Below are 114,082 nucleotides of genomic sequence, written 5' to 3' on the forward strand. Positions count from 1 at the left end.
CGCACGCGTCGTCCTGCCGCAGCCCACGCCGGTGCCCCTCCCGGCGCTCTGAGCCGCGCGCACCCCGTCACGCGAACGGGCCCGGCGCCGCCCCGAGGGGCGGGCACCGGGCCCGGTCGCGTGAGGGATCAGGCGATGCGGTCGCTCTCGTCGCCGATCTTGTGCACGACGATCGAGTTCGTGGACCCGACGACGCCCACGGGCGCGCCGCACACGACGACCACGTAGTCGCCCTGCTCGGCCAGGCCGTTGGCCTGCAGCGTCTTGTCGACCTGGCCCACCATCTCGTCGGTGCTGGCGACCTGCGGCACCTGGTGCGTCTGCACGCCCCAGCTCAGCGACAGGACGTTGCGCACGGAGTCGACGGGCGTGAACGCCAGCAGCGGGATCGACGAGCGCAGCCGCGACATGCGGCGCGCCGAGTCACCGGACTGCGTGAACGTGACCAGGTACTTCACGCCCAGCCGCTCGCCGATCTCGGCGGCCGCCCGCGTGATCGCGCCACCGCGCGTGTGCGGGACCGAGCCGAGGGGCGCGATGCGCTCCCGGCCGAGCTCCTCGGTGGACTCGATGATCCGCGCCATGGTGCGGACCGTCTCGATCGGGTAGTCACCGACGCTCGTCTCGCCGGAGAGCATGACCGCGTCCGCGCCGTCGAGCACCGCGTTGGCGCAGTCGGACGCCTCGGCGCGGGTCGGGCGCGGGTTCGTCGTCATGGACTCGAGCACCTGGGTGGCGACGATGACCGGCTTGGCGTTGCGCCGGGCCAGCTCGACGGCCCGCTTCTGCACCAGCGGCACCTGCTCGAGCGGGAGCTCCACGCCGAGGTCACCGCGGGCGACCATGATGCCGTCGAACGCCGCGACGATCTCGGTCAGGTTCTCGACGGCCTGGGGCTTCTCGATCTTGGCGATGACGGGGACGACGCGCCCCTCCTCGTCCATGATCTGCCGCACGCGGTCGTAGTCGGAGGCGTTCCGCACGAAGGACAGCGCGATGAAGTCGGCGCCCTGCGCCAGGCCCCAGCGCAGGTCCGCCTCGTCCTTGTCGCTCATCGCGGGGACCGACACGGCGACGCCCGGCAGGTTCAGGCCCTTGTTGTTGGACACCGCACCGGGGACCTCGACGCGCGTGACGACGTCGTTGCCCTTGACCTCGACGACGCGCACGAGCACCTTGCCGTCGTCGATGAGGATCGGGTCACCCGGGCTGACGTCGCCGACGAGGCCCTTGAACGTCGTCGAGACGCGCTCCTTGGTGCCCTCGACGTCGTCGGTCGTGATGACGAACGTGTCGCCGACCGCGAGGTCGTGCTTGCCCTCGACGAACCGGCCGAGCCGGATCTTGGGGCCCTGCAGGTCGACGAGGACGGCGACCGAGCGGCCGGACGCCTGCGCCGCGGCGCGGACGTTCTTGATGACCTTGGCGTGCTCCTCGGGCTCGCCGTGGCTGCGGTTGATGCGCGCCACGTCCATGCCGGCGTCGACGAGCGCCTGGATCATGTCGAGCGACTCCGTCGCCGGGCCGAGGGTGCAGACGATCTTTGCTCTACGCATGTAGGCGAGCCTATGCCTTCCAGGTGTGATGGTTCAGTCCGAACGTCCCGCCGGACCGCCATGGCCCGCCGGTATGGGGGGGTCAGGGGCGCAGGGCCACCGTGCTCGCGGCGACCGGGCGGGGCAGCTCGGTGGCGCCGGACAGGTAGGTGTCCACCGCGGCGGCCGCGGCGCGGCCCTCGGCGATCGCCCAGACGATCAGCGACTGCCCGCGGCCCGCGTCGCCGGCGACGAACACGCCCGGCACCGCCGTCGCGAAGTCGTCGTCCCGGGTGAACGCCCCGCGCGGAGTCACCTGGACGCCGAGCTGGCCGACGACGGCCTCGGTCTCCGGTCCGGTGAAGCCCATCGCGACGAGCACGAGGTCCGCCGGGATCTCCCGCTCGGTGCCGGGCGTCGGGACGCGCCGGCCGTCGGGGAGGTACTCGGTGGTCGCCAGCCGCAGCCGGGCGACGCGCGTGCCGGTCTCGTCGGGCTCGAAGCCGACCGTGGACGCCAGGTACGCGCGCTCGCCGCCCTCCTCGTGCGAGGACGAGACCTCGAAGACGATCGGGTCGGTGGGCCAGGGCTGGTTCGCGGGCCGGTCCGCCGGGGGCGTCTTGCCGATGGCGAGCGTCGTGACCGACGCCGCACCCTGGCGCAGCGCGGTGCCGAGGCAGTCCGAGCCGGTGTCGCCGCCGCCGATGATCACGACGTGCTTGCCCTCGGCCGTGACCTGGCCCTCGACGGGCCGGCCCGCGGCCGCGGCGTTCGCCGGGTGCAGGTAGTCCATCGCGAACATCACGCCGTCGAGGTCGTTGCCCGGGACGCGCAGCTCGCGCGGGACCGTCGCGCCGGTCGCGATGACGATCGCGTCGTACCGCGCCTGCAGCTGCTCCCACGTGATGTCGCGGCCGATCTCCACGCCGGGGCGGAACCGCGTGCCCTCGGCCGACATCTGCGCCATCCGGCGGTCGATGTGGATCTTCTCGAGCTTGAAGTCCGGCACGCCGTAGCGCAGGAGGCCGCCGATGGCGTCGTCCCGCTCGTACACCGCGACCGTGTGGCCGGCGCGCGTGAGCTGCTGCGCGGCGGCGAGGCCCGCGGGGCCGGACCCGACCACCGCGACCGTGTGGCCCGTGAGCCGCTGCGGCACCTGCGGCGTGACGAGCCCACGCTCGAACGCCTCGTCGATGATCGAGACCTCGACGTTCTTGATGGTCACCGGCGGCTGGTTGATCCCCAGGACGCACGACGACTCGCACGGGGCCGGGCAGATGCGGCCCGTGAACTCCGGGAAGTTGTTGGTCGCGTGCAGGCGCTCGATCGCGTCGCCCCACTGCCCGCGCCACACCAGGTCGTTCCACTCGGGGATGAGGTTCCCCAGCGGGCAGCCGTTGTGGCAGAACGGGATGCCGCAGTCCATGCAGCGGCCCGCCTGCTCCTTGAGGAACGGCTGACCGTCCTCGAGGTGGGCGTGCACGTCCTTCCAGTCGCGCAGGCGCACCTCGACCGGACGGTTCGGCGGGAGCTCGCGCTCCCGGACCTTCAGAAAGCCACGGTGGTCAGCCACGGGCCACCTCCAGGATCTGGTCCCACACGCCGGGCGCGGCAGGGTCGAGGCCGTCGGCCTCGGCCTGCGCGAGCGCACGGCGGACGCGGGCGTACTCGGTGGGCAGGAGTCGGGTGAAGCGCGGGCGCCAGTCGCCGGCCAGGAGCTCGGCCGCGACGGGCGAGCCGGTCTCCTCCTGGTGCCGGCGCAGGAGCCGCTCGACGAGCGCGGCGTCCTCGTCGTCCAGCGGGTCGAGCGCGAGCTCGTTGCCGCGCACGGCCTCGAGGTTCACGAGCTCGGGGACCAGGTCGAGCACGTAGGCCGTGCCGCCCGACATCCCGGCCGCGAGGTTGCGGCCCGTGCGGCCGAGCACCAGGACCGTGCCACCGGTCATGTACTCGCAGCCGTGGTCGCCCACGCCCTCGACGACGAGCGTCGCGCCCGAGTTCCGCACGCCGAACCGCTCGCCGACGAGCCCGCGCAGGAAGACCTCGCCCGAGGTCGCGCCGTAGCCGATCACGTTGCCCGCGATGACGTTGTGCGACGACAGGACCGCGTTGCGGTCGGGCCGCACGACGATCCGACCGCCCGACAGGCCCTTGCCGACGTAGTCGTTCGCGTCCCCGAACAGACGCAGCGTGATGCCGCGCGGCAGGAAGGCGCCGAACGACTGGCCCGCCGAGCCGGTGAGGCTCACGTCGATCGTGTCGTCGGGCAGCCCCGCGCCGTGGAACCGCTTGGTCACCTCGTGGCCCAGCATGGTGCCGACCGTGCGGTTGACGTTGCGCACGGGCAGGTCGATGCGGACCGGCTCCGAGCGCTCGAGCGCGTCCGCGGCGAGCGCGATGAGGCGGTTGTCGAGCGCGCGGTCCAGCGCGTGGTCCTGCGCCTTGGTGTGGTGCAGCGACGAGCCCGGCTTAGGCTCGGGCAGCGCGAGCACCGGCGTGAGGTCCAGGCCCTCCGCCTTCCAGTGGTCGATCGCGGCCCGGGTGTCGAGCAGCTCGACGTGCCCGACGGCCTCCTCGATCGACCGGAACCCGAGCTGCGCCAGGAGCTCGCGCACCTCGACGGCGATGAACTCGAAGAACGCCTCGACGAACTCCGGCTTGCCGGTGAACCGAGCACGCAGCTCCGGGTTCTGCGTCGCGACGCCGACCGGACAGGTGTCGAGGTGGCAGACGCGCATCATGATGCATCCGGACACGACGAGCGGCGCGGTCGCGAAGCCGAACTCCTCGGCACCCAGGAGCGCACCGATGACGACGTCGCGGCCCGTCTTGAGCTGACCGTCCACCTGCACGACGACGCGGTCGCGCAGGTCGTTGAGGACCAGCGTCTGCTGCGTCTCCGCGAGCCCGATCTCCCACGGCGTGCCGGCGTGCTTGAGCGACGTGAGCGGGCTCGCGCCGGTCCCGCCGTCGTGACCCGAGATCAGCACGACGTCGGAGTGCGCCTTCGCGACGCCCGCGGCGATCGTCCCGACCCCGAACTCGGAGACCAGCTTGGTGTGGATCCGCGCCTGCGGGTTCGCGTTCTTGGCGTCGTGGATCAGCTGCGCCAGGTCCTCGATCGAGTAGATGTCGTGGTGCGGCGGCGGCGAGATGAGGCCGACGCCCGGCGTCGAGTGCCGCGTCTTGGCGACCCACGGGTACACCTTGTGACCGGGCAGCTGCCCGCCCTCGCCCGGCTTGGCACCCTGCGCGAGCTTGATCTGGATGTCGTCCGCGTTGGTCAGGTACTCCGACGTGACGCCGAACCGGCCGGACGCGATCTGCTTGATGGCCGAGCGGCGCGCCGGGTCGTGCAGGCGCTCCGGGTCCTCGCCGCCCTCGCCGGTGTTCGACTTGCCGCCGATCCGGTTCATCGCGACCGCGAGCGTCTCGTGCGCCTCGGCCGAGATGGAGCCGTAGGACATCGCACCGGTGTTGAACCGGCGCAGGATCGCCTCGACCGGCTCGACCTCGTCGAGCGGGACCGGCTCGCGCACGCCCTCGCGGAAGGCGAGCAGGCCACGCAGCGTCATGAGCCGGTGACTCTGCTCGTCGACGCGCTGCGTGTACTGGCGGAAGACGTCCATCTGCCGCGTACGGGTCGAGTGCTGGAGGCGGAAGACCGTCTCGGGGTCGAAGAGGTGGTCCTCGCCGTCGCGCCGCCACTGGTACTCGCCACCCACCGCGAGCCGCTGGTGCGGCTGCCGGTTCCCGGAGGCCGGGTACGCGTCGGCGTGCCGCGCCGCGACCTCGGCCGCGACGACGTCCAGGCCGATGCCGCCGAGCCGGCTCGTCGTGCCCGTGAAGTACCGGTCCACGAGCGGCTGGGACAGGCCGATGGCCTCGAACACCTGGGCGCCCCGGTAGGACGCGATCGTCGAGATGCCCATCTTGGACATGACCTTCAGGACGCCCTTGCCGAGCGCCTTGATGAGGTTCGCGACGGCCTTGTCCGGGCCGACGGCCCCGAGGTAGCCGTTGCGCGCGAGCTCCTCCACCGTCTCCATCGCCAGGTACGGGTTCACCGCGGCGGCCCCGTAGCCGATCAGGAGCGCGACGTGGTGCACCTCGCGCACGTCGCCGGCCTCGACGACGAGCGAGATCTGCGTGCGCGTGTGCCGGCGCAGCGTGTGGTGGTGCACCGCGCTGAGCAGCAGCAGCGACGGGATGGGGGCGAGCTCGGCGTCGCCGTTGCGGTCTGAGAGCACCAGGAAGCTCACGCCGTCGGCTACCGCCTGGTCGACCTCGGCGAAGATCTCCTCGAGGCGCGCCTCGAGCGCCTCTCCCCCGCCGGACGCCTTGTACAGGCCGCGGATGATCGTGGACCGGAACCCGTGCCGCGGCTCCTTGTGGACGTGCACGATCTTCGCGAGCTGGTCGTTGTCCAGCACGGGGAACGGCAGGATCAGCTTGCGCGCGTGCTCCGGACCGTCGCTCAGCAGGTTCGGCTCGGGGCCGATCGCGCCGCCGATGGCGGTGACCAGCTCCTCGCGGATCGCGTCCAGCGGCGGGTTGGTCACCTGCGCGAACATCTGCGTGAAGTAGTCGAACAGCAGGCGCGGGCGCGTGGACAGCACCGCGACGGGCGTGTCCGACCCCATGGCGCCCAGCGGCTCGGCGCCGTTCGCCGCCATCGGGGTCAGGAGGATCTTGAGCTCCTCCTCCGTGTAGCCGAACGCGCGCTGGCGGCGGCGCACCGAGGCCGCCGAGTGCGCCACGTGCTCGCGCTCCGGGAGCTGCTCGAGGAAGACCGAGTTCTCCTGCACCCACTGCGCGTAGGGCCGCTGCGTCGCGAGCTGCGCCTTGATCTCGTCGTCCTCGACGATGCGGCCCGCGCCGGTGTCGACCAGGAACATGCGGCCCGGCTCGAGGCGGCCCTTCGCGACGACCGTCGCGGGGTCGATGTCGAGCACGCCCGCCTCCGACGCGCACACGACGAGGCCGTCCTCGGTGACCCAGTACCGGCCGGGACGCAGACCGTTGCGGTCCTGCACGGACCCGACGAGCGTGCCGTCGGTGAACGTCATCGCGGCGGGGCCGTCCCACGGCTCCATGAGCGTCGAGTGGTACTCGTAGAACGCACGCCGCGCGGGGTCCATCTGGGCGTGGTTCTCCCACGCCTCCGGGATCATCATCATCACCGCGTGCGGGAGCGAGCGACCACCGAGGTGAAGCAGCTCGAGCACCTCGTCGAAGCTGCCCGAGTCCGAGCCGCCCGGGGTGCAGACGGGCAGCAGCGGCGCGAGGTCGCCCAGGAGCTCCGAGGACAGCGTGCCCTCGCGCGCGGCGACCCAGTTGCGGTTGCCGCGCACGGTGTTGATCTCGCCGTTGTGCGCGATCATCCGGAACGGCTGCGCGAGCGGCCAGGAGGGGAAGGTGTTGGTCGAGAAGCGCGAGTGCACGAGCGCGATCTCGGACGCGTACCGCGGGTCCGAGAGGTCCGCGAAGAACGGCTCGAGCTGGCCCGTCGTGAGCATGCCCTTGTACGCGAGCGTCCGGGATGACAGCGACGCGAAGTAGACCCCGTGCTCGCGCTCGGCGCGCTTGCGGAGCCGGAACGCCCGGCGGTCCAGCGCGACGCCGGCGAGCTCGCGCGACGGGTCGGCCACGACGAGCTGGCGGAACACGGGCATCGAGGCGCGAGCGGTCGGGCCCACGAGGTCGGCGGTCACGACGACCTCGCGCCACGCGAGCACGTCGAGCTTCTCCTCCGCCGCGACGGCCTCGATCGCCGCGACGACGGACGAGCGCTCGGCCTCGTCCTGCGGCAGGAACGCCATGCCGATCGCGTAGTAGCCCGCGGGCGGGAGCTCCGCGTCGACGACGTCGCGCAGGAACGCGTCCGGGATCTGGGTGAGGATGCCGGCGCCGTCGCCGGAGTCCTCCTCGGCGCCGACCGCGCCGCGGTGGTCGAGGTTGAGCAGCGCGGTCAGACCCGCGTCGACGATGTCTCGTCCGGGGGTGCCGCGCAGCGTCGCGACGAACGCGAAGCCACAGGCGTCGTGCTCGGCCGACGGGTCGTACAAGGGGTACGAGCCGCGGTCGGGCGACGTGCTCGGCAGGCCGCTGGGCGACGTCATCTCTACCGTCCTCACAGTGCCCCGGCCGAGGCCGGGGCTCGCACGAACATGGGGGGATCGGGACGTCGTCGGCCCTTGTGCTGGGCGACGATACAACCCGTCGGACCGGGGAGCCGCATCGCCCTGTGTGACCTGGGTCACGTGCGAGGGCGCCTCTCCGGCCGGTCAGCGGGCCGGCTTGCCGTCCTCGTCTTCCGGTGCGGCGGACCTCTCGCCCGCCGACCTGGCGTGCAGCGCGTCGACCTGCTCGCCGCCCTCGGAAGGGTGGTCCTGCTGGTCCGCGCCCTGCGCGTCGTCCTGCGCATCTGCGTGCGCACCGTGGTGGAGCTCGTCCTGCTGGATGGGGGGTGACAGCAGGAGGGTCGTGTCGCGTCCGGGATGCCGACGCCCGACCACGATGAACGCTACCAGCGCCCCGAGGCCGAGCAGGATCGACGTCCAGACGTTGATCCGCAGCCCCAGGAAACCGTGCGCGGGGTCGATGCGCAGCAGCTCGATCCAGGTCCGGCCCGCGGTGTAGATCACCACGTACAGCCAGAACACCCGCCCGTACCCGAGCCGGAAGCGCCGGTCGGCCCAGACCAGCAGCGCCGCCCCTGCCAGGTTCCACACGAGCTCGTACAGGAACGTGGGGTGGAACAGCGTGCCCGCCGGGTAGCCCGCCGCCACCGCGACCGGGTCGTCGACCTGCAGGCCCCACGGCAGGGTCGTCGGACCGCCGAACAGCTCCTGGTTGAACCAGTTGCCCAGGCGGCCCAGCGCCTGCGCGACCAGGAGCCCGGGTGCGAGCGCGTCCGCGAACGGCGCGAGCCGCACGCCCTGGCGCCGGCAGCCGATCCACGCGCCGACCGCGCCGAACGCGACGGCGCCCCAGATCCCGAGCCCGCCCTCCCAGATCGCGAACGCCCGCCACGGGTCGCCGCCCTGGCCGAAGTACGCGTCCGGGGACGTGATCAGGTGGTAGATCCGGCCACCGACGATCCCGAACGGGACCGCCCAGAACGAGATCTCGAGGATCTGGTCGGGGTCTCCCCCGCGCTCCTTCCAGCGCCGCTGGGTCAGGAGGACGGCGACGACGATGCCCGCCAGGATCGCGAGCGCGTACGCGCGCACCGGGAACGGGCCCAGGTGCCACACGCCCTGGGACGGGCTCGGGATCGACGCGAGCAGCGTGCCGGTCATGCCGTCACCGACCGGTCGTCCGCGCCCGGGTCGGGCACGGTGCCAACTTCAGCGTGGTCGCCACGGCGATCAGCGGTCCGCACGCCCTGCGCGAGCGCCGCGGTGAGCTCCGCGAGGCGGTCCAGCCCGGTCGCCTCGTCGGGCGCGTCGACGAGCGTGCGCACCAGCGCCGACCCGACGATGACCCCGTCCGCGTAGGACGCGACCTGGGCCGCGTGCTCCGGCCGCGAGACGCCGACCCCGACGCACACGCGCTCCGCACCCGCGGCGCGCGCGTCGGCGACGAGCTGCGCCGCGCGCTCACCGACCGTCGCGCGCTCGCCCGTCACGCCCATGGTGGAGGTGGCGTAGACGAACCCGCGCGACGCCGCGGCGGTGCTCACCAGCCGCTCCGGCGTCGAGCTCGGCGCGACGAGGAAGACGCGGTCGAGACCGTACGCGTCCGACGCCGCGATCCACTCCTCCGCCTCGTCGGGGATGAGGTCCGGCGTGATGAGACCGGCGCCGCCGGCTGCGGCGAGGTCACGCGCGTACGCGTCGACGCCGTAGCGCAGCACCAGGTTCCAGTACGTCATGACCAGCACCGGCGCGCCCCGGCCGGCGACCCGCTCCACGGCCGTCAGCGTGTCCTTGACCCGGGTCCCCCCGCGCAGCGCCTCGTCGACGGCGTGCTGGATGATCGGGCCGTCCATCACGGGGTCCGAGTACGGCATGCCCAGCTCGACGACGTCGACGCCCGCGTCGATCATCGTCCGCACGGCCTGGACCGAGCCCGGCACGCTCGGGTAGCCCACCGGCAGGTAGCCGATCAACGCCGCGCGGCCGCCGTCGGGGGACGGTCCGGCGAGCGCGTCGAGCGCGGGGCCCGTCGTCGTCGTGGTCGCGCTCGTGGCGCCGATCGTGCCCGTCACTGGTCGCCCTCTCCCCCGTGCTCGTCGTCCAGGTAGCCGAACCAGCGCGCCGCCGTGGCGACGTCCTTGTCCCCCCGGCCGGACAGGTTCACCAGCACCACGGGCTCGTCGGACCACTGCGTGGCCTGCGCCCCGATCTGGATCGCGCCCGCCAGCGCGTGCGCGGACTCGATCGCCGGGATGATCCCCTCGGTACGGCACAGGAGCCGGAACGCCTCCATCGCCTCGACGTCCGTGACGGGGAGGTAGGTGGCGCGCCCGATGTCGTGCAGCCAGGCGTGCTCCGGCCCGACGCTCGGGTAGTCGAGGCCGGCCGAGACCGAGTGGCTGGGGACCGTCTGGCCGTCCTCGTCCTGCAGGAGGTAGGAGCGCGCGCCGTGCAGCACGCCCGGGAAGCCGCCGGAGAACCGCGCCGCGTGGTCGCCTGCGGACAGCCCGCGACCGCCGGCCTCGAAGCCGAACAGCCGCACGTCCGGGTCGTCCAGGAACGCGTTGAAGATGCCCATCGCGTTCGAGCCGCCGCCGACGCACGCGGCGACCGCGTCCGGCAGGCGCCCGATCTCGCCCAGCAGCTGCGCGCGCGCCTCCTCGCCGATGATCTTGTGGAAGTCGCGCACCATCTCGGGGAACGGGTGCGGGCCGGTCACGGTCCCGAGCAGGTAGTGCGTCGTCTCGACGTTCGCGACCCAGTCGCGCAGCGCCTCGTTGATCGCGTCCTTGAGGGTGCGCGTGCCGATCGTCACGGGCACGACCTCGGCACCCAGCAGGCGCATGCGGGCGACGTTGAGCGCCTGGCGCTGCGTGTCCTCCTCGCCCATGTACACGGTGCACTCGAGCCCGAGCAGCGCCGCGGCCGTCGCCGTGGCGACGCCGTGCTGCCCCGCCCCGGTCTCGGCGATCACGCGCTTCTTGCCCAGGCGCTTGACCAGCAGCGCCTGGCCCAGCACGTTGTTGATCTTGTGCGAGCCCGTGTGGTTGAGGTCCTCGCGCTTGAGGAACACGCGCACCCCCGCCCCCACGTGCGCCGCGAACCGCGGCACCTCGGTCAGCGGGCTCGGCCGCCCGGTGTAGGTGCGGTGCAGCCGCGCCAGCTCGTCCCCGAACGCGGGGTCGGCCAGCGCCTTGTGGTACGCCGTGTCGATCTCGTCGAGGGCCGCGATGAGCGCCTCGGGGACGAAGCGTCCGCCGAACTCGCCCCAGTACGGGCCCACGTGCGTCGCCAGCAGGCCGACGCGCGCCTGCAGGTCCGGCACCTCCGGGCGCCCGGGCGAGGCCGCGGCCGTCACTGGCGCACCGCGCGCAGCGAGGGGTGGGCGCCCGCGGCGACCAGGTCCGCGACCGACTGGCGCGGCGCGTCGTCGGTCACCAGCGCCTCGCCGACCAGCACGGCGTCGGCGCCCGCCCGGGCGTAGTCCATGACGTCGTGCGGCCCGCGCACGCCGGACTCCGCGATCTTGACGACGTGGGACGGGATGGCCGGGGCCACCCGCATGAACGTGTTCCGGTCCACCTCGAGCGAGCGCAGGTCGCGGGCGTTGACGCCGATCACCCGCGCGCCGGCGTCCACCGCGCGCGCAACCTCGTCGACGTCGTGCACCTCGACCAGCGCCGTCATGCCCAGCGAGTGCACGCGCTCGACGAGCGACTCGAGCACGGTCTGCTCGAGCGCCGCGACGATGAGCAGGCACAGGTCCGCGCCGTGGGCGCGCGCCTCCCACACCTGGTAGGGCGTGACGACGAAGTCCTTGCGCAGCACCGGGATGTCCACCCGCGCGCGCACGGCGTCCAGGTCCGCGAGCGAGCCCTTGAACCGCCGCTGCTCGGTCAGCACCGAGATCGCGGTGGCGCCGCCCTTCTCGTACTCCGCGGCCAGGGCGGCGGGGTCCGAGATGGTCGCCAGCGCGCCCTTGCTCGGGCTCGAGCGCTTGACCTCCGCGATCACCGTCACGGCGTCCTCGACCTTGAGGCGCCCCACCGCGTCGACCGCCGACGGCCGACGGGCCGCGAGCTCCTTGACCTTGTCCAGCGGCGTGACCGCCTCCCGCGCCGCGAGGTCCTCACGGACCCCCGCGACGATGTCGTCGAGCACGCTCATCGCTGCCTCACACCCCTCGTTCGAATCCCCCGGGAACCCGGCGGCACGTCCGCGCGTTCGGGTTGCTCCCGACGTCATCGTACGGGCGACGGCAGGTGACCCCGACCACAGCCCGGAAGGTGGGACCACGCGTGCGGCGGCCGTCACGGGCGCGCCGAGGGGGTGGCGGCGGGTGGGGGGCGAGGCGGCGGGGCGTCGCGACGGCAGCGGTCGGGCTCCGGGTGCGCCCGCGCGTCAGGGGGCGAGCCAGGGAGCCAGTGCCGGGACGTTGCGTGCGACCCAGTACGTCACCACGACGACCAGGAAGCCCCAGACCAGCCACGCCGGCGCGACGCGGCGACGTGGTCGGCCCGCCGCGGACCGCCGGGCCCAGGCCACCCAGACCCCGACGAGCACGGGGAGGACCAGCACCATCAGCGGGTTCATCGACCAGGCGCCCGCCAGGTCGAGGTGCGCCAGGTCGTGGAGCCCGCGCAACGAGCCGCAGCCCGGGCAGTAGAGGCCCGTGAGCGCCAGGAACGGGCAGGTCGGGTAGTGGCCGGCCTCGTTCGGGTCGACCACGGCGAGCAGACCGACCGCCGCGACGGCGACGGCCCCCACGGCCGCCGGGGCGAGCCGGGAGGAGGGCGCCAGGAGCGCAGCGCGCCGGACCGTGCCGTCGGCGACGGCGGTCCGGTCGGCGCTGCGCTCCTGGAGCGTCACATCGAGCCCGAGGACGCGTCGAAGATGCCCGAGAGGAACGCGATCGGCACGAAGATGAGGCCCACGACGGCGGCCGCGATGGCCCACGTCCGCGCCCGGCGCGACGCGGTGAACGCGCCCTGCGCGTCCCCCGCCATCCACTTGCCGTTGACCTGCGCGGCGAAGACGATCGAGACGATCCCCAGCGGCGTGCAGCACAGCACGGCCGACAGGATCGCCCAGACCAGGTAGTTGGGCGGCGGCGGCGCCCCGTAGCCGGTGCCCGGCACGGCGCCCGCGTACGGGGGCGGCGCGGCCGGGTAGCCCGGCGCGTCCGCGCCGTAGGTCGGCGGCGTGCCGTACGCCGGCGCACCGGACGGCGCCCCGTAGCCGGGTGCCGCGCCGGGCTGCTGCGCGCCCGGCTGGTCGGACGGCTGGTCGCTGCCGTACGGCGGACGGGCCTGGTAGGGGTCGTTCGGGTCGGACACGGGTGCTCCTCGGTCGAAGACGGACGCGGGGCGGTTCGCCGCCGCGCGGGGGGTCAGGGGTTCTGCGCGTTCGCGATGACGGCGACGACGATCACGGCCACGACGCCGACCACGGACAGGATCGTGCCGATCCAGCCCGTGATGATGCCGCCGGTGGCGAGGCCCTCGTTGTTGGCCTCACCGGCGGCGACGGCCTGCTTGGACCGGTTTCCCACGATGATCGCGGGGATGCCCGTGAACAGCCCGCAGCTCAGCACGATGCTCGCGATGCCGAGCACGAGCGACCAGATCCCGAGGCTGTTCTTCGGGTAGCTGTACCCGTACCCCGGCGCCGCGGCGTACCCGCCCGGCGGGTACGCCGCGCCTGCCGGGTAGCCCTGCGCGTAGCCCTGCGGCGGGACCTGGCCGTACGCCGGCGCCGCGGGGTAGCCGTCGCCCGCGGGCTGGCTGCCCGCCGACGGGTACGGCTCGGCCGCGGGCGCTCCGTAGGCAGGTGCTCCGTACGCGGGTGCGCCGTACGCCGGCGCTCCGTACGCCGGTGGCGTCGGCTCGCCCGGGGCGGACGGCTGCGCGGGCGCAGCGGGTTCCGCGGGAGGCGTCACGCCGCCCGTGGGATCGCCCGCGGGCTCCCGCGGCGTGGTCGGCTCGTCGGGAGTGGTCATGACCGTTCCTCCAGTCGCGTCGTCGCGGCCTCGTCGGCTCGCGCCGCCATGCTAGGGGCACCGGTCTCGCATCCGCAGGACCTTCCACGGGACCGTCCGGCCGCGTCCGCCCCGGTCAGGGGCCCAGCCAGACCGCCAGCGCGGGCACGTTGCGCAGCACGCCGAAGACGAGGACGAGCCCGAGGAACACCCAGGCCGTCCACGCGGGCAGGCGCGCCTCCCGCCCGCGCGACCGCCGCAGCAGCCACCAGGCCCACAGCACGACGAGCACGGGCACCAGGAGCACCCACAGCGGGTTGCTCCCCCACGCGCCGGCGAGGTCGCCGTGCGCCAGGTCGTGGGTCGCGCGCAGGCCGCCGCACGCGGGGCAGGACAGGCCGGTCGCGAGGACCAGCGGGCAGACGCCGTAGCTGCCGGCGACGTGCGGGTCGCGCACCGCGACGACGGCGGTGCCCACCACGACGACGCCCGCGGTCAGCCACGCGCCGCGCGTCCGGTCCCACCACGTCAGCGGCGGACCGGGTGGGGCGGTCCGCGGACCCGCCGACGTCGGCGTCTCGGTCACGGGATCAGCGGCCGACGGCGGCGCGGTCGGCGCGGCTCAGTGGCCGCCGTGGGCCTTCTGCCGCGCGAGGGTGGCGGCGCCGCCCTGCCCGTAGCCGAGCACCGAGAGCACCTTGCCGACGACGAGGCCGGCGAAGCAGAGGCCGATGCCGACCCAGAACAGCCAGACGAGCGCGGCCACCATGCCGATCGCGGCGATGAGCCCGCCCGCGACCACGACCCACGTGGTGGTCCACGCAGCGATGGTCTTGCCGTGGTTCGTCGGCGGCGAGGACGGCGGGAGCTGCACCGTCTCCGTGACGGTGGGGTTCTGCGCGCGGTGGGCAAGCGTGTCGTCGGCCATCGGTCGACCTTTCCGTGGGGCGGTTCTGCGTTCACCCTAGCGTGCGGGCGACGGCTCGACCCGCAGGTGCGGGGTGGTGGGGGGCCTGAGGCGACGTGCGACCGGACACACCGGCGACACACCGGCGTGCGCACCGGCACGCACCGGCGTGGGGCCCGCGGCTCAGGTGGGGTCGTCGCCCCGGCTCAGGGCATCCCACTGGGAGCGCTCGTCGTCGGGCCCGTCGGGGCTGCTGGTGCCGCCTGTTCCGCCGGTGCTGCCCGTTCCGCCGGTGCTGCCCGTGCCCTCTGCGCCGTCGGTGCCACCTGTGCCGCCCGTGGCCCGACGGCCCGGGGCCGCGGACGCCTGCGCGTCGGCCGGCGCGCCCTGCTCGTGGCGACGCGAGACCGCCCACGACGAGGACGCGCGGACCAGCCAGAGCGCGACGAGGACGTCGAGGACGCCGACGACGAGCGCCACCCAGGGCCAGGCGCTGACGTCGACGTCGCCGACCACGCGCTCGATCCCGGTCTGGTCGACCACCGCCGGCAGCACGGCCGCGAGCGGGTCCCGCAGGACGCCCACGGCCCCCCCGACGACGAGCGCGCCCGCCAGGGCCACGGACGCGACGACCACCCACCGGCCGACGCGCCCGACGAGCGCGACCGCACCCGTGGCCGCCAGCAGCACCAGCGCGGCCGCCACGAGCCCCGGGGCCGCGGCGCCGCCCGAGACCGTGACGGCGACCTCGCCGCCCAGGACCGAGGCGGAGGTCGCCGCGAGCCACTGCGGCACCGCGCACGCGCCCGTGAGCGCCGCCGCGAGCAGCAGCGCTCCGGCCGCCCGCCCCCGGCCGGAGCGCGGACGCGGCGGCGCGGGCACCGACGTCAGGCCGGGCTCACGCCCCGGCGCCGGGTCCGGCCCCGTCGCGGGCGACGGGTCCGCCGCCGGGCTCACGGGGTGGCGCGACGCAGCCGGGCGGCGACCTGCACCGCGCGCACCGCCGCCTGCGCCTTGTTGCGGGACTCGAGGTACTCGAGCTCGGGCACGGAGTCGGCGACGATCCCGCCGCCCGCCTGCACGGACGCGCGCCCGTCGCGGATCAGCGCGGTGCGGATCGCGATGGCCATGTCCATGTTCCCGGCGAAGTCGAAGTAGCCGACCGTGCCGCCGTAGATCCCCCGGCGAGCGGGCTCGACCTCGTCGATCAGCGCGATCGCGCGCGGCTTGGGCGCACCGGACAGCGTGCCGGCGGGGAACGTCGCCGTGAGCGTGCCGAGCGCGGTCGCCCCCGGACGCAGCCGCCCGACCACCGTCGAGGTGATGTGCATGATGTGCGAGAACCGGCGCACCGCCATGAACTCGACCACCTCGACGCTGGCCGGCTCGCAGACCTTGACCAGGTCGTTGCGGGACAGGTCGACGAGCATGATGTGCTCGGCCCGCTCCTTCGGGTCCGCGAGCACCTCGTCGGCGAGCGCGCGGTCCTCCTCCGGGGTGGCGCCACGCGGGCGCGAGCCGGCGATCGGGAACGTCGTGACGTGGCCCTCGTCGACCTTGACCAGCGTCTCCGGGCTCGACCCGACGACCGCGAAGTCCGCGCCGTCCGCGTCCTGCAGCTGCAGGTAGTACATGTACGGGCTCGGGTTGATGGTGCGCAGCACGCGGTAGACGTCCAGCGGGTCCGCGGGGCAGTCGAGGTCCAGGCGCTGGGAGATGACGACCTGGAACACCTCGCCGTCCTTGATCGCGTCCTTGCCGAACCGCACCGCCTGGTCGAACTCCTCGCGGGTCGAGCGGAACTCCAGCTCGGGCTCGGGCGCGTCGGTCAGGACCGCGAGCCCCGGGTCCGCGGGGTGCAGCAGCGCGGCCTGCATCGCGTCCAGCCGCGCGACGGCGTCCGCGTGCGCCTCGTCGACGCGCTCGTCGGTGTCGTCGAAGTTGATGGCGTTCGCGACCAGCCAGACCGAGCCGTCCTGGTGGTCGACGACCGCGAGGTCCGTCGCCAGCAGCAGCGTCAGCTCGGGCACGTCGAGCTCGTCGGGCGCCTTGGTCGGGAGGGTGGGCTCCCAGTGGTGCACGATGTCCCACCCGAGCGCGCCGACGAGCCCGCCGGTCAGCGGCGGCAGGCCCGGCAGCGCGGGCGTCCGGAGCACGTCGAGCGTCTCCGCGAGCACGTCCAGCACGTCGCCGCTCGTCGGGACGCCCACCGGGACGTCACCCGTCCACACCGCCTCGCCGTCACGCACCGTGAGGGTCGCGCGCGAGCGGACGCCGACGAAGGACCAGCGCGCCCAGGTCCCGTCCGCCTCCGCCGACTCGAGCACGAACGTCCCGGGCCGGCCGGCGCCGAGCGTCCGGTACAGGCCCACGGGCGTCACGTCGTCGGCCAGCAGCCGTCGCACCACGGGCACCACCCGGCGGTCGCGCGCGAGCTCGCGGAAACCGTCGAGCGACGGCCACGTGCTGCCCCAGGGCAGCTGCGCGCCGGCGGTCGGGCCGGACGCCGGATCCGGCACGGGACCGGGCGCGGCACCGGCGCCCTGCGGCGGGCGCGAGCCGGCGTCCGGGGTCGCCGCCGCGGTCACCGGGCACCTCCGGGCTGCTGGTCGGGCGCCGTCACCGGCAGCGGGCCGCCGGCCTCGAAGCACGTGCGGGCGCCCGTGTGGCACGCCGCGCCGACCTGGTCGACGACGACCAGGAGCGCGTCGCCGTCGCAGTCGATCCGCACGTCCTTGACGTGCTGCACGTGCCCGGACGTGTCGCCCTTGCGCCAGTACTCCTGCCGCGAGCGGGACCAGAACGTCACCCGGCCGGACGTCAGCGTGCGGTGCAGCGCCTCGTCGTCCATCCAGCCGAGCATGAGCACCTCCCGCGTGTCGTGCTGCTGCACGATCGCCGCGACGAGGCCGGACTCGTCGCGCTTGAGGCGCGACGCGACTGCGGGGTCCAGGGTGGGCACCCGAGAATCCTGCCACGCGCCCGGCGGCCCCCGGCGGTCCGTCCAGAGGCGTCGAGGTCAGCGGGTCTGCGAGACCCAGGCGCGGTGCATCGCCGCGTAGTGCCCGTCGCTCGCGACGAGCTCGTGGTGGTGACCGTGCTCGACCACCCGGCCCGCGTCCACGACGACGACCGCGTCGGCGGCCTCTGCGGTCGACAGGCGGTGGGCGATGGTGATCGTGGTCCGGCCCGCGGTCAGGCCGGCCAGCGCGCGCGCCAGGCGGACCTCGGTGGCGGGGTCGACCGCGGAGGTCGCCTCGTCCAGCAGGAGCAGGTCGGCGTCCGCGAGGTAGGCGCGCGCGAGCGCGACGAGCTGGCGCTCGCCCGCCGAGAGCGACTCCCCCCGCTGCCCGACGGGCGTGTCCAGGCCCTCGCCGAGCTCGTCCACCCAGGGGCCGAGGCCGAGCGCGTCGACGGCCTCGCGCACGCGGGGGTCGTCCGCGGGCGGCGCCCAGGTCCCGTCCTCGTCGTGCCGCAGGCCGTAGGCGATGTTCTCCGCGACCGTGCCCTCGAACAGGAAGCCCTCCTGCGGGACCAGCACCACGCGGCGCCGCAGGTCCTCGTGCCGCACGTCGCGCACGTCCACGCCGTCCAGCAGCACGGACCCGTCGGTCGGGTCGACGAGCCGCGCGACCAGCCGCGCGATCGTCGTCTTGCCGGAGCCCGTGGCACCCACGACGGCGACCGAGGAGCCCGCCGGGACCACGACGTCGACGTCCCGCAGCACGGGCGGCCCGTCCGGGTACGCGAAGCCGACGCGGCGCAGCTCGACGTGCGCGGGTCCGCGCGGGCTGTCCGCGCCGTCCGCGCCCGGGTCCGCGACCGTCACCGGCGTCTCGAGCACCCCGAGCACCCGGCGCCACCCCGCGATGGCGTTCTGCAGCTCGTTGAGGATCTCCGTGGCCATCTGGACGGGCCCCGTGAAGAGCTGCACCAGGAAGAGGAAGGCGAGCAGGCGCCCGGGGGTGAGGTCGCCGGCGATGCCGAGCCGCGTGCCCACGACCACGACGACCGCCAGCACCAGGTTCGCCGTCAGCACGCCGGACGCGAACACCGTGGAGACCAGGTTCTGCGCGCGGACCATCGCGCGGCGCGTCTCCCGGATCGCCCGGTCCGTGCTGCGCTGCACGCGGGCCGCGACGCCGTACGCGCGGATCGTCTCGGCGCCGACCACCGACTCGGAGACCGCGCCGAGCATCGCGCCGTACCGCTCGCGCACGGCGGAGTACCGCGCGTTCACGCGCTTCTGCAGCGGCTGCAGCACGACGACCAGCGGCACGAACCCGAGCCACACGACGAGCGTGAGCTGCCACGAGTAGACCGCCATCAGCACCGTCGCGACCAGGATCTGCAGCACCGAGACGAGCAGCATGATCCCGCCCCACTGCACGAACAGCGAGATCGTGTCGACGTCCGACGTCACGCGTGACACCAGGCTGCCGCGGCGCTCGGTGCCGCGGGTCAGGACCGAGAGGTCGTGCACGTGCCGGAACGCCTTGGTGCGCAGCTGCAGGAGGCCCGCCTCGCTCGAGCGGAACAGCCGGATGTTGACCAGGGCGGAGCACGCGGCGCCGAGCAGGAGCGCCAGGGTCGCGCCGGCCGCGAGCAGGGCGACGCGCTGCGCGTCGGGCCCGCCCTCGGCCAGGATCCCCGTGTCCACGGTCTGCTGGACCGCGATCGGCACCACGACGCGGCCGAGCGCGGCGAGCACCGCGAGCAGCACGGTCACGCCGATGCCCTGCACCAGCCGCGGCGAGACCTGCACGCCGCGTCGCAGGGTCGCGAGCACGCCCAGCGTGCTCGCGGGGGCCATCGCGTGCGGCGCGCTCACCGGGTCACCGCCGTCTCGTCGTCGTCCTCGTGCGTGGGCTCGTCGTGCGTGGGCTCGTCGTGCGCGTCCTCGTCGTCCCAGTCCTGCCGGGCCCGCCGCTCGCTCTCGCGCTCGTACGCCGTCGCGAGCTCCCGGTAGCCCGGGTCGCGTGCGAGGAGCTCGGCGTGCGTGCCGCGGTCCACCACCCGCCCACGGTCGAGGTGCACCACCTCGTCGGCCAGCAGCACCGAGGACATGCGGTAGGCGACCAGGAGGACCGTCGGCCCGCCCTCGCCCGCACCGCGCAGCCCCGTGAGGATCTCCTGCTCGACGCGGGGGTCGACCGCGGACGTCGCGTCGTCCAGCACGAGCACGTGCGGCCGGCGCACGAGCGCCCGCGCGAGGGCCACGCGCTGGCGCTGGCCGCCGGAGAGGTTCGCGCCGCGCTCCCCCAGCCGCGCGTCGAGGCCCTCGGGCAGCGCGCGCACCACGTCGTCCACCCGGGCCAGCCGCAGGGCGCCCCAGACGTCCTCGTCGGACGGCGCGCGCTCGTCGTCGGCGTCCGCGAGCGTGACGTTGCCGCGGATGGTGTCCTCGAACACGAACGCGTGCTGCGCGACCAGCGCGACGTGCGCGGTCAGGTCGGCGGGCGCGATCGCCCGCACGTCGGTGCCGTCGAGGCGGATCGCGCCGTGGTCGGGGTCCGCGAGGCGCGAGAGCATCGAGACCAGGCTCGTCTTGCCGGCGCCCGTGGGACCGACGACCGCGACGACGCGTCCCGGCGCGAGCTCCAGGGTCACGTCGTCGACGAGCACGAGCGGGCCCTGCGCGGTCTCGACGGCACGCGTCACGTGGTCGAACGTGACCGCTGCGCCGGGCGCCGTCGGACGCCACCGCTCGTCGCCCTCCGGCAGCGCGCCGCGCGAGTCCACCACGCGCGCGATCCGCTCGTACCCCACCAGCGCGCGCGGGATCTCCCCCAGCACCCAGCCGAACGCGCGCACGGGCACCGCGAGCAGCGTGAGCAGGTACGCCGCGGCGACGACGTCGCCCGTCTCGATGCGGCCCGCGCTGACCTGCCACGTGCCGACGACGAGCACGAGGAGGGTCCCCAGGCTCGGCAGCAGGTCGATGATCGGGTCGAACACGGCCCGCACCACCCCGACGCGGACGTTCGCGTCGGCCAGCGACGACGCGCGGCCCGCGAACCGGGCCTCCTCGCGCTGCTGCGTGCCGAGCGAGGTCACCAGGAGCGCGGCCTCGAAGCTCTCGTGCGCGACGTCGGCGACCTGGGCGCGCAGCTCCTGCGCGTGCGTGATCGCGGGCGACATCCGGCGCTGGAACCACAGGTTCGCCAGGACGGCGAGCGGCAGCACCGCCAGCGCCGCGACGGCGAGCCACACGTCCGTGCGCAGCAGCGACACGGCCGCGACGACGAGCATGACGACGACGCCGAGCGCGAACGGCAGCGGGTTGAAGACCGACGTCGCCGCCTCCACGTCCGCACCGGCGTTGGACAGCAGCTGTCCCGTCGGGTGCCGGCGGTGCCAGGACATCGGCAGCCGCAGGTACTGCCGCGTGACCCGCAGACGGTGGTCCTCCTGGATGGTGGCGAAGCCCATGCCCGCGAAGATCCGCCGGCCCGCCACGCTCAGGGCGAGCGTCAGCGCGACGAGCGCGACCGCACCGCCCGCCCACCACACCTTGTCCTGCGCGACCGGGTCGCCCGCGAGCGCCGGCACCACGACCTCGTCCGTCGCCCAGCCGAGCACCCGGCTCACGCCGACCGTCGCGATGCCGAACACGGCCGACGTGCCGACCGCGAGGGCGTACGTCCCGGGGTGGTCGCGCATGCCCCGCCACACCAGCGTCACCGCGCGCCGCGGGGTCGACCCGGCGAGCCGCATCGGGCGGGCGGACGACGAGGACGTCGCGGGCGCGGACATGCAGGGACCTTCCGACGAGCGGGGTACGGGGGTGGGTCCATCGTCTCACGTTGCTCGGGGCGACCAGGGTGCCCGTGCCGGCCCCGCGGCCCTGCGCGGCGGCGGGCCGGCGACGGCCGTCGGGCGGCGTCGTCGCAGGTCCGCGGGCTCCGGGGACGTCACTGTGCGAGCATGACGGGCATGACGGGGACCCGGTGGAACGAGGCACTGCGAGCGGACCTGGTCGACGCGCTGCGCGCCGTCCCGCCGGACGCGCCGACGCTGTGCGAGGGCTGGCAGGCGTGTCATCTCGCCGCCCACGTCGTGCTGCGGGAGCGCTCCGTGCGCGTCGGTGCCGGGCTCGCGGTGCCGCCGCTCGCCGGGGTCGCCGAGCGCGCGATCGACGAGCTCGCCGGCACCGCCACGACGCCCGAGGGCTACGCCGCCCTCGTGGACCGCGTCGCGGACGCGCCCGGCCGGTGGCACCCGATGACGTGGGCGGGCGACCTGGCGAACCTCGTCGAGTTCTACGTGCACGGGGAGGACGTCCGCCGCGGCGCGGGTCCCGTCCCGCCGCGCGAGCTGCCCGGCGGCGTCGTCGACGGCCTGTGGAACCAGGCCCGCCAGCTCGGCCGGGCACGACTGCGCACGGCGGGGTGCGGCGTCGTGCTCGTGCGACCCGACGGGCCGCGTGCGCGCCTGCGGAGCCCGCGGGACGGCGCGGGCAGCGTCGTCGTGCGCGGCGAGGTCGGCGAGCTCGTGCTCTGGCTGGCCGGCCGTGGCGCGGCGGCCGACGTCGTCGCCGAGGGGGCCGAGCCGGACCTCGCCGCGCTCGCGCGGGTCGCGCCGTTCGCGTGAGCCCGTGCACGTGGTCGTGCTCGTGACGATCCCCGCCGGTCGGGCGGCCTCCCGCCGAGCCGGGGTCAGCGGACGGTGACGCCCGCGTCCCGCAGCGCCTGCTTGACCTGACCGACCGTCAGCGCGCCGAAGTGGAACACGCTCGCCGCCAGGACGGCGTCCGCCCCGGCCCGCGCGGCCTCCACGAAGTGCTCGGGAGTGCCAGCACCGCCGCTCGCGATGAGCGGGACCGCGACCGCCGCCCGCACGTCGCGGAGCATCTCCAGGTCGAACCCGGCGGTCGTGCCGTCGGCGTCCATCGAGTTGAGCAGGATCTCGCCCGCGCCGAGCTCGGCGGCGCGAGCGGCCCATGCCACCGCGTCGATCCCGGTGCCGCGGCGGCCCCCGTGCGTCGTGACCTCGTAGCCCGAGTCGGTCCGCACGTCGCCGGTCACGCGGCGCGCGTCGACCGAGAGCACCAGGACCTGGCTGCCGAAGCGGTCCGCGATCTGCGCGATCAGGTCCGGCTCCGCGATCGCCGCCGTGTTCACCCCGACCTTGTCCGCACCGGCCCGCAGCAGCCGGTCGACGTCGTCGGCGGAGCGCACCCCGCCGCCCACCGTCAGCGGCACGAAGACCTCCTCGGCGGTGCGGCGCACCACGTCGTAGGTCGTCTCGCGGTTGCCCGACGACGCGGACACGTCCAGGAACGTCAGCTCGTCGGCGCCCTCGCCGTCGTACCGGTGCGCGAGCTCGACCGGGTCGCCCGCGTCACGCAGGTTCTCGAAGTTGACGCCCTTCACGACGCGGCCGGCGTCGACGTCGAGGCACGGGATGACGCGCAGCGCGAGGCTCACTCGGATGCTCCTTCGGGGGCGCGGGCGTCCAGCACGTCGACGACGAACGCGACGGTCTGGCCCTCCAGCTCGGTGCTCTCGGTGACCCCGAGAGCGTAGGACGGCGGCACGACGAGCAGGACGCGGCTCCCGACCGTCTGGTCCTCCAGGCCCTCGGACCAGGCCGGGACGTCCTGGAGCGAGAACGAGACGGGCAGGCCGCTGCTCCACGTGGTGTCGAACTGCTCGCCGTCGGTCCACGTCCACCCGGTGTACTGCACGGTCACCGTGTCGCCTGCCCCGACCTGACGGCCCGTGCCGCGCAGGACGGCCTGCACGACGAGGTCCGTGGGGGCGTCCGCGTCGACGGGGGTGAAGGTGGGCGCGCCGTCCTCGTCCTCCCCGACCGTGGGCAGTCCCTCGCGCGGATCGATCGGCTCGCCCTCCGCGCGGGTCGGCAGCACGTCGATCACCGTCACGGTCGTGTACGACGTCGTGCCGCCCTGGGGTGGGGCGACCTGCAGCAGCCGCGCCCCCACGCTCTGACCCCGCAGCGAGGTGTACAGGTCCGCCCCGAGGTCCTCCGCGGTCAGCAGCTGCGACGTGGGCGTGGAGGAGTACGACTCCTTGACGAGCGAGGCGTCGTCGCCGTTCTCGAGCCAGTAGTCGATGAGGACGGGCTCGCCGTCGACGAGCCGCGGCCCGGTCCCGGGCCAGACCGTCTCGCGGTAGGCGTCGTCGACCACGAGCGGCGTGACGTACGTCAGGGTGGGCGCGGCACCGGCGTCGCCGCTCACCGTGACGTCCGGCAGGACGACCTCGGGCTCCGAGCACGCGGCCAGCCCCAGGGCGGCCGCGACCACCGCCGCAGTCAACGCGGTCACGCGTCGTCGCACCGTGCCACCCTCGCTTCCGTCACCCGTCATGCTCGTCGGTCCGTGCTCGCCGGTCCCTGCTCGTCGGTCGTGCACTCTACGGCGGTCAACCGTGCGGCCGCGCCGCCCGGCCGGTCGGGCGGCGATGCGCGCGGCTCCCGCGCGGCTGCCCCCGCGAGGTCCCGTCACATCGACTCGATGAGCCTCTCGACGCGCTCGTCGACGTTGCGGAAGGGGTCCTTGCACAGGACCGTGCGCTGCGCCTGGTCGTTCAGCTTCAGGTGGACCCAGTCCACCGTGTAGTCGCGCCGGGCCTCCTGGGCGGCGCGCACGAAGTCGCCGCGCAGCTTGGCCCGGGTGGTCTGGGGCGGGACCGACGTGGCCTCGAACACCTCGAGGTCGGTCGTCAGCCGCTCGACCATGCCCTTCGCGGCGAGCAGGTTGTACAGGCCCTCGGTGCGGGAGATGTCGTGGTACGCCAGGTCCAGGCGCTGGACCCGCACGTCGGACAGCGACAGGTCGTGCTTCGCCCGGTACCGCTCGATCAGGCGGTACTTGATGACCCAGTCGAGCTCACGGTCGACCAGCGACAGGTCGCCCGTCCGCAGCGCGTGCAGCCCGCGTTCCCACAGGTCGACGACCTGCTTGTCCTGCGGCGTGCCGCCGTGCTGGGCCAGGAAGTCGACGACCCGGCCGAGGTAGTCCTCCTGGATGTCGATCGCCGTCGCGGTGCGTCCGGTGGCCATGGTGACCGGGTGCCGACCCGTCATGTCGTGGCTGATCTCGCGGATCGCCCGGATCGGGTTCTCGAGCGACGTGTCCCGCATGGGGACGCCGGCCTCGATCATCCGCAGCAGCAGGTCGGTGGCCCCGACCTTGAGCATCGTCGTCGTCTCCGACATCGAGGAGTCGCCGACGATGACGTGCAGCCGGCGGAAGTGCTCGGCGTCGGCGTGCGGCTCGTCGCGGGTGTTGATGATGGGACGCGAGCGCGTCGTCGCGCTCGAGACCGCCTCCCAGATGTGGTCGGCGCGCTGGGAGAGGCAGTAGACCGCGCCACGCGGCGTCGCGAGCACCTTGCCGGCGCCCGTGAGGACCTGGCGGGTGATGAGGAACGGCACCAGCACGTCGGACAGCCGTGCGAAGTCGCCCTGCCGCCGCACCAGGTAGTTCTCGTGGCACCCGTAGGAGTTGCCGGCCGAGTCGGTGTTGTTCTTGAACAGGTGGATCCGGCCGGGCAGGCCTTCGTGCTCCAGGCGTTGCTGCGCGTCGGCCACCAGGCCCTCGAGGATCCGCTCGCCCGCGCGGTCGTGGGTGACGAGCTGGCGCACGTCGTCGCACTCCGCCGTCGCGTACTCGGGGTGCGAGCCGACGTCCAGGTACAGCCGCGAGCCGTTGCGCAGGAACACGTTCGACGAGCGCCCCCACGCGACGACCTTGCGGAACAGGTACCGCGCGACCTCGTCGGCCGACAACCCGCGGCCGTCCGTCGCCGCGCAGGTCACGCCGTACTCGGTCTCGAGCCCGAAGATCCGCCTGTCCATCAGCCCTCCTGCGGGTTCTCGCCGCGCGGCTCGACCGCGCCCGGGTCCGCGACCGGCGCGGCCAGCAGGTCCTCGAGCAGCGGCCCGGTGAGCCGACGGAACGCGCGGCGCGGGCGCGTGCGGTCCAGCACGGCGACCTCGAGCTGCGCGGCCGGGATGGTGCGCTGGGCGGTCGCGTCGTCGACGGGCGCACCGAGCACCCGCACGGCGAGCGCCAGCACCTCCGGCAGCGTGAGCCCGGGCCGCCAGCCCTCGCGGACCAGGCCGTCGAGGCGCTCGGCCTGCCCGCCCATGACCACGAAGCCGTGCTCGTCGGCCACCGAGCCGTCGTAGGTCAGCCGGTAGATCTGGTCGCCCTCCGGGACGCGCCCGACCTCGGCCACGACGAGCTCGACCTCGAGCGGCTTGGACTCCGTGGTGAAGACCGTGCCGAGCGTCTGCGCGTACGCGTTCGCCAGCCCGCGGGCCGTGACGTCGTCCCGGTCGTAGGAGTAGCCGCGCAGGTCGGCGTAGCGCACGCCCGCCACCCGCAGGTTCTCGAACTCGTTGTACTTGCCGACCGCGGCGAACGCGATGCGGTCGTAGATCTCGGAGACCTTGTGCAGCGCGCGGGACGCGTTCTCGGTCGCGAACGCGATCCCCTCGTCGTACTGCAGCACGACGACCGAGCGGCCCCGGGCGATGCCCTTGCGGGCGTAGTCCGCCCGGTCCTTCATCAGCTGCTCGGGCGAGACGTAGAACGGCATGCTCATGCGGGACGTCCCCCTCGGTGCGCGGCGCGGCGCTCGGCCAGCAGCGACTCCACGGCCTGCTCCAGCTCGTCGTCCGGCGCGCGCAGGTAGCCCGACTCGGTGACGGTCGCGACCACGGGCCAGATGCGGCGGGTCGTGTCCGGCCCGCCGGTCGCCGAGTCGTCGTCGGCCGCGTCCACGAGCGCCTCGACCGCGACGCGCACCGCGTCCTGCGGCGAGAGGCCGGGCCGCCACCGCTTCTTCAGCGAGCCCCGGGCGAACACCGACCCCGAGCCGACCGCGTGGTGCTCGTGCTCCTCGTAGCGCCCGCCCGTGACGTCGTAGGAGAAGATCCGGCCGATCCGCCGGTCCAGGTCGAAGCCCGCGAACAGCGGCACCACGGCGAGGCCCTGCAGCGCGAGCCCGAGGTTGCCGCGGATCATCGTGGACAGCCGGTTCGCCTTGCCGTCGAGCGACAGCAGGCTGCCCTCGATCTTCTCGTAGTGCTCGAGCTCGAGCTGGAACAGCCGCACCAGCTCGACCGCGAGCCCCGCGGTCCCGGCGATGCCCACCGCCGAGTACTCGTCGGCCGGGAAGACCTTCTCGATCTCGCGGCTCGCGATCATCGAGCCCATGGTGGCGCGACGGTCCCCCGCCATCACCACGCCGCCCTCGCACACCACCGTGACGATCGTCGTGCCGTGGGGGGCGACGACCGCCTCGCCCGCGCCCGTGGGCCGGTTGCCGGGGAGGAGCGACGGCGAGTGGGCCGCCAGGAACTCGACGAAGGACGACGAGCCCGGCGTCATGAACGCGGCCGGCAGGCGGCCGTGAGCCAGCGGGTCAGCCTGCGACATGGGCGCTCACTGACCGCCCTTCTGGACGAAGCCGCGGACGAACTGCTCCGCGTTCTGCTCCAGCACGTCGTCGATCTCGTCCAGCAGCGCGTCGACCTCGGCGTCGCGGGCCTGCGCGGCCGGGGCTGCGGGCACGGGCGCGTCGTCGACCGGCTCGTCGTCCTCCCGGCGGGGGTTGACGCGTTCCTGACCTGCCATCACGGACCTCCTGGCGTCGTGGGCTGCTCCTGCGACCACCCTAGGCCCATCCGCCGACGCCCCGCCGCGCGGTACACCCACCGGACGCCGGGTCACGCCCCCAGCGCGGCCAGGAGGGCCGCCGCGTCAGGGCTGGCGTCGAGCAGCTCCCCGACGTGCGCGCGCGTCCCCCGCAGCGGGTCGCGCATCGGCACGCGCTGCAGCGTGGAAGCACCGGGGACGTCGAAGACCACCGAGTCCCAGGACGCCGCCGAGACCTGGCCGCCGTACCGGGCCACCGCCTCGCCGCGGAAGTAGGCGCGCGTGTCCTGGGGAGCGTGCGCGACGGCGTGCTCGACCTCGTCCGGCGTCGTCAGCACGTCCACCGCGCCGGCGGCCAGCAGGCGGTGGTAGAGCCCGCGCTCGGGCCGCAGGTCGGACCACTGCAGGTCCACCGCCGCGAGCCGCGGGTGGTCCCACGGCAGGTTCTCGCGGCGCCGCATGCCCTCCAGCAGCCGCAGCTTCGCCAGCCACTCGACCTCCCGCGCGCACGACGCGGGGTCCTCGCCCAGGCGGTCCAGGAGCGAGGCCCACCGCGCCAGCACGTCGGCGGTCTGCTCGTCGAGCTCGCCGCCGGAGGTCGCCAGGGCCGTCCGCACGGCCTCGAGGTAGACCCGCTGCACCTCCAGCGCCGTGAGGCGCCGGCCGTCCGCGAGCTCGATCCGTGCGGTGAGCGTCGGGTCGTGGCTGACCTCGTGCACCGCGGTCACCGGGTCCTTGAGCGCGAGCCGGTCGATCGCGGCCAGCGCGCCGCCCGCACCGCCCTCGACCGCGCGCTCGATCAGCCACAGGACGAGCGAGGCGGTGCCCAGCCGCAGGTAGGTCGCGACCTCGAGCATCGTCGCGTCGCCGACGATCACGTGCAGGCGCCGCCAGCGGGCGGGGTCGGCGTGCGGCTCGTCGCGCGTGTTGACGATCGGGCGACGCAGGGTGGTCTCGAGCCCGATCTCGGCCTCGACGTAGTCCGCGCGCTGCGAGAGCTGGAAGCCCGCCCGCTCACCGCGCTGGCCCAGGCCCACCCGCCCCGCGCCGGTGAACACCTGGCGGGTCACGAAGAACGGGATGAGACGCGCGGCGAGGTCCGCGAACGGGACCGCCCGGTCGACCAGGTAGTTCTCGTGCGTGCCGTACGTGGCGCCCTTGCCGTCGACGTTGTTCTTGTAGAGCGTCACGTCCGGGAGCACGGGCGTGGACGCGAGCGCCCGCACCGCCGCAAGCATCACCTGCTCCCCCGCGCGGTCCCACACCACGGCGTCCCGCGGGTTCGTGACCTCGGGCGACGAGTACTCGGGGTGCGCGTGGTCGACGTACAGCCGTGCGCCGTTGGTGAGGATCACGTTGGCCGCGCCCGGGTCCTCGTACTCCTCCGCCTGCGGACGCTCGAGCTCCTGCGGACCGTCGCCCGACGGCGCGGGACGCGCGGGGTCGTCGGTGAGCAGCGAGGGGTGCGCGGACGCGCGCTGCAGGTGGAAGCCGCGCGCGTCGGCCAGGGGGTCCTCGTCGTCGTAGTCCCACCGCGCGCGCGTGCGGCCGGACTCGCGCGCCGCGTGCACCGCGACCACGTGGCTCGACAGGAGCATCGGGTTCGCCATCGGCTTGCCGGGCTGCAGCACGCCGTACTCGGTCTCGATCCCCATCACGCGGCGCACGGTCACGCGGCCACCCTACGCACGACGAGCACGCGGCAGCGGCGGCCGTCGCGGGCTGGACGACCCCGAGCCACCGGTGGACCGCCGGTGGGTCCCCGGTAGGTCACAGGTCCGCCAGAGGTCGGCTACAGGTACTGACCCGTGCTCGTCACCGTCTCGATCGTGCGCGAGCCGTCCGTGCCCTTCTTGCCCTGGACGATCGTGCGGATGAAGACGATGCGCTCGCCCTTCTTCCCGGAGATCCGCGCCCAGTCGTCGGGGTTGGTCGTGTTCGGCAGGTCCTCGTTCTCCTTGAACTCGTCGACGCACGCCGAGAGCAGGTGGTCCACCCGGATCCCGCGCTGACCGGTCGCCAGCAGGTCCTTGATCGCCTGCTTCTTGGCGCGGTCCACGACGTTCTGGATCATCGCGCCCGAGTTGAAGTCCTTGAAGTACAGGACCTCCTTGTCCCCGCTGGCGTAGGTGACCTCGAGGAACTTGTTCTCGTCCGTCTCCGAGTACATGCGCTCGACGACGCGCGCGACCATCGCCTCGACCGCGGCGGGCTTGGAGCCCTCGTGCTCGCGCAGGTCGTCGGGGTGGATCGGCAGGTCGTCGGTCAGGTACTTGCTGAAGATCTCCTTGGCGCCCTCGGCGTCCGGGCGCTCGATCTTGATCTTCACGTCGAGCCGGCCCGGTCGCAGGATCGCCGGGTCGATCATGTCCTCGCGGTTCGAGGCGCCGATGACGATGACGTTCTCGAGCCGCTCCACCCCGTCGATCTCCGCGAGCAGCTGGGGCACGATCGTCGTCTCCACGTCCGACGAGACGCCCGTGCCGCGCGTGCGGAACAGCGACTCCATCTCGTCGAAGAAGACCACCACCGGGTGCCCCTGCGACGCCTTCTCGCGGGCCCGGGCGAAGATCAGGCGGATGTGCCGCTCGGTCTCGCCCACGTACTTGTTGAGCAGCTCCGGGCCCTTGACGTTGAGGAAGTAGCTCTTCGCCTCCGCGACCGCCTCGCCGCGCGCCTGCGCGGCGGTGGCGGCCAGCGAGTGCGCGACGGCCTTGGCGATGAGGGTCTTGCCGCACCCGGGCGGGCCGTACAGCAGCACGCCCTTGGGCGGACGCAGCCCGTGCTCGCGGAACAGCTCGGGGTGCAGGAACGGCAGCTCGACGGCGTCCTTGATCGCCTCGATCTGCGGCCCCAGCCCACCGATGTCCTCGTACTCGATGTCCGGGACCTCCTCGAGGACCAGCTCCTCGACCTCGGCGCGCGGGATGACCTCGAACACGAAGCCGCTGCGCGAGTCGATGGTCAGCGCGTCGCCCACCCGGACGCCCGCGTCGAGGACCTGGCCGGCGAACCGCACCACGCGCTCCTCGTCGCCGCGGCCGACGACGAGCGCCCGGCCCTGGCCCAGCAGCTCCTTGACGGTGACCAGCTCGCCCACGCTCTCGTAGCCGCCCGCCTCGACGACCGTGAGCGCCTCGTTGAGCATGACCTCCTGGCCGGGGCGCAGCCGCGTCAGGTCCACCGCGGGGCTCGCGCCGACGTGCATCTTGCGGCCCGACGAGACCACGTCGACCGAGCCGTCGGGACGCGCTCCGAGGAACACCGCGTACGTGCCCGGAGGCTTCGCGAGGTCGTCCACCTGACGCTTGAGCTCGACGATCTGCTCGCGCGCCGCGACGAGCGCGTCGCTGAGCCGCTCGTTCTTCGCGGCGAGGATCGAGAGCTCGCGCTGCAGGTCCCGCCCAGCCGCTGCCGGATCAGTCATCGCGTCCGCCTCCTTCGCGTCGGTGGGTCGCCACCATAACCACAGTGTCGGCCGCCGTCCGGTCGTCCGCGCAGTCGTCCCACATGCCGTGACCCAACTGTCATCGACCGGCACCCGGTCACCCCGCCGCGACCGTCAGTCGGTGGTGCGCTCCGGGTGCGAGTCGCGCTGCGCGCGGCGCACCTTCTTGGGCGAGGTCTCCCGCTCGCCCAGCGCCTCCGGCGTCCACAGCTCGGCGTCCTCGACGGGCGCGCCGTCCTCCGCCACCGGGTACGCGCCCTTGGCGGGCCGCCGCTTGCGCAGCGGCGCCTCGACGCCGTCCGCGAGGCGGCGCGTGGTCAGGAGGAAGCCGGTGTGCCCGATCATCCGGTGCTCGGGGCGCACCGACAGGCCCTCGAGGTGCCAGCCGCGGACCATCGACTCCCACGCCTGCGGCTCGGTGTAGCGGCCGTCGGTCCGCAGGTCCTCGGCGAGCCGGGAGAGCTGGGTCGTCGTCGCGACGTAGCAGACGAGCACCCCGCCCGGCGCGAGCGCGTCGGCGACCGCGTCCAGGTTCTCCCACGGCGCGAGCATGTCCAGCACCACGCGGTCCACGCTCGCGCGCGCGGCGACCGTGGGCAGGACGTCCGCGAGGTCGCCGATGCTCAGGCTCCACGCGGGGTGCGGTCCGCCGAAGAAGCCCTCGACGTTGCCACGCGCGATGTCCGCGAAGTCCTCGCGACGCTCGATCGAGTGCAGCGAGCCGCCGTCACCCACCGCGCGCAGCAGCGACATCGTCAGCGCGCCCGAGCCCACGCCGGCCTCGACCACCACGGCGCCCGGGTAGATGTCCGCCATCGCGACGATCTGACCGGCGTCCTTGGGGTACACGACCGCCGCGCCGCGCGGCATGGACAGCACGTGGTCGGACAGCAGCGGACGCAGCGCCAGGTACTCGGTGCTGCCCGTGCTGACGACGACCGTGCCCTCCGGCGCGCCGATCAGCTCCTCGTGGCGGAAGTACCCGCGGTGCGTGTGGAACGTCCCACCGGGCGCGAGGGTGATGGTGTGCAGCCGGCCGCGCGGGTCCGTGAGCTGCACGCGGTCGCCGACCCGGAACGGTCCGCGCCGGCGGTCCGCGCCGGTGGGCGTCGAACCGGTCGTCGAACCGGTCGTCGCAGCTCCCGTCGGTGCTGCGACGAGCGGTGCGGCTGCAGTCGGTGCGGCTGCGGTCGGTGCGGCTGCGGTCGGTGCGGGTTCGGTCGGCTCGGGGGTCGTCACGGCCGCGAGTCTAGGCGTCCGCGTCAGGCGCGGATCGCGGCCACGACGTCCGTGGCGTGCACCAGGCCGACCACGCGCCCGTCGACGAGCGCGACGACCACGGGCGAGAGCCGGGTCGCGCGCTGCAGGTCGTGCAGCAGCGCCTCGCCGACCAGGCGGCCGTCCACCGTCGCTCCCACCGGCAGCGTGATCGCCACCTGGCCGACCAGGGTGGTGCCCGCCGCGTGCGCCGGGACGCTCGCCGCCGCCGCGCTGTCCACGTACGCCGCGGGGCGCCCGTCGGGCGCGAGGACGACGACCTCGCGCGCCCCGGCCGCCGCCGCGACGGCGCCCGCGTGCGCGAGGGAGTCGGCGTTCCCGACGCCCACGGCGGGCCGGCCGACAGTCCCGACCGAGACGCCCTCGATGTTGCGCTGGGCCCGCGCACCGCGCATCGCACCCGACGCCCCGGTCCACAGGAACGCGGCGATCAGGGCCGCCCACAGCGCGTCGACCATGCTGGTCCCGACGTCGAGCAGCCGCGGCACGAGCAGCGCGCCGAGGAACGTCACCACCGCGACGCCGCGGCCCACCCACGCCGCGGCGATGGTGCCCGTGTATCGGTCCTTCGACACCGCCCACACGAGCGCCTCGAGCACGCGGCCGCCGTCGAGCGGCAGCCCCGGCAGCAGGTTGAACAGGCCGACGAACCCGTTCGTCAGCGCGCCGGACCACAGGACGGCCCACGTCACGCTGTGCCGCGGGGCGACGTCGACCGCGAGCAGGAGGGCGAACGTGCCCGCGATCGCGAGGTTGACGAGCGGGCCGACGACGGCGACGAGCGCGTTGGTCGCGGGCGTCGGCGCGGCGCCGCCGAACGCCGTGTGGCCGCCCCACAGCGTGAGCACGAACTCGCGCGGCTGCTGGCCCCGAGCCCGCGCGACGAGCCCGTGCGCGAGCTCGTGCAGGAACACCGACGCGAACAGCAGGATCACGAACACGAACGCCACGACGAGGACCGCGGTGCCCTCGAGGCCCGTGAGCGCGCGTGCGGTCGGCACGGACAGCGCGGTCAGCACGACGACGGCGACGAGCCAGCTCGGTGCCAGCACGACGGGCGCCCCCGCGACGTGGCCGACGACCCAGCCGGACGGCCGGCGGACGGGCTTCGCGCTGCTCACGGGAACCAGCGTAGGTGGCCGCCGGTGATGACCCGCCGCGTCGACCAGCGGATGGGCGCTCGTGTCAGGCCCCGCGCCTACCCTCGACCCGTGACCGTCGTCGACCCCCTCCCGCGCACCGCCGAGCCCGACACGACCGTGCCGGACCCCACCGGTCCGCTCGCGGAGGAGACCTCGCCCCGCCGCGCGACCAGTCCGGGGCTCTCGCCGTCCCGCGCGAACGACTTCCTGCAGTGCCCGCTGCTCTTCCGGTTCCGCGTCGTCGACCGCCTCCCGGAGCCGCCGAGCCCCGCGGCCGCACGCGGCACGCTGGTCCACGCGGTCCTCGAGCACCTCTTCGAGCTCCCGGCCGTCGAGCGCACCCTCGAGGCGGCGCGGTCGCTGGTGCCGGCGCAGTGGGAGACGCTGCGCGCCGAGCAGCCGGACGTCGCGGCGCTGTTCGCCGAGCCGGGCGAGCTCGCCGCGTGGCTGACGTCCGCGGAGGCGCTGCTCGGCACGTACTTCACGCTCGAGGACCCCACGCGGCTCGAGCCGCGCGAGCGCGAGCTCTACGTGACGACCGACCTCGAGGCGGGACCGCAGCTGCGCGGGATCGTCGACCGCGTGGACGTCGCGCCGAACGGGTGGGTGCGCGTCGTCGACTACAAGACGGGTCGCTCGCCGCGCGCGGGGTTCGAGGGCTCGGCGCTGTTCCAGATGCGCTTCTACGCCTACGTCCTGTGGCGCACGCAGGGCGTGCTCCCCAAGCGCCTGCAGCTCGAGTACCTGGGCGACGGCGTGGTGGTCCAGCACGAGCCCACCGAGCCGGAGATGGCGACGTTCGAGGCGCGGATCCGGTCCATCTGGGCCGGCATCCAGGACGCGGCGCGCGCCGGCGACTGGCGTGCGCGCACCTCGCGGCTCTGCGACTGGTGCTCGTTCCGCGAGCACTGCCCGTCGTTCGGCGGCACCCCGCCCGCACCGGACCCGGACGCCGTCGAGCGGGCCACGGGGGTCCGGCCGGACCCCGTCGCCGCCTGAGCCCGGCCGGTCAGCGCGTGGGCGGGACCACGAGCGTCTCGCCGGCCGCGAGCCGGACCAGGTGCTCCACCGTCAGGTCGCGCAACGACGCGACGCGGCTCATCCCGGGCCGGTCGGCGACCTCCTGGAGGCCCTCGACCAGCACGGTGCGTGCGCCGGAGGCGACCGCGGAGGCCGAGCCCGAGCGCGAGTCCTCGAGCGCGACGCACCGCTCGACGTCGACGCCGAGCAGCCGCGCGGCGGTGAGGTACGGCTCGGGGTCGGGCTTCGCCCGCCGGACGTCGTCGCCCGCGACCACCGCGTCGAAGCCGCCCGCCGCGGCCACGAACGGCTCGGCGAGCGTGCGGTAGGACGAGGTCACGAGCGCCGTCGGGATGCCCGCCGCCCGCACCGCGGCCAGCAGCTCGCGCGCACCGGGCTGCCACGGCACCTCGTCGGACACCGCCGCCGCGACGTGCGCCGTGAGGTCCTCGACGATCTCCGGGACGGGGAGGTCCACCCCGCGACCCTGCAGGACCGCGGCGGCCGACGTCATCGCCGACCCGATGATCGCCGCGGCGTCCTCCGCCGTCCACGGGACGCCGAACCGCGACGTCAGCGCGACCTCCGCGGCCATCCACAGCGGCTCGGTGTCGATCAGCGTGCCGTCCATGTCGAACAGCACAGCCTGCGGTGCGTCGAGGTGGTGCGCGGGCATGAGGGACGACTCCTCGTGGTCGGGGTGAGGCCGGGGACGGGCTGGTGCGGCCGCGGCCGGACGCCGCCTGCCCGCCGCGGCCGGCCGGCGGCGGCACGTCAGCGTACGGCGCGCTCAGGCGTCCGCGGCGACCCGCGTCCTAGGCTGGGCGGATGGACGCCTCGCCCCATCACGAGCTGCCCGCCGACCGGACCGTCCTGCTCTCGGCGTTCGAGGGCTGGAACGACGCGGGATCGGCCGCCACGCACGCGCTCGAGCACCTGCACGACGTCTGGCACGCCGAGCACGTCGACGAGCTCGACCCCGAGGAGTACCACGACTTCCAGGTGAACCGGCCCCACGTCGGGATCGGCGCCGACGGCACGCGCGAGATCACGTGGCCGACCACCGCCGTCGCGGTCGCCACGGCACCGCGCTCGGGGCGTCGCGTCGTGCTCGTGCACGGCATCGAGCCGTCGATGCGCTGGCGCCGGTACTGCCACGAGCTGCTCGACATCGCCGCGACGCTCGAGGTGAGCACGGTGGTCTCGGTCGGCGCGCTGCTCGCCGACGTCCCGCACACGCGTCCCATCCCGGTCACGGCGACCTCCGAGCACGACGAGACGCGCGCGCTCCTCGAGATCGAGTCGAGCTCGTACGAGGGCCCCACGGGGATCGTCGGGGTGCTCCAGCACGAGGCGCAGGCGCGGGGCATGGCGTCGATGAGCCTGTGGGCCGCGGTCCCCCACTACGTGGCGCACCCGCCGTCGCCCAAGGCGACGCTGGCGCTGCTGCGGCGCCTCGAGGAGATCCTGGGCGAGCCCATCCCGCTCGGTGACCTGCCCGACGAGGCCGCGGCCTGGCAGCAGGGCGTCGACGAGCTGGCCGACGAGGACGGCGAGGTCGGCGAGTACGTCCGGCAGCTCGAGGAGGCGAAGGACACCGCCGAGCTGCCCGAGGCGTCGGGCGAGGCGATCGCGCAGGAGTTCGAGCGCTACCTGCGGCGCCGCGACAAGGGCTCCGGCAGCGGGAGCGCCTGACCGGCCACCGGCTACATCCGAACGCCGAGCAGGGCGTCGACCGTGCGCGCGACCACACCGGGCGCGCCCTCGACGAACCCGCTCCCGCCGACCGCCGACCGCTCGAGGGCGGCCGCCGCCCAGGCGTCCACGGCCTCGAGCGCGCGCGGTGCGTCGAGGTCGGCCGCGACGGCCTCCCGGACCGCCCGCAGCACCGGCTCGGGGTCGGGGCCACCGTTGCCGGACATCGCGCGCCGCCAGGTGTCGAGCCGCTCCTCGGCACGGTGCAGGTCGGCCGCCGTCCAGGTCCAGTCGCTGCGGTACTGGTGCGCCAGGATCGCGAGCCGCACGGCCATCGGGTCGACGCCGTCGGCGCGCAGGCGCGAGACCAGGACCAGGTTGCCGAGCGACTTGCTCATCTTCTCGCCGTCCAGGCCCACCATGCCGGCGTGGACGTGCACGCGGCCGCCGGTCGCGCCGGGCTCCAGCTCGCGCACGTGCGAGGTGCTCATCTCGTGGTGCGGGAACAGCAGGTCGCTGCCGCCGCCCTCGACGTCGAAGGACCCGCCGAGCGCGTCGCGCGCGATCACCGCGCACTCGACGTGCCATCCCGGCCGGCCGCGACCCAGCGTGCCGCCGTCCCAGGACGGCTCGCCCGGACGCGCGGCGCGCCAGAGCAGCGGGTCCAGGGCGTCCCGCTTGCCCGCGCGGTCGGGGTCCCCACCGCGCTCGGCGAACAGGGCGAGCATCGTCTCGCGGTCGAGCCCCGCGACCGAGCCGAAGCCCGGGTCCGCCGACAGGTCGGCGTAGACGTCCGCGGCCGCGCCGTCCGCGGGCCCGGCTGTGTCGTCGGCTCCCGGGGTGGGCGACGGGACGGGGACGCGGTACGCGGCGCCCGCGGCGACCAGGGCCTCGACCGCCGCCACGATCGCGGGGACCGACTCCACGACACCGGCCCACACGTCGGGCGGGACCACGCCGAGCGCGGTCATGTCCTCGCAGTACAGCGCGATCTGGTCGTTCGCGAGCGCGGTCCAGTCCACGCCGGTCGCCGTCGCGCGCTCGAGCAGCGGGTCGTCGACGTCCGTCACGTTGGACGCGTAGCGCACCCGCTTGCCCTCGTCGCGCCACGCGCGCACCAGCAGGTCGAAGGCGACGTAGGTCGCGGCGTGGCCGAGGTGCGTCGCGTCGTAGGGCGTGATGCCGCACACGTACAGGGCGGCGGACTCCCCCGGTGCCGCGACGACGAGCCCGCCGGTCGTCGAGTCGTGCACGCGGACGGGGCCGCCGTGGCCGGGGAGCTCGGGGATCTGCGGGGCCGGCCAGGTGAGCACCCGCGCAGCCTAACCGCCTCCGCGAGCGTCGCCCCGCCCCGACCACGAGGCGCTCACCGTGTCGCAGCGCGGCTGCCCCGCGGGCGCGACACAATCGGCGCGTGACGCAGCAGCTGGCACGCGAGGTCTACCGACCCCACGGGGACGGGTGGGAGGCCGTCGACGAGCGCGACGCGCCGAGCGACCGCGGCCGCCCCGCACCGGGCCCGGTCTGGGTCGTCGTCGGGTCGGTGGACGACCTGCGCGCGGAGGCCGTCGCGCGGGGCGCGAGCGACCAGGGGCTGCGGCTCGTCGACGAGCTCGCGGGCTGGACCGCGCAGGACGAGGACGGCCGGCACCTGCGCGGGCGGGTCAGCCGCTCCACGGCCGGCGAGATCGTGCTGACCATGCCCACCGTGTCCTACGCCGAGGCCTCGCGCGACGTCCACACGGGGATCCTGACCTGCCTGGTCACGCAGGACGTCGTGATCGCGTGCGAGTCGGGTGACGCGCACGTCCTGCGCCGGGCGGCGGCGCGGCTGTGCGACGGGCTCCCGTTCCCCGACGAGGGCGTGCGCCAGGTGCTCGCCGCGGTGCTCCTGACGCTCGTGAGCCAGGCCTCGGACGTCGAGGCCGGCCTGGGCGACGCGGTCGCCGAGACCGAGCAGCTCGTCTTCTCCTCTCGCGGGTCCGGCGGGCAGCTCCTCGGCTCGATCTACGGGCTCAAGCGGGAGATCGCCGAGGCGCGGCGCGCCCTGGGCCCGATCACCACCGCGATGCCCGAGCTCGAGGCGGAGACGCGCGAGGTCGAGGGCACCGGCCTGTTCCGCCGGTCCACCGGCGCACCGGCCACCGTCACGTGGCTGCGCCGGGTCCGCGACCGGTCGGACCGCGTCGACCGGCACCTCGACGCGCACGACGACCTGCTCGACGCGATGCTCTCGGTCCACCTGAGCCAGGTCTCGGTCCGGCAGAACGAGGACATGCGCAAGATGTCGGCGTGGGCCGCGATGATCGCGGTGCCGACCCTGATCGCGGGCGTGTACGGCATGAACTTCCGCCACATGCCCGAGCTCGACTGGACGCTGGGATACCCGCTCGTCCTCGCCGTGATGGCGGGGGCGTGCGGCCTCCTGTACCGCGCGTTCCGCCGCTCCGGCTGGCTCTGATCACGCCGTCGCCGGGACCGCCTCGAGCGTGCCGGTGAGCAGCAGGAGCACCACGAGCGCGGCCAGGCCCAGGCGGTACCAGACGAACGGCCGGTAGCTGAAGGTCGAGACGATCTTCAGGAACACGATGATCACCAGGTAGCCGACGACGAACGCGACCAGCGTCGCGATGAGCGTCGCGCCGAAGCTCGGCGTCCCGGCCGTGCCGAAGTCGTCGACCGACTTCACGAGCTGGAACAGCCCCGAGCCGAACACCGCGGGGATCGCGAGCAGGAACGAGTACCGCGCGGCGGCCTCACGCGTGTAGCCCATGAGCAGGCCGCCCGTGATGGTGCCCCCCGAGCGGGACACGCCCGGGATCAGGGCCAGCGCCTGCCAGAGGCCGAACTGGACCGCGTGCCGCGGCGTCATCAGCTCGAGCGGTCTGACCTTGGTCCCCACCCGGTCCGCCCAGCCGAGCACGATCGCGAAGCCGGCGAGCGTCAGCGCGACGAGCCACAGGTTGCGGAACACGCTCTCGATCTGGTCCTGGAAGGCGAGACCGAGCACGACGATCGGCACGGTGCCGAGGGCGATGAACCACGCCATGAGCGCGTCGCGGTCCACCGGCTGGTCCGCCGGCGCCCCGAGCCGGGAGCGCAGGTCGGTGCCGTAGGCGCCCCGCAGTGCCCGCCACCAGCCGCCGACGATCGCCGCGATGTCACGGCGGAAGTACAGCAGCACCGCGGTCTCGGTCCCGAGCTGCGTGATCGCGGTGAACGCCGCCCCCGGGTCGCCCCCGCCCAGCAGGTCGCCCACGATCCGCAGGTGGGCCGACGACGAGACCGGCAGGAACTCGGTGAGTCCCTGCACGAGTCCCAGGAGGATCGCGTCACCCGCGCCGATGTCTGTCACGGGCCGCCACGATAGCCCGACTAGGGTGGCGCCCCATGGAGCATCGCCACGTCGGCCGCACCGGGTTGCGCGTGTCCCGCCTCGGGCTGGGCACCATGACCTGGAGCCGCGACACCGACGACCACGACGCGGCCGAGCAGCTGCGCGAGCTCGTGGACGCGGGCGGCTCGTTCCTCGACACGTCGGCGTCCTACGCCGACGGCGGCGCCGAGGAGCTCATCGGCACGCTCGTCGGACCGGGCGCGAGCATCGCCCGGGACGAGCTGGTCCTGTGCACCAAGGCCGGCGTCCGCCGCACCTCGTCGGGCGACCGCGTCGTCGACGCCTCCCGGGGCGGCCTCCTGGCGTCCCTCGACGCGTCGCTCGCCCGGCTGCGGACCGACCACGTCGACCTGTTCCTGGTGCAGACGCCCGACCCGCGCACGCCGCTCGAGGAGACCGCGTCCGCGCTGCGCCTCGCGGTCAGCAGCGGCCGCGCGCGCTACGTCGGCGTCGCCAACCACGCCGGCTGGCAGGTCGCCCGCCTCGCCGGCCTGCTCGACGACGACGGCGTGGGCCTCACCGCGGTCGAGGCCGAGTACTCGCTCCTGGAGCGCGGGATCGAGCGCGAGGTGGTGCCCGCGGCCCGCTCGCTCGGAGCGGGCGTCCTCGCGTGGTCGCCGCTCGGCCGCGGCGTGCTCACGGGTAAGTACCGGCGCACCATCCCGGCCGACTCGCGCGCGGCCTCGCCGCACCTCGCGGGGTTCGTGCAGCCGTACCTGGACGCGCGCGCCGCGGCGGTCGTGGACGCGCTGGCCATCGCGGCGGGGGGGCTCGACCGGCAGCCGCTCGAGGTGGCGCTCGCGTGGCTGCTCCGCCGGCCCGCGGTGTCGACCGCGATCGTGGGGGCGCGCACCGTCGGACAGCTGCGCGGGGCGCTCGCGGCGCTCGACCTGGAGCTGCCCGACGAGCTCGCGACCGCGCTCGACGAGGTGAGCGCGCCGGCGCTCGGCTACCCCGAGCGCTTCTGAGCCGGCGTCAGCGCGCGGGCTCGACCTCGACGTCGTCGGCCTCGTCGTCGGTCCAGTCGTCGGCCTCGTCGTCGGACTCGTCGTCGTCGGCCTCGTCGTCGACGTCGTCGACGCCGTCCACGTCGACCTCGTCCTCGTCCTCGTCCTCGTCGTCCTCGAACTCGTCGTCCTCGTCGTCCTCCTCCGCGAGGTAGAACGGCGTGGCCTCCCCGTGGACGGTGCCCAGCGCGTCGTCGTAGACCTCGAAGGCGTCCGCGAGGACGTCGTACGCGTCGTCGACCGCCGGGTCGTCCTCGCCCTGGCGGGCGACGACGGCGTGGAAGTGCGCCTCGAGCGCGGCGACGAGACGGTCCAGCGCGGCGCGGGGGTCGACGGTCATGCGACGACCGTACCGCCCACCCGCCCCACCCGGCAGGGTCGAAGGTCGCCGACGGCGGGGCTCACGGCGTGCCTGTCGCGTGGCTGTCGCGTGCCGAGGGCGTGCCGGCGGCCTGCCACGGCGCCGTGATCCGCGTCACCTCCGGCGGACCGGCGGCCGACGGGGGCACAATGGTCGGCACCAAGCAGGCCACGAGGCGAGGTGACGGATGGCGGTCGGGACAACGACGCGGCGCAAGGACTGGGTCGCCCAGGGCGGGCAGTACGAGTACCGGGTGCTCACCCTGCCGAGGACGACGAGCCGCAACGACGCCCGACGGCTGCTCACCGAGCAGGCCGAGTACGGCCGGTGGGAGCTCGCGCGCACGGTGCTGTACGAGGGCGGTGAGCGGCGCGTCTGGCTGCGCCGCAAGGTGCTGCGGGTGCAGAGCACGCTGGACTGACGAGCCCGCGGTCTCGGTCCGCAGGAGCGGGTCCGTCAGCAGGTCGCGAGCAGGCGGTCCAGGACGCGCGTGCCGAACCGCAGGGCGTCGGTCGAGACGCGCTCGTCGACGCCGTGGAACATCCCGGCGAAGTCGAGGTCGGCGGGCAGCCGCAGCGGCGCGAACCCGTAGCCCGTGATCCCGAGCCGGGCCAGCGACTTGTTGTCGGTGCCGCCCGAGAGCATGTACGGGAGCACGACCGCGCCGGGGTCCTCCGCCTGCAGGGCGTCGGACATCGCGTCGACCAGGTCGCCCGTCGTCGGCGCCTCGAGCGCGACGTCGTGGTGGAGGTGCTCGATCCGCACGTCCGGGCCGGCGAGCGCGGCCACCTGCGCGCGGAACCCCTCCTCGTCGCCGGGCAGGAACCGTCCGTCCACGGCCGCCTCGGCGCGGCCCGGCACCACGTTGGCCTTGTACCCCGCCGTGAGCTGGGTGGGGTTGGTCGTGTGCCGCAGCGTCGCGCCGACGAACCTGCTCGCCGGTCCCAGCGCGGCGACCAGCTGCTCGACGCCGTGCGGGTCCTCCGCGTCGAACGTCACGCCGGTCAGGTCCGCGACGCCCTCGAGGAGGGCGCGCACGGTGGGCGTCAGCTGCAGCGGCCAGGCGTGCCGACCGATCCGCGCGACCGCCTCCGCGAGGTTCGTCACCGCGTTGTCCGGCGTCACCTGGCTGCCGTGCCCCGCACGCCCGTCGGCGACGAGCCGCAGCCACGACAAGCCCTTCTCGGCCGTCTGCAGCAGGTAGGCGCGTCGGCCCCCGACCTCCACCGAGAACCCGCCGACCTCGCTGATCGCCTCGGTCGCGCCCTCGAACAGCTCGGGGCGGTGGTCGACGGCCCAACGCGCGCCGTAGGTCCCGCCCGCCTCCTCGTCGGCGAACATGGCGACGACGACGTCGCGCGCCGGCCGCCTGCCCTCACGGGCCATCTGCCGCACGACGGACAGGATCATCGCGTCCATGTCCTTCATGTCGACCGCGCCGCGGCCCCAGAGCAGCTCGTCGTCCTGGTGCCCCGCGAACGGGTCGACGGTCCAGTCGGCGGCCTGGGCGGGCACGACGTCGAGGTGCCCGTGCAGCACGAGCGCGGGCCGGTCCCGGTCCTCGCCCGGCAGGCGGACGACGACGTTGGCGCGGCCCGGTGCGCTCTCGAACAGCTCGGGCTCCAGCCCGACGTCGCTCAGCAGCGTCGCCACGTGCTCGGCGGCGGTGCGCTCCCCCGGTCCTTCGTTGTCGCCGTAGTTCGACGTGTCGATCCGGATCAGGTCCCGGCAGATGTCGACGACCTCGTCGGCGGCGGTGGTCCCGGCCCCCACGGTCGACTCGATCGGCGCGCTCGATGCGCTCGACGGGGTACGGGCGGACGACGGGTCGGACGAGACGGCGGCCATGCGCTCCACGGTACCCGGGCGCAGGGCCGCCGCCCCGGGACGGCTCAGGCCGTCGCGGCCGCGGTCAGCCCACGCCGCACGAGCAGCGGCTCGATCCGCGGGTCGCGGCCGCGCAGGTCACGGAACGCCGCCATCGGGTCGACCGAGCCGCCGCGTGCCAGCAGCTTCGCCCGGAACGTGTCGCCCACCTCCCGGCGCAGCCCGCCGTTCTCGCCGAACCACTCGACCGTGTCCGCGTCCAGCACCTCGGACCAGATGTAGGAGTAGTACCCGGCGGAGTAGCCCGACGAGAACACGTGGTTGAAGTACGCCGACCGGTAGCGCGGCGGGACCGGCGCGAACGCCACGCCCGCGCGCTCGAGGGCCGCCGCCTCGAACGGCTCGACCTGCTCCGGGTCGGTCGGCACCTCGTCGGGCGCCAGCCGGTACCAGGCCTGGTCGAGCAGCGCGGCGGCCAGGTACTCGGTCGTCTTGAAGCCCTCGCCGTCCTGACGCCCCTCGAGCAGCGTGTCCACCCACTCCGTCGGCATCGGCTCGCCGGTCACGTGGTGCACCGCGAACGCGCGGACCACCGACGGCTCCCAGGACCAGATCTCGTTGACCTGGGACGGGTACTCGACGAAGTCGCGCGGCACCTCGGTGCCGGACTGGGACGGGTAGCGCACGGCCGACAGCAGCCCGTGCAGCGCGTGCCCGAACTCGTGGAACATCGTCGTGACCTCGTCCCACGTCAGGAGCGTGGGCTCGCCGTCCGGCGGCTTCGGGATGTTGAGGTTGTTCACGACGACCGGCTGCTCGCCGAGCAGCGTCGACTGGTCGACGAGGTTGTTCATCCACGCCCCGCCGCGCTTGGCGTCGCGCGTCCAGTAGTCGGCGAGGAACAGCCCCAGGCCCGAGCCGTCGGCGTCGAAGACCTCGTAGACGCGCACGTCCGGGTGGTACCCGACGAGGTCGCGGCGCTCCGCGAAGGTGAGGCCGTAGAGCTCGGTCGCGGCGCGGAAGACGCCGTCGGCGAGCACCCGCTCGAGCTCGAGGTACGGCCGCAGCGCGCCCTCGTCGAGCGCGCGCCGGCGCGAGCGGACCTGCTCGGCGTAGTACGCCCAGTCCCACGGCTCGAGCGTCGCGCCGGGGTGGTCCTCGCGAAGCACCGGCTCGAGCTCGGCCGCCTCCGCCCGGGCGTTGGCGACCGCCGCCGGCGCGAGCCGCTCGAGGATGTCCGCGACGGCCTGCGCCGAGCCCGCGGTCGCGTCCGCCGCGACGAAGTCGGCGTGGTGCTCGTACCCGAGGAGCCGGGCCCGCTCGGCGCGCAGCCGCGCGATCGCCAGCAGCGCGGGCCGGGTGTCGTGCTCCCCGCCCAGCCCACGCGACGACGACGCGCGGAACAGCCGCTCGCGGACCGCGCGGTCGCGCAGGGTGGCGAGCTGGGGCTGGCCCGTCGGCAGGATGAGCTCGAGGAGCCAGGCGCCCTCGTGGCCGCGGCCGGCCGCGGCCCGGGCCGCCGCGGCGCGGGCGTCGGGCGCCATGCCGTCGAGCTCGGCCTCCTCCGTGACCAGCACCGCGGCCGCGTTCTGGCCCGCGAGCACCTCGCGGCCGAAGACGGTCTGCAGGCGCGTGATCTCGGCGTTGAGCTCGCGCAGACGGTCCTGGGCGGTCTCGTCGAGCCTGACGCCCGCACGGACGAAGGTCGTGATGGTGCGGTGCAGCAGCCACGCGGTGTCGGCCTCGAGGACGAGCTCGCCCGCGGCGGCCTGGGCGTCGATCGCCTCGAGCCGCGCGAAGAGGCGGCCGTCGAGGTGGATCGCGTCGAGGTGCGCGGCCAGTCGCGGCGCCACGGCCTCCTCGATGGCGTCGATCTCCGGCGTCGAGTCGGCGCTCGACTGGTTGAAGAACGCGACGAGCGAACGGGACAGCAGGCGGCCCGACCGCTCGAGCGCCTCGAGCGTGTTCTCGACCGTCGGCGCGGCCGCGTCGGTCGCGATCGCCTCCACCTGCGCGCGGTGCTCCGCCAGCCCGGCCTCGATGGCGGGCAGGTAGTGCTCGGTGCGGATGCGCGTGTAGTCGGGCAGGCCGTACGGCAGGGTCGACGGCGCGGCGAACGGGTTGCTCGGGTCCAGGGGCTCGTGGCTCATGCGCGCATCATCGCCCATCGGTCCGGCACGCGCCCTCGCGCGGCGTCCCGCGTCGCCGCGCGCCGTACCCGGCTACCCCGCGAGCGCGTCGGCGACCCCGATCGAGGGGTACCCGTGCGCCGCGGCGACCGCCGAGTTGACCAGGTGCCCGTCGTGCGTGGTGAGCCCGCCCGCGAGCGCCGGGTCGTCCGCCACGGCACCGCGCCAGCCGCGGCTCGCGATCGCGTCGACGTACGGGAGCGTCATGTTGGTCAGCGCCCGCGTGGAGGTGACGGGGACGGCGCCGGGCATGTTGGCGACGCAGTAGAAGACGCAGCCCTCGACCAGGTAGGTCGGCTCGTCGTGCGTCGTGGGGTGCGTCGACTCGAAGCAGCCACCCTGGTCCACCGCGACGTCCACCAGCACCGAGCCCGGCCTCATGCGGGCGACGAGCGCGTCCGGCACCAGCCGCGGCGCGCGGGCGCCCGGGACCAGCACCGCGCCGATGACCAGGTCGGCGTCCGCGACCTCGTGCTCGAGCGTCCACCGGCTCGACGCGAGCGTGCGCACCCGTCCGCCGAAGGCCGCGTCGACCTCCCGCAGCCGCGGCATGGACAGGTCGAGGACCGTCACGTCGGCGCGCATGCCCACGGCGATCTCGGCCGCGTGGCGGCCGACCGTCCCCGCACCCAGGACGACGACGCGCGCGGCGTCGACGCCCGGCACGCCACCGAGGAGGACGCCCGCGCCGCCCTCGTTGCGCATCAGGTGGTACGCGCCGACCTGGGTGGCGAGGCGGCCGGCGACCTCGCTCATCGGGGCGAGGAGCGGCAGGGAGCCGTCCGGGAGCTGGACGGTCTCGTACGCGATCGCGGTGGTGCCCGCCGCGAGCAGCGCGTCCGTCGCGGGACGGTCCGCCGCGAGGTGGAGGTAGGTGAAGAGCACCTGGTCGGCGCGCAGGTAGCCCAGCTCGGCGGGCGTCGGCTCCTTGACCTTGCAGACCAGGTCCGCCTCGGCCCAGAGGCGCGCGGGGTCGTCGACGACCTGGGCACCCGCCGCGCGGTACTCGTCGTCGCCGATCGCCGAACCCACGCCGGCGCCGCTCTGGACGAGGACCCGGTGACCTCCCGTCACCAGGTGGTGGACGCCCGCGGGCGTCATCGCGACGCGGTACTCGCGGTTCTTCGTCTCGGTGGGGACTGCGACGATCATGACGGCTCCCGTCGGTCCGGCCGGGGCGTCGGTGGTGCCCGGCCTGGGGTGGCGCGCCGGGTCGCGGCGCTGCCGATGCCAGCATGCTGCGCGCCGGTGCGCCGCGCACGCCGCGCGGGAGGCGCCCGCGGCCGTCGACGGTGCCGTCCGGCGAGCCGCGGCGGTGCGCGGCAGGATCGACGCGTGTTCCGCAAGAGCCGCCCCGACGCCCCGCCCGGCTTCTTCCGCTGCGAGGCGGCCGGGCTCCGGTGGCTGCGCGAGGCCGACGCCGTGCCGGTCGTCGGGGTGCTCGACGTCGCCGACGACCACCTCGACCTCGAGCGGCTGACGTCCGTGGCGCCGCCCCGCGAGGCTGCCGTCGCGCTGGGACGTGGCCTGGCGCGGCTGCACGGCTCGAGCGCGCCAGCCTTCGGGTCGCCGCCGCCGGGCTGGGAGCGCGACGGCTGGTTCGGTCCGCTGGACGACCCGCTGCCGATGCCGGCGGGCGCGCACGACCGGTGGGGAGAGTTCCTCGCTGTCCGCCGGCTGCGGCCCCTGGCGGACCTGCTCGACGGCGCGGGCGTCGCACCGTCGCTCGTCGGACGCCTCCGTCGCGTCGCCGACCGTGCGGAGAGCGGCGCGTGGGACGACGACGAGCCGCCCGCGCGCCTGCACGGCGACCTCTGGGCCGGGAACGTGATGTGGACGCCCGCGGGGGCGACGCTGATCGACCCGGCCGCGCACGGCGGGCACCGCGAGACCGACCTCGCGATGCTCGCGCTGTTCGGGCTGCCGCACCTCGACGAGGTCGTGGCTGCCTACGACGACGAGCTCCCCCTGCGGCGGGGCTGGCGCCGGCGCGTCGGTCTGCACCAGCTCTACCCGGTGGGCGTGCACGTCGTGCTGTTCGGCGGGCACTACGGCGCGCAGCTCGACCGGCTGCTGGCCGGGCTGGACGGCTGAGGAGCGCTACCCGGCTCCCACGTCCTCCCCAGCCGGTTCCCACGGGACACCCAGGAACGCGCGGCACGGTGGGCCGGACACGACCCACTCGACGCCGAGGAGCACCGCACCGCGATGAGCTACGCCAAGTCCGCCAGGTCCAAGGCCGCCACCAAGCAGCGGCGCGCGGCCGATCGTCGGCTCGCTGCGATCGAGCGGCGACGACGCGCGCGACGCGCACGGCAGAGGAGGGTCGCGCTCCGCGTCGGGGCGGGCCTCGGGTGCGCGGCGCTCGCGGCGGGCGTCGTCGTCGCCGCCCAGGCGCACGCCCGCGCCGAGGCGACGGGCCCGACGAACATGGCCTCCGACGGGCTGCTGCTCACCGGCGACGGCTCGACGATCACGGCGGTCCGTACCGCGGCCCTGCAGCCGGGTGACTCCCCCGCACCGACCGTCACCGACACCAGCCAGGGCGTCCTGCCCGTCGTGCTGTACGTCGACTACCGCGACCCGCTGGCCGCGACGTTCTGGTCGACGAACGCCGAGCAGGTCCAGGACTGGGTCACCGCGGGCACCGCGACGCTCGAGATCCACCCGATCGCGGTCGACGACGGGACCGACGTCCCGCAGACGGCGATCCCGACGCCCTCGTCGACGCCCTCCTCCGCCTCGTCGTCGGTCTCGTCGTCAGCCTCGTCGTCAGCCTCGTCGTCGGCGCAGCCCGGAACGGACGCGACCGCGGAGGGGGCCACGCTCAGGACGACGGGCGACTACTCGGCGCGGGCCGCGAACGCGCTGGCGTGCGTCGCGGCGAGCGAGCCGGACCAGGCGCTCGCCGTGCACACCGCGCTCGAGGGCGCGGTCGCGACGCTCGACGCCGACGGGCTGTCCGACGACGAGCTGGTCGACCTGGTCACGGGCGCGGGCGCGACCGACGAGGCCGTCGCCTCGTGCGTGACCGGGCACGACCACGTGGACTGGGCGGCCGCCGCGACCGCGCGTGCGGCGGACTCCGTGCCCTTCCCGGAGGTCGGCGGCGTCACGAGCAGCCCCGTCGTGCTGGTCGACGGGTCGCCGTACACCGGTGACCTGGCCGACCCGGAGGCGTTCGCGTCGTTCTTCAGCGAGACGTTCACGCAGCTCGCGGACGACGGCACCACGCCCTGACGTCGGGCGCTGCCGGTGCCAGGCGCTGCTGGTGCCAGGCGCTGCTGGTGCCGCGCGGCGCTGCTGACCTCGGGACGCGGGGACGCCCGGTCACGCCAAGGTGGCAGCGTCCTCGGCCTCGTCGGGCTCGTCGACGCCCTCGTCGTCCTTGTGGGGCCCGCCGTCTGCCGCCGACGGGTCGGCGGCGTCGTCGACGTCCATGGGCGGGTCGAGCGTGCGCAGCCGCGAGAACACGGCCCACGCGACGGACACGAGCGGGACCGCGACGACCGCGCCGAGGATGCCGGCCGTCAGCGTCCCCGCGGTCACCGCGAGCGCGACCACCACCGGGTGCAGCGCCACCTGCTTGCCCATCACCAGCGGCTGCAGGATGTGGCCCTCGAACTGGCCGATGAGCGCGATCCCGATCCCGACGATGACGGCGGACCAGAAGCCGTTCGCCGCGAGCGCGACGACCATCGCCACGACCATGGCCGCGGGCGCGCCGACGAGCGGGATGAACGCGCCGATGAAGACGAGGACGGCGAGCGGCGCGGCCAGCGGGACGCCGATGACGAGCAGCAGGATCGCGGCGAGCATGCCGTCGGTCACCGCGATGATCACGGTGCCACGCGTGTAGCCGGAGAACGTGTACCAGCCGGCGCTGCCGGCCTCGATCCAGCCGGAGCGGAAACGGCTGGGCAGCTGGTTGAGGAACCAGGTCCACATGTCCTGGCCCCGGGCCAGGAAGAACACCGTGCAGAAGATCGCCAGCGCGAGCGCGGTGAAGATCTCGACGACCGACCCGGCACGCGCGGCGGCCTGCGCCGCGAGGTCGCTCGCGTGGTCCTGGACCCACTGCTGGGCGTCGCCGATCCACCCCGCGATCTGCTCGGAGGTGATCGTGAACGGCAGCTTGCCGCTCTCCAGGAAGTCGGTGATCTGGGTCAGGCCCTCGCTGAACTGCTTCGAGAGGTCCTCCCACTCGTTCACCACCGAGTAGCCGACGTACGTCAGCAGACCCGCGAAGAACAGGAAGCCCGCGAGGATCGCGAGACCCGTCGCCAGGAACCGCGGCATGACCCGCGCGAACAGCTCGACGAGCGGGCGCAGGACGGCCGTGAAGACCATGGCGAGGAAGACCGCGATGAACAACAGCTCCACCTGCGCGGTCGCGTAGAACACGAGCCCGACCGCCGCGACGACGACGATCAGCCGCCAGGACACCCCCGCGAGCCCGCGCAGCCAACGCGGCGCGTCGTGCTCGATGCCGTATCCGGAGGGGTTGCGGCGTGTTCCCGCGACCCGCCGCCCGGGCGGCGGCAGGTACTGCGGCGCACCCCGTTCGCCGACCTCCGCCATGCGCGCTCCTCCTCGGTGGTGCACCCCCTGCGCGGGGTCCAGAGTGCCGAGTCTGCCCCGCGGAGCCGATGCGTGCCCGGCCGACTCACCGTGCTATCTTTTCTGCCGCACCGCGGGGCGCCTACGGGTTCCTCCTGGTCCACCTGTCCGGGTGGCGGAATGGCAGACGCGCTAGCTTGAGGTGCTAGTGCCCGAAAGGGCGTGGGGGTTCAAGTCCCCCTCCGGACACTCGTTGAGACAGCGACGACGAAGGCCCCCGATCCCGCCGATCGGGGGCCTTCGTCGTCCGGTCGTCGCGCTGCGGCGGCGGACTCGGCTCAGGGCTGGCGGCGCTCGACGCGCCAGGCCGAGGGCTCCCCGAGGTCGCCCGGCGCGACGCGCACGTAGACCAGACGGTCGTGCAGCCGGTCGCGGCGGCCTGCCCAGAGCTCGACCTCGTCGCACGTGACGCGCCAGCCGCCCCACGCGTCGGGCACCGGCACGTCGTCGGGCGAACCGGTGTCGGGGAAGCGTGCCGCCGCGGCCGCGTACGCCGCGACGAGCGCGGCGCGGTCCGCGACCGGCTGGGACTGGTGGGACGCCCACGCCGAGACGCGCGAGCCCCACGGGCGTCCGACGAAGTACGCCGTCACCTCGTCGCGCGGCAGCGGGACCGCCGTGCCGCGGAACCGGATCGCGCGGTGCATGGCGGGCCACGTGAGCGCCGCGGCGAGCCGTCCGGTCCGGGCGATCGCCGTGCTCTTCGCCGACCGCAGGTCGGTGACGAAGCCCGGTCCGCGTTCGTCGAGGAAGCGCAGGAGGACCGTGCGGACGTCGGGCGCCCCGGCGGCGTCGACGGTGGCGACGGACATCGCGGTCGGCTCCGGCACGTCGCCCGCCGCGGCCTGGCGCGCCCGCGCCGCGGCCACCCAGTCGCGCACGATCGTCAACGGCGCGGCCGGCAGCTCGCGCTCGTCGAGCCCCTCGCCGGCGTACTCCCAGTGCTCCACGTCCACGCCCGCAGCGTAGGCGCACAGGGTCGCCGAGCACGCGCGGGATCGTCGGAGATCGCCGGTGACCGCGCCGGAGCGCCGACGGTCTCGCGGCTCCGCCGGCGCTCGGTGGCGGACGCCCGCGCGGACGAGCTGGCGCGCAGCCTCGCCTGACGGGGCGCGAAGGCCGCCCGCCGTCCGGCGGTCCCGTGCGCGGCGACGGCCGTGCGCGACTGTCCCCGCCCGTGTCAGTGGCCGATGCAACACTTGTTCGAAAGGAGGGTGGACCGTGACGACGACAGCGATCGCAGAGCCGGACGTGGACGCCGACGACGCGACTCGAGCCCGGGTCCGGACCGGGGTCGGGCCTGGCGTCGGGCCGAGCGCCTGGCCAGGAGTGGTGCTGCCGACGCTCGCGGTCCCCGGTGCCGGTCGGGCGGCACCGGTGGAGGCGTCGTGGCCCGTCCGACGCTTCCCGCTGGACGATCCCGAGCCGACCGACCTGGTCGTCCGGCTCGCGACCGGGTCGCGCGGGCCGGTCGTCGCGGACGCACGCGAGATCGAGCTGGTCGACCTCGTGGTGGGCTGGCAGCAGCTCATCGGGCTGGCTGTCGCCGAGCAGGCGCGCGTCGTCCGCGAGCTCGACGCCCGACGCACCGCACGGCCGGGCGCGCTGGTCGCCGAGCTCGCCGCTGCGCTGTCGTTCACCTCGACGTCCGCGCACGTGCTGGTCTCACGCGCCCGGGAGCTCGGCGAGCTGCCGGGCGTGGACCGCGCGCTGCGCGGCGGAGCCATGGACGCGCGCCAGGTGGACGTCCTCCTCGACGAGCTCGCGCTCCTCACGGCCGGCGCGCCGAGGGGCTCCGACGACGACGCCGACGGCGCGGACGACGCGGACGGCGCGGACGACGCGGACGGCGGACTGGACGTGGCCGCGCGGGAAGCGGCGCGGCAGCGCGTCGCCGAGTCGGTGGCGCGCGATGCCGACGGGCTGACGACGACTCAGCTGCGACGTCTGGCGCGGCGCGGCGTCATCGCGGCCGATCCTGCGGCGACCCGCGCGCGCACCCGTCGGTCGGTGGCGGACCGCAAGGTCACCGTCGAACCGGCCCCCGACGGCATGGCCTGGATCACCGCCTTCCTCCCCGCGGCCGACGCCATGGTGGTGCGCACCGTCCTGGACGCCGCGACGGACGTCCGGGACGCCCTGGACCGGCGCACGCGCGACCAGCGCCGCGCAGACCTGTTCGCGAACGTGTTCGCCGCGATCGCGGAGTCCGGGGAGCTGCCGTGCGGCGGAGCGCTGCCTCGACGCCGCGGTGCCCGCCCCCACGTGCAGGTCACGGTCGCGGCCACGACGCTGCTCGGTCTGGACGAGAACCCCGGCGAGCTGGCCGGCTACGGCCCCGTCCCCGCGGAGGTCGCTCGGCACATCGCGGCCGACGCCACCTGGCGCCGTCTGCTGACCGACCCGGCGACCGGCGCGCTCGTGGAACGCGGCGTCGACACGTACCGGCCCGGCGCGGTCCTCGCGGGACACGTGGTCGCCCGCGACGTGACGTGCACCTTCCCCGGCTGCGTACGGCCGGCTCAGAGCGCCGAGCTCGACCACATCGTCCCCTACCGCCCCGCCCGCAGTCGGCCGACAACGCCAGGCAGGACCGCCGTCGCCGACCCGGGCGCGGGCGCAGCCTCAGGTACGGACGAACCCGCAGGCACAGGCACAGGCGCGCGTGAGCACGTTCAGCGCCAGACCAGCGCCGAGAACCTCCACGCCGCGTGCAAGGGACATCACGATCTCAAGACCGACGGGCACTGGAAGGTCGAGCGCACCCGGGGCGGCGGCGTGACGTGGACGAGCAGCGCTGGCATCACCTATGCGCACCATCCCGAGCCGGTCCTCGTCGACGCACGCGCATGGCTTCACTCGCCCCCTGAGCCGCCACCCGACCTCGGCCCGCCGCCCTTCTGACGGAGGCGGCCGCACGCCCCGCGAACAAGGCCGCGTCCCACGACACAGCCGCGCCCTACGAACACAGCCGTGTCCCACGAAGCAGCCGCGCCCCCCACGAACACTGCCGCGTCCCACGAACACTGCCGAGCGCCAGGGGCCGGCGCGCAGCCTGGTCAGCTGGTCAGCTGGTCGGCCGGGCGACCAGGGGGCTTGCGTCGAGATCGGCGAGGAGCGCCGCGACGTCGTCGTACACCGCGATCGCGCCTGCGCCGGTGAGCTCGTCGTCGCCGATGCCGCCGCTGCGCACCGCGACGCAGGGCACCCCCGCGCGCCCGGCTGCCTCGACGTCCCAGACCGTGTCGCCCACGAACACGGCCTCATCCGGTGCGGCGTCGGCGGCCTCGAGCGCCACCTGCACGAGGTCGGGCTCCGGCTTCGCGGACTCGACGTCCCCGCCTCCGGTGACGTCGTGCAGCTCCTCCTCCACGTCGAGCACGGCGCGCAGCCGCTCGAGCTCGTCGGGCGCCGCTGACGTGGCGAGCACCGGCCTCGCTCCGCGGTCCGCGAGCGCGCGGACCAGCTCGCGGGCGCCGTCGAAGGCGCGCAGCCGGTCGGTGTCCTCCGCGTAGTACGAGGAGTGCGCGTCGACGACCGCCTCGCGAACCCGGTCGGCGTCGTCGCCGGCGAGCTTGTCGACGAGCTGCGTCGACCCCATGCCGATCGCCCGGTGCACCCGCCAGGCGTCCACCGCCATGCCGACATCGGCGAACGCGCGCACCCACGCGTCCACGTGCAGGTAGTTCGAGTCGACGAGCGTCCCGTCGACGTCGAGCAGGACGACGGGCTGGGTACGCGGCTGTGGGGTGACCATCCCTCAGTGTGTGCCGCGCACGCGGTCCCCGCGACGTGCGGCCACCCCGGCCCTCCCCGGGCGTGGCGCCGGTGCGGACGACGAGCGTCGTGCACCTAAGGTGTCCCGCGATGATCACGCGTGCCGAGGGGGCGTACCTGGGGGCTGTCCGGGCGTTCCAGAACCCCATGCTCGACCTGCTGCACAAGCGGCACGCGCCGCTCGTCGTCGCGCTGCTGTCGGTGACCTTCACCGCGGAGCGACCCACGGTGCCCGTGGCGGACGCCCACACCGAGATCGGCGACGCCCTGGACCAGCTGCGCGCGGCGGGCTACGACGACGGGCTGCCGGTCGGGACGGCGCGGGACCTGTGCCGGCAGTGGGCGGACGCCGGCTGGCTGGTCCGCCAGGTGCTCGACGACGACGTGGAGACCTACCGCCTGTCCGCGCACGCGGTCGGCGCGCTCGAGGTCGCAGGACGGGCGGGCGGTGCGCGGGCGCGCGTCTCGCAGTCGCGGGTGCGCACGCTGCTCGACGCGGTCGAGCGCCTCGCCCAGGACGCCGACCCGGACGTCCTGGTGCGCATGGCGCGGCTCGACGCGGAGATCCGCCGCCTGCAGGCGGAGCTCGAGCGGGTGCAGCGCACCGGCACGGTCGAGGAGGTCGACGACGAGCAGCTGCTCGAAGAGGCCGAGAACGTCCTGCACCTGGTGCGCGAGCTCCCGGCGGACTTCGCGCGCGTGGCCGAGTCGATCCGCGCGATGCAGCGCGACGTCGTCACCGCCCTGCGGCAGGACGAGCGCCCGACGGGCGACGTGCTGCGCGAGTACCTGGAGCGCGGCGAGCACGTCATGGAGTCGACCGTCGAGGGGCGCGCGTTCTCCGGGGCGCTGCGGCTGATCGGCGACCCGCAGCGGATCGACGAGCTCGCGCACCAGCTCGACGTGGTGCTGCGGCACCGGTTCACGCGGCGGCTCCCGGAGCAGCAGCGCGCCGAGCTGGCCGAGATCGTACGGCGCATCGAGCACGGCCTCGCGCAGGTGTTCGCCGCGCAGCGTGAGGCGTCGTACGTCATCACCGCGCAGGTCCGCAACCACGACCCGCTGCGCGACCGGCAGGTGGACGCGCTGCTCCGCGACGTCATGACGGGGCTGCAGGACTGGATGCCGGGCTCGCGGCGGTTCCAGCCGGTCGCGCCGCTGCGCCGGCTGCCCGTGGCCGACGTGGACCACCTGCGCCAGACCGCGGGCGACCTGCGTCCGCCCGAGCCGCCCGCCGCGCTCGTCGTCTGGACCGACGACGAGCACGACGTCTCCCCCGACGACGCGCGCGCCTGGGGCGGGCCGCACTACGCCGAGCTCACGGCTCACCTGCGGACGCTGGGGCCCGACGAGGTCGCGGTCGCGGTCGCGTTCGACGCGGCGCCCGACGAGCTGCGTCGCCCGGTCGACCTGCTCGGCCTGCTGGAGATCGCGCACCTGCGCGGCATGACGGAGACCGACGAGCTCGCGTTCGTCGACGCGCTGCGGCCCGACGGCACCCGTCGTCGCCTCGCGTTCGGCGGCGTCACCACCCGCACGAAGGACGAGACCCATGACTGACCCGACGTCCGCGCCGGTCGCTGCGCCCGACGAGCACGCCGCGGGGTTCATCGCGCCCGTCGCGATGGAGGACGACCCGGCCGAGCTGTTCGCCGGCGACTCCGGCACCCTCGACGCCGACGTGCGGCGCGTGCTGGTCCGCCTGCTGCAGCGGCGCTTCCTCCTCGCGGACAGGAACCGCGCGCAGTGGCGGACCCTCCTGGAGAACCAGCAGGTCATCGAGTCGCGGCTGCACGACCTGTTCGTCCACCTCGTCGTCGACCACGACCGCGGCCTGGCCTACAAGCGGCAGGTGCGCTCCGCCGAGCTCGACGTCCCCGTGCTGCTGCGCGACGACGCGTACTCGCGCGCCGAGACGCTCGTGCTGGTGCACCTGCGCTCGGTGTTCCAGCGCGAGCGCGGCTCGGGCGAGACGTCGGTGCGCGTCGACGTCGAGGAGATCGAGCAGACCGCGCTCACGTACTTCGATCCCGACGACACGAACGTGGCGACGCACCAGCGGGAGATCCGCGCCGCGGTGCAGCGGCTCGCCAAGGACGGGCTGATCGACGAGGAGTCCGAGGGCCGGTACCGCGTCACCCCCCTGGTCGAGGTGGTGCTGAGCAACGAGCGGCTGGTCGAGCTGCAGCGCTGGCTGCGGACCCCCGACGAGCAGACGCCCGACGAGGTGGCGCCCGACGAGGTGGCGCCCGACGAGGTGGCGCCCGACGAGCAGACGCCCGACGAGATGGCGCACGACGAGATGGTGGAGGCCGACCGGTGACGATGATCGACTCGCTCTTCGGCCTGATCCCGGCGGCCTCGACCGGGCAGCAGTGGGTCGCCCGCGACCTGCAGCTGGTGAACTGGGGCGGGTACGACGGGCACCACCTGATCCGCCTCGCGTCGACCGCGACCTTGCTGTCCGGCGGCTCGGGATCGGGCAAGTCCACGCTGATGGACGCCTACATCGCGCTCCTCATGCCGCACACCACGCCGTTCAACGGCGCCTCGAACGGCGGCGTCGTCGGGCGGCCCCGCGGCAAGGACCAGCGCAACATCCTGTCCTACGCGCGCGGCAAGCTCGACGAGTCCCGCACCGAGGACGGCACACGCCAGACGGTGCTGCGCGGGGACGGCCGCGACACGTGGTCGGCGATCGCGATGACGTGGGTGGACCAGTCCGGCACGCAGCTCACCGCGGTGCGCGCCTGGTACGTGCCGGCCACCGCGCGCGTGCTCGAGGACGTGGTCGCGGTCCGCGCGACCGCCGACGGCCCGTTCGACCTGCGCGACCTCGAGCCTGCGGCGGCGCAGCGGTTCGGCCGCGCGGCAGTGGCCGCCACGGGTCTGACCTGCTTCGACACCGACCGTGAGCTGACGGCGCGCCTGCACTCGACCCTCGGCATCGGTGCGGCGGGCGACGGCAACAAGGCGGTCGCGCTGCTCGGGCGCATCCAGGCGGGCCAGCAGATCACCACGGTCGACGCCCTCTACAAGGCGATGGTGCTCGAGGAGCCGGACACGTTCGCGACGGCCGAGGCCGTGGTGGAGCAGTTCGACAAGCTCAGCGGCACGCGCGAGCAGATGATCACGGCGCGTCAGCAGGTCAAGGCGCTCGAGCCGATCCGGCAGCACCGGGCGGACATCGAGGCCGCCGGTGAGCGCCTGCGGGTGATGGAGCAGATCGGCGGGTTCGACGAGCCCGCGTCGCCCGCGGCCCTGTGGAAGCACGGCCGCCGGCTCGACCTGCTGCGGGCCGCCGAGCAGGACCTGCAGCGGCGCCACCAGCAGGCCCGCGGCCTGGTGACCGAGACCCAGGCACGCGTGACCGCCGCGCGCGTCGAGCTCGACGGCGTCAAGGAGACCCTGTGGTCCTCCGGCGGGGACCGGCTCGCCACCGCCCAGCGCGAGCGCAAGGCCCTGGACGCCCGCCTCGACGACGTGCGGCGCGCGCGGGCGCGGCTCGACGAGGTGCTCGCCGCCCTGCCCGGCGAGCAGGTCGCGTCGCAGGCCGACCTCGTCGCCCTCGTCGGACGTGCGCACGCGGCCCTGCAGGACACCGACGCGAAGGCCACCGCGCGCGCCGCGCTCTTCGACGCGATGCAGGAGAAGAAGGAGGCGGCGGCGGACCTGACCGACCTGCGGGCGGAGCGCGCCGCGGTCGCACGGCGGCAGGACAACATCCCCGGCCCGTTGCACGCCGCGCGCGCCGCGCTGGCCCAGGCGGCCGGGCTCACCCCGGAGGACCTGCCCTTCGTCGCCGAGCTCGTCGAGGTCCGCACCGAGCACGAGCCGTGGCGCGGCGCGTTCAACCTGGCGCTGGGCGGGTTCGCGACGCTGATGCTCATCGACGTCGCCCACCTGCGGGCGTTCCGGGCCGCGATCGACGCGGTGCCGACTGCGCGCCGGATCCAGTTCGAGGGCGTGCCGACCGGGCTCACGGACGACGTGGGGCTCGACGCGCGGACGCTGCCCGGCCGGCTGGACTACCGCTCCGGGCCGTTCACCGGCTGGGTGCGTGCCGAGCTCGCCCGCCGGTTCGCATACGTGTGCGTGGACACGCCCGGGGAGCTCGCGCAGCACGCCAAGGCGCTGACCCGCGGGGGCCAGGTCTCGGAGGGCGCCCGCGGCGCGCACGGTGGTCAGAGCGGCGCCAACGTCCTGGGCTTCACGAACGACCGTCGCCTGGCCGACCTGGACCGGCAGCTCGACCGCGCCGAGGAACGGCTGCGCTCCGCCGAGCGCCAGGTCACGGAAGCCGAGCGCGACCTGGACCGCCAGGACACGCGGCGGCGCGCGTTCGAGGCCGTCGTCGACCTCACCTGGGAGCAGGTCGACGTCGCGACCATCGAGGACGCGCAGGCACGGTGGGACCAGGTCGTCACCGACGTGACCTCGGGCAACCCGGAGGTCACGCGCCTGCAGCGGCGCGCCGACGAGCTCGACACGACGATCCACGTGCTCACCGAGCAGCTCGGCCGGGCCAAGGGCAGCGTCGACGCGCTGGCCGAGGCGTGGTCGACGGTCACCGACGACGTCGACGCCGCGCAGCGGGCGCTCGACGAGGCACGGGCAGACGCGCAGGAGGACGCGCAGGACGATGCGCAGGAGGACGCGCACGCGGACCGCACGCTCGTCGGACCCGAGCAGCGCGCCTACCTCGAGCAGCTCCTGGGCGCGGGCGGCGACGCGACCGACGGGCAGCCCGCGGACGCCGCCGGGGCGCTGCGGGCGCTCGACGACGTGCTCGCGCGCGCGGGCGAGCTGCTCCGCGCGGACCGCCAGGCCGCCCAGCAGACCATCGGCGCGGCACGGGACGCGCTGCGGCGGACGTTCGAGACGTTCGTCGAGCGCTGGCCGGACCCGAACCTGGGCACCGACCCCGAGGCGTCGTTCGGCGACTTCGAGCGCATCCTCGTCGAGCTCGAGACGAGCGGGCTGCACGAGCTCGAGGACGAGTGGCGGCGCAGCCTGCTGCGCCTGTCCGGCAACGACCTCACGGATCTGCACAGCGCCCTGGTGCGCTCCGTGCGCGAGATCAAGGAGCGCATCCGGCCCGTCAACGACATCCTCGCCGACCTGCCCTTCGCCGACGACCACCACCGCCTGCGGATCGACGCTCGCGACACCCAGTCGGCGGTCGTCGCCCGGTTCCGCAAAGAGCTCCGCGACCTGCGCGAGCTGCTGGCCACCGAGGCGACCGACGCCGAGCGGGAGCGCCGCTACCTGCGCATGGCGAAGGTGATCGACCGGATCCGGCGGACCGCTCCGGACCACGCCGACCTGGTCGACGTGCGCCGGCACGTGCGCCTGTCGGCGGAGAAGATCGACCTCGACGGCCACCACGTCGCGCTGTACGACCACATCGGCGAGAAGTCCGGCGGCGAGTCGCAGGAGCTCGTCGCGTTCATCGTCGGCGCCGCCCTGCGCTACCAGCTCGGCGACGCCGGCGCCGAGCGCCCCCGGTACGCCCCGGTGTTCTTGGACGAGGCCCTCATCAAGGCCGACGCGCGGTTCACCGGCCGGGCCGTCGGCGCCTGGCGCGGACTCGGCTTCCAGCTCGTCATCGGTGCGCCGAACGACAAGTTCAGCGCGCTCGAGCCGCACGTGGACCTCAAGTACGTCGTCCTCAAGGACGCCACGGGCCGTTCCCGCACCAAGCCGATCGCGGGCGTCTCCGCGGAGCCGCCGACAGCGTGATCCCCGCGGCCGACCTACGGTGGGTCGTATGACCTTTCCTGTGCGCATCGGTGTCCAGCTCCAGCCCCAGCACGCCGACTACGGCCAGATCCGCGACGCGGTGCGCCGCGCCGAGGACCTGGGCGTCGACGTGATCTTCAACTGGGACCACTTCTTCCCGCTCAGCGGCGACCCCGACGGCAAGCACTTCGAGTGCTGGACCATGCTCGGCGCGTGGGCCGAGCAGACCGAGCGGGTCCAGATCGGCGCGCTCGTCACCTGCAACTCCTACCGGAACCCGGAGCTGCTCGCGGACATGGCGCGGACGGTCGACCACATCAGCGGCGGGCGGCTGCTCCTCGGCATCGGTGCCGGCTGGTTCGAGAAGGACTACGACGAGTTCGGGTACGAGTTCGGCACCGCGGGTGGGCGCATCGCGGACCTCGCCGCGGCGCTCCCCCGCATCAAGGCCCGGTGGGCGCGGTCCAACCCGCTGCCGACGCGGGACATCCCGGTGCTGATCGGCGGCGGGGGTGAGCGCAAGACCCTGCGCGTCGTCGCCGAGCACGCCGACGTCTGGCACACGTTCGGCGACGCCGAGACCCTGGCGCGCAAGAGCGGGATCCTCGACGAGCACGGCGCGGCCGTGGGCCGGGACACGGCGAGCCTCGTCGAGCGCTCCGTCGGCGTCTCGGCGCCGCCGAGCGAGCAGTCGCCCGCCCTCCTCGAGGCCGGGGCGACGCTGTTCACCGTCGGCGTCTCCGGGCCGGACTACGACCTCTCGCTCGTCGAGCAGTGGGTGGCCTGGCGCGACGCCCGCGGCTGACCGGTCGCCTGGCGCGAGTCGGAGGGCCTGACGGGTCCCCGGCGGCTGGCCGTCAGTCGGTCGAGGCGCCGGGGACCTTGTCGGCGACATCGTCGTAGGACTGCGCCACGGGCGCGGCACCCACCGCGTACCGCAGGCGGACGACGCCCGTCGGGTACGTCTCCGAGCCCAGCAGTCGCAGGTGGGCTGCGGCATCGCCGCATTGCAGCAGACGGTCGCCCCCGCCGACCAGCACGGGGTGCACCAGCAGGCGGAGCTCGTCGAGCAGGCCGGCGGCGATGAGCTGCCTCACGACCGAGATCGAGCCCGGCACCAGGACCTTGCCGAGCACGGGGTCCGCCTGGAGCGCGGCCGCGGCCGTGAGAAGGTCCGGCGCCGCCTCGGCGTTGCGCCAGCCGAGGTCCTGGGTCCCGCGCGTCGCCACGACCTTGCGGGTGTCCCCGAGCGTCGTGGCAAACCCGGCGTCCTCACCGCCCGCCGCCTCGCGCCCGGGCCACGCGCCGGCGAACGAGTCGTAGGTGACGCGCCCGAGGAGCAGCACGTCGACGTCCTCGTAGTCCTCGCCGACCGCCGCGCCCATGTGCTCGTCGAAGTACGGGAAGTGCCACGCGGGGTCGACCTCGGCGACCCCGTCGAGCGAGATGAACAGCGTCGAGACGATCGTGGCCATCGTGGCTCCCCGGGTCGGTGCGGCGGCGGGCTCGTGCACGCTGAGGCGCACCGACGACGCTACCGGCCCCGACCGACACGGGTCCGGGCCAGCGCCTTGACCGACGCGGAGCCGGTCCGACGAGCGGCCGGTCAGGCGACCTCGTCCTCGGCCGCGGGAGCGATGTAGAAGTTGTCCCGGAAGAGCCCGGTCGGGTCGTAGCGCCGCTTGAGCTCGCGCAGGCGCGCCAGGTGGGCCGGCGGGAACGCGCGGGCCACCACGTCCGCACCCTCGTCGGACTCAAAGCTCAGGTACATGCCCTCGAGGTGCGGCTCGAGGCGGCGCCACCAGGTGTCGAGGCCCGACGCGCGGGTGCCCATCGCCGCGATGTTGAACGCGGCGTCCCGCCACGCGTACGCCGTCGCGTCCGTCGGCACGTCGGACACGGCCCCGCCGACCGCGCGGATCTGGAAGAAGTGCGCGGCCCCGGCGTCGAGCAGCGCGGTCGCCTCCGCCGCGAGCTCGGGCGTCAGGTGCCGGACCATGCCGGAGTGCGAGTGCGGCTCACCCTGCCCACGCTGCGGCCCCTCCTGGTGGAACGCCCCCATGATCTCGTCGTACCGCGCGAGCGCGACGGACTGGTCGAGCAGCGGCGCGACCGCCGCCACCGGGCCGAGCCGCTCGATGATCGTCTCGGGGTCGTCGGAGTCGACGACGAGCATGGCCTGGGCGTAGCGGGGCTGGCCCGGCCGCGTCGCGCCGAGGACCAGCTGGCCCGTGACGGACCGGTGCGAGGACTCGATCGCGGTCCCCCAGCGCACCAGCAGGTCGGTCAGGTCGCCGGCGTCGAGCACCAGCTGCGCGAAGCCGACCTGGCCGACGGGCGCGGCCTCGATCTCGACCGAGACCACGACACCGAAGTTGGCCCCCGCGCCGCGCATGCCCCAGAACAGGTCGACGTTCTCGTCGTCCGAGGCGCGCACCAGCGACCCGTCGGCGAGCACGACGTCCATCGAGCGCACGCGGTCGATGGTCAGCCCGTGCTCGCGCGCGAACCAGCCGACGCCGCCGGCCGTCACGAGGCCCCCGACACCCACGCCGCCGTAGTCGCCGCTCGTGATCGCCAGGCCGTGCGGTGCGAGGCCGCGCGCGACGTCGATCCAGCGTGCGCCCGGACCCAGGCGCACGCGGCCGGTCGCCTCGTCGAGCACCGTCACCTCGTTCAGCGCGCTCACGTCGACGACGAGCCCGCCGTGGTTGACCGAGCGGCCCGAGATCCCGTGGCCCGCGCTGAGGAGCCCGAGCGGGAGGTCGCGGTGCCGGTCGGCGAACGCGATCGAATCGCGCACCTGGTCCACGGTCTGCGGCCGCAGCGCGAGCCCGGGCGCGCCTCCGCGCAGGTACGACGAGGTGTAGCGGGCGTAGCCGCGGTCGCCGGGCTCGACCGCGTTCTCGACCAGCGACGCGGGCAGCTCGTCGTAGGCGATCCCCGGCAGCCGCTGCGCGAGCGCGACGGCGTTGCGGACACGGCCGGCGGGCGCGGTCCCGCGCGCCGAGCGCTCCCGGGCGACACGCTCCCGGACGTCCGGCATCACGTCGCCGGCGAACCGCTCGAGCACGCGCGGGTCGTCCGCCGCGACGATGAACACGCTCACGCCGTCCTCGAGCGCGAGCTCGGCGATCTCGTCCGCCCCGAGCGGCCCGATGTTGAGCAGCCGGGTGACCTCGCGCGGGTCGCGGCCGGCCGCCTGCGCAGCCTCGTCGATCGTCGCGTTGCCGCGCTGGAGGTCACCGGGCTGCAGGTAGCTCTGCGAGGGCAGCCAGCCGTCCGCCGAGCGTCCGATGAGGCGCAGCATCCGCGGCTTGAGCGCGCCCAGCCAGATCGGGATGTCGTGCGCGGGAGCGGGACCGCGCTTGGCGCCCGTGACGTGGTGGTGCTCGCCGCCGGCGCGCAGCGGGCCGCGCGCGTCGGCGTCCCAGATCCCCCGGATCACCTCGAGCGCCTCGCTGAGCGCGTCCACCCCCTGGCCCGGCGTGAGGCGGCCGCCACCCATGGCCTCGATGGCGTCCCAGAACGCGCCCGCGCCGAGGCCGAGGTTGACCCGGCCGCCCGAGAGCAGGTCGAGGCTCGCCGCCGAGCGCGCCAGGACCGCGGGCTGGCGCAGCGGCAGGTTCAGCACGTTGCCCGCGAGGCCGATCCGCTCCGTGCGGGCGGCCACCCAGGTCAGGAGCGTCCACGTGTCGTGGAACGACGGCTGATACGGGTGGTCCTGGAACGTGACCAGGTCGAAGCCGAGCTCCTCGCTGAGCTGGGCGAGCTTGACCGGCCGCTCGGGCGGCGCGTTGACGGGCGTGACGAACGTGCCGAAGCGCAGGGGGTGACCGTAGTCGGGCATGCCGTCAGCATCCGCGCCGCGGGCGCGTCGACGCAACCGGTCAGTAAGGCACTTACGATGGGTAAGTGAGTACGACGAGCCTGCCCTCCCAGCCCACCGCCCCCGCGACGCACACGGTCGAGCCCTGGCACCTCATCGACGACGACGAGTGCCGCCGCGCCTCGCGCGTGCTCGAGCTCGTCGGGCGCCGCTGGAGCAGCAGCATCCTGTTCGCGATCGCCCGCGGGGCCCGCCGGTTCGGCCAGGTGCTCGCCTCGGTCGCCGGGCTGTCCGACCGCATGCTCGCGGTGCGGCTCAAGGAGCTCGAGCGTGCGGAGCTCGTCGTACGGCTCGTCGAGCCCACCACGCCGGTGAGCGTGCGGTACGAGCTCACGCCTCGCGGCCGCGAGCTCGTCGAGGCGATGCAGCCCCTGGTCCGGTACGGCCAGCGGTGGGCCACCGGCCGCTGACCAGCCACTGAACAGCCACTGACCAGCCGCTGGACCGCCGCTCGCCCAGGGCGTTCGCCGCGCGGCCCCACCGGTCAACCGGTAGGAAGGTGCGTCATGACCTTGGTCGGACTGCACCACTCGCACGAGCAGGTCCACCCCGGCACGCTGCTCGCCATCGCCCAGCAGGCGCAGGACGCGGGCTTCGACGCCGCCATGTGCTCGGACCACTGGGCGCCCTGGAGCGCGACGCAGGGCCACTCGGGCTTCGCCTGGTCCTGGCTCGGCGCCGCCATGGCGACGACGACCCTGCCGTTCGGGGTGGTCAACGCCCCGGGGCAGCGGTACCACCCGGCGGTGATCGCGCAGGCTGCCGCGACGCTGGCCGCGATGTTCCCCGGCCGGTTCTGGGTCGCGCTCGGCTCGGGCGAGAACATGAACGAGCACATCACCGGCGACGGCTGGCCCGCCAAGCACGTCCGCGACGCCCGCCTGCGCGAGTGCGTCGAGGTGATCCGCGCGCTGCTCGCCGGCGAGGAGGTCACGCACGACGGGCTCGTCACGGTCGACCGCGCACGCCTGTGGACGCTGCCGGACGAGCCGCCGCTGCTCGTCGGACCCGCCGTCACCCCCGCGACCGCGCGCTCGCACGCCGCGTGGGCGGACGGGCTGGTCACGGTGAACCAGGACCCGGCCGTCCTGCGGGAGGTCGTCGACGCCTACCGCGACGCGGGCGGGCGCGGCTCGGTCGCGCTGCAGGTGCACGTCTCCTGGGCGCACGACGAGGCGACCGCGCTGGGCCTCGCGCGCGAGCAGTGGGCCAGCGGGGTGTTCGGGCCGCCCGTCGCGTGGGACCTCGACACGCCCGAGGCCTTCGACACGCTCACCAAGCACGTGTCCGACGACGCGATCCGCGGCTCCGTCCTCGTCGAGCACGATCCTGCCCGGCTCCTCGACCGGCTCGCGGCGCTCGTCGGGATCGGCTTCGACGCCGTCTACCTCCACCAGGTCGCGACCGACACGCGGCCGGACGACGAGAAGCACGACGCGGCGGCGGCGACCGCGACCCCGCCGTCCGTCGGCCTGGAGGCGTTCGTCGAGATGGCGGGCGCCCACCTGGTCCCGCAGTTGCGGGAGGTGGGGGCGTGAGGATCCGCGACACGGGCGACCTGTGGTGGAAGAACGCCGTCGTGTACTGCCTCGACATCGAGACGTACCAGGACTGGAACGACGACGGGATCGGCGACCTACCGGGCCTGCTGCAGCGCATCGACCACCTGGCCGATCTCGGCGTGACGTGCCTGTGGCTCATGCCGTTCTACCCGACCGTCGACCGCGACGACGGCTACGACATCACCGACTTCTTCGGGGTCGACCCGCGCCTCGGCGACGCGGGCGACCTCGTCGCGCTGGTGCGCACCGCCCGCGACCGCGGGATCCGGGTCATCGTCGACCTCGTCGTGAACCACACCAGCGACCGGCACCCGTGGTTCCGGTCCGCGCGCTCGTCCGTCGACTCCCCGTTCCGGGACTACTACGTGTGGAGCCCGACGAAGCCGCCCGACGACCCGTCCGCCGTCGTCTTCCCCGACCAGGAGACGAGCATCTGGACCCGCGACGACAAGACCGGCGAGTACTACCGGCACCGGTTCTACAAGCACCAGCCGGACCTGAACACCGCCAACCCTGCGGTGCGCGACCAGATCGTCAAGGTCGTCGGCTACTGGGCCGAGGTCGGCGTGTCGGGCTTCCGCGTCGACGCCGTGCCGTTCTTCCTCGCGGACACGGCCAAGACCGAGGGCGACGACGTCGACCACCCGCACGACTTCCTCAAGTCGCTGCGGTCCTTCCTCACCCGGCGCACGGGCGACGCCATCCTCATGGGCGAGGTCAACCTCCCGTACGACCAGCAGCGCCAGTTCTTCGGCGACGACGACGCCGACGGCACGTCGGACGGTGACGAGCTGACCATGCAGCTCGACTTCGTGCTGATGCAGCAGCTCTACCTGTCGCTCGCACGGCAGGACGCCGGCCCCCTGGCCACGACCCTCGCCTCGCGCCCGACCATCCCCCGCGACGCGCAGTGGGCCACGTTCGTGCGCAACCACGACGAGCTCACCCTCGACAAGCTGTCCGACGACGAGCGCGCCGAGGTGTTCGCGGCCTTCGGACCCGACCCCGACATGCAGCTCTACGGCCGTGGGCTGCGTCGGCGGCTGCCCACGATGCTCGACGGCGACCCGCGCCGCATCCGGATGGTCTACTCGCTGCTGTTCTCGCTCCCGGGCACGCCCGTGCTGTTCTACGGCGAGGAGATCGGCATGGGCGAGAACCTCGCCGCCGAGGGTCGCCTGGCGGTGCGCACACCGATGCAGTGGACCTCCGGCCAGCACGGCGGCTTCTCCCGTGCGCGTCGGTCGCGCCTCGCCGGCCCCGTGGTCGAGGGCCCCTTCGGACCGGCTCACGTCAACGTCGCCGACCAGCGTCGCTCGCCCGACTCGCTGCTGACCTTCGTGCAGACGCTCGTGCGTCGCTACCGCGAGTCGCCCGAGCTGGGTTGGGCCGAGGACGTCGAGATCCTGTCCCAGCCGCACGCGGCGGTCCTCGCGCACCGCTCGACCTGGGACGACGCCTCGACCGTCGCGCTGCACAACCTGTCCCCCGACGCGCTCGTCGTCCCGCTGAGCCTGCCCGACTGCCTGCCGTCCGACGACGGCGCCGTCACGCTGGTCGACCTGCTCGCGGACGACGCCTGCGAGATCGGGCCGGACGGTTCGGCCGAGCTCGAGCTCCCCGGCTACGGCTACCGCTGGCTCCGCATCCGCCGTCCCGGCTCCCGCCGCCTCCTGTGAGACGACGGTCGCCCTGGCGCGCCTCGGGCGGCCCGCCCGACCGCACGGCGACCCAGCCCGGGGTGCCGAGGCGGCGTCGAACGCGCCCTGCCGCGCCGCACCGGCTCGGTCACGACCCGAGTGACAACGCGCGGACGGTGTCGATCGTGTCGGCCTCGGCGGCCGTCTTGTCGTCGCGGTAGCGCAGCACGCGCGCGAAGCGCAACGCGACCCCGCCGGGGTAGCGGGTCGAGCGCTGCAGACCGTCGAACGCGATCTCGACCACCTGCTCGGGCCGGAGGGTCACCGTCCACCCGTCGTCGGCGACCTCGAGCTCGCGGAACCGCTCGGTCTGCCACGCCAGCATCGCGTCGGTCATGCCCTTGAACGTCTTGCCGAGCATGACGAAGCCGTCGCCGTCGCGGGCACCCAGGTGGATGTTCGAGAGAAGTCCGCTGCGACGGCCCGAGCCGCGCTCGACCGCGAGGACGACGAGGTCGAGCGTGTGGCGCGGCTTGACCTTGACCCATGCGGCACCGCGGCGGCCTGCCTCGTACGGCGACGCGGCCGCCTTGACGACGACGCCCTCGTGGCCCGCCGCCAGGACGCGACGAGCGTGTTGCGCCGCGACCTCCGGGTCGGCCGTGACGACGCGGTCGATCGCCGCCGCCGGGTGATCCACGAGCACGCGGTCGAGCGCGGCGAGACGATCCGTCAGTGGCGCGTCCAGAAGGTCTCGGCCGTCGACGTGCAGGCAGTCGAAGAAGAACGGCCGCAGGCGGGACTGGGCCGCGACCTGCACGTCGGCGGTGGCCGCGCGTGACGCGGTGTCCTGGAACGGGACGGCCCGGCCCGCGTCGTCCACCACGAGCGCCTCGCCGTCCAGGACCAGTTGCCGGGCGGGCAGCGCGCGCACGAGCTCGACGATCTCGGGGACGCGCGCCGTGATGTCGTCGAGGCTGCGGGTGAACACGCGCACCTCCTCGTCGGCGCGGTGGACCTGGATCCGGATCCCGTCGAGCTTCGCGTCGACGACGGCCGGCCCAGTCCCCGTCGTCGTGAGCGCCGTCGCGACGTCCGGCGCCGACTGCGCCAGCATCGGCCGCACCGCACGCCCCACGGTCAGCGCGAACTCACCGAGTGCCGCGAGCGCCGCGGCCGGGCCGGGCGCGGCCAGCGCTGCCTCGGCGACGGGCTCGGTGGCGCCCGCGAGCATCGCTGCCCGCCGGACCGCCTCCGGCGGCACGCCGGCCGCCTCCGCGACGGCGTCGAGCAGCAGCGCGTCGAGCGATCCCTGCCGCAGCTCGCCCCCGACGAGCCGGCGCAGGAAGTCCTGCTCGTCGGCGGTCGCCGCGCCGAACAGTCGCTGCACCGCCGCCGCTCGCGCCGTCCCCGACCCCGCACCGGCCAGGCCGGACATGGCCTCGAACGCCGCGTCGACCTCCTGCACGCCGAGCGTCGGCTCCGCCGCGGCCGGCGGCAGCGTCTGCAGCGACCGCCAGCCGAGTCCCGTCCGGCGCTGACGCAGCTGCCCACCGAGGTAGCGGGAGACGATCGGCACGTCCTGCGGCTCGGTCCGCCGCAGCAGCTCGACCAGGAGCGCACGCTTGGCCAGGCGCGAGCGGGTCGCGGACACGGCGGACGACGTGGCGGCGACCTCGGCGAGCAGCATGCGGGCATCCTCCCGCCGCCCACCGACACCCACCAGGCGAACACGACCCACCGCGAGTCCCGAGCGCCGACCCGCCCGCCAGGCGCGCCCGTCCAGTCCCCGCCCCGGCGGCTCGAGGTCGTCAGCCGTGCGCGAGAGCGCGCGCCGGGCGCGCGCTCTCGGACGGGGCTGACGACCTCGACGCCCGGTCGCGGCACGGGGGCAGGGGTGGCGGGTGGGTGGGACGTTCGTCGGTCGACGCCCCGCGCCGTGCTGGGGTGCACTGGGGGGATGTGGACTCCGTCGCGCCGACAGTCGGGTCTCCTGCTGCTCGCCGGGGCGGTGGCGCTGCTGCCGGTCGCCCGGACGTGGGGGCTCCAGTGGGGAGCCAGCGAGGACGAGCTCGACGCCTCGCTCGCGGGCGACGACGTCGTGCGCACGCCGGGGCTCGTCGCGACGCGTGCGATCACCGTGGACGCGCCCGCGGACCAGGTCTGGGCCTGGCTGGTCCAGCTCGGGCAGGGACGCGGCGGCTTCTACTCCTACGACTGGCTCGAGAACCTCGTCGGGCTGAGGATCCACTCGGCCGACCGCGTCGAGGACCGCTGGCAGGACCTCGCCGAGGGCGACGAGATCCACCTGGCTCCGGCCGCGGCGCTCGTCGTGACCGTGCTCGACCCGCCGCGGGCGATGGTGCTCACCGCGCCCGACGCGTCGTTCACCTGGGCTTTCACCCTGCACCCGGGCCGCGACCGGGCGACTCGGCTCGTCGTGCGCGAACGGTACGCGCGGCCGCGCTGGTGGGCGGTGCCGCTCAACGAGGCGGTCGGCGCCGTGAGCACGGTGATGTCACGACGGATGCTGCTCGGCATCCGTGACCGCGCCGAGGCAGCCGCGCTCCGACCCTGAGCAGGACGCCGCACCCGGCCGGCCCCGCCCGCCTGCCCGGCCCACCCCACCCGCCTGCCCGGCCCGGCCCACCCGCCTACCCACGCGGACGGCGCGTGTCAGTGGTCTGTGGCTGACTGAGGACATGACAACTCTCCAGGGACGGGACGCCACGGCGCTCCTCGTCATCGACATGCAGAACGGCGTCGCGAGCGGCCTGCACCAGCGGGACCAGGTGGTCGCGACCATCGACGGGCTCGTCACGCGCGCCCGGGCGCAGGGCACGCCCGTCGTGTGGGTCCGCCACCAGTCCGACGAGCTGCCGGAGGGCAGCGAGACGTGGCAGATCATCCCGGACCTCGTGCCGGCCGCCGACGAAGCCGTGGTGGACAAGCGCTACGGCGACTCGTTCGAGGACACGACGCTCGAGGACACGCTCGCCGCGAGGCGCGTCGGGCGGCTCGTCGTCACCGGGGCGCAGACCGACGCGTGCGTCCGCTCGACGATCCACGGCGGATTCGCCCGGGGCTACGACGTGACGCTGGTGTCCGACGCGCACAGCACCGAGGACCTCACGCAGTGGGGTGCGCCGGCGCCGGAGCTCGTGGTCTCGCACACGAACCTGTACTGGCAGTTCCAGGGCGGGCCGGGTCGGACCGCCGCGGTGGAGACGGCCGAGGAGGTCGACCTGACGGCGCACTGACCGGGCGCCGTCACTGGAAGTCGCGCGAGCTGGAGCGCACGCGCAGGGACAGCGGTGACAGGTGCTCGGCGACGATGTTGGTCGCGCCGTCCTGACGTTCCAGCAGGCCGCGCACGACGAGCGCCTTGCTGGTCCGTGCAGTGCGCCGGAACCGCTGCCAGAGCCCGGCCGAGCACACCACGTTGAGCAGCCCGGTCTCGTCCTCGAGCGACAGGAACGTGACGCCGCCGGCGGTGCCCGGGCGCTGCCGGTGCGTCACGACCCCGGCGACCGCGACCCGTCGGCCGGTCTCGTGCCGGTAGGCGGCCTCGACCCGCAGCACTCCCGCCGCGTCGAGCCCGTCGCGGACGAACTGGGTGGGGTAGGAGTCCACCGACACGCCCGTGGCCCACACGTCCGCGGTGGCCGTCTCGAGGTCGCTGAGCCCGGGCAGGGTGGGGGCCTCGACCCCGACGCTCACGCCCGGCAGCGTCTGCGGACCCTCCTGCGCCAGGGCCCCCGCGGCCCACAAGGCCTCACGGCGCGTGACGCCGAGGCCGTCCAGCGCACCGGCCGTGGCCAGGGCCTCGAGCTGTGCGGTCGTGAGCTGGACCCGGCGCACCAGGTCGCGCTGGTCGACGAACGGACCGTGCGCGGCACGCTCGTCGACGACCTTCTGCGCGAGCTCCTCCCCGATCCCCCGGACGGCGACGAGCCCGAGCCGCACCGCGAGCGAACGAGCGGCACAGGGGTGCCGGCCGTCGGAGCCCCGCGCCGCGCCCGTGCGCGTCCCCGGCGCGGGAGTGGGTCCCGTCCCGCTCGGCTGCGGGACCAGGCGTGGCTCTCCACCGGCCGGTTCCGGGGCCACCCGCTCGACGCCGGCCTGCGCGAGCGAGTGCTGCACATCGGGGCGCAGCACCTCGATGCCGTGGCGGCGGGCGTCCGCGGCCAGGCTCTGCGGCGAGTAGAAGCCCATCGGCTGCGCCGCGAGCAGGCCCGCGTAGAACGCGGCCGGGTAATGCACCTTGAGCCAGGCGCTCGCGTAGACCAGGAACGCGAACGAGTACGCGTGCGACTCGGGGAACCCGAAGTCGGCGAACGCCTTGAGCTTGTCGAAGATCTGCTCGCCGACCTCGGGGGTGATGCCGTGCCGGGCCATCCCGGCCATGAGTCGCTCCTTGATCGCGAGCATGCGCTCGGTCGACCGCTTGGAGCCCATGGCCCGCCGCAGCTGGTCCGCCTCCGCCGGCGTGAAGTCGGCGACGTCGATGGCCATCTGCATGAGTTGCTCCTGGAACAGCGGCACGCCGAGCGTCTTGCTCAGGGAGCGCTCGAGCAGCGGGTGCAGGTAGGTCACCTTCTGCCGCCCGCGGGCACGCTCGATGTACGGGTGCACCGAGTTGCCCTGGATCGGCCCCGGGCGGATCAGCGCGACCTCGATGACGATGTCGTAGAAGCACCGCGGCTGCAGGCGCGGCAGCGTCCCCATCTGGGCACGCGACTCCACCTGGAAGACCCCCACCGTGTCCGCGGCGCTCAGCAGGTCGTACACCAGCGGGTCGTCCTGCGGCAGCGCGTGCAGGTCGAGCTCGGGTCCACCGAGCTCCCGGACCGAGGTGAACGCGATCCGCAGCGCGGTCAGCATCCCCAGGCCCAGCAGGTCGAACTTCACCAGTCCCGCGTCGGCGCAGTCCTCCTTGTCCCACTGCAGCACCGTGCGGCCCGGCATCCGTGCCCACTCCACCGGGCAGACCTCGATCACCGGGCGGTCGCACATCACCATGCCGCCCGAGTGGATGCCCAGGTGCCGCGGCAGCCGCAGGAACCGCTCGGCCAGGTCGATGACCTGCTCGGGGATCTCGCCCTCGTCGTCCGCCGAGGGCGGCAGGTGCACCGGCACGACGTCGTGACCGTCGGCGGTAGCCAGCCCCGGCACCTCGGCGCCCCGCGGTGCGCGTGCGGGAGCCGGTGCCGGGCGCGCCGACGCACCCGCCGTGCCCGACCCCCAGAGCGCCGCCCGCGCCTGCAGCCGCTCGTGGCGGCCCGTCACCACGGGTGGCCACGCACCCGTGTGCCCTGCGTGCGGCCGGGACGTGCGGACCGGTCCCGACAAACCGCTGCCTGCACCGTCGCTGCCCGAGCCGGTTCCTGAGCCGCCGCTGCCGGGGGCACCGCGTGGGGCGCCATCCGAACCTCCCGTACCAGTCGCCCGCGCCGACGAGCTGTCCGGCGACCCGTCGTCGACGGGTGCGGCGCGCAGGCTGCCCCAGCGCTCGATCGACTTGGCCCACGCATCCTGCTGCCCCGCGTCGTAGCCGAGCGCCCGCGCGGCGTCGCGCACCGCCGACCGCGGACGGTAGGAGATCACGTTCGCCACCTGCGCGGCGTGCTCCCGGCCGTGCTGGCCGTAGACGTACTGGATGACCTCCTCCCGGCGCGCGGACTCGATGTCCACGTCGATGTCGGGCGGCCCGTCCCGCTCCGGGGCCAGGAACCTCTCGAACAGCAGACCGTGGTGCACCGGGTCGACCGCGGTGACGCGCAGCGCGTAGCAGACCGCCGAGTTGGCGGCCGAGCCGCGCCCCTGCGCCAGGATCCCGTTGCGCCGGCAGAACGCGACCAGGTCGTAGACCACCAGGAAGTAGCCGGGGAACCCGAGCTCCTCGATGACCCGCAGCTCGTGCTCGAGCTGCGCGTACGCGCCCTCGACGCGTGCGGTCTCCGGCGGGCCGTACAGCTCGAGCGCGCCGCGACGGACCAGCTCGCGCAGCCACGAGGCCTCGGTGTGACCCGGTGGCACCGGGTAGGGCGGCAGCGACGGCGCGACGAGCGACAGGTCGAACGCGCACTCGGCGGCCAGGTCGGCGGCGGTGGCGACCGCGTGCGGGTACCGCCGGTGCAGCCGGAGCATCTCGCTCGCCGAGCGCAGGTGCGCCCCCGGACCGGCCGGGAGCCAGCCGTCCAGGTCGTCCAACGACGAGCGGGCGCGCACGGCCGCGAGCGCCGCCGCGAGGTCGGCGTCGCGCGGGGTGGCCTGGTGCGCGGCGGTGGTCGCGACCAGCGGCAGCCCGGTGTCCTGTGCGAGCACGGCGAGCGCGTCCGCACGCTCGTCGTCGTACGCGTCCCCCGCCGCCGTGACCTCGACGGCGACGTTGTCCTTCCCGAACAGCGCGACGAGGCGGTCGAGCTCGCGCGCCGCCGCGGCGAGCCCACCGGGCGCGACCGGGACCACGCCGGACGGGTCCCCGCCGGCGAGCGCCCGGCGCACCGCGCCCTTCCGGCAGCCCGTGAGCACCAGCCACTGCCCGGCCGCGGCCTGGGCGAGCTCCTCCAGGTGGTACTCCGCGGCGCCCTTGCGCCCGGTGCGCAGGTGCCCCTCGGCGATCGCCCGGGAGAGCGCCCGGTAGCCGTCGGGGCCGCGCGCGAGCACCAGGAGGTGCGCCGCGCGCGGGTCGGGCACGCCCGTGGGCTCGTCGAGCACCGGCGGTCCGGGTGCCGGTGCCGGCTCGCGCCCGTGACGACGCGCGTCCGGGGCCGGCAGGTGCAGCTCCGCGCCGAACACGGTGCCGACCCCGACCCGGCGCGCTGCCTCGGCGAACCGCACCACCCCGTACAGCCCGTCGTGGTCAGTCAGCGCCAGCGCGCTCAGCCCCAGGCGCGCCGCCTCCGCCGCGAGCTCCTCGGGCTGGCTGGCACCGTCGAGGAAGCTGAACGCCGAGTGGGCGTGCAGCTCGGCATAGCGCGCGCCCACCCTCGTCGAGGGGTCAGTCATAGCGCGCCTCGCAGGTCCATGCGGTCGCGGCGGGATGCTGCGCGCCCGAGGGCGGAGCGGCCACGAGGAGCGCCGCGGGCTCGTCGTCGAACGTCACCTGGACGTGCCCGCGCAGCTCCTGGCCCCCCGGGGTGCCCGCTCCCCACCACCGGCCGGTGAGCAGCCACGGGCCGGCCCACCCCGCGACCCGCGTCCGGCGCCCCTGCCCCCAGGACACCCACGCCGGTGCGGCGCTGAGGCCGGCCCGGGCATCGAGGGCCACCGCGACCCCGGTGCCGTCCAGCACCTGCACGGGCTCCGGCTCGGGCAGCACGGTCGCCGGCGCGGGGTGCGGCAGCCGGCCCGGCCACGGTCGGTCGACGGGGCGCGGCGACCCACCCTGCTCTCCCCCGCCCTGCTCCCCCCACGGCCGCAGGAGCACCTGCTCGCGCACGTCCCGCCCGCCCTGCAGCGCCACCGCGAGCAGCCCGGACCCGCCGACGATGCCCTGCACGCGGTCCAGCGCCCGGTGCGCCCGCAGGTCGCCGCCGGACGGGCCGCCCCAGAGCCGGCCCTGCTCCGCTCCCGCAGGCGCGACGTCGAGCGCCGTGACCGCGAGCCGGACCAGCGTGACCGGCCGGTCGTCCTCGTCGGGCGGGAGCTCGAGGTGGTCGTCGAGGACCGGGTCCGACGAGCCGGCGGAGCCCATGCCCCGCGACGAGCCGTCCGGCGCTCGGCCCGACGACGCCGCACGGCGACCGGTGCGCGAGTCCAGCCGCCGCGCCCGGGCCGTGGTCACGGCCGTGGCGGTGAGCCAGCCCTCGAGCTGCCAGCGGATCCGGTCGGTGATGCGGGCGGGCGACAGGCCGCCCCACCCGCCCAGGTCGGTCCGCCACGCGCGGACCAGGTCCACCCCCTCGTCGGTGCGTGCCGCGATCTCGAGACGCCCGCACGTCAGCCCGTGCTCCACGAGCATGGCGTGCAGGTCCTCGGCCAGCCGGCGTCCGGCGAACGTCGCGGTGTCGACGCGGTCGACCGGCGGATCGAGCTCGGCGCTCACCTCGAGGTCGGCTTCCGGGCGACGACGAGCGGGCGGGCGCTCGTCCTCGCCGCGTGCCAGCAGGTGCGCCCAGCCGCCCAGCCGGCCGAACCGCGCGTGCACGTCCGTCGCGGGCAGAGCGGCCAGCTGCCCCAGCACGCGCAGCCCCAGCCGGTGCAGCAGGCTGACCAGCTCGTCGACCTGGCGCGCGGTCTCGTCGGTCACCGCGGCGAAGGACAGCTCGGTCATCGGGCGTCCCGCGAGGAACGCCGCGGAGCCGCCCGGCGGCACGGGGGCACCCGTGCGTGCGGCGACCACCGCGGCCAGCAGCCCGTCCGCCGTCCCGACCGCGCACTCGTGACCCGTCCCCAGCGCCACGGCCTCGACCAGGCGCTCCGCCAGCGCGTCCTCCGACCCGTGGTAGCGGCTCGCTCCGCCCGCGGGCAGCAGGAGCAGCCCGGGCCGGACCACCTCGAGGCCGGCCACCACCGTCTCGGCGGCGACCGCGACGGGCTCGAACGCCCGGGCGTCGCGGGCGTCGTCCCCCGGCAGCAGCACGAGCTCCGGGCAGCAGCCCTGCGCCTGGCGTCGGCGCATGCCGCGGCGCACGCCCTCGAGCCGCGCGAGCGCGTTGACGGCCGCCACGTGCTGCCCGACGAGCACCGCCGCGGGCAGGTGCGCGGGGACCTCGAGCGCCGCGGCAGCGGCGACCACGGGCCAGTCCGGGACCCACAGGACGGTGGTGCGCGTGCTCATCCGACGAGCCGGAGGTCGGGCTGGTCGGCAGGGCGGCCAGGACGCTGGTCGAGGTGACCAGGATGCCGGTCAGCCGCTGCGGTGCCCGTGCTCGACGCCGTGGGCACCACCCCGGCCGTACCGGACCCCGCTGCCGCCAGCGGCAGCGTGAGCTCCACCGACCTCGGGACCGCGGCGCCGCTGCGACCCGTCCGCGCGACCCGCACCCGCTGCGCGCGCAGCCGCCCCTCGCCGTCCCCGAGACCGGCCCAGCCGCCGTGCCCCCACGCCTGCTCGACGGCGAGGACCACACCGGCACCCGGCCACGGCACCGACGCCAGGAGCACCGAACCCCGCTCCCGGGCCCGGGCGGACAGCCGGCGCCGGTCCGCGTCGGTCAGCCGGACCTCGGGTCCGACGAGGACGACGTCCATCCCGTCGAGCAGCGCCCCGAGCACGACCGCGGCGTCCGCACCGGGCCGGGGAACCACCGCCAGCCGCTCGAGCACGACGCCCGCCTCGGCCGCCGCGAGCAGCCCCAGCGACGGCTGCCCGACCACCGCGGCCCAGGCGCCCGCCGAGCTCGCCGCCGCCAGGAGCGCGAGCGTGAGTGACGTGGACCCGACGACGGCCGTGGTGGCACCGCGACGCAGGCCGTCCGGCAGCAGCTCGCCGAGCTGCGGCGGCACGGGCAGGGGCGGGCGCTCGGTGGTGAGCAGCGACGTCGTCAGCGAGGTCGTCAGCGAGGTGGTCGGCGCGCTGGTCAGGGAGGTGGACGGCGCGCTGGTGAAGGTGGTGGACGGCGAGGTCGGCGGCGACGTGGTCAGCAGCACAGCGGCAAGCCCAGCAGGACCGACGGTCACGGCGGGTCGCTCGGCGGCACGGGCGCGCTGCTCGGGCGGCCCCGACGTCCTCGTCGTCCCCTCGAGCGTGCCGACAGGATCACCGGTGCGCTCGGTCATGCGGACGCTGCGGGCGCCGGTGCGCCGCTCGGCGTGCGCGAGCGCGAGCCGGGCGCGCGCGACCCGCTCCTCGCGCGTCAGCACGTCGACCGTCATGACTGCCCCTATGGACGACTCGGCCCCGCGGGCCACCTGCACAGACGTCGCTGACCTGCAAGGATGCAAGCCAGAACCGCCCTGTTCGAACGTCTGTTCGACACCTCTAGTACACGCTCCCCGCGTCCGGGTGTCAACCCGCGCAGGTGCGACCACGCGGCACCTCGGTGACCATGGCAGGTGCCACCGACAGCGGCGGCACGCACGCTCACCCGTCCTGCTCACACCGACTGATCGCCCGTACCCGTCCGACGCACCGGAGGACCCCGTGGTCTCGCTCACCCGTCCCGTCGCACCCGACCCCTACAGCCTGCTCCCGGCGGTCCCGTCGTTCGAGGTCACCAGCACCGACTGGACCCACGGCGAGCCCGTGCCCGTCGTGCACACCAACACCGAGGCCGGCCGGAACGTCTCGCCGCAGGTCTCCTGGTCCGGCTTCCCGCCGGAGACCGCCGGCTTCGCCGTGAGCGTCTTCGACCCCGACGCACCCGGGGTCGCCGGCTGGTTCCACTGGACCGTCCTGGGCCTGGGCGCGGACGTCACGTCGCTCACCACCGGCGCCGGCGCACCCGACGGGTCCGGCCTGCCGGCGGGCGCGTCCCAGCTCCGCAACGACGACGGCGAGACCGGCTACATCGGCTGCGCTCCCCCGCCCGGCGACCAGGTCCACCGCTACTTCCTGGTGGTGCACGCGCTGGACACCGCCGACCTCGGCCTGACCCCCGCCTCCCCGCCCGGGGCGACGAGCGCCGCCCTCGTCTTCCACACCCTCGCCCGCGGCATCCTGGTCGGCACCTTCCAGCGCTGACCCGCCCTCCGACTTCCCTGACTCCCCCGACGACCACGTCATCTCTCCGGCTCCGGAGCCGGAGAGCCGGAGAGATGACGTGGTCGCGGTGGTGGAAGGGCGCCGTGGGGCCGGTCGGTAGGGTGCCGGGATGATCTTGGGGACGCTGACCTGGGAGCCCGCGCTCGCGCACCTCGACCTGGTGGCACCGAGCACCGCACGCGCGCTGACCGCGTGGGCGGAGCACGACGAGCCGGTCGCGACGAGCGTGCTCGTCGCGAGCATCGACCCGGACCTGGCCGACACCGCCGCGCTCACGGAGGCGTACGCGCTGCCGCCGTCGGCGTCGGCGAACTGCGTCCTGGTCGCGGGCCGCCGGGACGGTGCCGAGCGGGTGGCCGCCGCGGTGGTCCGGGCGACGACGCGCGCCGACGTCAACAACACCGTCAAGCGCCTGCTGGACGTGCGCAAGGCCTCGTTCCTCCCGATGGACCGTGCGACGGCCGAGTCCGGCATGGAGTACGGCGGCATCACGCCCGTCGGGCTGCCGGAGGGCTACCGCGTCCTGGTGGACGCACGCGTCACGGTGCCCGACGAGGCCGGCGACCTGGTCGTCATCGGCAGCGGGCTGCGTCGCTCGAAGATCGCCCTGCCGGGTGCGCTGCTGGCCCGCCTGCCCGGCGCCGAGGTGGTCGACGGCCTCGCGACCGGTGCTTGACCTGATCCCGACCGACACGGACCGTGCGATGGGGCATCCATGACGGACGCTTGACGTGCGGCCGGGACCGGTGCGGAACCGGCTCCGCCCACCGCCCGAATCGGGACGGACGTCCCGTCATCCGGCACCCGTCCCCGCCGACGATCAGGGCATGGACACGCTCCTCGCCACCCCGGACACCGACGTCCGCCCGCTCGACCGCGCCGACGCCCCGTGCGACCTCGTCACCACGTTCCTCGCCGCCAGCCGCGCCCTCGACGACGACCTGCCGCAGTTCTGGGACTAACGCCGACCAGCCGCCGGCACATGCCGCCGGCACACGCCGCCGGCCTGGCGCGGACGCGCCCGTCAGGCCCGCGTCGCCCAGAACGCGACCGCCGCGGCGGCGGCGACGTTGAGCGAGTCGACCCCGCCCGCCATCGGGATGCGCACGACGAGGTCGCACGCCGCCACCGTCGTCGCCTTGAGGCCGTGGCCCTCGGCGCCGAGGACCAGCGCGAGGCGCTCGGGCGGGTCCGCCACGAGCTCGTCGAGCGTGATCGCCTCGTCGGACAGCGCGAGCGCCGCGGTCACGAAGCCCGCCCCGCGCAGCGCCTCGACCCCACCGGGCCACGGGTCGACGCGCGTCCACGGCACCTGGAAGACGGTGCCCATCGACACGCGCACCGACCGACGGTAGAGCGGGTCCGCGCACCTCGGCGTGACGAGCACGGCGTCGACGCCGAGCGCCGCGGCGGACCGGAACGCCGCTCCCACGTTGGTGTGGTCCACGACGTCCTCGAGCACCGCGACGCGGCGCGCGCCGGCCAGGACGTCGGCGAGCGCGGGCAGCGCCGGGCGGTGCATCGCGGCGAGCGCGCCCCGGTGCACGTGGAACCCCGTGATCGCCTCGAGCACCGGCTCGTCGGCGACGTAGACCGGGACCGCGGGCTCGTCGGACGCGGTCTCGTCGGGCCAGACCTCCGCGACCATCCGCTCGAGGTCCGGCACCCAGCGCGGCGCGAGCAGCACCGACCGCGGCCGGTGGCCGGCGCGGAGCGCCCGGCCCAGCACCGTCGAGCTCTCCGCGATGTAGAGGCCCTTCTCGGGCTCGTGGCGCGAGCGGAGCGCGACGTCGGTCAGCGACACGTAGTCGGCGAGCCGCTCGTCGGACGGGTCCGTGACGTTCTGCAGGTCGAGGCGCGGCACGCGGGCCATCATCCCAGGCCGACGGACCCCGCCCGGACGAGCTCGCCGGACAGCCGCGCGGTCGCCGCGGCACCGCCGACGACGAACGGCGCGACCTGGTCCCCGGCCCGCACCTCGTAGTCGCCGCGCCAGCCGGACACGACCACGCGGCCGGACCCGTCCGTGCGCAGCGTCGTCGGCGCGTACCACCAGGCGCCTCGGACCAGGTCGCGCATGGCGTGGTACGCGGGCTTCGGCGTGCCGTCGGCGCGCACCAGGCCCGCGGGCGCACCCAGCCAGGCGCCCTCGTCGGCCAGGCCCCAGTACGTCATCGAGCGCACGGCCGGGTGCTCGGCCAGGAGCGTGCAGTGGCGCGCGAGCTCCTCGGCCTGGCGCGCCTCGCCCTCCGGTGTCGACGGCCACGACGCGACGCGGTAGTCGTTGAGGTCGACGATCTCGCGCGGCATGAGCTCGCCGGACACGAGCGTGGTCTCGGTGAAGTGCAGCGGCAGGCCGAACCGGGAGAACCGCTCGAGCACGCGGTGGGTCTTCTCCTCACCCCACCAGCCCTGGTGCATGTGGCTCTGCAGGCCCAGCCCGTCCACCTGGATGCCGGCCTCGAGCACCGCCTCGACGAGGCACTCGTACGCCGTGGACATGTCGAAGTCGTTCAGCAGCAGCGTCGCGCGCGGGTTCGCGGCGCGCGCCGTCTCGAACGCGAGCCGGATGACGTGCAGCCGGCCCTTCTCCCACGCGAGGCGGCTGATCGCGTTCTCCTCGGCGGTGAAGACCGGCATGATCACGACCTCGTTGATCGCGTCCCACGTGTCCACCAGGCCGGCGAGGTCCCCCACCTCACGCGTGATCCGCGCCCGCTGCAGCCGCTCGACCTCGTCGGTCGGCCGGTCCAGAAGCCACCGCGGCGCCAGGGTGTGCCACATGAGCGGGTGCCCCTTGACGCGTACCCCGCGCTCGTCGAACCACCGCGCCGCGGCGCGCAGCCGCGCGGTGTCCGGCCGGCCGGGCTCGGGCTCGAACCCGCGCCAGTAGAACGGCAGCGTCGCGGTGTCGAAGAGGTCCAGCCACAGCTCGGCCAGGTCGGCGGCCTGCTCCGCCGGAGCGCCGCCGAAGGTCGAGTCCGGCCCGCCGCCGGCCTCGCCGTTCGCCAGGGCGACGAAGTCGAACCCCGTGCAGCCGAACGCGAGATCGTGCCGACGCTGCGCGACGGTCACGTCGGCGTCGACGAGCGGCCGGCCGTCGGTGCCCAGGACCGTCACCACCGTCTCGGCCGTGCGGTGGGCGGGGGCGGGCGCGACGGGTGGCATGCGGCTCCTCGTTTTCGGTCGGTGCACCGATACGTTAACCGACCCGCTGCCCCGACCGACGCGCTGCCTCGACCGACGCGCTGGTCAACCGACGCGCTGGTCGATCACGCTGCTCGACCAGCCCGGAGGGCGCGTCCTCCCGCGAGCGCCGCGAGCCCGCCCAGGACCGCCGCGACGGGCACGACGAGGAAGGCCGTGTGCATGCCGAGCGAGTCCGCGAGCGCCCCGAGCAGGAACGGCGCGACGCCGATGGCGAGGCCGCCCGCGAGCGTCGCCCGCGACTGCGCGACGTCCTGGGCCTCCGGCGCGGTGGCCAGGAGCAACGAGATCGACAGGGGGTACTGGGCCCCGTACCCGATCCCGGCGACGACGAGCCCCACGACCGCGACCGCCGGGTCGGTCGCGGTCCACAGGACGGCCCAGCCGACGACCGCGACCGCGAACGACGCGGCGAGGAGCAGCTCCGGCCGCACGCGCAGGGAAAGCGGGCCGACGACGAACCGGATGCCCGACATGCCGATCAGGAGGCCGGCGGTGGTGGCCGTCGCGATACCCGCGCCGGCGCCGGTCTGCTCCCGCACCAGGTCGGTGGACCAGTAGGTCGTGGCGTTCTCGAGCGCGAGTGCCGCGACCACGGCGACCAGGAAGCACCAGCCGGGCAGCGTCGTGCGGTGGCGGGCGGTCCGCGCGTCGGGCTCGTCGTGCGGCGCCGGGTCGACGACCGCGACCGCGAGCGCCTCGATCGACCCGACCACGGGCTCGACGACGGGCTCGACGACCGGCTCGACAGCAGACAGCCGGTCGTCGGGCTCGTCGGCGGGCAGCGCCGCGGGGCGGGGGCCGACCACGGGACCGGCGTCGTCCACGGGACCGGAGTCGCCTGTGGGACCCGGGGCGTCCGCGGGACCCGAGGCCTCCGCGGGCGCGCCGGTGGGCGGGGACATCGCCCCGCCGACCGGGCTGCGCGCCGTCAGCCACGCGGTCAGCACGACGAGCACGATCGTCACGGCCACCGCGGGGCGCCACCCCCAGCCGACCGCCACGCACGCGCCCACGGCGAGCGGCCCGACGAGCCCGACGCTCGACCCGACGCCGTTCGCCTCGGTCACGGCCGCGGACGCGGCGGGTCCGTGGTGCAGCGCGAGCCCGGGCTGGGCGCTGCTGATCGCAATGTTGCCGCCGAACGCGAGCACCAGCATGGCCGTCAGGCTCACGACGAGCGTCGGCGCCAGCACGAGCGCGGCGGTGCCGACCGCCACGAGGGCCAACGCGACGAGCAGAGCGGGTCGGCGGCCGCGGGCGGCGACGAGCCGCGGCGTGACACCGCTCGCCGCGACGGCGCCCGCCGCCATCGCCGTCCCGTGCAGGCCGGCCTGCGCCGAGGAGATCCCGAGCTCCTCGGCGAGCAGGGGGACGCTCGGGTTGAAGCTGTAGAGGAACCAGCCCCAGACCACGAAGCACCCGTAGAAGGTCCAGGTCAGCCGGTCGCGCCGCACCCGGCGAGGATACGTGCCGCCGGACGCCGGCCGGACCGTCCGAGGTCCCGGACGGCGCCGGCCCGGACGACCGCCCGGACAGCGGTCCGGACGCCGACCACCGCGCCGACGCCGGCGTCGGCCGGGCGTCAGCCGGGCCGCGCCGCGCGGAGCGTGGCGACCAGCGCCCCGAGCTCCTCGGCGTACTGCGGGGTGCGCGGGTAGCCGCTGTGCGACGCCACGGTCAGGAGGTACGCCTCGGGGTCGACCTCGGTGGCCGGCGTGTCGATGACGCCCCCGCGGTACCCGTCGACCGGGAAACCGATGAAGTCCGTGCGCCGCCACAGGCTCCGCCACCGGGTGCTCGTCGTGGTGCTCGCCGTGGTGCTCGCCGTGGTGCTCGTCGTGGTCCGGTCTCCGGCCGCACCGTCCGCCGGTCCGGTCAACGACTCCACGAGCGTGGTCCCGAGCCGGTCGGGCGCGGCGGGGACCGCCCGGTCCCAGGGGTCGACCGCCCACAGGCGCGGCCCGCGGATTGGCCTCGTGCCGAGGGCGACCGGACCGAGCAGCTCGGGGAAGAAGCGTCCGAAGTACGAGCGCAGCTGCGTGCCGTAGGTCAGCAGCGCGACGCGGTGGTCGTGCGGGCCCGTGGTGCCGTCCCACCGCGCCAGCAGCGCCGCGACGGCCACCGCGCCGCCCAGGCTGTGCGCGGACAGCACGACGCGGCGCCGCTCGCGCTGCGCGGGGCCGCCGGGCAGCGGGGTGCCGTAGTCACCGAGCCACGCGTCGACGCGCGCCCGCAGCTCGGGGACCACGCGCTCGGCGTAGCAGGGCGGGGCGAACGGGTGGGCCGCGCGCGGCAGGAAGCACATGAGGTCCCACAGCAGCCCCCAGGGCCGGGCGAGCGACCGCTTGGAGCCGGCGAGCACCACGCTGACGACGACGAGCCCGAGCACCGTGACCACCGCGCGGTCCGCCCACTGCACGCCGATCCGCCACACCTCCCCGGCCGGTCCGCCGAACGTCTGCCGGGGGTCGGGCAGCACCAGGGCGGCGACGAGCGCGCCGAACGAGAGGGCCGCGAGCAGCCCGACGACGGGCTCCGCCCGGTGCGCGACGGCGGCGTGCCGGCGTCCGCGCTGGACCGCCGCCTCCTGCGCGTCCCGCGGCGCGGGCGGCGGCGGGTCACCGGGCAGCACCGGCGGCGTGCGACGCCGGGTCGCCGCCATCCGCGCCAGGAGCACCAGGACCGCGGCGCCCAGCAGCAGCAGCACCGCGACGCTCGCGACCGCGAACTGCAGGTACCCGGCCGGCGTCGCGAGCTCGGCCGCCTGCGGCACGTGGACGGTCACCGCGTCGCGCAACGGGTCCGCCGCGCTCGCCTCGTCGAGCACGTCGGTCACGGCCGCGGGCGTCCGGACGTTCTCGGCCGCGCCGGGCGCCTCGAGCCAGGCCACGGCGCCGAGCACCGCGGCCGCGCTCAGCACCATCGCCGTGCCGCCCGCGAGGCACAGCAGCACGGCCGGGCCGCGGCCGCCCCACCCCTCACGCCGCCGGCCGTCGCGCGTGCGGCTCGCGACGGCGACCAGCACGACGAGCGCGGCGAGCGCCGCACCCGCCACCGCGCGAGCGGCCACGGCCGCGTCCGCCCAGACCACCGCGACCAGGGCGGCCGCCAGCGTCGTCACGACCAGCGGCGCCCAGAGCCGGGCGGCCACCCGGGCGCGGACACCGACCGCGACGACCGCGAGCAGCACCATGACCGCGACCAGGATGCGCGGCAGCGCCACCAGGCCGAGGAACGGCTCCGGACCGACCGCGCCGAGCGGGCGGTCCCCGGACCGCGCGACCGCGACGAGGGCGCAGACGAGCACGACGAGGGACCCGACGAGCAGCGCGACGTCCGGTCCGCGCGTGGCGTGCGCGTCCGGGAGGACGCCCGGCGCGCCGTGTGGCAGCGGGTCGACGCGCAGCCGCGCGACGCGCCACGCCGCGAGGAGCAGCAGGACCGTGCTCGCCCCGACGAGCAGGGCCCACCCGCCCTTGCCGCTCCCCCACGTACCCGGGTCGAGGCAGCCCCGGTCCGCGAAGCCCGTGGCTCGCGCGCACGCCGGGACGTCACGGTAGAGGAAGTGCCACGCCAGGAGGCCGGCGAGCAGCGCGTACGCCGCGGCGAGGTGCTGGCACCACTGCGCGGCCGACCGCCGGGCGTGCGTCCAGAAGCCGGGCCGCGCCAGCGCCGGCCAGACGTCGGTCCCGCGGGCGGCGGCGTCGGCGAGACCGCGCGCCTTGGCGGCCGACATCCGCCGCTCGTACCGCAGCCGTCCGGTCGAGCCGACGGCCGCGAGCACCAGCACCGCTACGGCCACCACGGCCGCGAGCGCCGCGGTCCGTCCCCCGACCCCCCAGCGCGCGGCCGCGTCCGCCCAGCCGGGCAGCGCCGAGCACGTCAGGACGTAGTCGACCGTGCCGCCTCCGGGCAGGGGGACCTGCTCCCGCGGCCCGTAGCACTGCGTGCCGACCACGCCGAGCAGCACGGTGGCCACGGACGCGACCCACAGCAGCGTCAGGGTGAGCCCGAACAGGCGCACCAGCCCGCCCGCCGCGGACGACCGGCGGCCCGCGGGCTCGTCGGCGTCCCGCGCCCAGTAGGCGACGTTGACCAGGCCGAACGGGATGATCAGCACCCACAGCGCGCGGACCAGGCCGGCGATCGTCCCGCTCACCCGGCCGAGACCGGGCACCGTCGAGAAGCGGGCCATCGCACCCCAGGAGTACGCCTCCCGACGCACTCCCGCCGGGGCTGACCGGCAGTCCCCCGGTGGTCGGGCCGCGGCCGCGGCGGCGGGCGTCGGGGCCCAGAAGCTGCCCAGGTCGTCGCCGTCCACCTGCTCCACCTCACCCGGGAGGAGGTCGAGCATCTGCGCCGGCGGGGTGTTGGCGACGCCGTGCACGCGCAGCTCGAGGACGTCGGGACCGAGCGTCTCCCCGGCGCGCTCGTCGTCATGGGTACGGCACGCGGGACCCCCGCGCCGGCCACGGATCGCTCGCACCGCACACCCCCGTCGTGCGTCCGCCGGCCCCGTCGACCGCCGTCGGGGCGAACCTATCGACGCCGCACCCCCGTGCGCCATCTCCCGGTGGCGCCGGCACCCTCGCCGTCCGAGCGGCACCGCGGCCCGGCTCGCTCCCGCGGTCCGGCACCGCGGCGGGGCGCACGACGAGCGGGAGCACGCTGGTGCTCCCGCTCGTCGTCGCGGCCGACGGGCCGCGCGCAGACCCGTCCGGCGCGGCGTCAGGCCGCGCTGCAGGTCGCCGTCAACGCCCCTGGGGAACCGGTGCCGATGAAGCCGGCCGTCGCGGTCGCGCCGGCCGCGAGCGAGCCGTTCCACGCCGCCGAGCTGATGGTGCTCGTCCCGGACAACGTGCCGTTCCACGCCTGGCTGATCGACGCTCCCGCGACCTGCACCTTCCAGCCCGTGAGCGGCGCGGAGCCGGCCTTCACGGCGACGTCGGCGATGAACCCGCCCGGCCACGTGCTGTTGACCTTGACCGTCGCCGTGCAGGCACCGGGCGGGCCTGTCGTCGGCTCCTGCGTCGGCTCGGTCGTCGGCTCCGTCGTCGGCTCGGTCGTCGGCTCCTGCGTCGGCTCGATGGTCGGCTCGATGGTCGGCTCGGTCGTCGGCTCCGTCGTCGGCTCCGTCGTCGGCTCGGTGCCGTCGCCGCCGATGTTCACGTCGGAGCACAGGTAGTAGGACTGGTCGGAGTGGCTCGCCTTCCACAGCGTGAAGACCACGGCGCGGCCGCTGCGCCCGGGCAGGTCGACGTCCGTCTCGTACAGACCCGTCGTCGGGTAGCTGCCGGTCGTCTTCACCAGGTCGAGGTCGTCCCAGCCGAGGGCCTCGGTGGTCGGGTCGAAGCCGGGCTTGCTGACGTAGACGCGCAGGAAGTCGGCGCCGTGCTTCGCCCCGTCCGTGAGCGTGAGCGTGAAGCTGTTCGGCACGTCGGTCATGGTCCACGCGCCCGGGGTGTCGAGCGACCGGTACCGGCCGTTCTCGGTGAGCCCCCCGCTGCAGAGCTGCCCGTTCGGGACCACCTCCTCGTAGCGTCCGCCCACCCCGTCGCGCAGCAGCCCGTTCCAGTTCCACATCGCGTTGGGGTTGTCCTGGAACGCCTGCCAGCACATCGGGTCGAGCGTGGCCATCTCCGGGTTGAGGTGGTCGTCGCCCCAGCGCTCCCAGCAGCCGTAGGAGCGGGTCTCGGGGTAGGTCACCGTCCCGTGCGCGCTGGCCCCGGGCGCGACGAGCGTCGCGGCGCCGAGGACGGTCGCGGCGGCCAGCGGGAGCGCGACGGCCGCGCGGCGCAGGCGCCCTCGCACGCCGCGCTGCTCGTCCGGTCGGTCGGAAGGTCGCATGGTTCCTCCTGGAGTCGAGCGCCTGCGCACCTGCCCCGCCACGCTGCGGGACGTGCAGACGCGGTCCGACCACCGTCGGAGCCGATCGGGTTGCGGGACAACCCCCGAAACGGTTCAGGGCACGGTGGTCGGACCTGCGGCCGGGAGCGACCAGGCTCAGACGTCCTCGGTGGCCGCCGCCGCGAACTGGCTCTGGTACAGGCGCGCGTACGCGCCGTCCGCGGCGAGCAGCTCGTCGTGCGTCCCCTGCTCCACGATGGAGCCGTGCTCCATCACCAGGATGGAGCTGGCGTCGCGGATGGTGGACAGGCGGTGCGCGATGACGAAGGACGTGCGCCCGACGCGCAGGGCGTTCATCGCCTTCTGCACCAGCAGCTCCGTGCGGGTGTCCACCGAGGAGGTGGCCTCGTCGAGGATGAGGATGGTCGGGTCCGCGAGGAACGCGCGAGCGATCGTCAGCAGCTGCTTCTCGCCCGCGGAGACCCCCGAGCCCTCGTCGTCGATGACGGTCGCGTAGCCGTCCGGGAGGGTGCGGACGAACCGGTCGACGTACGTCGCCTCCGCCGCCGCGACCACCTGCTCGTGCGTGGCCCCGTCGACGCCGTAGGCGATGTTCTCCTCGATCGTGCCGCCGATCAGCCAGGTGTCCTGCAGCACCATGCCCATGCGGCTGCGCAGGTCGTCCCGCGTGAGCCGGCGTACGTCGACGCCGTCGAGCGTGATGCGCCCGCCGTCGACCTCGTAGAACCGCATGAGCAGGTTGACCAGCGTCGTCTTGCCCGCGCCCGTGGGCCCGACGATCGCGATCGTCTCCCCCGGGTGCGCGGTCAGCGACAGGTCCTCGATCAGCGGCTCGTCGGGCGCGTAGGAGAACGCGACGTGCTCGAACGCGACCCGGCCGCGCACCGGCAGCGCCAGCCGCTCGGCGGGCTGCGGGTCCGGCTCCTGCTCCGGTGCGTCGAGCAGCTCGAAGACCCGCTCGACGGACGCGACACCCGACTGCAGCAGGTTCGCCATGCTGGCGATCTGCGTGATCGGCTGGGTGAACTGGCGGCTGTACTGGATGAACGCCTGCACGTCACCGAGGCTCATGGTGCCCGACGCCACGCGCAGACCGCCGACCACCGCGACGATGACGTAGTTGAGGTTCGACAGGAAGCCCAGCGACGGCTGGATGGTGCCGGAGATGAACTGCGCCCGGTAGCTCGCGTCGTAGAGCTGCTCGTTGCGCTCGTCGAACACCTGCTGGGCCTGCGCCTGGCGGCCGAAGACCGTCACGAGCGTGTGCCCGGTGAACATCTCCTCGATGTGGGCGTTCAGGCTCCCCGTGTGCGCCCACTGGTCGATGAACCGCGGCTTGGACCGCTTGGCGATCAGCGCGGCGACGAGCATCGACAGCGGCACCGTGACGAGCGCGACGAACGCGAGCAGCGGCGAGATCCAGAACATCATCGCGAGGACGCCGACCACGGTCAGCACCGAGGTGATGACCTGGCTGAGCGTCTGCTGCAGCGTCTGGGCCACGTTGTCGATGTCGTTCGTCACGCGGGACAGCAGCTCGCCGCGCGCCTGCTTGTCGAGGTAGCTCAGCGGCACCCGGTGCAGCTTGGCCTCGACGTCGGCGCGCAGCCGCAGCACCGAGCGCTGCACCACCCCTGCCGTCATCCGGCCCTGTGCCCACCCGAACAGGAACGAGCCCACGTACACCAGCACGACGACGAGCAGGATCTGGCCCAGCCGGTCGAAGTCGACCCCCGCCCCGGGGACCACGTCCATGCCCGAGAGCATGTCCGCCCACTGGTCCTGGCCGTCCGCGCGCAGGGCGGCCTCGGCCTGCTCCTGGGTCGTGACGCCCGGGATCTGGCCGACCACCTTGCCGACGATGCCCTCGAACAGCACGTTCGTGGCGTTGCCCAGCAGCTTCGGGCCGACGACCGCCAGCACCACGGACGCGACGCCGAGCACGACGATCACGATCATCCGGACCCGCTCGGGCCGCAGCTCGCGGAGGAACCGGGCCCCGGAGGCCCGGAAGTTCGACGACTTCTCCCCCGGCATGCCCATGGAGCCCATCGGGCCGCCGTGGGGCCGGCCGGCCGGCGGCCGAGCCGGTGCGGTGCGCTCGGCGCTCATGCGGCCTCCTCCTCGCTGATCTGCGAGTAGACGATCTCCTGGTACGTCTCGTTGGTCGCGAGCAGCTCGGCGTGCGTGCCGCGCCCGACCACCTGCCCGTCCTCGAGCACCACGATCACGTCGGCGTGCCGGATGGTGGCCACCCGCTGGGCGACGACGAGCACAGCCGCGTCGCGCGTCTCGGGCACGAGCGCCGCGCGCAGCGCCGCGTCGGTGGCGTAGTCGAGCGCCGAGAACGAGTCGTCGAACAGGTAGATCCGTGGTCGTCGGACCAGCGCCCGGGCGATCGCGAGGCGTTGGCGCTGCCCGCCCGAGACGTTGGTGCCGCCCTGGGCGATCGGCGCGTCCAGCCCGCCGGGCATCTTCTCGACGAAGGAGCGCGCCTGGGCGATCTCGAGCGCCCGCCACAGCTCCTCCTCGGGGGCGCCGGGCATCCCGTACTCCAGGTTCGAGCGCACCGTCCCCGCGAACAGGTACGGCTTCTGGGGCACCAGGCCGATCTGCGCGCCGAGCTCGAGGGGGTCGATGTCGCGCACGTCCACGCCGCCGATCAGCACCGCGCCGTCGGTGACGTCGTACAGCCGCGGCACCAGGTCCACGAGCGTGGTCTTGCCGGAGCCGGTCGAGCCGATGATCGCCGTGGTCCGCCCCGGCTCGGCGACCAGGTCGACGTGCTGGAGCACCGGCTTCTCCGCACCCGGGTACCGGAACTCGACGTCCCGCAGCTCGAGGTGACCCCGAGCGGCGGCGTCCTCCGGGAGCGGCACCGGCGCGACCGGCGGGAGCACGCTCGTCGGGGTGTCGACCACCTCGCCGATGCGCCCGGCCGCGACGATCGCGCGTGGGAACAGCACGAACATCATCGTGCTCATCATCACGGCCATGAGGATGTAGGCGATGTAGGACAGGAACGCCGTGAGCTGGCCGATCTGCATCGCACCGGAGTCGACGCGGTGCCCGCCGAACCAGATGACGCCTGTGCTGGTCAGGTTGAGCACCAGCATGACCGCGGGGAACATCAGCGCCATCAGCTGTCCGGTGCGCAGCGAGGTGAGGAACAGCGCCTGGTTCGCCTCGTCGAACCGCCGGGTCTCCTGCTGCTCGCGGACGAAGGCGCGCACCACGCGGATGCCGGTGATCTGCTCGCGCATCACGCGGTTGATCGCGTCGATCCGCGTCTGCATGACGCGGAAGTACGGGATCATCCGGGACACGACCAGCCCGATCACGATCGCGAGCGCCGGGACGGCGACCAGGAGGATGAGCGAGAGGCCGGGGTCCTCCTGCAGCGCCATCACGACGCCGCCGACGAGCATGATCGGGGCCATGATCACGAACGTGAACGTCATGAGCACGACCATCTGGACCTGCTGGACGTCGTTCGTCGTGCGCGTGATCAGCGTCGGCGCCCCGAACTGACCCATCTCCCGCGCCGAGAAGCCCTGCACCGTGCGGAACAGGCGGGCCCGCACGTCCCGGCCGAACCCCATGGCCGCCTTGGCGCCGAACCAGACCGCGGCGACCGCGCAGACGACCTGCAGCAGGCTGATCGAGAGCATGACGCCGCCCAGGCGCAGGATCTCGTCGGTGTCGCCCTGCACCACGCCGTCGTCGATGATCCGGGCGTTCAGGCTCGGCAGGTAGAGCGTCGCGAGCGTCTGCACCAGCTGGAGCACCACGACCGCCGTCACGGCGGCGGCGTAGGGCCGCAGGTGCTCCTTCAGGAGTCGGACGAGCATCAGTGGTCCCCCTCGGGCCGGCCGGACGGAGCAGCGGGGGCGAGCGCCCCGTGCAGGAAGTGAGCGACGACGACGTCGAGCGGCGGCACCACGGGCTCGACGCCCCGGCGCCGCGCGTCGATCAGCGACATGGCGAGCCCGCCGACCGTGAGCGACAGGAGGTCCACGACCACCTCGACAGGGTGCGCGAACCGGTCGGCGTCCGGGGCCAGGAGCTCCGCGATCGCGTCCCGTACGGCACGCTGCCCACGTTCCTGCCGATCCAGGTGCTCGCGCAACCCCATATGCGCGTCGCGGCCGGCCGGCTCCCCCGCCGCGCGCGCGACCTCGTGCAGGATGCCCATCCACTGCATGACGTGCCCCATGCGGTCGAGCCCGATGTCGAGGACGGCGCGCACGCGCTCCTCGAGCGGCGTGCCGACGCCGACCGCGGCGAGGATCGGCACGTCGGCGGCGGGGTCCACCGCGGCGAGCACCGTGGCGCGCACGAGCGCGTTCTTGTCCTCGAAGACGCGGAACAGCGTGCCCTCGGCGACTCCGGCTGCCTGCGCGAGCTCCCTCGTCGTGACGCCCGCGCCGCGCTCGAGCACCACGCCGCGCACGGCCCGGAGGATCGCGGCCCGGCGCTCCTCGGGCGGCAGCGGGGCGGCCCTGCGGGAACGGTCGACCATGATCGGCACACTAAATGAGTGAGCACTCACTCCGCAAGATCCGCCGGGGCGGACCCGCGGAGCTCCCCCGACCGAACGTCCCCCGACGCGCGAGGGCCCCGGCCGCGTCGCCGCGGTCGGGGCCCTCGAGCCGGACGCGGTGCGTCAGGCGAGCGTGCCGCCCTGCTCGGGCTCGTGGCCCGAGGGTGCGGGCGGAGGCGGCACGTCGGCCCCGCGCGGCGGGACCGCGGCACCGCCGGGCCGCTGCCCCAGCTCGGCTGCCGGGTCGAACGGACGACCCGACAGGTTGCCGGCCGAGGTCGCGTCGGCCGTCGCCGCCGCCGACTCGCGCTTCGCCTCGGCGAGCGCCTCGGCCGGGTCGGTCAGCGCGACGGGCGGCAGGTCGTCGCCCGCGAGCGGCGACGTGCCGGCCGGGCGGCCGCTCCCCGAGTCCTCGGGCCCACCGAACCCACCGAACCCCTTGGTCATCTGGCCCAGGGCGCCGGTGAGCTCGGACGGCAGGAACCACATCTTGTTCGACGGGTACGCCGCGATCTTCGGCAGGGTCTGGAGGTACTGGTACGCGAGCAGCTTGGGGTCCGCGTCCCCGCGGTGCACCGCGTCGAACACCTGCAGGATCGCGCGCGCCTCGCCCTCGGCCCGCAGGATCGCGGACTGGGCCTCGCCCTCGGCCCGCAGGATCGCCGACTGCTTCTCGCCCTCGGCGGTCAGGATCGCCGACTGCTTGACGCCCTCGGCGGTCAGGATCGCCGCGCGACGGTCCCGCTCGGCACGCATCTGCTGCTCCATCGAGCCCTGCACCGAGGCGGGCGGGTCGATCGCCTTGAGCTCGACGCGGTTGACGCGGATCCCCCACTTGCCGGTGGCCTCGTCGAGGACGCCGCGCAGCTGGCCGTTGATCTGGTCACGGCTGGTCAGCGTCTGCTCGAGGTCCATCGACCCGATGACGTTACGGAGCGTGGTGACGGTGAGCTGCTCGATGCCGGTGATGTAGTTCGCGATCTCGTACACCGCCGACTTGGGGTCCGTCACCTGGAAGTAGATGACGGTGTCGATGCTCACGACGAGGTTGTCCGACGTGATCACGGGCTGCGGCGGGAAGGAGACGACCTGCTCGCGCAGGTCGACGCCCGCGCGCACGCGGTCGACGAACGGGATGAGCAGGTGCAGGCCGGCGTCGAGGGTGCGCGAGTAGCGGCCGAGCCGCTCCACGATGATCGCGACGGTCTGCGGGACGATCCGTACCGCGCGGAACAGCGCGATGACGACGAACAGGAGGACGAGCGCCAGGACGACGATCAGGGCGATCTGTCCGACGTTCGTGGTGTCCTCGGTCATGTGACCTCCAAGGGTCCGGGACGGGCTCGGTCAGGCTCGACGACGGTCCGCGCGGACGGTCACGAGAGCTTCGGGACGACGACGGCCGTGGCGCCGTCGATGCGGTCGACGGTCACCTCGGTGCCCGGCGGCAGGGCGTCGCCCGCGGCCGTGCGAGCGCTCCACACCTCGCCGCCGAGCTTCACGCGACCGTTGTCCACCGTGACGGTGGAGACGACCACGGCACCGCGGCCGACGAGCGCCGCGGAGTTGGTCTCCACGAGCGGCTCGCGCACCCGCAGCCGGCGCAAGAGCCAGGGCCGCAGCGTCGCCAGCAGGATCACCGCGGTCACCGCGGCGACCAGGAACTGCGCCCACACCGGCGCGCCCAGCCCGTACGCCGCCGCGCCCGCGAGGGCGCCGCCGGCGAGCATGATCAGGACCAGGTCGAGCGAGAGCATCTCCAGGATGCCCAGCACCAGCGCTGCGCCGACCCACCAGAGCCAACCCATGTCGGCACCCCTCCTCGTGTCACGAAGCTGGTACCGATCCTATGCCTGTCCTTGACGTTCTCGTGGGCCGTCGTCCACAGGCCGCCGGGCCGAGCTCCCCCGACCGGGTCAGGCGGTGGCCGGGACCGCCCGCGCCGCCCAGCGGCCGGCGTGCCGGTCGAGCGCCAGAGGCAGGCCGAACGCGCCGGAGAGCTGCTCGGCGGTGAGCACCTCCTCCAGGGGCCCGGCGGCGTGCACCCGCCCGTCGCGCAGCAGCAGCAGGTGCGTGAAGCCCGGCGGGATCTCCTCGACGTGGTGCGTCACGAGCACCAGGACGGGCGAGCGCGGGTCGCCCGCGAGCTCGGCCAGGGCCTGCACCAGCTCCTCGCGCCCCCCGAGGTCCAGCCCGGCCGCCGGCTCGTCCAGCAGCAGCAGCTCGGGGTCGGACATCAGCGCCCGCGCGATCTGCACGCGCTTGCGCTCGCCCTCGCTCAGCGTGCCGAAGTACCGCTCGGCGAGGTGCGCCACGCCGAACGCCCGCAGCAGGTCGGTCGCGCGCGCCTCGTCGAGCTCCTCGTACGACTCCCGCCACCGCCCCGTCACGCCGTAGGCGGCGGTGAGCACGACGTCGTGGACGGTCTCGCCCGACGGGATGCGGTCCGCGAGCGCGGCGCTCGACAGCCCGATCCGGGGGCGCAGCTCGAACACGTCGACGCGGCCGAGCCGGCTGCCCAGCAGGTCGGCCGTCCCGCTCGTCGGGTGCATGCCGCCCGAGGCGACCTGCAGGAGCGTGGTCTTGCCGGCGCCGTTGCGGCCCAGCACCACCCACCGCTCGCCCTCCCCGATCCGCCACGTCACCTGGTCGAGGATGGTCGTCGTCCCCCGGCGGATCGTCACGGCCTGCAGGTCGAGCACGTCGGTCATGGGCACGACCCTAACCGGCCGTCGCAGCGGGACGGGCCCGCACCGCCGTGACGCGACGCACGGCGCCCGGCACGTCGGCTCCGCACCCGTGGGCAGGACGCCCCGACGTACGGTGGGCGGATGGCCGAACCCCTGGACCTGACCCGGTCGACCGTCCTCGCGCTGTGGCTCGCCACGGGCGACACCGGTCCGGCCGCGGTGCGCGCCGTGCAGGCGGACGACGAGCCGCACGGCGTCACCGACGCGGGCGACGACCCGCTCGGCTCGACCGCCGCGCTGTCCGACGCGCTCGCCGGCTGGTCGGCGCCCGACCTCGACGTCGTCGCGCTGCTCCCCGCGCCCGGCGACGTCGTGGGCGTGCCGGCGGACGTCTCCGCCGACGCGCTCGCCGCGGGTGAGGTGGTGCTGCTGCGCACGGGGTCGCGGTTCCTCGCCGCGGTCCCGGAGGTCACGTCCTTCGGCAGCGACCTGGAGCCCGGGCACCTCGTCACGTGGCGGGTGCACGAGGTCCCCGACTGGCGGGTGGGCGTGCAGTCGCTCGGCTCGCTGGAGGACGCCGACCGGGCGCTGCGCCAGGGTCTCGTGCAGGTCACCGACGCGCTGGTGCGTCTGGACGTCGCGCACTGGGACGACGAGCACGCGGCGCGGGTCATCGCGCTGCGCGACGCCGCGCTGCCGACGTGGCGCCTGCCCGACCGCCTCGACGGCCGCCGCGCGCGCGTGCTCGCGAGCGCGGCCCGCCTGCTGGCGATCGTCGACGTCGCGACGCTCGACCACGGCGGCGCGCTCACCGTCTGGCAGGCCGACCAGCGCACCGCCGCGCTGCACGACGTCGACCGCCTCGCGCGGCGCGCGCTCGCCGCCGCGACGCTGGCCGGGCCGGTCCGGGGACCGCTCGACGGGCCGCGCGATCAGCCCAGCACGCGGCGGTAGACCTCGACCGTCTGCTCGGCGACCGCGTCCCAGGAGAAGTGCTCCTCGACCCGCCGCCGGGCCGCCGCACCCCACGCGGCCGCACGCGCCTCGTCGGACACCGCGTCCGTCAGCGCCGCCGCCAGGTCGGCGACGAACCGCTCGGGGTCGCGCGGCGTGCCCGTGCCGTCCTGCACCTGGTCGATCGGCACCAGCCAGCCCGTGACGCCGTCGTCGACGACCTCCGGGATCCCGCCGGTCGCCGTCCCGACGACGGGCAGCCCGACCGCCATGGCCTCGAGGTTGACGATGCCGAGCGGCTCGTACACCGACGGGCAGACGAACACGGTCGAGGCCGCGAGCACCGCCACCAGGTCCGGCCGGGGCAGCATCTGCTCGATCCAGACCACACCCGAGCGGCGCTCGCGCAGGTCGGCCACGAGCCCGGCGACCTCCGCCGCGATCTCGGGGGTGTCGGGCGCCCCCGCGCACAGCACGAGCTGCACGTCCGCCGGGAGCCGCTCCGCGGCGCGCAGCAGGTACGGCAGGCCCTTCTGGCGCGTGATCCGTCCGACGAAGACGACCGCGGGACGCGTGGGGTCGATCCCGAGCTCACGGACCGTGGCCTCGGCGGCGGCCGCGTCCGCGGGGCTCGTCGGACGACGCCAGCCCTCGAGGTCGATGCCGTTGTGCACGACGTGGACGCGTGCCGGGTCCACCGCGGGGTAGCTGCGCAGGATGTCGTCGCGCATGCCGCCCGAGACCGCGATCACCCCCGCCGCGGCCTCGTACGCCGTCCTCTCGACCCAGCTCGAGACGGCGTAGCCGCCGCCGAGCTGCTCGGCCTTCCAGGGGCGCAGCGGCTCCAGGCTGTGCGCGGTCAGGACGTGCGGGACCCCGTGCAGGAGGCTCGCGACGTGACCGGCCAGGTTGGCGTACCAGGTGTGCGAGTGGACGAGGTCGCTGCGCGCGCCGTCGGGTCCGACCTCGCCGACGCCGCCGACGATCTCGAGGTCGACGCCGAGGGTCTGCAGCGCGGCGTTGGTGCCGGCGAGCCCGGCGGGCACGTCGTAGCCGCGGACGCCGGCCGACGCCGGCTCGTCGCGGGGGCCCTCGAAGCAGTGCACCCGGACGTCGATCGTGCGCCGGAGCACCGCGGCCAGCTCCGCGACGTGCACCCCGGCCCCGCCGTAGACGTGCGGCGGGTACTCGCGCGTGAGCAGGTCCACTCGCACGGCGTTGCCTCCTGGGTGCTGCGGCGACCCGGCGCGGGGATGCCGGGCTGCGCTGGTCGGACGGACGCGCGGACCGGTGCCCGGCCCGCTGCGCGACACGCTAGCGCGTCGCCCGGGCCATGCCTCGCCGACGACCGCGCGGGGGCCTAGGGTCGGGGGCATGGCAACACCGCGCGTCCTGGCCATCGTCCTCGCAGGTGGCGAGGGCAAGCGACTCATGCCGCTCACGGCGCACCGGGCCAAGCCCGCCGTGCCCTTCGGCGGCATCTACCGGTTGGTCGACTTCGCGCTGTCGAACGTCATCAACTCGCACTACCTGCACGTGATCGTGCTGACGCAGTACAAGTCGCACAGCCTGGACCGGCACGTCTCGAAGACGTGGCGCATGTCGGCCCTGCTCGGCAACTACGTGGCCGCCGTCCCCGCGCAGCAGCGCGTCGGCAAGCACTGGTACCTGGGCTCCGCGGACGCGATCTACCAGTGCCTGAACATCATCGACGACGAGCGCCCCGACATCGTCGTCGTGGTCGGCGCCGACCACGTCTACCGCATGGACTTCTCCCAGATGGTCGACGCCCACATCGAGTCGGGCGCCGAGCTGACCGTCGCAGGGATCCGCCAGCCCATCGGCGAGGCGGACCAGTTCGGCGTCATCGAGACCGACCCGAAGGACCCGACCCGCATCGCCGCGTTCCGCGAGAAGCCGTCGGACCCCGTGGGGCTGCCGGACTCCCCGGGCGAGGTGCTCGCGTCCATGGGCAACTACGTGATGAACGCGGACGCGCTCATCCGCGCGGTCACCGAGGACGCGCAGAACGTCAACAGCCGGCACGACATGGGCGGCGACATCGTCCCCGCGTTCGTCGAGCGCGGCACGGCCGGCGTCTACGACTTCATCCGCAACGACATCCCCGGCTCGACCCCCCGCGACCGGGACTACTGGCGGGACGTCGGGACGATCGACGCGTTCTACGAGGCGAACATCGACCTCATCGCGGTCGAGCCGGTCTTCAACCTCTACAACGACGACTGGCCGCTGCACACCGGGTACACCGGCCTGCCGCCGGCCAAGTTCGTCCACGCGGGCGCCGGTCGCCTGGGCCACGCGGCGGACTCGATCGTGTCGCCGGGCGTCGTCGTCTCGGGTGCCACCGTCTCCGGCTCCGTCCTGTCCCCCGGGATCCGCCTGCACTCGTGGGCGCAGGTGACCGACTCCGTCCTCATGGACGGCGTGCAGGTCAGCAGGTACGCGCAGGTGCACCGCGCCATCCTCGACAAGAACGTGATCGTGCCCGAGCGCGCGCGGATCGGCCTGGACCACGAGCACGACCGGGCGCGCGGCTTCACCGTCACGGACTCCGGCATCACCGTGGTGCCCAAGGGCTCGATCATCACCGACTGACGGTCTCGACCGATCGACCATCCGCCACCGACCGGGCAGCGCGGACGGCCGGGCTCCGGTCCCACTACCCTCCTGCCGTGACCCGCACCCCCGCCGCCGGCCTGCTCGTGATGGACGTCGACTCCACGCTCATCACGGGCGAGGTGATCGAGATGCTCGCGGACCACGCGGGGTCCCGCGCGCTGGTCACCGAGATCACCGAGCGTGCCATGCGCGGCGAGCTCGACTTCGCGGCGTCGCTCCACGAGCGCGTCGCGACGCTCGCCGGGCTGCCGACGAGCGTGCTCGACGAGGTCCTGGCGGCCATCGAGCTCTCCCCCGGCGCGCGCGAGCTCGTCGCCGCGGTCCAGGAGCGCGGCTGGGCCGTCGGCCTGGTCTCGGGTGGCTTCGTGGAGCTCGTCGGGCCGCTCGCCGCGTCGCTGGGGATCACGCTGTTCCGCGCCAACGCGCTCGAGGTGGCGGACGGGCGGCTCACCGGCCGCGTCACGGGTCCCGTCGTGGACCGCGCGGCCAAGGCCGTCGCGCTGCGGGACTACGCCGGCGCCGTGGGCGTCGACGTCGCGCGGGCGGTCGCGATCGGGGACGGCGCCAACGACCTCGACATGCTGACCGCCGCAGGGTTCGGCATCGCGTTCAACGCCAAGCCCGTGGTCGCCGCGCAGGCGGACGCCGTGCTCGGCTCGCGGCTCGACGAGGCGCTCGCGCTGCCCCCGTTCGCGGCCTGACGCGCCCCGGTCAGTCCGGTGTGACCAGCCGCAGCAGCCGACCCGTGCGCGGCGCGACCCCGGCCCACGGCCCGTCGAGCTCGAGCCACGACCACGAGGCCGTGGGCACTCCGACCTGCACGCGCGCGACGGCGCCCTCGTCGGAGCCGGGGCCGGCGATGGTGGCGGCGGCGTGGGACATGGTGGGCTCGTGCCCGACGACGACGAGCGTGCCCACCTCGTCGGGCGCGGTCGCCAGGAGCGCGATCAGCGAGCGCACCCCGGCCTCGTAGACGTCGTCGAGGTAGCGCACCGGCGGCTCGAGGCCTGCCGCCTGGCGCACCAGGTCCCACGTCTGGCGGGTGCGGACGCTCGACGAGCACCACACGAGGTCGGGCGTGACCCCCTCCGCGGCGAGCGCCGCGCCCACGCGCCCGCACTGCCGGCGGCCGGCGAGCGCGAGCGGGCGGTCGTGGTCGGGCATGCCGTCGGGGTGCTCGGCCTTGGCGTGCCGCAGCAGGACCAGACGTCGGGTCGTCACGCGCCCAGCGTGCCATCTGACCCGCGGCGGCACCAACGTCCCGCGGGCAGCGTCAGCGCGCGTGCGCGCCCGGCGCCCAGTGGAGCGAGCTCACGATGCCGGTCCGGCCGAGCGCGTCGACGTCGTCGGGGGTCAGGAGCAGCACCTCGGCGCCGGCACCGACCATCGGCGCGGACGCGAGCGGGTGGGCCGGCGCCGCGCGGCGACCACGCTCCCCACCTCCGGTCGCCGGGCTCGTCGCGACCGCCCCGGCGGTCTGCACGGACGCCTGCGCGAGCCGCTCGTACCGGTCGCCCACGCGCTCGTCGCCCGCGGGCGGTGCCAGGACGCCCGCGGCGGTGAGCGCCGCGTGCGCGTCGGCGAGGTAGCTCTCCCGGACCCACTGCGCCCACACGGGCAGCGCGTCGAAGCGCAGCCCGGTGTGCGCCGAGCGGCGCTCGAACAGCGCACGCGCGGCCCGCTCCACGAGCTCCGCCGCGTCCTGCGGCCGCACGTCCATGGCACTCCCCCTGGTCGATCCTGCGCGGACGTCCTGCCCATCGGCAGGGCGCCCGCGCATGTGACCGGTTCGAGGAGCCCTCACGCCCGTGCCCGGGCGGTGACGGTCAGGCGCGGGTCACTGCCCCATCGCGTGCACGCCGCCGTCGACGTGCACGATCTCGCCGGTGGTCGCCGGGAACCAGTCGGAGAGCAGGGCCGCGACCGCGCGCGCGGTGGGCTCGGGGTCGGTGACGTCCCAGCCCAGCGGGGCGCGCGTGCTCCAGTTCGCCTCCATCGCCTCGAAGCCCGGGATGGACTTGGCGGCGGTGGTGCGGATCGGGCCGGCGGAGACCAGGTTCACGCGCACGCCCGACGAGCCGAGGTCGCGCGCCAGGTAGCGCGACGTCGACTCGAACGCGGCCTTGGCCACGCCCATCCAGTCGTAGACCGGCCACGCGAACTTGGCGTCGAACGTCAGGCCGACGATCGACCCGCCCCCGGTGAGCAGCGGCTGGGCCGCGACCGCGAGGGACTTGAGCGAGTACGCCGAGACCTCGAGCGCCGTGGCGACGTCGGCCCACTCCCCCGCCAGGAAGTTGCCGCCCATGACGGACTGCGGCGCGAAGCCGATGGAGTGCACCACCCCGTCGAGGTGGTCGAGACCGGCCTCGCGGACGCGGCCCGCGAGCGCCGCGAGGTCGTCGGCGTCGGTCACGTCGAGCTGGACGACCGGTGCCTCGACCGGCAGCCGCCGCGCGATCACCTGGGTCAGGCGGAACTGGCGCCCGAACGAGGTGAGCACCACCTCGGCGCCCTCCTCCTGCGCGAGGCGGGCGACGTGGAACGCGATCGAGCCGTCCGTCAGGACGCCGGTGATCAGGAGCTTCTTGCCGGTGAGCAGGCCCATGGCCGGTCTCTCTTCCTGGAGTGCTGGTGAGGGGAGGTCAGTGGCCCATGCCGAGGCCGCCGTCGACCGGCAGCACCGCGCCGGAGACGTAGCCCGCGGCGGGCGACGCGAGGAACTCGACCGCCGCCGCGACCTCGTCGGGCTGCGCGAACCGGCCCGCGGGGATGGCGGCCTTGTAGGAGGTCTGCGTCGCCTCGGGCAGCGCGCGCGTCATGTCGGTGTCGATGAAGCCGGGCGCGACCACGTTGGCGGTGATGCCCCGGCCGCCGAGCTCGCGCGTGATCGAGCGGGCCATGCCGACCAGCGCGGCCTTCGACGCCGCGTAGTTGACCTGGCCCGGACCGCCGTAGAGGCCGACCACGGACGAGATCAGCACGATCCGGCCCCGGCGCATCCGGATCATGCCCTTGCTCGCGCGCCGCACGCAGCGGAACGCGCCCTTGAGGTTGACGTCCAGGACCTCGTCGAACTCCTCGTCGGACATCCGCATGAGGAGCTGGTCTCGCGTCACGCCGGCGTTCGCGACGAGCACCTCGACCGGGCCGAGCTCGGCCTCGACCGCCGTGAACGCCGCGTCGACCGACGCCGTGTCGCGCACGTCGGCGACGAACCCGTGCACGCCGTCCGGGAGGTCGCCGGAGCGGTAGATCGTCGCGACCCGGTCGCCCGCGGCGACGAAGCGCTCGGCGATCGCCCGGCCGATGCCGCGGTTCGCCCCGGTCACCAGGACGACGCGGGGCTCGGGAGCCGCCGGGCCGGTCGTCGCGTCGGCGGTCGTCTTGTCGGAAGTCTCAGGCACGGGACACGACGCTAGCCGAGGCGACGTGCTCGTCGGGGCACCGGCGCGGCACAGGTTGCGGCCGGACGGTTGTGGGACGCGCACAAGTGGCCGGCCGGCGGCGTGACGTCCGCCACGCGCGGGGCGTCGCCGTGCGCGCGACCCCGCGCGCGACGCCGTCCCGGGCACCCCGGCACCGACGATCGGACTTACGATCGAACGGTGAGCACACGCCGCGAGCCCGAGGTGCACCGCATCACCGCGGCGCCCGAGCCCCTCGCCGTCGACGTGGCGCGGCGCCAGCAGCGGTACCTGATCCAGATGGGGATCCGTGTGGTCTGCTTCCTGGTGGCCGTCGTGACGTGGTCGCACGCGCCGCTGTGGCTGTCGCTGGTGCTCATCGTGGCCGCCGTCGTGCTGCCGTACGTCGCCGTCATCTTCGCGAACGCCGGCCGGGAGCGCCGCGACGAGCCCGAGCCGTTCGTCGACCCGCGGATGATCGGCGGCGGGCCCCGGCACGACGAGCTGGGCGGTGGCCGGTGAGCCTGTTCGCGCCGGACCCGGTCGACGAGGCCGTCTGCTCGGCGCGCGGCTGCCGCGCCGACGCCGCGTGGGCGCTCCTGTGGAACAACCCGAAGCTGCACACGGCCGAGCGGCGCAAGGTGTGGCTCGCGTGCGACGACCACCGCGAGCACCTCACCCAGTTCCTCGACGTGCGCGGCTTCCTGCGCGACACCGTGCCCGTCGACGAGCTCGACGCCGGCGCCACGGCACCGTGACCGACCCCGTGCACCGCCCGACGAGCCCGCCCGCGAGCACCGCATGACGCTCACCCCCGCGCGGCGGCGTGCCGTCGGGCTCGTGCTGGTCGGCGTCGTCGTCGCGACCGTGTGCGTGTTCCTCGGTCGTTGGCAGTGGCACCGGCACGAGTGGCGCGACGCCCAGATCGCGATCGCGGAGTCCAACTACGACGCCGATCCCGTGCCGCTCGACCAGGTGGTCGACGGCCCCGCGGACGCGCTCCCCGACGACGAGCAGTGGCGCCCCGTCACGGTCACCGGGCACTACCTCGACGCGACGGTGCTGCTGCGCAACCGGCCGGTCGACGGCAACCCGGCGTACCACGTCGTCGTCCCGTTCGTCGTGGCCGGCACCCAGGACGTCCTGGTGGTCGACCGCGGCTGGGTCCCCACCGGCGAGGACGCGAGCGAGAGCGTCGAGGTCCCCGCGGCACCCGCCGGCCAGATCACGCTCGTCGTGCGGCTGCGGACGGCCGAGAACCCCTCGAGCCGCGCGCCCGGCGACGGCTGGGTGCACGCCCTCGCGCCCGGCCAGGTCCTCACCGCGGCCGACGCCGCGGTCCCCGGTGCGCTGTACACCGGCCTGTACGGCCAGCGGGTGTCCGAGGACCCGGCACCCGCGCAGGTCCCGGGCGCGCTCCCGCCGCCCGACCTCGACCCGGGATCGCACCTGTCCTACGCGTTCCAGTGGTGGGTGTTCTCGCTCGGCGCGCTCCTGGGCTTCTGCTGGCTCGCCCGCCGCGAGGTCGTCGAGGAGCGCGACGGACCCCTCGTCCTGCCGCACGCCGCGCCCCGGCCCGACGAGCCGGCGGACACGCCCGTCTCCCCCGCCCCACGGCGCCGGCGCAAGGAGGGCCGCGCGGAGGCCGAGGAGGACGCGCTCATCGAGGCCCAGCTCGGCACGCCGCCCGACCGCTAGCCGCGCCCGCTCAGGCGAGCGTGATGAGGTCCAGGTAGTCCGCGTTCCAGAGGTCCTCGTCGCCGTCCGGCAGGAGCAGCACGCGCTCGGGGTCGAGCGCCGCGACGGCGCCCTCGTCGTGGCTCACCAGGACGACGGCGCCCTGGTAGCCGCGCAGCGCCGCCAGGATCTCCTCGCGGCTGGCCGGGTCCAGGTTGTTCGTCGGCTCGTCGAGCAGCAGCACGTTCGCGGCGGACACGACGAGGGCGGCGAGCGCGAGGCGCGTCTTCTCGCCACCGGAGAGCACGCGCGCCGGCTTGTCCGCGTCGTCGCCCGAGAAGAGGAACGAGCCGAGCACCGAGCGCACCTGCGTGTCGGTGAGGTCCGGCGCGGCCGAGCGCAGGTTCTCGACGACCGTGCGGTCCAGGTCGAGCGTCTCGTGCTCCTGCGCGTAGTAGCCGAGCTTGAGGCCGTGCCCGGCGTGCACCTCGCCCGTGTCGGGCTTCTCGAGGCCGGACAGCAGCCGCAGCAGCGTCGTCTTGCCCGCGCCGTTGAGCCCCAGCACGACGACCTTCGAGCCCCGGTCGATCGCCAGGTCGACCCCGGTGAAGACCTCCTGCGAGCCATAGGACTTCGACAGGTCGGACGCCGTGATGGGCGTGCGCCCGCACGGCGCCGGGTCCGGGAACCGCAGGCGCGCGACCTTGTCGCTGACCCGGGCCTCCTCGAGCCCCGACAGCATCTTCTCGGCACGCCGCGCCATGTTCTGCGCCGCGACGGCCTTGGTCGCCTTCGCGCGCATCTTGTCCGCCTGCGCCAGGAGCGCCGAGGCCTTCTTCTCGGCGTTGGCCCGCTCGCGGCGCCGGCGCTTCTCGTCCGTCTCGCGCTGCAGCAGGTACGCGTCCCAACCCAGGTTGTACTGGTCCAGCGCCGCGCGGTTGGCGTCCAGGTGGAAGACCTTGTTCACCGTGGCGCGCAGCAGCTCGACGTCGTGGGAGATGACCACGAACCCGCCCGAGTACGAGCGCAGGTAGTCGCGCAGCCAGGCGATCGAGTCCGCGTCGAGGTGGTTCGTCGGCTCGTCCAGCAGCAGGGTGTCCACGCCCGAGAACAGGATCCGCGCGAGCTCGACCCGGCGGCGCTGGCCACCCGAGAGCGTGCCGAGCTCCTGGCCCAGCACGCGGTCGTCGAGGCCCAGGTTCGCGGTGATGCGGTGCGCCTCGGACTCCGCCGCGTAGCCGCCTGCGGCCGTGAAGCGCGCCTCCAGCCGGGAGTAGCGCGCCATCGCCTTCTCGCGCTCCGCGTCGTCCGTGCTCGCCATCAGCACCTCGGTGGCGCGCATCGCGCGGACGATCTCGTCGAGCCCACGGGCCGAGAGCACCCGGTCCAGCGCGAGCACCGTCAGGTCCCCCGACGCGGGGTCCTGCGGCAGGTAGCCCACCTCGCCCGAGCGGCTGATCGTGCCGCTGGTCGGCTGGGTCTGGCCCGAGAGCGTCTTGGTCAGCGTCGTCTTGCCGGCGCCGTTGCGGCCGACGAGCCCGATCCGGTCGCCGGCGGCGATGCGGAACGAGGTCTCGGCGAGGAGCTCGCGGGCGCCGATGCGCAGGCCGACGCCTTGGGCAGTGATCACGTGGTGGTTTCCTCCGAGAAGCCGGCGCCCGTCTTGGGCGGGCGCACAGGCGCCGTCAATCCTAACGACCGCTAGCGTCACTACCTGCCGACGTCGTCCGGCAGCGCTCTCCCGCCGGCTCCTCCCGCACGACGAGCGCGCGCACGACGAGCAACCGAGCACACGACCCGAGGGAGAACACCCGTGGCCGACGCACGCGAGCACGACACCCTGACCCAGCCGCCGGCCGCCGACGCCCCGTCGTCGGACCGCACCTTGAACGACGGCACCTCCTCGGACGGCACCTCCTCGGCCACGACGACGCACGGGCGGCCGCTTCCCCCGCCCGCGGAGCGGGCCCACCCGGTCGCGACCGACCTGGCGCTCGTGAGCGTGTTCGCCGCGTTCATCGCGGCCAGCGCGCTGGTCCCCGGCATCCCGACGGGGGTCGGGGTGCCGATCACGCTGCAGACGTTCGCGGTGGTCCTCGCGGGGCTGGTGCTGGGCTGGCGGCGCGGCGGCCTGGCGGCGCTGCTCTACCTCGCCGTCGGCCTCGCGGGCGTGCCGGTGTTCGCCAACGGCTCGGGCGGGCTCGGTGTCCTGGCCGGCGCGAGCGCGGGCTACCTCGTGGCGTTCCCGCTCGGCGCGGCGCTCGCCGGGCTCCTCGCCAACGGCGCCCGCCACGCGACCGGCGGCGCCCGCTACCTGGTGCTCGTCGCGAGCGGACTGACCGCGAGCGCGCTGACCATCCACCCGCTGGGCATCGCAGGGATCGCGCTCAACGCGAACCTCTCGGCGCAGGAGGCGTTCGCCGCGGGCGCGGTGTACTTCCCGGGCGACACGGTCAAGAACCTGCTCGCGGCCGCGGTCGCGCTCGCGGTCTTCGCGCACTACCCCGACCTGCTGCGCCGGCGCCGCTGATGATCGAGCTGCGCGACGCGCTCGTCACGGCCTGGACGCCCGATCCCGCGGGCGGCCCGGACACCGTGACGCGCCTGCTCGGGCCGGTCTCGTCGACCCTCACCGAGCGCCGCGTCGCGGTCGTCGGCGCCAACGGCTCCGGCAAGTCGACGCTCGCGCGGCTGCTCAACGGCCTGGTCCTGCCGGCGGCCGGGTCCGTGCACGTCGACGGCCTCGACACGCGCAGGGACGGCCCGGCCGTGCGCCGCCGGGTCGGCTTCGTCTTCACCGACCCGGACGCGCAGCTCGTCATGCCGACCCCCGTCGAGGACGTCGCGCTCTCGCTGCGGCGCACGGTTCCCGACGCCGACGAGCGCGAGCGCCGGGCCCGCGCCGCGCTCGCGCGCGTCGGCCTGGCCGACCGGGCCGACCTGCCCGTGCACGCGCTGTCCGGCGGCCAGCGTCAGCTCCTCGCGCTCACCTCGGTGCTCGCGTCGGCTCCCGAGGTCCTGGTCTGCGACGAGCCGACGACGCTGCTCGACCTGCGCTGGCGCACCGTCGTCGACGACCTGCTCGCCGCCCTGTCGCAGCAGGTCGTCGTCGTGACGCACGACCTCGACGTCGCGCTGCGGGCGGACCGCGTGCTCGTCGTCGACGACGGCCGCGTGGTGCACGACGGCGACCCCCACGAGGCGGTCGCCGCCTACCGCGCGCTCATGACGACGGGCGCGCGCGGGTGACCGGCGGCGAGCGCGCCGAACCCCACCCGGCACCCGTCGGACGCCCGCTGCGTGCCGCCTGGACCGGGCCGCTGGGACTGCACCAGCCGGGCACGTCGGTGCTGCACCGCGCGCCCACGGCGGCCAAGCTCGTCAGCCTCGCGCTGGCCGGCCTGGCGGTCGTCGTCCTGCGCGGGCCGGCGAGCTCGCTCCTGGTGCTCGCGCTCGCGGTGGTCGCGCACGCCGTCGCCCGGCTCGCCTGGCACCGCACGCGCCGCGGTCTCGCCGGCACCGCGGTCGTCGCGCTCGTCGTCGGCGGGTACCAGACCTGGGCGCGCGGCTGGGAGGTCGGCGTCGAGACCGCCGCCGGGCTGCTCGCGCTCGTGCTGCTCGCCACCGTCGTCACCGCGACCACCCGCGCCGACGAGCTCCTCGCGACGCTCGAGCGTGCCGCCCGGCCGCTGCGCCACGTCGGCATCGCGCCCGAGACCGTGGCCCTCGCGGTGAGCCTCCTGCTGCGCTCCGTCCCGGTCCTGGTGCACGCCACCCTCGCGTCGCGCGACGCCGCTCGGGCCCGCGGCCTCGAGCGGTCGCCGCGCGCGGTCGTCGTGCCCGCCGCCGTGCGGATGGTCGGGCACGCCCGGGCCACGGGAGAGGCGCTGGCGGCGCGGGGACTGGGCGAGGGCGGCACCGGTCGCCGCGCCGAGACGGCCGCGCTGGACTAGCGTCCCTCGCGTGACGTTCCAGGAGGGTGGCAGCTACGGCGGCGGACGTGTGCGCACGCGGCGCGGCGGCGGTCGCGGTGTCGCCATCGGTGGCGGCGTCGGTGGCCTGGGGCTGCTGATCGTCCTGGCGGTCGCGCTGCTGGGCGGCGGCGACGTCTCCTCGTTCCTCGGTGACGGCGGCGGCGGTGCCGGCCAGCAGGAGGGCACGGTCGGCGAGTGCACCGCCGATCAGGCCAACAGCGACCGCGAGTGCCGGCTCTCGGCGACGATCGACTCGCTCGACACCTACTGGTCGACCACGCTGAGCGACGCGCGCAGCGACATCCCCGAGGTCGTGAGCTTCGAGTCCGCCACCAGCACGCAGTGCGGCCAGGCCAGCGCCGCGACCGGCCCCTTCTACTGCCCGCCGGACCAGACGATCTACCTCGACCTGGGCTTCTTCGACCAGCTGAGCAGCCAGTTCGGCGCGGAGGGCGGACCGCTCGCGGAGATGTACGTGGTGGCCCACGAGTACGGGCACCACGTCCAGCACGCCACCGGGGTGTTCGACGAGGCCGACCGGTCCGGCACCGGCGCCGACTCCGACTCGGTCCGCGTCGAGCTGCAGGCCGACTGCTACGCCGGGCTGTGGGTGGGCCACGCCGCGACGACGAAGGACCCCGACACGGGCGTCGCCTACCTCGAGCCGCCGTCGAAGGCCGAGCTGGCCCAGGCGCTCGACGCGGCCGCGGCCGTCGGCGACGACCACATCCAGGCGCAGTCCGGCGGCGTCGACTCCGACTCGTGGACGCACGGCTCGAGCGCGCAGCGCCAGAAGTGGTTCACCGTCGGCTACGAGCAGGGCAACCTCGCGGCGTGCGACACGTTCGCCGCGGACGACCTCTGAGGCAGACTGACCGGATGCCGACCTCCGAGGACGACGCCCGCGTGGGCGTGTACATCGACTTCGACAACATCGTCATCTCGCGCTACGACCAGGTGCACGGCGACGGCGCGTGGCGGCGGGACAACGCCCGCGACGCCCGACCGGACGTGACCGCCCGCCTCGAGGCGGCCCGCGTCGACGTGAGCGCGCTCCTCGACTTCGCCTCGTCGTTCGGCACCCTGGCCGTCACGCGCGCGTACGCCGACTGGTCCGTGCCCGCGAACGCGGCCTACCGCCGCCAGCTCGTCGAGCGCGCGATCGACCTCACCCAGCTCTTCCCCGCCTCGGGGACCAAGAACGGTGCGGACATCCGCCTCGCGGTCGACGTGCTCGAAGACCTCTTCCGGCTCGCCGACGTGAGCCACGTCGTCATCGTGGCGGGCGACTCCGACTACATCGCGCTCGCGCAGCGCTGCAAGCGGCTCGGCCGCGTCGTGGTCGGCATCGGCGTGCCGGGCGGCACCAGCCGGGCGCTCATCTCCGCGTGCGACGAGTTCGAATACTACGACGAGGTCGCCCAGCCCGACGACGACGACCTCGACGACGCCGAGGCGCCGGCGGACGCGCAGCGCCCGGAGAAGTCGGCAGCGGGTCAGCCCAGCGAGCAGCCCGCCGCCGCGCCGAGGCGGGACGAGCCGGTCACCGCTCCCGACGCCCCGGCCGCCGCGACCGGACAGCCGATCGGCGGACCGGGCGCGACCCGGCTGCTGGTCAAGGCGCTCGGCCTCGTCGGGAAGGACGCCGACGGCTGGAGCCAGGCGTCCGCGGTCAAGCAGCAGATGAAGCGGCTCAACCCGCAGTACAACGAGGCGGCGCTCGGGTTCGCGACGTTCACCGACTTCGTGAGGTCCCGCAACAGCCAGGTCGAGCTCCGCGAGGACGGTCAGAGCCGGTCGCTGCGCCTCCGCACGGCCAAGCCCAAGCGAGGCTGACGGTCACCCCCGACGTACCAGCGAACTCCCAGGCACTAGCATCTGCCCGTGGACGACGACCGCCGCGAGGCGCTAGCCCAGCTCGCGATCACCGTGCTGGTCCCGGCTGTGCTGATCTGGGCCGCCTGGCGGCTGCCAGACGACGGGCTCCTCGGCGTTCTTGGATATGTCCTCGCATGCATCGGCATCCTGACCGTGTTCGCCGTGCCGTTCACGGTCTGGAAGGTCCTCTCGCCAGCTTCCGCCGCCCGATGGGAGGCGAACCCGAAGAGTCAGCCCGTGCCGCTCGCCGTGCCTGTCACCTTCTGGGCCATGACAGGGGCCTGCGTGTGGGGGCTCACGCTCGTCGCACCCGACGGTGACACCGTCGTCATTGCCGTGCTGTGGTGCATTGCCGCCGCCACGGCGGCCTTCGCGGCGGCGTTCTCGCATCTGCACCTGCGGGACAGGCGCCACCGGACGAGTTGAGGCGGGTCGCCGAGTTCGGGGACTGCCACGCGCGCCTTGGCGGCGCCCGGCCTCGGGCCGAGCGCCGCGGCCTCCTGTCAGATGTTGAAGCCGAGGGCGCGCATCTGCTCGCGGCCGTCCGACGTGATCTTCTCGGGGCCCCACGGCGGCATCCAGACCCAGTTGATCCGGAAGCCGTCGACGATCCCGTCGAGCGCCTGCGCGGACTGGTCCTCGATGACGTCCGTCAGCGGGCAGGCCGCGGACGTGAGCGTCATGTCGATCACGGCCGTGTTCTGCTCGAGCGCGATCCCGTAGACGAGGCCGAGGTCGACGACGTTGATCCCGAGCTCGGGGTCGATGACGTCGCGCATGGCCTCCTCGACGTCGGCGACGGTCGACGGGGACATCGACGGCGTCCCGGCCGAGGGTGGTGTGGTGGGCGTGGTCATGCGTCCTCCCGGGATCCGGTCTTGATCAGGGCGTCGTTCAGGGCGACCCAGCCGAGCAGGGCGCACTTGACGCGTGCGGAGTACTTGCCGACGCCGGTGAAGGCCGCGGCGTCGCCCAGCGCCTCCTCGGCGTCCTCGTCGGACAGCCCCTGGCCCTTGGACTGCATGAGCTCGCGGAACGAGGCACCGAGCCCGTCCACGGTCGGCAGCGGCTGGTCGATCACGAGGTCGTGCAGCACCGAGACGGAGGCCTGCGAGATCGAGCAGCCCTGACCCTCCCACCGCAGCCCACGCACCACGCCCGCGTCGTCGACGTCGACCTGGAGCGTCACCTCGTCGCCGCACGTCGGGTTGACCTGGTGCGACTCGCCGGTGCGCCCGGGCACCTCCGCGGCGCCCAGCCCGCGGCCGTGCGGGTGCTTGGCGTGGTCCAGGATGACCTGCTGGTACAGCTGCTCCATCGAGCTGCTCATGCGACTCCCTCGCGCTCGTTCCCCAGTCCGAAGAACGCGCGGACCCCCGTCAGTGCTTCCCGGAAGACCTCGATCTCCTCGTCCGTGGTGTACACCGCGGCGCTGGCGCGCGCGGTCGCGGCGACGCCGAACCGGCGGTGCAGCGGCTGCGCGCAGTGGTGGCCCACCCGCACCGCGACGCCCGCGTCGTCCAGCACCTGCCCGACGTCGTGCGCGTGCACGCCGTCGACGACGAAGGACACGGCGGCGAGCCGGTCGCGCGTGTCGGTGGGGCCGATCACGCGCACGCCGGGCACCGAGGCGACCGCGTCGAGCAGCAGACCGGCCAGGTGGTGCTCGTGCGCCGCGACCGCGTCCATGCCGAGGTCGGCGAGGTAGGTCGCGGCCGCGCCCATCGCCACGGCCTGCGACACCATCTGCGTGCCGGCCTCGAACCGCTGGGGCGGCGGCGCGTACGTGGTCTCGGCCATCGTGACGACCTCGACCATCGAGCCCCCCGTGGTGACGGGCGGCATCGCCTCGAGCAGCTCGCGCCGCCCGTACAGCGCACCGACACCCGTCGGCGCGAGCATCTTGTGCCCGGAGAACGCCGCGAAGTCGACGCCGAGCGCCGACAGGTCCACCGGGAGGTGCGGCACGGACTGGCACGCGTCGAGCACCGTGAGCGCGCCGACCTCGCGCGCCCGGGCGACGAACGCCGCGACGTCGGTCACCGCGCCCGTCACGTTCGACGCGTGGGTGAAGGCCAGCACCCGCGTGCGGTCGGTCACGACGCTCGTGAGCTCGTCGGTGCGCAGCCGGCCGTCGTCGTCCACGCCGATCCACCGCAGCGTCGCCCCGGTGCGCGCAGCCAGCTCCTGCCACGGGACCAGGTTCGCGTGGTGCTCGGCCTCGGTCACGACGATCTCGTCGCCCGGCGCCAGCGCGAACCGGCGGGCCGCCGCTCCCCCGCGCCCGGCCGTCGCGTTGGACAGCGCGTACGCGACGAGGTTGATCCCCGCGGTCGCGTTCGTCGTCCAGACGAGCTCGCCCGGCGAGACGCCCACGAACGACGCGACGCGCGCCCGGGCGTCCTCAAACGCCTCGGTCGCCTCCTCCGCGAGCTGGTGCGCACCACGGTGCACCGCGGCGTTGCGCTGCAGGTAGAAGTCCTGCTCGGCGTCGAGCACGACGTCCGGCTTCTGGGACGTCGCGCCCGAGTCGAGGTAGACCAGCGGGCGGCCGTCGCGCAGCGTGCGCTCGAGCAGCGGGAAGTCCGCCCGCACGGCCGCGAGCTCCGCGGCCTCGAGTGTGGTGCTCACCTTCGACCCCCGATCAGGGACCGCCCGGGCGGGACGGCGACGACGAGGTGTCGGCCGCCGGTCCCGCCGGGCGTCGGTTGCGTGTGGATCAGGCCCCGACCAGGAAGCGGTCGTAGCCCTCGTTCTCGAGGCGCTCGGCCAGCTCGGGGCCGCCCTCCTCGGCGATCCGGCCGTCGACGAAGACGTGCACGAAGTCCGGCTGGATGTAGCGCAGGATGCGCGTGTAGTGCGTGATGAGTAGCACGCCGACGTCCGTGTTCGAGCGGACGCGGTTGACGCCTTCGGACACGATGCGCAGCGCGTCGACGTCGAGGCCCGAGTCGGTCTCGTCGAGGATCGCGATGCGCGGCTTGAGCAGCTCCATCTGCAGGATCTCGTGGCGCTTCTTCTCGCCGCCCGAGAAGCCCTCGTTCACCGAGCGCTCGGCGAACGCGGAGTCCATGCGCAGGTCCTCCATGGCCGTCTTGACGTCCTTGACCCACGTGCGCAGCGCGGGGGCCTCGCCGTCGATCGCGGTCTTGGCCGTGCGCAGGAAGTTCGACACCGAGACGCCCGGCACCTCGACGGGGTACTGCATCGCCAGGAACATGCCGGCGCGGGCGCGCTCGTCGACGGACATCTCCAGGACGTCCTCGCCGTCGAGCAGCACGGTGCCGCTCGTGATCTGGTACTTCGGGTGGCCGGCGAGCGAGTACGCGAGCGTCGACTTGCCCGAGCCGTTGGGGCCCATGATGGCGTGCGTCTCGCCGCTGTTCACGGTCAGGTCGACACCGCGCAGGATGGGCTTGGGGCCCTCCTTGGTCTCGACGCTGACGTGCAGGTCGCGGATCTCCAGGGTGGTCATGCGGTTCTCCTCGAGGTGCTTCAGAGCGGGGCGTCGACGTCGACGAGCACACGCTCGCCGTCGACGGTCACGGGGTAGACGGGGACGGGGGTGACGGCGGGCGGGCCGAGCGGCTTGCCGGAGCGCAGGTCGAACCGCGAGCCGTGCAGCCAGCACTCGATCGTGCAGTCCTCCACCTCGCCGTCGGACAGCGAGACGGCGCCGTGCGAGCACACGTCGCTGATGGCGTGCAGCTCGCCGGCCTCGTCGCGCACCATCGCGACCTCGACCGGGCCCGCCTCGCCCTCGAGCTCGACGCGCAGCGTGCCGCCCGTCGGGACGTCGGACGCGTAGCAGGCCAGCTGTGCGCTCATGCAGTCGCCTCGGGGACGGCGGCACCCGCCTGCGCGCCCTCGACGGTCGGGCGGTCGCCGACCTGGTCGAGCACGGACATCGACTCCTCGAGCTCGGCCTCGATCGCGGCCAGCAGCCGCTCCTCGACCTCGGGCACGCCGATCTCGTGCACCAGCTCCGCGAAGAAGCCGCGCACGACGAGCCGGCGCGCGTCGGGCTCGGGGATGCCGCGCGCACGCAGGTAGAACAGCTGCTCGTCGTCGAACCGACCCGTCGCGGACGCGTGGCCCGCGCCCTCGATCAGGCCGGTCTCGATCTCCAGGTTCGGCACCGAGTCGGCGCGCGCGCCGTCGGTGAGGACCAGGTTGCGGTTGAGCTCGTAGGTGTCGGTCCCCTCGGCCTCCGCCCGGATCAGCACGTCGCCGACCCACACGGTGTGCGCGCCCTCGCCCTGCAGCGCGCCCTTGTAGGTCACGCGGCTCACGCAGCTCGGGACGGCGTGGTCGACGAACAGGCGGTGCTCCTGGTGCTGGGCGGAGTCCGCGAAGTACAGGCCGAGCATGGTGACCGAGCCGCCCTCGCCGGCGAACTCCGCGTCGGGCGTGACCCGGACGACGTCGCCGCCGAGCGTCACGACGATGTGCTTGACGGTCGCGTCGCGGCCGACCTTGAGGCGGTGCGACGCGGCGTGCACCGAGCCGTCGGCCCAGTCGTGCACCGACACGACGGTCAGGTGCGCGCCGTCCTCGGCGACGATCTCGACCGTCTCGGTGAGCGCCGCGTGCCCGATGTGGTCGATCACGACCGTGCCCTGCGACATGGCCTCGGCGCGCACGACCAGGTGCGCGGCGGTCGGGACCAGCGGCGCCTCGTGCGTGCCGGCGCCCTCGACGCCCTCGACGCGGATGGAGGTGACCTTCGACGCCACGGCCTCCCGCGGCACGGTCACCAGCGTCGCGCGCTGCGCGGACGCCCACGCGACGGCCGCGGTCCGGTCGCCCGGCTTGCCGACGACCCCGAGCCGCGCGTCCCCGCGGTCCACGATCTCGACACCGACCTCGGGCGACTCGACGACCGTGGTGAGCACGCCGTGCCCGTCCAGGACGCCGTCCGTGCTCGCCGCGAACAGCGGTGCGAGCTTGTCGACGGGCGCGAACCGCCACTCCTCCTCGCGACCGGTCGGCACCGCGAAGTCGCCGACCTCGAACGAGGTCAGGCGCTCCGCGCGGGACGCCTCGGGCACACCCACGCCGTGCGTGTGGGCGCCGTCCGCGACGGCGCGCGAGTGGTCGGTGGACAGGCCGGCCGCGGCCGGCTCGTTCGTGGTGGTCGTCATCAGCCGACGGCCCCTTCCATCTGCAGCTCGATGAGGCGGTTGAGCTCGAGCGCGTACTCCATGGGCAGCTCCCGCGCGATGGGCTCGACGAACCCGCGCACGATCATCGCCATGGCCTCCGTCTCCGGCATGCCTCGGGACATCAGGTAGAACAGCTGGTCCTCGCTCACGCGCGACACGGTCGCCTCGTGGCCCATCGACACGTCGTCCTCGCGGACGTCGACGTACGGGTACGTGTCGGAGCGGGAGATCTGGTCGACCAGCAGCGCGTCGCACAGGACGTTGCTCGCCGAGTGGCTCGCGCCCTCGAGGATCTGCACCAGGCCGCGGTAGGACGTGCGGCCACCGCCGCGCGCGACGGACTTGGAGACGATCGACGACGAGGTGTGCGGCGCCGCGTGCACCATCTTCGAGCCGGCGTCCTGGTGCTGGCCCTCGCCCGCGAACGCGATCGACAGCGTCTCGCCGCGCGCGTGCTCGCCCATGAGGTAGATCGCCGGGTACTTCATGGTGACCTTGGAGCCGATGTTGCCGTCGACCCACTCCATGGTCGCGCCCTCGGCCGCGGTCGCCCGCTTGGTCACGAGGTTGTACACGTTGTTCGACCAGTTCTGGATCGTCGTGTACCGCACCCGCGCGTTCTTCTTCACGATGATCTCGACGACCGCGCTGTGCAGCGAGTCCGACGAGTACACCGGCGCGGTGCAGCCCTCGACGTAGTGCACGTACGAGCCCTCGTCCGCGATGATCAGCGTCCGCTCGAACTGGCCCATGTTCTCGGTGTTGATGCGGAAGTACGCCTGCAGCGGGATCTCGACGTGCACGCCCGGCGGGACGTAGACGAACGAGCCGCCGGACCACACGGCCGTGTTGAGCGACGCGAACTTGTTGTCACCGGGCGGGATGACCGAGCCGAAGTACTGCTCGAAGATCTCCGGGTGCTCGCGCAGGCCGGTGTCGGTGTCGAGGAAGATGACGCCCTGCTCCTCGAGCGACTCCTGGATCTGGTGGTAGACGACCTCGGACTCGTACTGCGCGGCGACCCCCGCGACGAGGCGCTGCTTCTCCGCCTCCGGGATGCCGAGCCGGTCGTACGTGTTGCGGATGTCCTCGGGGAGGTCCTCCCAGCTCGCCGCCTGCTTCTCGGTCGAGCGCACGAAGTACTTGATGTTGTCGAAGTCGATGCCCGACAGGTCCGCGCCCCACCAGGGCATCGGCTTCTTGTCGAACATGCGCAGCGACTTCAGGCGCGTCTTGAGCATCCACTCCGGCTCGTTCTTGAGCCGGGAGATCTCGCGCACGACGTCCTCGGACAGCCCGCGCCGCGCCGTGGCGCCCGCGGTGTCCGTGTCGTGCCAGCCGTAGTTGTAGCTGCCGATCGAGGCGATCGCCTCGTCCTGCGTCATCGGCTGGGCCGGGTCCTGCGTGGGTGCACTCATGCGTTCGTTCCTTCCGGTGCGAGCACAGGGGGGTTCGGTGAGGTCGTGGTGGCGTCCGACGGGCGGGTCGCCGCGAGGGCGACGGGGATGTTGGTGGTGCAGACGTGGCCGCCGCCGGCCAGCGTGGCCAGCCGCTGCACGTGGACGCCGAGCAGGCGCGAGAACGCGCGCGCCTCGGCGTCGCACAGCTGCGGGAACTCGTGCGCGACGTCCTGGA

Annotated in this window: 102 protein-coding genes, 1 tRNA gene and 2 pseudogenes (2 of these 105 cut by a window edge); 36 read left to right on the top strand and 69 right to left on the bottom strand. The window is 74.5% G+C overall.

What is annotated here, in order from left to right; all coding sequences use genetic code 11:
- Positions 1–52, top strand: the 3' portion of a protein-coding gene (locus KIN34_RS13050; RefSeq protein ID WP_307858232.1) for an alpha/beta fold hydrolase. The gene continues 632 nt to the left of window position 1, outside the view; only the last 52 of its 684 coding nucleotides appear in the window; the start codon falls outside the window, past its left edge; its stop codon occupies positions 50–52.
- Positions 53–128: 76 nt separating this feature from the next.
- Here KIN34_RS13050 and pyk read toward each other — a convergent pair whose 3' ends face one another.
- The 17 genes from pyk to KIN34_RS13135 all read right to left on the bottom strand — a co-directional run bounded on the left by pyk (position 129) and on the right by KIN34_RS13135 (position 21,318).
- Positions 129–1,556, bottom strand: coding sequence for a pyruvate kinase (gene pyk, locus KIN34_RS13055; RefSeq protein WP_214351296.1), 1,428 nt, complete (start codon positions 1,554–1,556; stop codon positions 129–131).
- Positions 1,557–1,638: 82 nt separating this feature from the next.
- Positions 1,639–3,108: a glutamate synthase subunit beta gene (locus tag KIN34_RS13060; RefSeq protein ID WP_214351298.1), complete on the bottom strand. Its 1,470-nt coding sequence runs from the start codon at positions 3,106–3,108 to the stop codon at positions 1,639–1,641.
- Positions 3,101–7,657, bottom strand: coding sequence for a glutamate synthase large subunit (gene gltB / locus KIN34_RS13065; RefSeq protein WP_214351300.1), 4,557 nt, complete (start codon positions 7,655–7,657; stop codon positions 3,101–3,103). Before gltB ends, KIN34_RS13060 begins: the two co-directional genes overlap by 8 nt.
- Before the next feature lie 165 nt (positions 7,658–7,822).
- Positions 7,823–8,839, bottom strand: coding sequence for a prolipoprotein diacylglyceryl transferase (gene lgt, locus KIN34_RS13070; protein WP_214351302.1), 1,017 nt, complete (start codon positions 8,837–8,839; stop codon positions 7,823–7,825).
- Positions 8,836–9,750 (bottom strand): tryptophan synthase subunit alpha, encoded by a 915-nt coding sequence (gene trpA / locus KIN34_RS13075; protein ID WP_214351304.1) that lies wholly within the window; start codon positions 9,748–9,750, stop codon positions 8,836–8,838. The genes lgt and trpA overlap by 4 nt, the downstream gene beginning before the upstream one ends.
- A complete protein-coding gene (trpB, locus tag KIN34_RS13080) occupies positions 9,747–11,003 on the bottom strand; it encodes a tryptophan synthase subunit beta (protein WP_372449557.1) in 1,257 nt (418 codons plus the stop codon). Before trpB ends, trpA begins: the two co-directional genes overlap by 4 nt.
- A gap of 29 nt (positions 11,004–11,032) precedes the next feature.
- Positions 11,033–11,845 (bottom strand): indole-3-glycerol phosphate synthase TrpC, encoded by an 813-nt coding sequence (trpC, locus tag KIN34_RS13085; protein WP_214351306.1) that lies wholly within the window; start codon positions 11,843–11,845, stop codon positions 11,033–11,035.
- 234 nt (positions 11,846–12,079) lie between these two features.
- Complete coding sequence (locus KIN34_RS13090) at positions 12,080–12,547, bottom strand: DUF2752 domain-containing protein (RefSeq protein WP_214351308.1); 468 nt, start codon at positions 12,545–12,547, stop codon at positions 12,080–12,082.
- Positions 12,544–13,014: a CD225/dispanin family protein gene (locus KIN34_RS17180; protein WP_307858233.1), complete on the bottom strand. Its 471-nt coding sequence runs from the start codon at positions 13,012–13,014 to the stop codon at positions 12,544–12,546. The genes KIN34_RS13090 and KIN34_RS17180 overlap by 4 nt, the downstream gene beginning before the upstream one ends.
- Before the next feature lie 53 nt (positions 13,015–13,067).
- On the bottom strand, positions 13,068–13,676 hold the full coding sequence (locus KIN34_RS13100; protein WP_214351311.1) for a DUF4190 domain-containing protein: 609 nt from the start codon (positions 13,674–13,676) through the stop codon (positions 13,068–13,070).
- Between the two features lie 115 nt (positions 13,677–13,791).
- On the bottom strand, positions 13,792–14,241 hold the full coding sequence (locus tag KIN34_RS13105) for a DUF2752 domain-containing protein (protein WP_307858234.1): 450 nt from the start codon (positions 14,239–14,241) through the stop codon (positions 13,792–13,794).
- A 36-nt stretch (positions 14,242–14,277) separates the two neighbouring features.
- Positions 14,278–14,583: an HGxxPAAW family protein gene (locus KIN34_RS13110; RefSeq protein ID WP_214351314.1), complete on the bottom strand. Its 306-nt coding sequence runs from the start codon at positions 14,581–14,583 to the stop codon at positions 14,278–14,280.
- A 162-nt stretch (positions 14,584–14,745) separates the two neighbouring features.
- The gene (locus KIN34_RS13115) at positions 14,746–15,519 is read right to left on the bottom strand and encodes a Trp biosynthesis-associated membrane protein (protein WP_307858235.1); all 774 of its coding nucleotides are present in this window, start codon (positions 15,517–15,519) and stop codon (positions 14,746–14,748) included.
- On the bottom strand, positions 15,516–17,081 hold the full coding sequence (locus tag KIN34_RS13120) for an anthranilate synthase component I (RefSeq protein WP_214352146.1): 1,566 nt from the start codon (positions 17,079–17,081) through the stop codon (positions 15,516–15,518). Before KIN34_RS13120 ends, KIN34_RS13115 begins: the two co-directional genes overlap by 4 nt.
- Before the next feature lie 65 nt (positions 17,082–17,146).
- Positions 17,147–17,524 (bottom strand): phosphoribosyl-AMP cyclohydrolase, encoded by a 378-nt coding sequence (gene hisI, locus KIN34_RS13125; protein WP_214351317.1) that lies wholly within the window; start codon positions 17,522–17,524, stop codon positions 17,147–17,149.
- A 57-nt stretch (positions 17,525–17,581) separates the two neighbouring features.
- Positions 17,582–19,375, bottom strand: coding sequence for an ABC transporter ATP-binding protein (locus tag KIN34_RS13130; RefSeq protein WP_214352148.1), 1,794 nt, complete (start codon positions 19,373–19,375; stop codon positions 17,582–17,584).
- 14 nt (positions 19,376–19,389) lie between these two features.
- Positions 19,390–21,318, bottom strand: a complete 1,929-nt coding sequence (locus KIN34_RS13135) for an ABC transporter ATP-binding protein (RefSeq protein WP_214351319.1) — start codon at positions 21,316–21,318, stop codon at positions 19,390–19,392.
- 171 nt (positions 21,319–21,489) lie between these two features.
- Between KIN34_RS13135 and KIN34_RS13140 the strand changes: the two genes are divergently transcribed.
- Entirely contained in the window at positions 21,490–22,155 is a 666-nt protein-coding gene (locus tag KIN34_RS13140; RefSeq protein WP_237689102.1) for a TIGR03085 family metal-binding protein, read from the top strand.
- A gap of 65 nt (positions 22,156–22,220) precedes the next feature.
- Here KIN34_RS13140 and hisF read toward each other — a convergent pair whose 3' ends face one another.
- From hisF to KIN34_RS13190, 10 genes are all read right to left on the bottom strand, one after another.
- Positions 22,221–22,991: an imidazole glycerol phosphate synthase subunit HisF gene (hisF, locus tag KIN34_RS13145; RefSeq protein WP_214351322.1), complete on the bottom strand. Its 771-nt coding sequence runs from the start codon at positions 22,989–22,991 to the stop codon at positions 22,221–22,223.
- Positions 22,988–23,854, bottom strand: coding sequence for an FKBP-type peptidyl-prolyl cis-trans isomerase (locus KIN34_RS13150; RefSeq protein ID WP_307858236.1), 867 nt, complete (start codon positions 23,852–23,854; stop codon positions 22,988–22,990). Before KIN34_RS13150 ends, hisF begins: the two co-directional genes overlap by 4 nt.
- 176 nt (positions 23,855–24,030) lie before the next feature.
- Entirely contained in the window at positions 24,031–25,389 is a 1,359-nt protein-coding gene (gene pafA / locus KIN34_RS13155) for a Pup--protein ligase (RefSeq protein WP_214351326.1), read from the bottom strand.
- Positions 25,389–26,141: a proteasome subunit alpha gene (gene prcA, locus KIN34_RS13160; protein ID WP_214351328.1), complete on the bottom strand. Its 753-nt coding sequence runs from the start codon at positions 26,139–26,141 to the stop codon at positions 25,389–25,391. The genes pafA and prcA overlap by 1 nt, the downstream gene beginning before the upstream one ends.
- Positions 26,138–26,977 (bottom strand): proteasome subunit beta, encoded by an 840-nt coding sequence (gene prcB / locus KIN34_RS13165; protein WP_214351330.1) that lies wholly within the window; start codon positions 26,975–26,977, stop codon positions 26,138–26,140. The genes prcA and prcB overlap by 4 nt, the downstream gene beginning before the upstream one ends.
- Positions 26,978–26,983: 6 nt before the next feature.
- A complete protein-coding gene (locus tag KIN34_RS13170) occupies positions 26,984–27,175 on the bottom strand; it encodes a ubiquitin-like protein Pup (RefSeq protein ID WP_214351333.1) in 192 nt (63 codons plus the stop codon).
- Between the two features lie 92 nt (positions 27,176–27,267).
- Positions 27,268–28,869, bottom strand: coding sequence for a depupylase/deamidase Dop (dop, locus tag KIN34_RS13175; RefSeq protein WP_307858237.1), 1,602 nt, complete (start codon positions 28,867–28,869; stop codon positions 27,268–27,270).
- A 119-nt stretch (positions 28,870–28,988) separates the two neighbouring features.
- The gene (gene arc / locus KIN34_RS13180; protein WP_214351336.1) at positions 28,989–30,623 is read right to left on the bottom strand and encodes a proteasome ATPase; all 1,635 of its coding nucleotides are present in this window, start codon (positions 30,621–30,623) and stop codon (positions 28,989–28,991) included.
- 135 nt (positions 30,624–30,758) lie between these two features.
- Positions 30,759–31,883, bottom strand: coding sequence for a tRNA (adenine-N1)-methyltransferase (locus KIN34_RS13185; RefSeq protein WP_214351340.1), 1,125 nt, complete (start codon positions 31,881–31,883; stop codon positions 30,759–30,761).
- A gap of 23 nt (positions 31,884–31,906) precedes the next feature.
- Positions 31,907–33,043: a site-2 protease family protein gene (locus KIN34_RS13190; protein WP_214351343.1), complete on the bottom strand. Its 1,137-nt coding sequence runs from the start codon at positions 33,041–33,043 to the stop codon at positions 31,907–31,909.
- 90 nt (positions 33,044–33,133) lie between these two features.
- On the opposite strand from KIN34_RS13190, the gene KIN34_RS13195 reads away from it, so the two are divergent.
- Positions 33,134–34,063, top strand: coding sequence for a RecB family exonuclease (locus KIN34_RS13195; protein WP_372449542.1), 930 nt, complete (start codon positions 33,134–33,136; stop codon positions 34,061–34,063).
- A gap of 10 nt (positions 34,064–34,073) precedes the next feature.
- On the opposite strand, the gene KIN34_RS13200 is transcribed toward KIN34_RS13195, so the two are convergent.
- Positions 34,074–34,760 carry an HAD family hydrolase gene (locus KIN34_RS13200; RefSeq protein ID WP_214351346.1) on the bottom strand — a complete coding sequence of 229 codons (687 nt, stop codon included), beginning with the start codon at positions 34,758–34,760 and terminating at the stop codon, positions 34,074–34,076.
- Between the two features lie 152 nt (positions 34,761–34,912).
- On the opposite strand from KIN34_RS13200, the gene KIN34_RS13205 reads away from it, so the two are divergent.
- The gene (locus tag KIN34_RS13205; RefSeq protein ID WP_214351349.1) at positions 34,913–35,779 is read left to right on the top strand and encodes a PAC2 family protein; all 867 of its coding nucleotides are present in this window, start codon (positions 34,913–34,915) and stop codon (positions 35,777–35,779) included.
- 11 nt (positions 35,780–35,790) lie between these two features.
- On the opposite strand, the gene mshC is transcribed toward KIN34_RS13205, so the two are convergent.
- Positions 35,791–37,092, bottom strand: a complete 1,302-nt coding sequence (gene mshC, locus KIN34_RS13210; protein ID WP_214351352.1) for a cysteine--1-D-myo-inosityl 2-amino-2-deoxy-alpha-D-glucopyranoside ligase — start codon at positions 37,090–37,092, stop codon at positions 35,791–35,793.
- Positions 37,093–37,193: 101 nt separating this feature from the next.
- On the opposite strand from mshC, the gene KIN34_RS13215 reads away from it, so the two are divergent.
- The gene (locus KIN34_RS13215) at positions 37,194–38,240 is read left to right on the top strand and encodes a CorA family divalent cation transporter (RefSeq protein ID WP_307858238.1); all 1,047 of its coding nucleotides are present in this window, start codon (positions 37,194–37,196) and stop codon (positions 38,238–38,240) included.
- On the opposite strand, the gene KIN34_RS13220 is transcribed toward KIN34_RS13215, so the two are convergent.
- Positions 38,241–39,125, bottom strand: a complete 885-nt coding sequence (locus KIN34_RS13220) for an undecaprenyl-diphosphate phosphatase (RefSeq protein ID WP_214352158.1) — start codon at positions 39,123–39,125, stop codon at positions 38,241–38,243.
- A gap of 44 nt (positions 39,126–39,169) precedes the next feature.
- Here KIN34_RS13220 and KIN34_RS13225 point away from each other — a divergent pair, with 44 nt between their 5' ends.
- Positions 39,170–40,144: an aldo/keto reductase gene (locus tag KIN34_RS13225; protein ID WP_214351354.1), complete on the top strand. Its 975-nt coding sequence runs from the start codon at positions 39,170–39,172 to the stop codon at positions 40,142–40,144.
- Positions 40,145–40,151: 7 nt separating this feature from the next.
- Here the strand turns inward: KIN34_RS13225 and KIN34_RS13230 are convergent, their stop codons facing one another.
- The gene (locus KIN34_RS13230; RefSeq protein ID WP_214351357.1) at positions 40,152–40,523 is read right to left on the bottom strand and encodes a primosomal protein; all 372 of its coding nucleotides are present in this window, start codon (positions 40,521–40,523) and stop codon (positions 40,152–40,154) included.
- A gap of 208 nt (positions 40,524–40,731) precedes the next feature.
- On the opposite strand from KIN34_RS13230, the gene KIN34_RS13235 reads away from it, so the two are divergent.
- A complete protein-coding gene (locus KIN34_RS13235; protein ID WP_214351360.1) occupies positions 40,732–40,965 on the top strand; it encodes a DUF5703 family protein in 234 nt (77 codons plus the stop codon).
- Positions 40,966–41,000: 35 nt separating this feature from the next.
- Here the strand turns inward: KIN34_RS13235 and KIN34_RS13240 are convergent, their stop codons facing one another.
- The 3 genes from KIN34_RS13240 to ald form a co-directional block, all read right to left on the bottom strand.
- Complete coding sequence (locus KIN34_RS13240; protein ID WP_214351362.1) at positions 41,001–42,392, bottom strand: M20/M25/M40 family metallo-hydrolase; 1,392 nt, start codon at positions 42,390–42,392, stop codon at positions 41,001–41,003.
- Between the two features lie 44 nt (positions 42,393–42,436).
- A complete protein-coding gene (locus KIN34_RS13245; protein ID WP_214351365.1) occupies positions 42,437–44,521 on the bottom strand; it encodes a M3 family metallopeptidase in 2,085 nt (694 codons plus the stop codon).
- 72 nt (positions 44,522–44,593) lie between these two features.
- The gene (gene ald / locus KIN34_RS13250) at positions 44,594–45,712 is read right to left on the bottom strand and encodes an alanine dehydrogenase (protein WP_214351368.1); all 1,119 of its coding nucleotides are present in this window, start codon (positions 45,710–45,712) and stop codon (positions 44,594–44,596) included.
- Positions 45,713–45,895: 183 nt separating this feature from the next.
- Here ald and KIN34_RS13255 point away from each other — a divergent pair, with 183 nt between their 5' ends.
- Both KIN34_RS13255 and KIN34_RS13260 read left to right on the top strand, forming a co-directional pair.
- Positions 45,896–46,654 (top strand): fructosamine kinase family protein, encoded by a 759-nt coding sequence (locus KIN34_RS13255; protein WP_372449543.1) that lies wholly within the window; start codon positions 45,896–45,898, stop codon positions 46,652–46,654.
- Positions 46,655–46,768: 114 nt separating this feature from the next.
- The gene (locus KIN34_RS13260; RefSeq protein ID WP_214351371.1) at positions 46,769–47,800 is read left to right on the top strand and encodes a DsbA family protein; all 1,032 of its coding nucleotides are present in this window, start codon (positions 46,769–46,771) and stop codon (positions 47,798–47,800) included.
- A 90-nt stretch (positions 47,801–47,890) separates the two neighbouring features.
- Here the strand turns inward: KIN34_RS13260 and KIN34_RS13265 are convergent, their stop codons facing one another.
- Positions 47,891–49,141: an AI-2E family transporter gene (locus KIN34_RS13265; RefSeq protein WP_214351374.1), complete on the bottom strand. Its 1,251-nt coding sequence runs from the start codon at positions 49,139–49,141 to the stop codon at positions 47,891–47,893.
- Between the two features lie 145 nt (positions 49,142–49,286).
- Between KIN34_RS13265 and KIN34_RS13270 the strand changes: the two genes are divergently transcribed.
- A tRNA-Leu gene (locus KIN34_RS13270) sits at positions 49,287–49,369 on the top strand.
- 89 nt (positions 49,370–49,458) lie between these two features.
- Here KIN34_RS13270 and pdxH read toward each other — a convergent pair.
- Complete coding sequence (pdxH, locus tag KIN34_RS16890; protein WP_307858239.1) at positions 49,459–50,136, bottom strand: pyridoxamine 5'-phosphate oxidase; 678 nt, start codon at positions 50,134–50,136, stop codon at positions 49,459–49,461.
- Between the two features lie 265 nt (positions 50,137–50,401).
- Here pdxH and KIN34_RS13280 point away from each other — a divergent pair, with 265 nt between their 5' ends.
- On the top strand, positions 50,402–52,084 hold the full coding sequence (locus KIN34_RS13280; protein WP_307858240.1) for a DUF222 domain-containing protein: 1,683 nt from the start codon (positions 50,402–50,404) through the stop codon (positions 52,082–52,084).
- Between the two features lie 163 nt (positions 52,085–52,247).
- Here the strand turns inward: KIN34_RS13280 and KIN34_RS13285 are convergent, their stop codons facing one another.
- On the bottom strand, positions 52,248–52,937 hold the full coding sequence (locus tag KIN34_RS13285) for an HAD family hydrolase (RefSeq protein WP_214351383.1): 690 nt from the start codon (positions 52,935–52,937) through the stop codon (positions 52,248–52,250).
- 110 nt (positions 52,938–53,047) lie between these two features.
- On the opposite strand from KIN34_RS13285, the gene KIN34_RS13290 reads away from it, so the two are divergent.
- The 4 genes from KIN34_RS13290 to KIN34_RS13305 are packed head-to-tail and all read left to right on the top strand — an operon-like array spanning position 53,048 to position 59,504.
- Positions 53,048–54,517 carry a DUF3375 domain-containing protein gene (locus KIN34_RS13290; protein WP_214351385.1) on the top strand — a complete coding sequence of 490 codons (1,470 nt, stop codon included), beginning with the start codon at positions 53,048–53,050 and terminating at the stop codon, positions 54,515–54,517.
- Positions 54,510–55,280 (top strand): DUF4194 domain-containing protein, encoded by a 771-nt coding sequence (locus KIN34_RS13295; protein ID WP_214351387.1) that lies wholly within the window; start codon positions 54,510–54,512, stop codon positions 55,278–55,280. The genes KIN34_RS13290 and KIN34_RS13295 overlap by 8 nt, the downstream gene beginning before the upstream one ends.
- Positions 55,277–58,699, top strand: a complete 3,423-nt coding sequence (locus KIN34_RS13300) for an ATP-binding protein (protein WP_214351389.1) — start codon at positions 55,277–55,279, stop codon at positions 58,697–58,699. The genes KIN34_RS13295 and KIN34_RS13300 overlap by 4 nt, the downstream gene beginning before the upstream one ends.
- Before the next feature lie 28 nt (positions 58,700–58,727).
- On the top strand, positions 58,728–59,504 hold the full coding sequence (locus KIN34_RS13305) for an LLM class F420-dependent oxidoreductase (protein ID WP_214351391.1): 777 nt from the start codon (positions 58,728–58,730) through the stop codon (positions 59,502–59,504).
- A 52-nt stretch (positions 59,505–59,556) separates the two neighbouring features.
- Here the strand turns inward: KIN34_RS13305 and KIN34_RS13310 are convergent, their stop codons facing one another.
- Together KIN34_RS13310 and KIN34_RS13315 are read right to left on the bottom strand one after the other, a co-directional pair.
- On the bottom strand, positions 59,557–60,174 hold the full coding sequence (locus tag KIN34_RS13310) for a dihydrofolate reductase family protein (protein WP_214351393.1): 618 nt from the start codon (positions 60,172–60,174) through the stop codon (positions 59,557–59,559).
- A 131-nt stretch (positions 60,175–60,305) separates the two neighbouring features.
- Positions 60,306–62,549 (bottom strand): LLM class flavin-dependent oxidoreductase, encoded by a 2,244-nt coding sequence (locus KIN34_RS13315; protein ID WP_214351396.1) that lies wholly within the window; start codon positions 62,547–62,549, stop codon positions 60,306–60,308.
- Positions 62,550–62,614: 65 nt separating this feature from the next.
- Here KIN34_RS13315 and KIN34_RS13320 point away from each other — a divergent pair, with 65 nt between their 5' ends.
- The 3 genes from KIN34_RS13320 to KIN34_RS13330 all read left to right on the top strand — a co-directional run bounded on the left by KIN34_RS13320 (position 62,615) and on the right by KIN34_RS13330 (position 65,829).
- Positions 62,615–62,998, top strand: a complete 384-nt coding sequence (locus KIN34_RS13320; protein ID WP_307858241.1) for a winged helix-turn-helix transcriptional regulator — start codon at positions 62,615–62,617, stop codon at positions 62,996–62,998.
- 96 nt (positions 62,999–63,094) lie between these two features.
- The gene (locus KIN34_RS13325) at positions 63,095–64,126 is read left to right on the top strand and encodes a TIGR03885 family FMN-dependent LLM class oxidoreductase (RefSeq protein ID WP_214351399.1); all 1,032 of its coding nucleotides are present in this window, start codon (positions 63,095–63,097) and stop codon (positions 64,124–64,126) included.
- The gene (locus KIN34_RS13330) at positions 64,123–65,829 is read left to right on the top strand and encodes an alpha-amylase family protein (RefSeq protein WP_214351402.1); all 1,707 of its coding nucleotides are present in this window, start codon (positions 64,123–64,125) and stop codon (positions 65,827–65,829) included. Before KIN34_RS13325 ends, KIN34_RS13330 begins: the two co-directional genes overlap by 4 nt.
- A gap of 109 nt (positions 65,830–65,938) precedes the next feature.
- Here the strand turns inward: KIN34_RS13330 and KIN34_RS13335 are convergent, their stop codons facing one another.
- Positions 65,939–67,480 (bottom strand): ATP-dependent DNA ligase, encoded by a 1,542-nt coding sequence (locus tag KIN34_RS13335; protein WP_214351405.1) that lies wholly within the window; start codon positions 67,478–67,480, stop codon positions 65,939–65,941.
- A 270-nt stretch (positions 67,481–67,750) separates the two neighbouring features.
- On the opposite strand from KIN34_RS13335, the gene KIN34_RS13340 reads away from it, so the two are divergent.
- Positions 67,751–68,368 carry an SRPBCC family protein gene (locus KIN34_RS13340; RefSeq protein WP_214351408.1) on the top strand — a complete coding sequence of 206 codons (618 nt, stop codon included), beginning with the start codon at positions 67,751–67,753 and terminating at the stop codon, positions 68,366–68,368.
- A gap of 124 nt (positions 68,369–68,492) precedes the next feature.
- On the top strand, positions 68,493–69,050 hold the full coding sequence (locus KIN34_RS13345; RefSeq protein ID WP_214351411.1) for a cysteine hydrolase family protein: 558 nt from the start codon (positions 68,493–68,495) through the stop codon (positions 69,048–69,050).
- 10 nt (positions 69,051–69,060) lie between these two features.
- Here KIN34_RS13345 and KIN34_RS13350 read toward each other — a convergent pair whose 3' ends face one another.
- Genes KIN34_RS13350 through imuA' form a run of 3 tightly spaced genes read right to left on the bottom strand, consistent with a single transcriptional unit; the run spans position 69,061 to position 75,612 of the window.
- Positions 69,061–72,801: a PHP domain-containing protein gene (locus KIN34_RS13350; RefSeq protein WP_214351414.1), complete on the bottom strand. Its 3,741-nt coding sequence runs from the start codon at positions 72,799–72,801 to the stop codon at positions 69,061–69,063.
- Positions 72,794–74,575 carry a DNA polymerase Y family protein gene (locus KIN34_RS13355; protein ID WP_214351417.1) on the bottom strand — a complete coding sequence of 594 codons (1,782 nt, stop codon included), beginning with the start codon at positions 74,573–74,575 and terminating at the stop codon, positions 72,794–72,796. The genes KIN34_RS13350 and KIN34_RS13355 overlap by 8 nt, the downstream gene beginning before the upstream one ends.
- Positions 74,572–75,612 carry a DnaE2-dependent mutagenesis accessory factor ImuA' gene (gene imuA' / locus KIN34_RS13360; RefSeq protein WP_214351420.1) on the bottom strand — a complete coding sequence of 347 codons (1,041 nt, stop codon included), beginning with the start codon at positions 75,610–75,612 and terminating at the stop codon, positions 74,572–74,574. The genes KIN34_RS13355 and imuA' overlap by 4 nt, the downstream gene beginning before the upstream one ends.
- A gap of 268 nt (positions 75,613–75,880) precedes the next feature.
- Here imuA' and KIN34_RS13365 point away from each other — a divergent pair, with 268 nt between their 5' ends.
- The 3 genes from KIN34_RS13365 to KIN34_RS17185 all read left to right on the top strand — a co-directional run bounded on the left by KIN34_RS13365 (position 75,881) and on the right by KIN34_RS17185 (position 77,403).
- Entirely contained in the window at positions 75,881–76,420 is a 540-nt protein-coding gene (locus KIN34_RS13365; RefSeq protein ID WP_214351422.1) for a YbhB/YbcL family Raf kinase inhibitor-like protein, read from the top strand.
- A 130-nt stretch (positions 76,421–76,550) separates the two neighbouring features.
- The gene (locus KIN34_RS13370) at positions 76,551–77,117 is read left to right on the top strand and encodes a YbaK/EbsC family protein (RefSeq protein ID WP_214351424.1); all 567 of its coding nucleotides are present in this window, start codon (positions 76,551–76,553) and stop codon (positions 77,115–77,117) included.
- Positions 77,118–77,268: 151 nt separating this feature from the next.
- Positions 77,269–77,403 carry a hypothetical protein gene (locus tag KIN34_RS17185; protein ID WP_273544032.1) on the top strand — a complete coding sequence of 45 codons (135 nt, stop codon included), beginning with the start codon at positions 77,269–77,271 and terminating at the stop codon, positions 77,401–77,403.
- Between the two features lie 62 nt (positions 77,404–77,465).
- Here the strand turns inward: KIN34_RS17185 and KIN34_RS13375 are convergent, their stop codons facing one another.
- The 5 genes and pseudogenes from KIN34_RS13375 to KIN34_RS17500 all read right to left on the bottom strand — a co-directional run.
- Positions 77,466–78,314, bottom strand: coding sequence for a TrmH family RNA methyltransferase (locus KIN34_RS13375; protein ID WP_214351426.1), 849 nt, complete (start codon positions 78,312–78,314; stop codon positions 77,466–77,468).
- Positions 78,314–79,609 carry an endo-1,4-beta-xylanase gene (locus tag KIN34_RS13380; RefSeq protein WP_214351427.1) on the bottom strand — a complete coding sequence of 432 codons (1,296 nt, stop codon included), beginning with the start codon at positions 79,607–79,609 and terminating at the stop codon, positions 78,314–78,316. The genes KIN34_RS13375 and KIN34_RS13380 overlap by 1 nt, the downstream gene beginning before the upstream one ends.
- A 104-nt stretch (positions 79,610–79,713) precedes the next feature.
- Complete coding sequence (locus tag KIN34_RS13385) at positions 79,714–81,105, bottom strand: MFS transporter (RefSeq protein ID WP_214351429.1); 1,392 nt, start codon at positions 81,103–81,105, stop codon at positions 79,714–79,716.
- A 128-nt stretch (positions 81,106–81,233) separates the two neighbouring features.
- Positions 81,234–84,137, bottom strand: coding sequence for a hypothetical protein (locus KIN34_RS13390; RefSeq protein WP_214351431.1), 2,904 nt, complete (start codon positions 84,135–84,137; stop codon positions 81,234–81,236).
- Between the two features lie 242 nt (positions 84,138–84,379).
- Positions 84,380–84,637 (bottom strand): annotated as a pseudogene (locus KIN34_RS17500) (cellulose binding domain-containing protein); the annotation flags it as partial.
- On the opposite strand from KIN34_RS17500, the gene KIN34_RS17505 reads away from it, so the two are divergent.
- A complete protein-coding gene (locus KIN34_RS17505) occupies positions 84,603–84,836 on the top strand; it encodes a glycine zipper domain-containing protein (RefSeq protein ID WP_372449558.1) in 234 nt (77 codons plus the stop codon). The pseudogene KIN34_RS17500 and the gene KIN34_RS17505 sit on opposite strands and share 35 nt — an antisense overlap.
- On the opposite strand, the pseudogene KIN34_RS17510 reads toward KIN34_RS17505, so the two are convergent.
- The 7 genes and pseudogenes from KIN34_RS17510 to KIN34_RS13425 form a co-directional block, all read right to left on the bottom strand.
- Positions 84,830–85,498 (bottom strand): annotated as a pseudogene (locus KIN34_RS17510) (lytic polysaccharide monooxygenase auxiliary activity family 9 protein); the annotation flags it as partial. The gene KIN34_RS17505 and the pseudogene KIN34_RS17510 sit on opposite strands and share 7 nt — an antisense overlap.
- Positions 85,499–85,654: 156 nt before the next feature.
- Positions 85,655–87,631: an ABC transporter ATP-binding protein gene (locus tag KIN34_RS13400; RefSeq protein WP_214351437.1), complete on the bottom strand. Its 1,977-nt coding sequence runs from the start codon at positions 87,629–87,631 to the stop codon at positions 85,655–85,657.
- Positions 87,628–89,370, bottom strand: coding sequence for an ABC transporter ATP-binding protein (locus KIN34_RS13405; RefSeq protein WP_214351439.1), 1,743 nt, complete (start codon positions 89,368–89,370; stop codon positions 87,628–87,630). Before KIN34_RS13405 ends, KIN34_RS13400 begins: the two co-directional genes overlap by 4 nt.
- Positions 89,370–90,041, bottom strand: coding sequence for a TetR/AcrR family transcriptional regulator (locus KIN34_RS13410; protein ID WP_214351441.1), 672 nt, complete (start codon positions 90,039–90,041; stop codon positions 89,370–89,372). The genes KIN34_RS13405 and KIN34_RS13410 overlap by 1 nt, the downstream gene beginning before the upstream one ends.
- Positions 90,042–90,185: 144 nt before the next feature.
- On the bottom strand, positions 90,186–91,379 hold the full coding sequence (locus KIN34_RS13415; protein ID WP_214351443.1) for an SPFH domain-containing protein: 1,194 nt from the start codon (positions 91,377–91,379) through the stop codon (positions 90,186–90,188).
- A 59-nt stretch (positions 91,380–91,438) separates the two neighbouring features.
- Positions 91,439–91,870: an NfeD family protein gene (locus KIN34_RS13420; RefSeq protein WP_214351445.1), complete on the bottom strand. Its 432-nt coding sequence runs from the start codon at positions 91,868–91,870 to the stop codon at positions 91,439–91,441.
- A 108-nt stretch (positions 91,871–91,978) separates the two neighbouring features.
- Complete coding sequence (locus KIN34_RS13425; RefSeq protein WP_214351447.1) at positions 91,979–92,773, bottom strand: ABC transporter ATP-binding protein; 795 nt, start codon at positions 92,771–92,773, stop codon at positions 91,979–91,981.
- Between the two features lie 120 nt (positions 92,774–92,893).
- Here KIN34_RS13425 and KIN34_RS13430 point away from each other — a divergent pair, with 120 nt between their 5' ends.
- Positions 92,894–93,706: an Rv1486c family protein gene (locus KIN34_RS13430; protein WP_214351449.1), complete on the top strand. Its 813-nt coding sequence runs from the start codon at positions 92,894–92,896 to the stop codon at positions 93,704–93,706.
- On the opposite strand, the gene glgA is transcribed toward KIN34_RS13430, so the two are convergent.
- Positions 93,685–94,920 (bottom strand): glycogen synthase, encoded by a 1,236-nt coding sequence (gene glgA / locus KIN34_RS13435; protein WP_214351452.1) that lies wholly within the window; start codon positions 94,918–94,920, stop codon positions 93,685–93,687. The two genes, KIN34_RS13430 and glgA, sit on opposite strands and share 22 nt — an antisense overlap.
- Positions 94,921–95,080: 160 nt before the next feature.
- On the opposite strand from glgA, the gene glgC reads away from it, so the two are divergent.
- Positions 95,081–96,322: a glucose-1-phosphate adenylyltransferase gene (gene glgC / locus KIN34_RS13440; RefSeq protein WP_214351455.1), complete on the top strand. Its 1,242-nt coding sequence runs from the start codon at positions 95,081–95,083 to the stop codon at positions 96,320–96,322.
- 77 nt (positions 96,323–96,399) lie between these two features.
- Positions 96,400–97,047, top strand: coding sequence for a phosphoserine phosphatase SerB (gene serB, locus KIN34_RS13445; RefSeq protein ID WP_307858242.1), 648 nt, complete (start codon positions 96,400–96,402; stop codon positions 97,045–97,047).
- Positions 97,048–97,057: 10 nt separating this feature from the next.
- Here serB and KIN34_RS13450 read toward each other — a convergent pair whose 3' ends face one another.
- The 4 genes from KIN34_RS13450 to KIN34_RS13465 all read right to left on the bottom strand — a co-directional run bounded on the left by KIN34_RS13450 (position 97,058) and on the right by KIN34_RS13465 (position 99,753).
- Positions 97,058–97,567, bottom strand: a complete 510-nt coding sequence (locus tag KIN34_RS13450; RefSeq protein WP_214351457.1) for a SixA phosphatase family protein — start codon at positions 97,565–97,567, stop codon at positions 97,058–97,060.
- Between the two features lie 52 nt (positions 97,568–97,619).
- Entirely contained in the window at positions 97,620–98,066 is a 447-nt protein-coding gene (locus KIN34_RS13455) for a hypothetical protein (protein ID WP_214351460.1), read from the bottom strand.
- 117 nt (positions 98,067–98,183) lie between these two features.
- A complete protein-coding gene (gene fabI, locus KIN34_RS13460) occupies positions 98,184–98,954 on the bottom strand; it encodes an enoyl-ACP reductase FabI (protein WP_214351463.1) in 771 nt (256 codons plus the stop codon).
- 37 nt (positions 98,955–98,991) lie between these two features.
- Positions 98,992–99,753: a beta-ketoacyl-ACP reductase gene (locus KIN34_RS13465; RefSeq protein ID WP_372449544.1), complete on the bottom strand. Its 762-nt coding sequence runs from the start codon at positions 99,751–99,753 to the stop codon at positions 98,992–98,994.
- 201 nt (positions 99,754–99,954) lie between these two features.
- Here KIN34_RS13465 and KIN34_RS13470 point away from each other — a divergent pair, with 201 nt between their 5' ends.
- From KIN34_RS13470 to KIN34_RS13480, 3 genes are read left to right on the top strand one after another with little or no spacing between them, the layout of a single operon-like run.
- Entirely contained in the window at positions 99,955–100,275 is a 321-nt protein-coding gene (locus tag KIN34_RS13470) for a DUF3099 domain-containing protein (RefSeq protein ID WP_214351466.1), read from the top strand.
- Complete coding sequence (locus tag KIN34_RS13475; RefSeq protein ID WP_214351470.1) at positions 100,272–100,511, top strand: hypothetical protein; 240 nt, start codon at positions 100,272–100,274, stop codon at positions 100,509–100,511. The genes KIN34_RS13470 and KIN34_RS13475 overlap by 4 nt, the downstream gene beginning before the upstream one ends.
- Positions 100,512–100,554: 43 nt before the next feature.
- Complete coding sequence (locus tag KIN34_RS13480; protein WP_214351473.1) at positions 100,555–101,451, top strand: SURF1 family cytochrome oxidase biogenesis protein; 897 nt, start codon at positions 100,555–100,557, stop codon at positions 101,449–101,451.
- Between the two features lie 10 nt (positions 101,452–101,461).
- On the opposite strand, the gene KIN34_RS13485 is transcribed toward KIN34_RS13480, so the two are convergent.
- The gene (locus tag KIN34_RS13485; protein WP_214351476.1) at positions 101,462–103,060 is read right to left on the bottom strand and encodes an ABC-F family ATP-binding cassette domain-containing protein; all 1,599 of its coding nucleotides are present in this window, start codon (positions 103,058–103,060) and stop codon (positions 101,462–101,464) included.
- A 183-nt stretch (positions 103,061–103,243) separates the two neighbouring features.
- Between KIN34_RS13485 and KIN34_RS13490 the strand changes: the two genes are divergently transcribed.
- Genes KIN34_RS13490 through KIN34_RS13515 form a run of 6 tightly spaced genes read left to right on the top strand, consistent with a single transcriptional unit; the run spans position 103,244 to position 107,708 of the window.
- Positions 103,244–103,960 (top strand): biotin transporter BioY, encoded by a 717-nt coding sequence (locus KIN34_RS13490; RefSeq protein ID WP_307858243.1) that lies wholly within the window; start codon positions 103,244–103,246, stop codon positions 103,958–103,960.
- Entirely contained in the window at positions 103,960–104,679 is a 720-nt protein-coding gene (locus tag KIN34_RS13495; RefSeq protein ID WP_214351479.1) for an energy-coupling factor ABC transporter ATP-binding protein, read from the top strand. Before KIN34_RS13490 ends, KIN34_RS13495 begins: the two co-directional genes overlap by 1 nt.
- A complete protein-coding gene (locus tag KIN34_RS13500) occupies positions 104,676–105,383 on the top strand; it encodes a CbiQ family ECF transporter T component (RefSeq protein WP_214351481.1) in 708 nt (235 codons plus the stop codon). The genes KIN34_RS13495 and KIN34_RS13500 overlap by 4 nt, the downstream gene beginning before the upstream one ends.
- A gap of 10 nt (positions 105,384–105,393) precedes the next feature.
- Positions 105,394–106,269, top strand: coding sequence for a KPN_02809 family neutral zinc metallopeptidase (ypfJ, locus tag KIN34_RS13505; RefSeq protein ID WP_214351484.1), 876 nt, complete (start codon positions 105,394–105,396; stop codon positions 106,267–106,269).
- Positions 106,270–106,283: 14 nt separating this feature from the next.
- The gene (locus tag KIN34_RS13510; RefSeq protein ID WP_214351487.1) at positions 106,284–107,240 is read left to right on the top strand and encodes an NYN domain-containing protein; all 957 of its coding nucleotides are present in this window, start codon (positions 106,284–106,286) and stop codon (positions 107,238–107,240) included.
- A 48-nt stretch (positions 107,241–107,288) separates the two neighbouring features.
- The gene (locus KIN34_RS13515) at positions 107,289–107,708 is read left to right on the top strand and encodes a hypothetical protein (RefSeq protein WP_214351489.1); all 420 of its coding nucleotides are present in this window, start codon (positions 107,289–107,291) and stop codon (positions 107,706–107,708) included.
- Between the two features lie 77 nt (positions 107,709–107,785).
- Here the strand turns inward: KIN34_RS13515 and KIN34_RS13520 are convergent, their stop codons facing one another.
- The 8 genes from KIN34_RS13520 to KIN34_RS13555 all read right to left on the bottom strand — a co-directional run.
- Positions 107,786–108,139, bottom strand: a complete 354-nt coding sequence (locus tag KIN34_RS13520; RefSeq protein WP_214351492.1) for a metal-sulfur cluster assembly factor — start codon at positions 108,137–108,139, stop codon at positions 107,786–107,788.
- Positions 108,136–108,612 carry a Fe-S cluster assembly sulfur transfer protein SufU gene (sufU, locus tag KIN34_RS13525; protein ID WP_214351494.1) on the bottom strand — a complete coding sequence of 159 codons (477 nt, stop codon included), beginning with the start codon at positions 108,610–108,612 and terminating at the stop codon, positions 108,136–108,138. Before sufU ends, KIN34_RS13520 begins: the two co-directional genes overlap by 4 nt.
- A complete protein-coding gene (locus KIN34_RS13530) occupies positions 108,609–109,913 on the bottom strand; it encodes a SufS family cysteine desulfurase (protein ID WP_214351497.1) in 1,305 nt (434 codons plus the stop codon). The genes sufU and KIN34_RS13530 overlap by 4 nt, the downstream gene beginning before the upstream one ends.
- An 88-nt stretch (positions 109,914–110,001) precedes the next feature.
- Entirely contained in the window at positions 110,002–110,757 is a 756-nt protein-coding gene (sufC, locus tag KIN34_RS13535; RefSeq protein ID WP_214351500.1) for a Fe-S cluster assembly ATPase SufC, read from the bottom strand.
- A 20-nt stretch (positions 110,758–110,777) separates the two neighbouring features.
- On the bottom strand, positions 110,778–111,110 hold the full coding sequence (locus KIN34_RS13540; protein WP_214351502.1) for a non-heme iron oxygenase ferredoxin subunit: 333 nt from the start codon (positions 111,108–111,110) through the stop codon (positions 110,778–110,780).
- Complete coding sequence (sufD, locus tag KIN34_RS13545; RefSeq protein ID WP_214351504.1) at positions 111,107–112,426, bottom strand: Fe-S cluster assembly protein SufD; 1,320 nt, start codon at positions 112,424–112,426, stop codon at positions 111,107–111,109. The genes KIN34_RS13540 and sufD overlap by 4 nt, the downstream gene beginning before the upstream one ends.
- On the bottom strand, positions 112,426–113,865 hold the full coding sequence (gene sufB / locus KIN34_RS13550; RefSeq protein ID WP_214351505.1) for a Fe-S cluster assembly protein SufB: 1,440 nt from the start codon (positions 113,863–113,865) through the stop codon (positions 112,426–112,428). Before sufB ends, sufD begins: the two co-directional genes overlap by 1 nt.
- Positions 113,862–114,082, bottom strand: the end of a protein-coding gene (locus KIN34_RS13555; protein WP_214351507.1) for a helix-turn-helix transcriptional regulator. It continues 592 nt past the right edge of the window; 221 of the gene's 813 nt are visible here — the last part of the coding sequence; its start codon lies beyond the right edge, outside the window — the gene reads right to left on this strand; its stop codon occupies positions 113,862–113,864. The genes sufB and KIN34_RS13555 overlap by 4 nt, the downstream gene beginning before the upstream one ends.

It is taken from the genome of Cellulomonas fulva (assembly GCF_018531375.1).
Taxonomy (GTDB): Bacteria; Actinomycetota; Actinomycetes; order Actinomycetales; family Cellulomonadaceae; genus Cellulomonas; species Cellulomonas fulva.

What these genes read in the sequence shown, in the direction of transcription:
- sufB (WP_214351505.1), bottom strand. Translation starts at nt 113,865, where the DNA reads ATGAGTGCACCCACGCAGGACCCGGCCCAGCCGATGACGCAGGACGAG.
- KIN34_RS13260 (WP_214351371.1), top strand. Translation starts at nt 46,769, where the DNA reads ATGAGCTACGCCAAGTCCGCCAGGTCCAAGGCCGCCACCAAGCAGCGG.
- KIN34_RS13110 (WP_214351314.1), bottom strand. Translation starts at nt 14,583, where the DNA reads ATGGCCGACGACACGCTTGCCCACCGCGCGCAGAACCCCACCGTCACG.
- pafA (WP_214351326.1), bottom strand. Translation starts at nt 25,389, where the DNA reads ATGGACAGGCGGATCTTCGGGCTCGAGACCGAGTACGGCGTGACCTGC.
- KIN34_RS13455 (WP_214351460.1), bottom strand. Translation starts at nt 98,066, where the DNA reads ATGGACGTGCGGCCGCAGGACGCGGCGGAGCTCGTGGAGCGGGCCGCG.
- KIN34_RS13540 (WP_214351502.1), bottom strand. Translation starts at nt 111,110, where the DNA reads ATGAGCGCACAGCTGGCCTGCTACGCGTCCGACGTCCCGACGGGCGGC.
- KIN34_RS13240 (WP_214351362.1), bottom strand. Translation starts at nt 42,392, where the DNA reads ATGGCCGCCGTCTCGTCCGACCCGTCGTCCGCCCGTACCCCGTCGAGC.
- KIN34_RS13245 (WP_214351365.1), bottom strand. Translation starts at nt 44,521, where the DNA reads ATGAGCCACGAGCCCCTGGACCCGAGCAACCCGTTCGCCGCGCCGTCG.
- KIN34_RS13420 (WP_214351445.1), bottom strand. Translation starts at nt 91,870, where the DNA reads ATGGGTTGGCTCTGGTGGGTCGGCGCAGCGCTGGTGCTGGGCATCCTG.
- KIN34_RS13205 (WP_214351349.1), top strand. Translation starts at nt 34,913, where the DNA reads ATGGACGCCTCGCCCCATCACGAGCTGCCCGCCGACCGGACCGTCCTG.
- KIN34_RS17505 (WP_372449558.1), top strand. Translation starts at nt 84,603, where the DNA reads ATGAACCCGCCCGGCCACGTGCTGTTGACCTTGACCGTCGCCGTGCAG.
- KIN34_RS13400 (WP_214351437.1), bottom strand. Translation starts at nt 87,631, where the DNA reads ATGAGCGCCGAGCGCACCGCACCGGCTCGGCCGCCGGCCGGCCGGCCC.
- KIN34_RS13135 (WP_214351319.1), bottom strand. Translation starts at nt 21,318, where the DNA reads ATGTCCGCGCCCGCGACGTCCTCGTCGTCCGCCCGCCCGATGCGGCTC.
- KIN34_RS13295 (WP_214351387.1), top strand. Translation starts at nt 54,510, where the DNA reads ATGACTGACCCGACGTCCGCGCCGGTCGCTGCGCCCGACGAGCACGCC.
- KIN34_RS13290 (WP_214351385.1), top strand. Translation starts at nt 53,048, where the DNA reads ATGATCACGCGTGCCGAGGGGGCGTACCTGGGGGCTGTCCGGGCGTTC.
- glgC (WP_214351455.1), top strand. Translation starts at nt 95,081, where the DNA reads ATGGCAACACCGCGCGTCCTGGCCATCGTCCTCGCAGGTGGCGAGGGC.
- KIN34_RS13225 (WP_214351354.1), top strand. Translation starts at nt 39,170, where the DNA reads ATGGAGCATCGCCACGTCGGCCGCACCGGGTTGCGCGTGTCCCGCCTC.
- sufC (WP_214351500.1), bottom strand. Translation starts at nt 110,757, where the DNA reads ATGACCACCCTGGAGATCCGCGACCTGCACGTCAGCGTCGAGACCAAG.
- prcB (WP_214351330.1), bottom strand. Translation starts at nt 26,977, where the DNA reads ATGTCGCAGGCTGACCCGCTGGCTCACGGCCGCCTGCCGGCCGCGTTC.
- KIN34_RS13520 (WP_214351492.1), bottom strand. Translation starts at nt 108,139, where the DNA reads ATGACCACGCCCACCACACCACCCTCGGCCGGGACGCCGTCGATGTCC.
- KIN34_RS13335 (WP_214351405.1), bottom strand. Translation starts at nt 67,480, where the DNA reads ATGCTGCTCGCCGAGGTCGCCGCCACGTCGTCCGCCGTGTCCGCGACC.
- KIN34_RS13265 (WP_214351374.1), bottom strand. Translation starts at nt 49,141, where the DNA reads ATGGCGGAGGTCGGCGAACGGGGTGCGCCGCAGTACCTGCCGCCGCCC.
- KIN34_RS13235 (WP_214351360.1), top strand. Translation starts at nt 40,732, where the DNA reads ATGGCGGTCGGGACAACGACGCGGCGCAAGGACTGGGTCGCCCAGGGC.
- KIN34_RS13375 (WP_214351426.1), bottom strand. Translation starts at nt 78,314, where the DNA reads ATGGCCCGCGTGCCGCGCCTCGACCTGCAGAACGTCACGGACCCGTCC.
- imuA' (WP_214351420.1), bottom strand. Translation starts at nt 75,612, where the DNA reads ATGACGGTCGACGTGCTGACGCGCGAGGAGCGGGTCGCGCGCGCCCGG.
- gltB (WP_214351300.1), bottom strand. Translation starts at nt 7,657, where the DNA reads ATGACGTCGCCCAGCGGCCTGCCGAGCACGTCGCCCGACCGCGGCTCG.
- KIN34_RS13305 (WP_214351391.1), top strand. Translation starts at nt 58,728, where the DNA reads ATGACCTTTCCTGTGCGCATCGGTGTCCAGCTCCAGCCCCAGCACGCC.
- lgt (WP_214351302.1), bottom strand. Translation starts at nt 8,839, where the DNA reads ATGACCGGCACGCTGCTCGCGTCGATCCCGAGCCCGTCCCAGGGCGTG.
- KIN34_RS13345 (WP_214351411.1), top strand. Translation starts at nt 68,493, where the DNA reads ATGACAACTCTCCAGGGACGGGACGCCACGGCGCTCCTCGTCATCGAC.
- KIN34_RS13430 (WP_214351449.1), top strand. Translation starts at nt 92,894, where the DNA reads ATGGCCGAACCCCTGGACCTGACCCGGTCGACCGTCCTCGCGCTGTGG.
- pyk (WP_214351296.1), bottom strand. Translation starts at nt 1,556, where the DNA reads ATGCGTAGAGCAAAGATCGTCTGCACCCTCGGCCCGGCGACGGAGTCG.
- KIN34_RS13405 (WP_214351439.1), bottom strand. Translation starts at nt 89,370, where the DNA reads ATGCTCGTCCGACTCCTGAAGGAGCACCTGCGGCCCTACGCCGCCGCC.
- KIN34_RS13425 (WP_214351447.1), bottom strand. Translation starts at nt 92,773, where the DNA reads ATGACCGACGTGCTCGACCTGCAGGCCGTGACGATCCGCCGGGGGACG.
- KIN34_RS13495 (WP_214351479.1), top strand. Translation starts at nt 103,960, where the DNA reads ATGATCGAGCTGCGCGACGCGCTCGTCACGGCCTGGACGCCCGATCCC.
- sufD (WP_214351504.1), bottom strand. Translation starts at nt 112,426, where the DNA reads ATGACGACCACCACGAACGAGCCGGCCGCGGCCGGCCTGTCCACCGAC.
- KIN34_RS13380 (WP_214351427.1), bottom strand. Translation starts at nt 79,609, where the DNA reads ATGCCACCCGTCGCGCCCGCCCCCGCCCACCGCACGGCCGAGACGGTG.
- KIN34_RS13410 (WP_214351441.1), bottom strand. Translation starts at nt 90,041, where the DNA reads ATGGTCGACCGTTCCCGCAGGGCCGCCCCGCTGCCGCCCGAGGAGCGC.
- KIN34_RS13170 (WP_214351333.1), bottom strand. Translation starts at nt 27,175, where the DNA reads ATGGCAGGTCAGGAACGCGTCAACCCCCGCCGGGAGGACGACGAGCCG.
- ald (WP_214351368.1), bottom strand. Translation starts at nt 45,712, where the DNA reads ATGATCGTCGCAGTCCCCACCGAGACGAAGAACCGCGAGTACCGCGTC.
- KIN34_RS13510 (WP_214351487.1), top strand. Translation starts at nt 106,284, where the DNA reads ATGCCGACCTCCGAGGACGACGCCCGCGTGGGCGTGTACATCGACTTC.
- arc (WP_214351336.1), bottom strand. Translation starts at nt 30,623, where the DNA reads ATGACTGATCCGGCAGCGGCTGGGCGGGACCTGCAGCGCGAGCTCTCG.
- KIN34_RS13310 (WP_214351393.1), bottom strand. Translation starts at nt 60,174, where the DNA reads ATGGCCACGATCGTCTCGACGCTGTTCATCTCGCTCGACGGGGTCGCC.
- KIN34_RS13350 (WP_214351414.1), bottom strand. Translation starts at nt 72,801, where the DNA reads ATGACTGACCCCTCGACGAGGGTGGGCGCGCGCTATGCCGAGCTGCAC.
- sufU (WP_214351494.1), bottom strand. Translation starts at nt 108,612, where the DNA reads ATGAGCAGCTCGATGGAGCAGCTGTACCAGCAGGTCATCCTGGACCAC.
- KIN34_RS13230 (WP_214351357.1), bottom strand. Translation starts at nt 40,523, where the DNA reads ATGACCGTCGACCCCCGCGCCGCGCTGGACCGTCTCGTCGCCGCGCTC.
- KIN34_RS13100 (WP_214351311.1), bottom strand. Translation starts at nt 13,676, where the DNA reads ATGACCACTCCCGACGAGCCGACCACGCCGCGGGAGCCCGCGGGCGAT.
- trpC (WP_214351306.1), bottom strand. Translation starts at nt 11,845, where the DNA reads ATGAGCGTGCTCGACGACATCGTCGCGGGGGTCCGTGAGGACCTCGCG.
- KIN34_RS13480 (WP_214351473.1), top strand. Translation starts at nt 100,555, where the DNA reads ATGACGCTCACCCCCGCGCGGCGGCGTGCCGTCGGGCTCGTGCTGGTC.
- KIN34_RS13325 (WP_214351399.1), top strand. Translation starts at nt 63,095, where the DNA reads ATGACCTTGGTCGGACTGCACCACTCGCACGAGCAGGTCCACCCCGGC.
- KIN34_RS13340 (WP_214351408.1), top strand. Translation starts at nt 67,751, where the DNA reads ATGTGGACTCCGTCGCGCCGACAGTCGGGTCTCCTGCTGCTCGCCGGG.
- KIN34_RS13140 (WP_237689102.1), top strand. Translation starts at nt 21,490, where the DNA reads ATGACGGGCATGACGGGGACCCGGTGGAACGAGGCACTGCGAGCGGAC.
- KIN34_RS13370 (WP_214351424.1), top strand. Translation starts at nt 76,551, where the DNA reads ATGATCTTGGGGACGCTGACCTGGGAGCCCGCGCTCGCGCACCTCGAC.
- KIN34_RS17185 (WP_273544032.1), top strand. Translation starts at nt 77,269, where the DNA reads ATGGACACGCTCCTCGCCACCCCGGACACCGACGTCCGCCCGCTCGAC.
- KIN34_RS13415 (WP_214351443.1), bottom strand. Translation starts at nt 91,379, where the DNA reads ATGACCGAGGACACCACGAACGTCGGACAGATCGCCCTGATCGTCGTC.
- KIN34_RS13285 (WP_214351383.1), bottom strand. Translation starts at nt 52,937, where the DNA reads ATGGTCACCCCACAGCCGCGTACCCAGCCCGTCGTCCTGCTCGACGTC.
- KIN34_RS13200 (WP_214351346.1), bottom strand. Translation starts at nt 34,760, where the DNA reads ATGCCCGCGCACCACCTCGACGCACCGCAGGCTGTGCTGTTCGACATG.
- KIN34_RS13315 (WP_214351396.1), bottom strand. Translation starts at nt 62,549, where the DNA reads ATGCCCGACTACGGTCACCCCCTGCGCTTCGGCACGTTCGTCACGCCC.
- prcA (WP_214351328.1), bottom strand. Translation starts at nt 26,141, where the DNA reads ATGAGCATGCCGTTCTACGTCTCGCCCGAGCAGCTGATGAAGGACCGG.
- KIN34_RS13355 (WP_214351417.1), bottom strand. Translation starts at nt 74,575, where the DNA reads ATGAGCACGCGCACCACCGTCCTGTGGGTCCCGGACTGGCCCGTGGTC.
- fabI (WP_214351463.1), bottom strand. Translation starts at nt 98,954, where the DNA reads ATGGGCCTGCTCACCGGCAAGAAGCTCCTGATCACCGGCGTCCTGACG.
- KIN34_RS13130 (WP_214352148.1), bottom strand. Translation starts at nt 19,375, where the DNA reads ATGGCCCCCGCGAGCACGCTGGGCGTGCTCGCGACCCTGCGACGCGGC.